General features: G+C 66.6%; 101 protein-coding genes and 2 riboswitches (2 of these 103 only partly in view). Of the genes, 42 read left to right on the top strand and 59 right to left on the bottom strand.

Going from position 1 to position 114,466, the window contains the following annotated elements; genetic code table 11:
- The 3 genes from boxC to ACFFJ6_RS10670 form a co-directional block, all read right to left on the bottom strand.
- Positions 1–347, bottom strand: partial view of a 2,3-epoxybenzoyl-CoA dihydrolase gene (gene boxC, locus ACFFJ6_RS10680; RefSeq protein ID WP_378387367.1) — the start only. 1,342 nt of this gene lie to the left of the window's left edge; 347 of the gene's 1,689 nt are visible here — the first part of the coding sequence; the start codon lies at positions 345–347; its stop codon lies off the left edge, out of view.
- A gap of 94 nt (positions 348–441) precedes the next feature.
- Positions 442–1,260, bottom strand: coding sequence for an alpha/beta fold hydrolase (locus tag ACFFJ6_RS10675; RefSeq protein ID WP_378387364.1), 819 nt, complete (start codon positions 1,258–1,260; stop codon positions 442–444).
- Positions 1,261–1,485: 225 nt separating this feature from the next.
- Positions 1,486–3,039 (bottom strand): benzoate-CoA ligase family protein, encoded by a 1,554-nt coding sequence (locus ACFFJ6_RS10670; RefSeq protein ID WP_378387362.1) that lies wholly within the window; start codon positions 3,037–3,039, stop codon positions 1,486–1,488.
- Positions 3,040–3,164: 125 nt separating this feature from the next.
- Here ACFFJ6_RS10670 and ACFFJ6_RS10665 point away from each other — a divergent pair, with 125 nt between their 5' ends.
- Positions 3,165–4,100 (top strand): helix-turn-helix transcriptional regulator, encoded by a 936-nt coding sequence (locus ACFFJ6_RS10665; RefSeq protein WP_378387359.1) that lies wholly within the window; start codon positions 3,165–3,167, stop codon positions 4,098–4,100.
- Between the two features lie 59 nt (positions 4,101–4,159).
- On the opposite strand, the gene ACFFJ6_RS10660 is transcribed toward ACFFJ6_RS10665, so the two are convergent.
- The 7 genes from ACFFJ6_RS10660 to ugpB form a co-directional block, all read right to left on the bottom strand.
- On the bottom strand, positions 4,160–4,870 hold the full coding sequence (locus ACFFJ6_RS10660) for an ABC transporter ATP-binding protein (protein WP_378387356.1): 711 nt from the start codon (positions 4,868–4,870) through the stop codon (positions 4,160–4,162).
- Positions 4,867–5,625, bottom strand: coding sequence for an ABC transporter ATP-binding protein (locus tag ACFFJ6_RS10655; RefSeq protein ID WP_378387353.1), 759 nt, complete (start codon positions 5,623–5,625; stop codon positions 4,867–4,869). Before ACFFJ6_RS10655 ends, ACFFJ6_RS10660 begins: the two co-directional genes overlap by 4 nt.
- Entirely contained in the window at positions 5,618–6,643 is a 1,026-nt protein-coding gene (locus tag ACFFJ6_RS10650; RefSeq protein ID WP_378387351.1) for a branched-chain amino acid ABC transporter permease, read from the bottom strand. The genes ACFFJ6_RS10655 and ACFFJ6_RS10650 overlap by 8 nt, the downstream gene beginning before the upstream one ends.
- A 126-nt stretch (positions 6,644–6,769) precedes the next feature.
- Positions 6,770–7,642: a branched-chain amino acid ABC transporter permease gene (locus ACFFJ6_RS10645; protein ID WP_378387349.1), complete on the bottom strand. Its 873-nt coding sequence runs from the start codon at positions 7,640–7,642 to the stop codon at positions 6,770–6,772.
- A gap of 370 nt (positions 7,643–8,012) precedes the next feature.
- The gene (locus tag ACFFJ6_RS10640) at positions 8,013–9,221 is read right to left on the bottom strand and encodes an ABC transporter substrate-binding protein (protein ID WP_378387347.1); all 1,209 of its coding nucleotides are present in this window, start codon (positions 9,219–9,221) and stop codon (positions 8,013–8,015) included.
- Between the two features lie 418 nt (positions 9,222–9,639).
- Positions 9,640–9,924 carry a PilZ domain-containing protein gene (locus ACFFJ6_RS10635; protein WP_378387345.1) on the bottom strand — a complete coding sequence of 95 codons (285 nt, stop codon included), beginning with the start codon at positions 9,922–9,924 and terminating at the stop codon, positions 9,640–9,642.
- A gap of 82 nt (positions 9,925–10,006) precedes the next feature.
- The gene (ugpB, locus tag ACFFJ6_RS10630) at positions 10,007–11,347 is read right to left on the bottom strand and encodes a sn-glycerol-3-phosphate ABC transporter substrate-binding protein UgpB (protein WP_378387343.1); all 1,341 of its coding nucleotides are present in this window, start codon (positions 11,345–11,347) and stop codon (positions 10,007–10,009) included.
- A 270-nt stretch (positions 11,348–11,617) separates the two neighbouring features.
- On the opposite strand from ugpB, the gene ACFFJ6_RS10625 reads away from it, so the two are divergent.
- The 9 genes from ACFFJ6_RS10625 to ACFFJ6_RS10585 all read left to right on the top strand — a co-directional run bounded on the left by ACFFJ6_RS10625 (position 11,618) and on the right by ACFFJ6_RS10585 (position 21,831).
- A complete protein-coding gene (locus ACFFJ6_RS10625; protein ID WP_378387722.1) occupies positions 11,618–13,630 on the top strand; it encodes a sensor histidine kinase in 2,013 nt (670 codons plus the stop codon).
- Positions 13,600–15,339 (top strand): ATP-binding response regulator, encoded by a 1,740-nt coding sequence (locus ACFFJ6_RS10620; protein ID WP_378387341.1) that lies wholly within the window; start codon positions 13,600–13,602, stop codon positions 15,337–15,339. Before ACFFJ6_RS10625 ends, ACFFJ6_RS10620 begins: the two co-directional genes overlap by 31 nt.
- A complete protein-coding gene (locus ACFFJ6_RS10615; RefSeq protein WP_378387339.1) occupies positions 15,336–16,076 on the top strand; it encodes a response regulator in 741 nt (246 codons plus the stop codon). Before ACFFJ6_RS10620 ends, ACFFJ6_RS10615 begins: the two co-directional genes overlap by 4 nt.
- Positions 16,077–16,443: 367 nt before the next feature.
- A complete protein-coding gene (locus tag ACFFJ6_RS10610) occupies positions 16,444–17,055 on the top strand; it encodes a sigma-70 family RNA polymerase sigma factor (RefSeq protein WP_378387337.1) in 612 nt (203 codons plus the stop codon).
- Between the two features lie 506 nt (positions 17,056–17,561).
- Entirely contained in the window at positions 17,562–18,968 is a 1,407-nt protein-coding gene (locus ACFFJ6_RS10605) for a cytochrome ubiquinol oxidase subunit I (RefSeq protein ID WP_378387335.1), read from the top strand.
- Positions 18,968–19,978, top strand: a complete 1,011-nt coding sequence (cydB, locus tag ACFFJ6_RS10600) for a cytochrome d ubiquinol oxidase subunit II (protein WP_378387333.1) — start codon at positions 18,968–18,970, stop codon at positions 19,976–19,978. Before ACFFJ6_RS10605 ends, cydB begins: the two co-directional genes overlap by 1 nt.
- Before the next feature lie 16 nt (positions 19,979–19,994).
- Positions 19,995–20,123 (top strand): DUF2474 domain-containing protein, encoded by a 129-nt coding sequence (locus ACFFJ6_RS10595; RefSeq protein WP_378387331.1) that lies wholly within the window; start codon positions 19,995–19,997, stop codon positions 20,121–20,123.
- Between the two features lie 40 nt (positions 20,124–20,163).
- A complete protein-coding gene (locus tag ACFFJ6_RS10590; RefSeq protein ID WP_378387329.1) occupies positions 20,164–20,757 on the top strand; it encodes a L,D-transpeptidase in 594 nt (197 codons plus the stop codon).
- A 39-nt stretch (positions 20,758–20,796) separates the two neighbouring features.
- Positions 20,797–21,831: an amino acid ABC transporter substrate-binding protein gene (locus ACFFJ6_RS10585; protein WP_378387327.1), complete on the top strand. Its 1,035-nt coding sequence runs from the start codon at positions 20,797–20,799 to the stop codon at positions 21,829–21,831.
- 449 nt (positions 21,832–22,280) lie between these two features.
- On the opposite strand, the gene ACFFJ6_RS10580 is transcribed toward ACFFJ6_RS10585, so the two are convergent.
- Both ACFFJ6_RS10580 and ACFFJ6_RS10575 read right to left on the bottom strand, forming a co-directional pair.
- Entirely contained in the window at positions 22,281–23,420 is a 1,140-nt protein-coding gene (locus ACFFJ6_RS10580) for an acyl-CoA dehydrogenase family protein (protein ID WP_378387324.1), read from the bottom strand.
- Between the two features lie 160 nt (positions 23,421–23,580).
- The gene (locus tag ACFFJ6_RS10575; protein ID WP_378387322.1) at positions 23,581–24,774 is read right to left on the bottom strand and encodes an acyl-CoA dehydrogenase family protein; all 1,194 of its coding nucleotides are present in this window, start codon (positions 24,772–24,774) and stop codon (positions 23,581–23,583) included.
- Positions 24,775–24,986: 212 nt separating this feature from the next.
- Here ACFFJ6_RS10575 and ACFFJ6_RS10570 point away from each other — a divergent pair, with 212 nt between their 5' ends.
- Both ACFFJ6_RS10570 and ACFFJ6_RS10565 read left to right on the top strand, forming a co-directional pair.
- Entirely contained in the window at positions 24,987–25,532 is a 546-nt protein-coding gene (locus ACFFJ6_RS10570; protein WP_378387320.1) for a carboxymuconolactone decarboxylase family protein, read from the top strand.
- Between the two features lie 162 nt (positions 25,533–25,694).
- Positions 25,695–26,189, top strand: coding sequence for a VOC family protein (locus tag ACFFJ6_RS10565; RefSeq protein WP_378387318.1), 495 nt, complete (start codon positions 25,695–25,697; stop codon positions 26,187–26,189).
- A gap of 176 nt (positions 26,190–26,365) precedes the next feature.
- Here ACFFJ6_RS10565 and ACFFJ6_RS10560 read toward each other — a convergent pair whose 3' ends face one another.
- The 3 genes from ACFFJ6_RS10560 to ACFFJ6_RS10550 all read right to left on the bottom strand — a co-directional run bounded on the left by ACFFJ6_RS10560 (position 26,366) and on the right by ACFFJ6_RS10550 (position 29,710).
- Positions 26,366–27,577: an MFS transporter gene (locus ACFFJ6_RS10560; protein ID WP_378387316.1), complete on the bottom strand. Its 1,212-nt coding sequence runs from the start codon at positions 27,575–27,577 to the stop codon at positions 26,366–26,368.
- A gap of 84 nt (positions 27,578–27,661) precedes the next feature.
- Positions 27,662–28,909, bottom strand: coding sequence for an MFS transporter (locus ACFFJ6_RS10555; RefSeq protein ID WP_378387314.1), 1,248 nt, complete (start codon positions 28,907–28,909; stop codon positions 27,662–27,664).
- A 99-nt stretch (positions 28,910–29,008) separates the two neighbouring features.
- Positions 29,009–29,710 (bottom strand): DUF938 domain-containing protein, encoded by a 702-nt coding sequence (locus ACFFJ6_RS10550; protein ID WP_378387720.1) that lies wholly within the window; start codon positions 29,708–29,710, stop codon positions 29,009–29,011.
- Between the two features lie 133 nt (positions 29,711–29,843).
- A riboswitch (cobalamin riboswitch) is annotated at positions 29,844–30,043 on the top strand.
- Positions 30,044–30,147: 104 nt separating this feature from the next.
- Here ACFFJ6_RS10550 and ACFFJ6_RS10545 point away from each other — a divergent pair.
- The 4 genes from ACFFJ6_RS10545 (at position 30,148) to ACFFJ6_RS10530 (ending at position 34,577) form a co-directional block, all read left to right on the top strand.
- Positions 30,148–32,244, top strand: coding sequence for a TonB-dependent receptor (locus tag ACFFJ6_RS10545; RefSeq protein ID WP_378387312.1), 2,097 nt, complete (start codon positions 30,148–30,150; stop codon positions 32,242–32,244).
- 128 nt (positions 32,245–32,372) lie between these two features.
- Entirely contained in the window at positions 32,373–32,681 is a 309-nt protein-coding gene (locus ACFFJ6_RS10540) for a hypothetical protein (protein ID WP_378387310.1), read from the top strand.
- A gap of 181 nt (positions 32,682–32,862) precedes the next feature.
- Entirely contained in the window at positions 32,863–33,042 is a 180-nt protein-coding gene (locus ACFFJ6_RS10535) for a hypothetical protein (RefSeq protein WP_378387308.1), read from the top strand.
- A gap of 314 nt (positions 33,043–33,356) precedes the next feature.
- Entirely contained in the window at positions 33,357–34,577 is a 1,221-nt protein-coding gene (locus ACFFJ6_RS10530; protein WP_378387306.1) for an ABC transporter substrate-binding protein, read from the top strand.
- A gap of 151 nt (positions 34,578–34,728) precedes the next feature.
- On the opposite strand, the gene ACFFJ6_RS10525 is transcribed toward ACFFJ6_RS10530, so the two are convergent.
- Positions 34,729–35,955, bottom strand: a complete 1,227-nt coding sequence (locus ACFFJ6_RS10525; RefSeq protein ID WP_378387718.1) for an MFS transporter — start codon at positions 35,953–35,955, stop codon at positions 34,729–34,731.
- A gap of 398 nt (positions 35,956–36,353) precedes the next feature.
- On the opposite strand from ACFFJ6_RS10525, the gene ACFFJ6_RS10520 reads away from it, so the two are divergent.
- From ACFFJ6_RS10520 to ACFFJ6_RS10505, 4 genes are all read left to right on the top strand, one after another.
- On the top strand, positions 36,354–37,007 hold the full coding sequence (locus ACFFJ6_RS10520; RefSeq protein WP_378387304.1) for an ABC transporter ATP-binding protein: 654 nt from the start codon (positions 36,354–36,356) through the stop codon (positions 37,005–37,007).
- On the top strand, positions 37,004–39,469 hold the full coding sequence (locus tag ACFFJ6_RS10515; RefSeq protein WP_378387302.1) for an ABC transporter permease: 2,466 nt from the start codon (positions 37,004–37,006) through the stop codon (positions 39,467–39,469). Before ACFFJ6_RS10520 ends, ACFFJ6_RS10515 begins: the two co-directional genes overlap by 4 nt.
- A complete protein-coding gene (locus tag ACFFJ6_RS10510) occupies positions 39,459–40,541 on the top strand; it encodes a lipocalin-like domain-containing protein (RefSeq protein ID WP_378387300.1) in 1,083 nt (360 codons plus the stop codon). The genes ACFFJ6_RS10515 and ACFFJ6_RS10510 overlap by 11 nt, the downstream gene beginning before the upstream one ends.
- A gap of 67 nt (positions 40,542–40,608) precedes the next feature.
- Positions 40,609–41,001, top strand: a complete 393-nt coding sequence (locus ACFFJ6_RS10505) for an MAPEG family protein (RefSeq protein WP_378387298.1) — start codon at positions 40,609–40,611, stop codon at positions 40,999–41,001.
- A gap of 308 nt (positions 41,002–41,309) precedes the next feature.
- On the opposite strand, the gene ACFFJ6_RS10500 is transcribed toward ACFFJ6_RS10505, so the two are convergent.
- The 10 genes from ACFFJ6_RS10500 to ACFFJ6_RS10455 all read right to left on the bottom strand — a co-directional run bounded on the left by ACFFJ6_RS10500 (position 41,310) and on the right by ACFFJ6_RS10455 (position 52,009).
- Positions 41,310–42,503, bottom strand: a complete 1,194-nt coding sequence (locus ACFFJ6_RS10500) for an ABC transporter substrate-binding protein (RefSeq protein ID WP_378387296.1) — start codon at positions 42,501–42,503, stop codon at positions 41,310–41,312.
- A 101-nt stretch (positions 42,504–42,604) separates the two neighbouring features.
- Entirely contained in the window at positions 42,605–44,293 is a 1,689-nt protein-coding gene (locus ACFFJ6_RS10495) for an outer membrane beta-barrel protein (RefSeq protein ID WP_378387294.1), read from the bottom strand.
- 88 nt (positions 44,294–44,381) lie between these two features.
- Positions 44,382–46,268 carry a molecular chaperone HtpG gene (htpG, locus tag ACFFJ6_RS10490; RefSeq protein ID WP_378387292.1) on the bottom strand — a complete coding sequence of 629 codons (1,887 nt, stop codon included), beginning with the start codon at positions 46,266–46,268 and terminating at the stop codon, positions 44,382–44,384.
- Positions 46,269–46,561: 293 nt separating this feature from the next.
- Positions 46,562–47,923, bottom strand: coding sequence for a sensor histidine kinase (locus ACFFJ6_RS10485; RefSeq protein ID WP_378387290.1), 1,362 nt, complete (start codon positions 47,921–47,923; stop codon positions 46,562–46,564).
- A complete protein-coding gene (locus ACFFJ6_RS10480; protein ID WP_378387288.1) occupies positions 47,920–48,585 on the bottom strand; it encodes a response regulator transcription factor in 666 nt (221 codons plus the stop codon). The genes ACFFJ6_RS10485 and ACFFJ6_RS10480 overlap by 4 nt, the downstream gene beginning before the upstream one ends.
- Positions 48,585–48,911: a PepSY domain-containing protein gene (locus tag ACFFJ6_RS10475; RefSeq protein WP_378387286.1), complete on the bottom strand. Its 327-nt coding sequence runs from the start codon at positions 48,909–48,911 to the stop codon at positions 48,585–48,587. Before ACFFJ6_RS10475 ends, ACFFJ6_RS10480 begins: the two co-directional genes overlap by 1 nt.
- A gap of 124 nt (positions 48,912–49,035) precedes the next feature.
- Positions 49,036–49,341: a hypothetical protein gene (locus tag ACFFJ6_RS10470; protein WP_378387284.1), complete on the bottom strand. Its 306-nt coding sequence runs from the start codon at positions 49,339–49,341 to the stop codon at positions 49,036–49,038.
- A 288-nt stretch (positions 49,342–49,629) separates the two neighbouring features.
- Positions 49,630–50,751 carry an S-methyl-5-thioribose-1-phosphate isomerase gene (gene mtnA, locus ACFFJ6_RS10465; protein WP_378387282.1) on the bottom strand — a complete coding sequence of 374 codons (1,122 nt, stop codon included), beginning with the start codon at positions 50,749–50,751 and terminating at the stop codon, positions 49,630–49,632.
- Positions 50,752–50,882: 131 nt separating this feature from the next.
- Positions 50,883–51,116, bottom strand: a complete 234-nt coding sequence (locus ACFFJ6_RS10460) for a hypothetical protein (RefSeq protein WP_378387280.1) — start codon at positions 51,114–51,116, stop codon at positions 50,883–50,885.
- 17 nt (positions 51,117–51,133) lie between these two features.
- Positions 51,134–52,009: an S-methyl-5'-thioadenosine phosphorylase gene (locus ACFFJ6_RS10455; RefSeq protein WP_378387277.1), complete on the bottom strand. Its 876-nt coding sequence runs from the start codon at positions 52,007–52,009 to the stop codon at positions 51,134–51,136.
- A gap of 214 nt (positions 52,010–52,223) precedes the next feature.
- On the opposite strand from ACFFJ6_RS10455, the gene ACFFJ6_RS10450 reads away from it, so the two are divergent.
- From ACFFJ6_RS10450 to ACFFJ6_RS10435, 4 genes are all read left to right on the top strand, one after another.
- Positions 52,224–53,366: an iron-containing alcohol dehydrogenase gene (locus ACFFJ6_RS10450; RefSeq protein ID WP_378387275.1), complete on the top strand. Its 1,143-nt coding sequence runs from the start codon at positions 52,224–52,226 to the stop codon at positions 53,364–53,366.
- A gap of 167 nt (positions 53,367–53,533) precedes the next feature.
- Positions 53,534–55,084 (top strand): AMP-binding protein, encoded by a 1,551-nt coding sequence (locus ACFFJ6_RS10445; protein WP_378387273.1) that lies wholly within the window; start codon positions 53,534–53,536, stop codon positions 55,082–55,084.
- Positions 55,085–55,228: 144 nt separating this feature from the next.
- Entirely contained in the window at positions 55,229–57,085 is a 1,857-nt protein-coding gene (recQ, locus tag ACFFJ6_RS10440) for a DNA helicase RecQ (protein ID WP_378387271.1), read from the top strand.
- Positions 57,086–57,153: 68 nt separating this feature from the next.
- Complete coding sequence (locus ACFFJ6_RS10435) at positions 57,154–57,381, top strand: FmdB family zinc ribbon protein (RefSeq protein WP_378387269.1); 228 nt, start codon at positions 57,154–57,156, stop codon at positions 57,379–57,381.
- Between the two features lie 22 nt (positions 57,382–57,403).
- On the opposite strand, the gene ACFFJ6_RS10430 is transcribed toward ACFFJ6_RS10435, so the two are convergent.
- Both ACFFJ6_RS10430 and ACFFJ6_RS10425 read right to left on the bottom strand, forming a co-directional pair.
- The gene (locus ACFFJ6_RS10430; RefSeq protein WP_378387267.1) at positions 57,404–57,703 is read right to left on the bottom strand and encodes a DUF3551 domain-containing protein; all 300 of its coding nucleotides are present in this window, start codon (positions 57,701–57,703) and stop codon (positions 57,404–57,406) included.
- A gap of 169 nt (positions 57,704–57,872) precedes the next feature.
- Positions 57,873–58,850: a Bug family tripartite tricarboxylate transporter substrate binding protein gene (locus ACFFJ6_RS10425; protein WP_378387265.1), complete on the bottom strand. Its 978-nt coding sequence runs from the start codon at positions 58,848–58,850 to the stop codon at positions 57,873–57,875.
- 309 nt (positions 58,851–59,159) lie between these two features.
- On the opposite strand from ACFFJ6_RS10425, the gene ACFFJ6_RS10420 reads away from it, so the two are divergent.
- Positions 59,160–60,746: an AMP-binding protein gene (locus ACFFJ6_RS10420; protein WP_378387263.1), complete on the top strand. Its 1,587-nt coding sequence runs from the start codon at positions 59,160–59,162 to the stop codon at positions 60,744–60,746.
- 170 nt (positions 60,747–60,916) lie between these two features.
- Here the strand turns inward: ACFFJ6_RS10420 and ACFFJ6_RS10415 are convergent, their stop codons facing one another.
- Positions 60,917–62,023 carry an HD-GYP domain-containing protein gene (locus tag ACFFJ6_RS10415; RefSeq protein WP_378387261.1) on the bottom strand — a complete coding sequence of 369 codons (1,107 nt, stop codon included), beginning with the start codon at positions 62,021–62,023 and terminating at the stop codon, positions 60,917–60,919.
- Between the two features lie 263 nt (positions 62,024–62,286).
- On the opposite strand from ACFFJ6_RS10415, the gene ACFFJ6_RS10410 reads away from it, so the two are divergent.
- Complete coding sequence (locus ACFFJ6_RS10410; protein WP_378387259.1) at positions 62,287–62,622, top strand: hypothetical protein; 336 nt, start codon at positions 62,287–62,289, stop codon at positions 62,620–62,622.
- A 61-nt stretch (positions 62,623–62,683) separates the two neighbouring features.
- Positions 62,684–63,355: a dienelactone hydrolase family protein gene (locus ACFFJ6_RS10405; protein WP_378387257.1), complete on the top strand. Its 672-nt coding sequence runs from the start codon at positions 62,684–62,686 to the stop codon at positions 63,353–63,355.
- 178 nt (positions 63,356–63,533) lie between these two features.
- On the opposite strand, the gene ACFFJ6_RS10400 is transcribed toward ACFFJ6_RS10405, so the two are convergent.
- The 3 genes from ACFFJ6_RS10400 to ACFFJ6_RS10390 form a co-directional block, all read right to left on the bottom strand.
- Positions 63,534–64,184 (bottom strand): polysaccharide biosynthesis/export family protein, encoded by a 651-nt coding sequence (locus tag ACFFJ6_RS10400; RefSeq protein ID WP_378387255.1) that lies wholly within the window; start codon positions 64,182–64,184, stop codon positions 63,534–63,536.
- A gap of 224 nt (positions 64,185–64,408) precedes the next feature.
- Positions 64,409–65,065 (bottom strand): peptide-methionine (S)-S-oxide reductase MsrA, encoded by a 657-nt coding sequence (gene msrA / locus ACFFJ6_RS10395; RefSeq protein ID WP_378387253.1) that lies wholly within the window; start codon positions 65,063–65,065, stop codon positions 64,409–64,411.
- 146 nt (positions 65,066–65,211) lie between these two features.
- Positions 65,212–65,526 (bottom strand): hypothetical protein, encoded by a 315-nt coding sequence (locus tag ACFFJ6_RS10390; protein WP_378387251.1) that lies wholly within the window; start codon positions 65,524–65,526, stop codon positions 65,212–65,214.
- A gap of 376 nt (positions 65,527–65,902) precedes the next feature.
- Here ACFFJ6_RS10390 and rpsT point away from each other — a divergent pair, with 376 nt between their 5' ends.
- The 5 genes from rpsT (at position 65,903) to gyrB (ending at position 74,380) form a co-directional block, all read left to right on the top strand.
- A complete protein-coding gene (gene rpsT, locus ACFFJ6_RS10385; protein WP_011443577.1) occupies positions 65,903–66,169 on the top strand; it encodes a 30S ribosomal protein S20 in 267 nt (88 codons plus the stop codon).
- 1,420 nt (positions 66,170–67,589) lie between these two features.
- Entirely contained in the window at positions 67,590–69,017 is a 1,428-nt protein-coding gene (dnaA, locus tag ACFFJ6_RS10380; protein ID WP_378387248.1) for a chromosomal replication initiator protein DnaA, read from the top strand.
- Between the two features lie 259 nt (positions 69,018–69,276).
- Entirely contained in the window at positions 69,277–70,395 is a 1,119-nt protein-coding gene (gene dnaN / locus ACFFJ6_RS10375; RefSeq protein WP_378387246.1) for a DNA polymerase III subunit beta, read from the top strand.
- Positions 70,396–70,572: 177 nt separating this feature from the next.
- The gene (gene recF / locus ACFFJ6_RS10370) at positions 70,573–71,712 is read left to right on the top strand and encodes a DNA replication/repair protein RecF (protein ID WP_378387243.1); all 1,140 of its coding nucleotides are present in this window, start codon (positions 70,573–70,575) and stop codon (positions 71,710–71,712) included.
- Between the two features lie 226 nt (positions 71,713–71,938).
- Positions 71,939–74,380, top strand: a complete 2,442-nt coding sequence (gyrB, locus tag ACFFJ6_RS10365) for a DNA topoisomerase (ATP-hydrolyzing) subunit B (RefSeq protein WP_378387241.1) — start codon at positions 71,939–71,941, stop codon at positions 74,378–74,380.
- 222 nt (positions 74,381–74,602) lie between these two features.
- Here gyrB and hppD read toward each other — a convergent pair whose 3' ends face one another.
- Positions 74,603–75,721, bottom strand: a complete 1,119-nt coding sequence (gene hppD / locus ACFFJ6_RS10360; RefSeq protein WP_378387239.1) for a 4-hydroxyphenylpyruvate dioxygenase — start codon at positions 75,719–75,721, stop codon at positions 74,603–74,605.
- A 126-nt stretch (positions 75,722–75,847) separates the two neighbouring features.
- Between hppD and ACFFJ6_RS10355 the strand changes: the two genes are divergently transcribed.
- The 4 genes from ACFFJ6_RS10355 (at position 75,848) to paoC (ending at position 80,336) form a co-directional block, all read left to right on the top strand.
- Complete coding sequence (locus ACFFJ6_RS10355) at positions 75,848–76,327, top strand: Lrp/AsnC family transcriptional regulator (protein WP_378387237.1); 480 nt, start codon at positions 75,848–75,850, stop codon at positions 76,325–76,327.
- A 157-nt stretch (positions 76,328–76,484) separates the two neighbouring features.
- Positions 76,485–77,141: an aldehyde dehydrogenase iron-sulfur subunit PaoA gene (gene paoA / locus ACFFJ6_RS10350; protein ID WP_378387235.1), complete on the top strand. Its 657-nt coding sequence runs from the start codon at positions 76,485–76,487 to the stop codon at positions 77,139–77,141.
- A complete protein-coding gene (locus ACFFJ6_RS10345; RefSeq protein WP_378387233.1) occupies positions 77,138–78,088 on the top strand; it encodes an FAD binding domain-containing protein in 951 nt (316 codons plus the stop codon). Before paoA ends, ACFFJ6_RS10345 begins: the two co-directional genes overlap by 4 nt.
- 4 nt (positions 78,089–78,092) lie before the next feature.
- Positions 78,093–80,336 carry an aldehyde oxidoreductase molybdenum-binding subunit PaoC gene (gene paoC / locus ACFFJ6_RS10340; RefSeq protein ID WP_378387231.1) on the top strand — a complete coding sequence of 748 codons (2,244 nt, stop codon included), beginning with the start codon at positions 78,093–78,095 and terminating at the stop codon, positions 80,334–80,336.
- Position 80,337: 1 nt separating this feature from the next.
- Here the strand turns inward: paoC and ACFFJ6_RS10335 are convergent, their stop codons facing one another.
- The 19 genes from ACFFJ6_RS10335 to ACFFJ6_RS10245 form a co-directional block, all read right to left on the bottom strand.
- Entirely contained in the window at positions 80,338–81,792 is a 1,455-nt protein-coding gene (locus ACFFJ6_RS10335; protein WP_378387229.1) for a sensor histidine kinase, read from the bottom strand.
- 1 nt (position 81,793) lies between these two features.
- Positions 81,794–82,072 (bottom strand): circadian clock KaiB family protein, encoded by a 279-nt coding sequence (locus ACFFJ6_RS10330; protein WP_378387227.1) that lies wholly within the window; start codon positions 82,070–82,072, stop codon positions 81,794–81,796.
- Between the two features lie 9 nt (positions 82,073–82,081).
- The gene (gene kaiC / locus ACFFJ6_RS10325; RefSeq protein WP_378387225.1) at positions 82,082–83,773 is read right to left on the bottom strand and encodes a circadian clock protein KaiC; all 1,692 of its coding nucleotides are present in this window, start codon (positions 83,771–83,773) and stop codon (positions 82,082–82,084) included.
- Positions 83,774–83,950: 177 nt separating this feature from the next.
- Positions 83,951–85,027 (bottom strand): methyl-accepting chemotaxis protein, encoded by a 1,077-nt coding sequence (locus ACFFJ6_RS10320; RefSeq protein ID WP_378387223.1) that lies wholly within the window; start codon positions 85,025–85,027, stop codon positions 83,951–83,953.
- A 244-nt stretch (positions 85,028–85,271) separates the two neighbouring features.
- On the bottom strand, positions 85,272–85,781 hold the full coding sequence (locus ACFFJ6_RS10315; RefSeq protein WP_378387221.1) for an Lrp/AsnC family transcriptional regulator: 510 nt from the start codon (positions 85,779–85,781) through the stop codon (positions 85,272–85,274).
- 216 nt (positions 85,782–85,997) lie between these two features.
- Positions 85,998–86,222, bottom strand: coding sequence for a hypothetical protein (locus tag ACFFJ6_RS10310; RefSeq protein WP_378387219.1), 225 nt, complete (start codon positions 86,220–86,222; stop codon positions 85,998–86,000).
- Between the two features lie 313 nt (positions 86,223–86,535).
- Positions 86,536–86,742, bottom strand: coding sequence for a hypothetical protein (locus ACFFJ6_RS10305; RefSeq protein ID WP_378387217.1), 207 nt, complete (start codon positions 86,740–86,742; stop codon positions 86,536–86,538).
- A gap of 14 nt (positions 86,743–86,756) precedes the next feature.
- Positions 86,757–86,930, bottom strand: a complete 174-nt coding sequence (gene ccoS, locus ACFFJ6_RS10300) for a cbb3-type cytochrome oxidase assembly protein CcoS (RefSeq protein ID WP_378387215.1) — start codon at positions 86,928–86,930, stop codon at positions 86,757–86,759.
- A complete protein-coding gene (locus tag ACFFJ6_RS10295; RefSeq protein ID WP_378387213.1) occupies positions 86,931–89,117 on the bottom strand; it encodes a heavy metal translocating P-type ATPase in 2,187 nt (728 codons plus the stop codon).
- Between the two features lie 38 nt (positions 89,118–89,155).
- Entirely contained in the window at positions 89,156–89,653 is a 498-nt protein-coding gene (locus ACFFJ6_RS10290) for a FixH family protein (protein WP_378387211.1), read from the bottom strand.
- A gap of 21 nt (positions 89,654–89,674) precedes the next feature.
- Positions 89,675–91,135: a cytochrome c oxidase accessory protein CcoG gene (ccoG, locus tag ACFFJ6_RS10285; protein ID WP_378387209.1), complete on the bottom strand. Its 1,461-nt coding sequence runs from the start codon at positions 91,133–91,135 to the stop codon at positions 89,675–89,677.
- Positions 91,136–91,253: 118 nt separating this feature from the next.
- On the bottom strand, positions 91,254–92,135 hold the full coding sequence (gene ccoP, locus ACFFJ6_RS10280; protein WP_378387207.1) for a cytochrome-c oxidase, cbb3-type subunit III: 882 nt from the start codon (positions 92,133–92,135) through the stop codon (positions 91,254–91,256).
- Between the two features lie 7 nt (positions 92,136–92,142).
- Complete coding sequence (locus tag ACFFJ6_RS10275) at positions 92,143–92,307, bottom strand: cbb3-type cytochrome oxidase subunit 3 (protein ID WP_054161737.1); 165 nt, start codon at positions 92,305–92,307, stop codon at positions 92,143–92,145.
- Between the two features lie 9 nt (positions 92,308–92,316).
- The gene (ccoO, locus tag ACFFJ6_RS10270) at positions 92,317–93,051 is read right to left on the bottom strand and encodes a cytochrome-c oxidase, cbb3-type subunit II (protein WP_378387205.1); all 735 of its coding nucleotides are present in this window, start codon (positions 93,049–93,051) and stop codon (positions 92,317–92,319) included.
- 11 nt (positions 93,052–93,062) lie between these two features.
- The gene (ccoN, locus tag ACFFJ6_RS10265) at positions 93,063–94,709 is read right to left on the bottom strand and encodes a cytochrome-c oxidase, cbb3-type subunit I (RefSeq protein WP_378387203.1); all 1,647 of its coding nucleotides are present in this window, start codon (positions 94,707–94,709) and stop codon (positions 93,063–93,065) included.
- 424 nt (positions 94,710–95,133) lie between these two features.
- The gene (panE, locus tag ACFFJ6_RS10260; protein WP_378387201.1) at positions 95,134–96,054 is read right to left on the bottom strand and encodes a 2-dehydropantoate 2-reductase; all 921 of its coding nucleotides are present in this window, start codon (positions 96,052–96,054) and stop codon (positions 95,134–95,136) included.
- A gap of 240 nt (positions 96,055–96,294) precedes the next feature.
- Positions 96,295–97,032, bottom strand: a complete 738-nt coding sequence (locus ACFFJ6_RS10255; RefSeq protein WP_378387199.1) for an SDR family oxidoreductase — start codon at positions 97,030–97,032, stop codon at positions 96,295–96,297.
- A 121-nt stretch (positions 97,033–97,153) separates the two neighbouring features.
- On the bottom strand, positions 97,154–97,756 hold the full coding sequence (locus ACFFJ6_RS10250) for a 2-hydroxychromene-2-carboxylate isomerase (protein ID WP_378387197.1): 603 nt from the start codon (positions 97,754–97,756) through the stop codon (positions 97,154–97,156).
- Positions 97,757–97,838: 82 nt separating this feature from the next.
- Positions 97,839–98,438: a DUF2239 family protein gene (locus ACFFJ6_RS10245; protein ID WP_378387195.1), complete on the bottom strand. Its 600-nt coding sequence runs from the start codon at positions 98,436–98,438 to the stop codon at positions 97,839–97,841.
- Between the two features lie 109 nt (positions 98,439–98,547).
- On the opposite strand from ACFFJ6_RS10245, the gene ACFFJ6_RS10240 reads away from it, so the two are divergent.
- Both ACFFJ6_RS10240 and ACFFJ6_RS10235 read left to right on the top strand, forming a co-directional pair.
- Positions 98,548–98,883, top strand: coding sequence for a GIY-YIG nuclease family protein (locus ACFFJ6_RS10240; protein ID WP_378387193.1), 336 nt, complete (start codon positions 98,548–98,550; stop codon positions 98,881–98,883).
- A gap of 104 nt (positions 98,884–98,987) precedes the next feature.
- Positions 98,988–99,656, top strand: coding sequence for a glutathione S-transferase (locus tag ACFFJ6_RS10235; protein WP_378387716.1), 669 nt, complete (start codon positions 98,988–98,990; stop codon positions 99,654–99,656).
- A gap of 250 nt (positions 99,657–99,906) precedes the next feature.
- Here ACFFJ6_RS10235 and ACFFJ6_RS10230 read toward each other — a convergent pair whose 3' ends face one another.
- On the bottom strand, positions 99,907–100,782 hold the full coding sequence (locus tag ACFFJ6_RS10230) for an SDR family oxidoreductase (RefSeq protein WP_378387191.1): 876 nt from the start codon (positions 100,780–100,782) through the stop codon (positions 99,907–99,909).
- Positions 100,783–101,095: 313 nt separating this feature from the next.
- Positions 101,096–102,838, bottom strand: a complete 1,743-nt coding sequence (gene ggt, locus ACFFJ6_RS10225) for a gamma-glutamyltransferase (RefSeq protein ID WP_378387189.1) — start codon at positions 102,836–102,838, stop codon at positions 101,096–101,098.
- A 100-nt stretch (positions 102,839–102,938) separates the two neighbouring features.
- Here ggt and ACFFJ6_RS10220 point away from each other — a divergent pair, with 100 nt between their 5' ends.
- The gene (locus ACFFJ6_RS10220) at positions 102,939–104,339 is read left to right on the top strand and encodes an MFS transporter (RefSeq protein WP_378387187.1); all 1,401 of its coding nucleotides are present in this window, start codon (positions 102,939–102,941) and stop codon (positions 104,337–104,339) included.
- A gap of 213 nt (positions 104,340–104,552) precedes the next feature.
- Positions 104,553–105,641, top strand: a complete 1,089-nt coding sequence (locus tag ACFFJ6_RS10215) for a 3-deoxy-7-phosphoheptulonate synthase (protein ID WP_378387185.1) — start codon at positions 104,553–104,555, stop codon at positions 105,639–105,641.
- Positions 105,642–105,868: 227 nt separating this feature from the next.
- On the opposite strand, the gene purH is transcribed toward ACFFJ6_RS10215, so the two are convergent.
- The 4 genes from purH to ACFFJ6_RS10195 all read right to left on the bottom strand — a co-directional run bounded on the left by purH (position 105,869) and on the right by ACFFJ6_RS10195 (position 112,342).
- Positions 105,869–107,461: a bifunctional phosphoribosylaminoimidazolecarboxamide formyltransferase/IMP cyclohydrolase gene (purH, locus tag ACFFJ6_RS10210; protein ID WP_378387183.1), complete on the bottom strand. Its 1,593-nt coding sequence runs from the start codon at positions 107,459–107,461 to the stop codon at positions 105,869–105,871.
- 25 nt (positions 107,462–107,486) lie between these two features.
- A riboswitch (ZMP/ZTP riboswitch) is annotated at positions 107,487–107,568 on the bottom strand.
- A gap of 90 nt (positions 107,569–107,658) precedes the next feature.
- Complete coding sequence (locus ACFFJ6_RS10205) at positions 107,659–108,828, bottom strand: GAF domain-containing sensor histidine kinase (RefSeq protein WP_378387181.1); 1,170 nt, start codon at positions 108,826–108,828, stop codon at positions 107,659–107,661.
- 82 nt (positions 108,829–108,910) lie between these two features.
- A complete protein-coding gene (locus tag ACFFJ6_RS10200) occupies positions 108,911–110,665 on the bottom strand; it encodes a heparinase II/III family protein (protein ID WP_378387179.1) in 1,755 nt (584 codons plus the stop codon).
- Positions 110,666–110,989: 324 nt separating this feature from the next.
- Positions 110,990–112,342: an RsmB/NOP family class I SAM-dependent RNA methyltransferase gene (locus tag ACFFJ6_RS10195; RefSeq protein ID WP_378387177.1), complete on the bottom strand. Its 1,353-nt coding sequence runs from the start codon at positions 112,340–112,342 to the stop codon at positions 110,990–110,992.
- 162 nt (positions 112,343–112,504) lie between these two features.
- Between ACFFJ6_RS10195 and ACFFJ6_RS10190 the strand changes: the two genes are divergently transcribed.
- Together ACFFJ6_RS10190 and ACFFJ6_RS10185 are read left to right on the top strand one after the other, a co-directional pair.
- Entirely contained in the window at positions 112,505–112,723 is a 219-nt protein-coding gene (locus ACFFJ6_RS10190; protein WP_378387175.1) for a DUF1674 domain-containing protein, read from the top strand.
- Between the two features lie 117 nt (positions 112,724–112,840).
- Positions 112,841–113,422, top strand: coding sequence for a thermonuclease family protein (locus ACFFJ6_RS10185; protein WP_378387173.1), 582 nt, complete (start codon positions 112,841–112,843; stop codon positions 113,420–113,422).
- A gap of 203 nt (positions 113,423–113,625) precedes the next feature.
- Here the strand turns inward: ACFFJ6_RS10185 and argG are convergent, their stop codons facing one another.
- Positions 113,626–114,466 carry the 3' portion of an argininosuccinate synthase gene (gene argG, locus ACFFJ6_RS10180; protein WP_378387171.1) on the bottom strand. It continues 497 nt past the right edge of the window, so only the last 841 of its 1,338 coding nucleotides appear in the window; the start codon falls outside the window, past its right edge — the gene reads right to left on this strand; the stop codon is at positions 113,626–113,628.

Here is a 114,466-nt window from a genome sequence, read left to right as displayed (position 1 = left end):
TTACAGAAGTTGACTTTGTGGGCATGCGTGGCGCCGGCCAGCATGCGGATATTGGCGCCAGCGCAGAACACGCGGTTCTTGCCCGAGCGCAGCACGATCACCTTCACGGACGGATGCTCGAAGCGCAGCCGCTGCATCGCATCGGCGAGTTCGATATCGACGCCAAGGTCGTAGGAATTCAGCTTGAGCTGGTAGCCCTCGAACAGCCCGCCATTCTCATCGACATCCATGGTGAGGGTCGCGACCTCGCCGTCGACCGCCAGCTTCCAGTGCCGATAGCGCGACGGATCGGTCTGAAAATCGATCCGGCTCGCCCCATTCGCGAGAACGCGATCCTCCGCGGCCATGCGGCTCCTCCCTAGACTTGGTTGATATGAATTATAATGCATAATACTGCAGTCGTCCAGTCACAACCAGCACCAATATGCATTTTCTTGCAGCCTACAAGTCGATGGTCGTGGCCTCGCCGTGCCCTTGCAGCAAGCGATCGGCGAAGTCCGCCACCGCCCGAAGCGTCGCCTCCGCCGCCTCGCGGTGCGGGGCATGTCCGGTGTTCGGGAGGATCACCGTTTCGACCGGGCAGTAGCACTCGGCTTTGGCGATCGCGATCTGCCGCAGCGTGCCGTACTGATCGCCGGTGCCCTGCACGATCTGCACCGGCACGCGGATGTAAGCGAGGTGATCAGCAATATCCCAGGACCGGAATGCCGGATCGAGCCAGACGTCGTTCCAGCCGCGGAAGGCATTGTCGACGTCCTTGTGCCAACGCGCGAGCTTCGCACGTAGTTCGGTGGTCTCGTAGGTGGTCTTGATCTCGGCGATCGATTGGACCGAGACATCCTCGACGACGAAATGCGGCGCCATCAGCGTGACGCCGCGAATCCGATGGTCCGGAACGCCGCCCGCGTAGATCGCCGCGACCGACGCGCCGTCGGAATGGCCGACGAGCAGACCGCGGCAAAACCCGATCGCGTCGAGCACCAGCGGGAGAACATCGAGCGCCTCGCGATGCATGTAATCGGCCGCACGCGGCAGCCTGGCCGGACTCGATTGGCCATAGCCGGCGCGCGAATACACGAACACGCCGGCACCAGTCGCGGCCGCCAGCCTGTCGGGAAAATCGCCCCACAACCCGACGCAGCCGAGGCCCTCGTGCAGCAGCACCAGCGTCGGCGCCTCCGCCGGCGACGGGCCGATCATGCGATATTCGAGCTGGTGATCGCCGATGGCGAGATGGCCGGCGGATGGAAGGGAAGTCATTGGCACTGTCCTGTTTTCCTTCCCGCCGGGAAGGCGATCGCATCTGCCTCAACGTTCAGCCACGACATCCGCAACAAGTCGTCCCCGCGCAGGCGGGGACCCATAACCCCTGGCCCCTCAAGTGAAGGAAGGCCTCTGTCGCCCGGCTTCAATCGAGATGCTGCGGCGTATGGATCCCCGCCTGCGCGGGGACGACTCGCGGATGGGCGACGCTGCCCATCAATCTCACTGCCCGCCCTCGCGCAGCTTGAAGCGCTGGATCTTGCCGGTGGCGGTCTTCGGCAGGCTTTGCACGACCTCGATCCAGCGCGGATATTTCCACGGCCCGACCTTCTGCTTGACGTGGTCCTTGAGCTGCTCGAACAGACCGTCGGCAGCGAAGCCTTCGCGTAGCACCACGTAAGCGCGCGGCTTCAGCAGGCCGTCGAAATCGGCATCCGGCACCACCGCGGCTTCGAGCACCGCGGGATGCGTGATCAGCGCGCTTTCGACCTCGAACGGCGACACCCAGATGCCCGACACCTTGAACATGTCGTCGGCGCGGCCGCAGAAGGTGTAGCGGCCGCTGGCATCGCGGATGTACTTGTCACCGGTACGGGTCCAATTGCCCTCGAAGGTCGCGCGGCTCTTGCTGCGCTGATTCCAGTAGCCCTCGCCGGCGGACGGCGCATCAACCAGCAGCTCGCCGACTTCGCCATCGGCAACGTCGGCGCCGGCTTCATTGACCAGCCGCACCTTGTAGCCGGGGACCGGACGGCCCGACGTGCCGTACTGAATGTCGCCCGGCGCGTTCGACAGGAAGATGTGCAGCAACTCGGTCGAGCCGACGCCGTCCAAAATGTCGGCGCCGAACCGCGCCTTCCAGGCGAGCCCGACGGATTCCGGCAACGCCTCGCCGGCCGACGTACAAACCCGCAGGCGACTGCCCGCGCTCTCGCTCTTCAGCGCCGGGTCGTTCAGCATCGCGGCGAACAGCGTCGGCACGCCGCAGAAGATCGTCGGATTGTAGCGCTGCATCAGCCGGTAGATCACCGCCGGCGTCGGCCGCTCGGCGTTCAGCACCGTGGTGGCGCCGACCGACAGCGGGAAGGTCAGCGAATTGCCGAGCCCATAAGCGAAGAACAATTTAGCCGCTGACAGCACCACGTCGTCCTCGCGGATTCCGAGCACCTGCTTGGCGTAAGTCTCGGCGGTCGCGGCGAGGTTAGCGTGCAGATGGCGGACGCCCTTGGGCATGCCGGTTGAGCCTGATGAGTACAGCCAGAACGCAGGCTCCTCGGCATGGGTGCGCGCCGTCTCGAAGCTGTCGCTCTCACGCGCCAGTTCGTCGGCCAGCTTGAGATGGCCATGCGCATCGTTGCCCGAGACCACGACATGCGCGAGGTCCGGCAGGCCGGCCAGGATGTCCTTCACCACCGGGTAGAGCGCCTCGGAGACAAACAGAACGCGCGCGCGGCAGTCGGCCAGCACATAGGCGTACTGCTCGGACGTCAGCAGCGTGTTGAGCGGCACCGGCACCACGCCGGCGCGGATGGCGCCGAGGAACACGACCGGGAAGTCGATCGTGTCCAGCATGATCATCGCCACGCGCTCTTCGCGGCGGACTCCGAGCCGGCGGAGCAGGTTCGCGGCGCGGCAGGTCTGTGCCTGCAGCGCCCGATAGCTGAGTTCGGACACCGTGTCGGTGTAGGCGAGCTTGTCGCCGCGCCCCTCGGCGACATTGCGGTCGAGCAGCCAGCTCACCGCATTGTACGACCCAGCCCCGGTCATCCCGTGCATCGCCCGGTCCCGCCAAGGTTCATGGCGTTCTCCCATTAGAATTATAGTTCATTAGAATTATAGTGCATAGGAAGCCACCAGACCGGGTTGCTGTCAATCCTGCACGGCACTATGATTCAGCACCCATGAGCGCGCTTCCCGATACCCCCGACTCGCCCGATTCCGACGCCAGCTTCCTTCTGGAGCTCGGCCAGCGCGTCCGCACGCTGCGCGGACTGCGCGGCATGTCGCGCAAGGTGCTGGCGAAAGTGTCCGGGATTTCCGAGCGTTACATCGCCCAGCTGGAAAGCGGCAAAGGCAACGTCTCGATCATGCTGCTGCGCCGCGTGTCGGATGCGCTGGCGACGCCGCTCGAGGACCTGCTGCCGTCAGGTGATCAGGCAATCGACTGGCCGGTGATCCGTGATCTGGTGCGGCGCGCCACGCCGGTGCAGATCGCGCACGCCAAGGACGTGCTGTCCGGCATGGGACGACTCGGCGCCGGCGCGCGGCGGGCCAATGCGTTTCACGGGGTGGCGCTGATCGGGCTACGCGGCGCCGGCAAATCCACACTCGGCCGCATCCTCGCCGACAAGATCGGCTGGGCCTTTGTCGAGCTCAACAAGGAAATCGAACAGCAGAACGGTCTGTCGGTCGCCGAGATCATCGCGCTGTACGGCCAGGAAGGCTTTCGCCGCATGGAGCAGGCGGCGCTGACGCAGCTCCTTGCCCGCAAGGAGCTGATGGTTCTGGCGACCGGCGGCGGCATCGTCTCCGAAGCGATCACCTTCGATCAAATCCTGTCGTCGTTCTACACGATCTGGCTGAAGGCCGAACCGGAAGAGCACATGGCGCGTGTGCGTGGCCAGGGCGATTTGCGGCCGATGGCCGACGACCGCGCCGCGATGCAGGAGCTGCGCACCATCCTGCAGAGCCGCGAACCGCTCTACGCCCGCGCTTCCGGCGTGCTCGACACCGCGCATCTGACGGTCGACGAAGCCGCCGCCAAGCTGATCGCAATGGTGTCGCCGGTGCTGTGTCGCGATGCGTGCGCGTTCGGGTTGAAGGACGAGGCGGTGTAGTGCGCCGTCATTCCGGGGCGCGCGCGAAGCGCGTGAACCCGGAACAACGAACTAATTGCTTACACGCCCAAGTGTCGCTCGAGCAACTCCGGCTGTGCGGCCAGCATCGCCGGCGCGCCATCGAACACGACGACGCCCTTCGCCAACAGCACCATGCGATCAGCTATCGCCGACAGGCTGCGGAAATCCTTGTCGACCACAAGGGTAGCAACGCCTTCGCGGCGGATAACGCCGAGGGTGCGCCAGATCTCCTGCGCCACCAAGGGCGCGAGGCCTTCGGTGGCTTCGTCGATCAGCAGCAGATCAGGGTTGGTCATCAGCGCGCGGCCGATGGTGAGCATCTGCTGCTCGCCGCCGGACAGCTGATGGCCGCCATGGCCGCGGCGCTCGGCGAGTCTTGGAAACAGCTCGAAGATGCGCGGCAACGTCCAGGTGGCGCGGCCGTCGCGGCCGGGGCGCGCGGCCATTATCAGATTCTCGACCACGGTGAGCGCGCCGAACACGCCGCGGCCTTCCGGCACCAACGCGACGCCGCGGCGCGCGATCGCGTCCGGCTGCGCGCCGGCGATATCGTCGCCGTGAAGTAATCGTTGGCCGCGGCACGACGGCACGAGGCCCATCAAGGTGCGTAGCAACGTCGTCTTGCCCATGCCGTTGCGGCCGATCAACGCGATCTGTTCGCCGCGTGCGATGGTCAGATCGATGCCGTGGAGAATCTGGCTTGCGCCGTAGAACGCCTCGAGCCGCTCGGCCTGCAATAGCGCGGTCATGCGGCGTCTCCGTGGGTACCCAGATATGCCGCCCGCACCGCGGGATGCACGCGCACGTCTTGTGGCAAACCTGAGGCAATCACCTGACCGTCCTGCATCACCGTCAGCCGGTCGGCCAGCTCGAATACCGCGTCCATGTCGTGCTCGACAATCAGGACTGCGTGGCGTTCGCGCAGCGAGGCAATCAGCGCGATGATGCCGCGCGCCTCGAGCTGGCCCATGCCGGCGAGCGGCTCGTCGAGCAGCACGATCGCCGGATCGGTTGCGAGGACCATGGCGATCTCGAGCTGGCGCTGCTCGCCATGGCTGAGCACGTTGGCGATGATACTTTCGCGGCCGGCGAGGCCGGCGCGGCTGATCGCATCGGCCGTGCGACGCTGCACGTCGGGATCGGCGAAGGCGCCGCCGAACATCCGCAGCGGCGCGCGCGAGCGCGCCTGCGCGGCGAGGCGGACGTTTTCGTGAACGGTGAAGCGCGGGAAGATTGTGGTCTTCTGGAACGCGCGGCCGATGCCGGCGCGGGCGCGCTTGTCGGGGGCGAGGCTGGTGATATCAGTTTCGCCCAGCTTGATTTCGCCAGAGCTGGCGATCAGTTCGCCCGACAGCAGATTGATCAGCGTCGATTTGCCGGCGCCGTTGGGGCCGATCACCGCGTGGATCTCGCCGCGCCGGATCTCGATCGACACCTCGGCAACGGCGCGCAGGCCGCCGAAGCGTTTGCCCAGTCGCTCGGCGCGTAGCGTGGTCTCAGGCATGGCCGGTCTCCGGCGCCGCGGCGGCGGGTGATGCGGGCTTGTTCGCGCGCATGGGCGCGCGCTCGCCCGCCAGCATCGGCCACAGCTGGCGCACGCCGTTCGGCAGCAGCAGCACGATGGCGATGACGATGACGCCTTCGATCAGCTTCCACTGCTCGAACGTCGCCTTCAGCACCTCTTCGAGCCCGAGCAGCACCAGCGCGCCGATCAGCGGGCCGGAGACGGTGCTGAGCCCGCCGATCAGCACCATCACCAGCGCGACGGCGGACTGGTGCCAGCCGAGCATCTGCGGCGCCACGAAGCCGAACTGGATCGCCGCGAAGTAACCGGCGAGGCCGGCGAGTGCGCCCGACAGCGTGAAGGCGATCAGGCGGATGCGAAAGATCGGAAAGCCGAGCGCGCGGGCGCGGCGTTCGTTATCGCGCGCGGCGGCGAGCGCGTGACCGAATGGCGAGCGCACCAGCATGGTCAGCAGCGCGATCGCGCCGACGGTGACGGCGAGCACCACGAAGTAGAACACCAGCGGCTTGTCGAGATCGAGCAGGCGGACGCCGGCGACAACCAACTCGGGCTTGGCGTTGATGAAGGCGCCGTCGGAGCCGCCGGCGAAATCGGCGTCGTGAAACAGGTAGAACAGCATCTCGCCGAAGGCGAGCGTGACCATGATGAAGTACACGCCGCGGGTACGCAGCGCCAGCGCGCCGATGATCAGCGCCACCACGCCGGCGGCGATCACCGCGGCCGGCAGCGTCAGCAGCAGCGAGGCCGGGTCGTATTTCGGCGACATCAGCGCCAGCACATAGCCGGCGAGGCCGAAGAACGCCGCATGACACAGCGACACCAGCCCGCCCTGCCCGACCACCAGATTGAGGGCCATCGCCAGCACGCCGAGGATCAGCACCTTGCTGGCGAACTGCACGTAGTATTGCGGCACGACGAACGGCAGCGCGATCGCGGCCGCAAGGCAGAGCGCCGGTACAGCACTCGATCGAATTAGGCTCGCCCTCTTCTCCGTCATGGCCGGGCTCGTCCCGGCCATCCACGTCCTTGCTTCGACGCGGGCGCCGATTCGTGGATGCCCGGGACGAGCCCGGGCATGACGGCGGGGCTGGTGTGAGGCCGTGGATTTATCTCGAAGTTCATCTCACATTTCCCGCCGGCCGAGGATGCCGTTGGGGCGCCACAGCAGCACCAGCGCCATCAGCAGATAGATCAGCATGCCGGACACGCTGGGGAAGAACACCTTGCCGAAGGTGTCGGTGAAGCCGATCAGCAGCGCGCCGATGGCGGCGCCGGCGACCGAGCCGATGCCGCCGAGCACGACGACCACGAAAGACAGAATGAGCATGCCGTCTCCCATGCCGGGATAGACGGTGGACATCGGCGCGGTGACGATGCCGCCCAATGCTGCGAGCGCGATGCCGACGGCGAACACCAGCCGGTTGACCTTGTCGTAGTCGATGCCGAGCACGCGGGTCATCTCGCGGTTCTCGGCGCCGGCGCGCACGATCATGCCGATCTTGGTGCGGGTGATGACCAGGAAGATCAGCGCCGCCACCGCGAGACAGAACACGCAGATCGCCAGCCGATAGACCGGATAGGACAGATTGTCGGTGAGTTGCAGCGAGCCGGACAGCCAGTCGGGCGGCGCGACCGAGTGCACGTCCTTGCCGAACAGGATCTGGCGGACTTCGTCGATCACCAGGATCAGCCCGAACGACAGCAGCACCTGCGCCAGATGATCGCGGCCGTACAGCCAGCGGATGAATACGCTCTCCAGCGCGAGGCCGAGCACGAAGGCGATCGCGACGCCGCCGACCAGCGCGGCGAGATAGTTGCCGGTGATCAGCGCGATCCAATAAGCGAGGTACGCGCCCAGCATGTAGAACGCGCCGTGCGCCAGGTTGATCACGCCGAGAATCCCGAACACCAGCGTCAGCCCGCTGGCGACCAGGAACAGCACCATGCCGTATTGCACGGCATTGAGCAGCTGCACGCCGAAGGTGATCAGGTCCATGGCTTACGGCCTAATTGCACGAGTACTCACCTCTGCGTTCGTCATTCCGGGGCGCGAGCGCAGCTCGCGAGCCCGGAATCCATAACCACCGCCAGGGGATATGGATTCCGGGCCCGCGCCAAGAGGCGCGTCCCGGAATGACGAGGCTTACTTTGTGTCTGCTGAATCACCACACCGCTCCTTCCGTACCAGCCCTTTCCGCTCCGCCGTCATTGCCGGGCTTGACCCGGAAATCCACGTTTGAAGGACGTCATCTTTTGATGGATGGCCGGGCCTTCGCCGCGCCGTAGGGGCTTCGGCCCCGCAGGCGGGTCGAGCCCGGCCATGACGACCTGTATGTCGGTCGCTGCGCCCCTCACACGCCGAGTACTTACGTCATCCGGCAGCCGCGCGCGGGATCATCGACGGCGCTTTGCGCGATCGAGACCAGTTCGTTGCGGCCGTTGCGGACTTCGCGGAGGTAGATGTTCTGGATCGGGTTGTGGGCCTTGTTGAACGACAAAGGGCCGCGCGGGCTGTCGATCTTCGCCGCCGCCATCGCCTTGATCATCGCGTCGCGCGCGGCCGCGTCGCCCTTGACGGCGCCGAGGCCGATCTCGAGCAGCGAGGCGGCGTCGAAGCCCTGCACCGCGTAGATGTCGCCGTCCTTCTGGGTCTTGGCCTTGAAGGCCTTGAGGAACGCGACGTTGGCAGGGTTATCGAGATTGTCGGCGTAGTGCAGCGTGGTCTTGATTCCAATGGCGGCCTCGCCCTGCGCCTCGATGGTGCCGTCGGTCAGGAAGCCGGCGCCGTACAGCGGAATCGACTTGTTGAGGCCCGCGGCCGCGTAGTCCTTGACGAACTTCACCGCGCCGCCGCCGGCGAAGAAGCTGAACACCGCGTCCGGCTTGAGCTGGGCGATGCGGGTGATCAGCGCCTGGAATTCGACCTGCGGGAAAGGCAGCGTCAGATCCTCGACGATCTTGCCGCCGTTCTTGGTGAAGTTTTCCGCGAAGGCGCCGACCATCTCGGCGCCGGCGGTGTACTTCCAGGTGATGGTGGCGACGTTCTTGATGCCGGCGTCGGCCATCACCTTGCCCATCGGGAAGGTGGTCTGCCAGTTCGAGAACGAGGTGCGGAAGATGTTGGGCGCACACGCCGGTCCGGTCGCGTCGTTGGCGCCAGCGTTCGGAATGATCAGCATCGTGCCCGAGTCGCGCGCGACCTTGACCATCGCCATCGCGACGCCGGAATGCACCGTGCCGATCACCACATCGACCTTGTCGCGGCCGACCAGCCTGTTCATGTTGTCGGTCGCGGTCTCGGGCTTGGACTCGTCGTCGACCTGCACGTAGGTGACCTCGCGGCCACCGAGCTTGCCGCCGAGCTGCTCGACGCGCAGCCGGAAGCCGTCGTCGATGAACTGGCCGAGCTTCGCATACGTGCCGGTGTAGGGCAGCATCAGCCCGACCTTGAGCGGCGCGGCCTGCGCCAGCGCGGGCGTCGCGAAGCGCGGCAGGCTGGCGAGCGTGGCGGCCCCGGCCGCGCCGGTGAGCAGAGCGCGGCGTGATAAAGACGGCAGACGTCGACTGTCGGACATGGCGTTCCTACCCCTTGGTGTTTGTTTGTTCGGTGTTTTTTATGCTGTGAGTCCATCCCGGCGTCGCCGCCGGCCGGGCCTTGGTGCCGAACCTTGAGCGGCAGCATAATTCAGGACACAACGAAGGCAAGAATTATAGTGCAGATTTGGTGCAGCCGGCTCTGAGCGCTGGGGCAGGATGCGGAGCCCGCGGTTCGGGATGGCTTAACCTCTCCTGCCGGCGAGGGAGGTCGGATCGCGCAGCGATCCGGGTGAGGGCACTGATCTCCGCGGATCTCAGCTCAGACTCACTGCTCGGGGCGCCCTCACCCCAGCCCTCTCCCGCAAGCGGGAGAGGGGGCGCGCTGGGCGCGGGGCGCCTCCCAACCCTCTCCGGCGCGTGGGAGACGGAGCGCGCTGGGCGCGGGGCCGTTTCGCGCTAATCGCCGAAGGCGACGCCGATGCGGTTCTGTTTGATCCAGACGAGGCGGCAGGAGCGAACGCCACCGGACGTCACCAGGCGGAACCGCTCCGGGACGTAAGCGGTGTTCTCGACTTCGATGGCGGCTCCCTCCTCCGAGATGTTGAGCAGGACGCAGCCGAGGCTGACGCCGTTGAAAGAAACATGAGCTGGTTCCCCGACGTCGCGTCGAGGAAATCTGCGATTGTCATCCACCCTGAGGTCCGTTTTTTTCCAGTCCTTGCCGGCGACGGCGGACGCCATCGCAGTCCGGCAGGTGACAAACACCACACATCAGGAAAAATGCCGCCGCTACCCGATCTGCGCAATCACTGCCCGGCAGATATCAGGGCTGAGTGCGCTCGAACTGCCGCAGCAGCTTGTTGCCGCGCTCGACGGCCGAATCCATCGCGTCTCCGGCGGGCTTCCGGCCGCTGAAAGCCTGTTCGAGTTCATCGTCGATGACATCGCGGATCAGCACGAAGGACCCGAGCCGCAGGCCGCGCGAATTATCGGTCGGCGGTTTCAGCGTCATCTGCTCGATCGAGATCGCGGTTCCGGGGTTGCGGTCGTAGAAGCCCTGCGCCCGGCTCAGCTCGTAGGCGGCGCGCGTCACCGGCAGATAGCCGGTGGCCTGATGCCAGGCTGCCTGCACCTCCGGCCGTGACAGATAGGCGAAGAATTTCGCCACGCCTTTATATTCAGCTGCCGGGCGGCCGCGCAGCACCCACAGGGTGGCGCCGCCGATGATGGTGTTTTGCGGCGCAGCGGCCACGTCCGGCCAATATGGCAGCCGGCCATAGCCGACCTCGAATTTGGAGTTGGCGATGATGTCGGCGCGGGTCGCCGAGGAGCCGATGAAGATGCCGCAGTCGCCGCGCTGGAACCGCGGCTCGGCCGTCGTGGCGCGGCCGCCATAGTCGAACGCCTTGGTCTTCTGCCATTCGGCCAGCCGGGCGACGTGGCGGATCAGCAGCGGATTGTTGAACACCAGCACGGCGTCGAGCCCGCCGAGGCCGTTGGCGCGGGTCGCCAGCGGCAGGTCGTGATAGGCGGAGAAATTCTCGACATTGATCCAGGACGGCCACGACGTGGTGAAGCCGCAGGCCGCGCCGCTCTCGACCAGCTTCTGCGCCGCGGCGCCGAGCTCCGGCCAGGTGCCGGGCGGCTTGTCGGGATCGAGCCCGGCTTTCCGGAACAGCGTCTTGTTGTAGTACAGGATCGGCGTCGAGGCGTTGAACGGAAACGACAGCATGTTGCCGGCGAGATCGACGTAATAGCCGGCCACCGCCGGCAGATAGTCGGCCGGCGAGAACGCCTCGTTCTCGTCGCGCATGAGTTCATAGACCGGATAGACCGCGCCCTTGGCCGCCATCATGGTGGCGGTGGCGATCTCGTTGACCTGCACGATCGCCGGCTGGCTCGAGGAACGGAATGCGAAGATCGAGGCCGTCACCGTCTCGGTGTAGTTGCCCTTGTAGCTGGGCACCACGCGGTAATCCGACTGTGAGGCGTTGAAATCCGCCGCCAGCTTTTCCAGCTGCCGGCCGAGCTGACCCGACATCGCGTGCCACCAGGCAATATCGGTGGCCGCTCGCGCAGGCCCCGCCCCCGCGAACGCCAGCAGCGTGGCGAATGTCAGCAGGATACTGGCTCGCCCCCGCCGCCGTTTACTCCCGATAGCCATGTCCTGCGCCGGTCTGCTACATTGGCGGGACTTCTCCGGCCCCGGTCTCGGGATGCAACTCTATGGGATCGATCTTGCTGCTGTCCAGTCGAGCCGCGACGCCAGATGCGGCCGCAGCTTCGGTCGACGTCCGGTTCGTCATATCGGCATCATGCGCGGCCGGCCCGTGCGCAGCGATCGCCATCCGCAAGGCCGACTGATTTGGACCCGGTAGCAGCGCGCCAGGACGGCAGCAGCGACGCGCGGGCGAGCTTCGCCAGCCGCTCCGGACTGGTGCGGCTGGTGCGCGCCGTGCCGATCCGCTGGCGCATCCTGTCGATCGCGGCGCTGAACTCGCTGGTGGTGTTGATCCTCGCCAGCATGATCTGGAGCGGCGCCCGGGTGCTGAGCACGGCATGGGACGACGTCCGCCAGGTGCGCGCGTCGGACCAGATCCTCGCCCTGCTGGAAAGCGAGACCGGGCGGCTGCAGAACCTCATCCACCGCTACATCAACCAGCCGAGCCCGGACCTGTTCGCCGAGATCCTGCTGCTGCGCGAGGCCGTGCTGGGCACGCTCAGCAACCGCGCCTCGACCGACCCGATGCTGTCGGGCTCGGTGGACGAGCTGGAGCGCGTGACCGAGCGCTTTCTCAACGGCTTCGGCGATCTGCGCGCGCTGCAGACCAAGATCAAGGATACCTACGAGAACCGGGTCCAGGGACCGGCGCGCGACATCGCCGCGCTGTATTCGGTGATCGAGGGCGCCACCGGCCGGCGCGACGCGCCGATCTGGCCGGCGCTCGGCCGCTCGCGCGAGGCCTTCACGGCGATGCTGGTGGCGGCCAATTCGTATTATCTGTCGCTCTCCAAGGAGGCGGCCGAGGACGCGCGGCGCAACACCGAGACGATCGAGCGCACCGTGCCGGTGATGATCGGGCTGTCCGACAACGACCTGCAGCGCATGGCGCTGGAGAAGCTGAAGCAACGCGCGGCGGCGCTCAGCGACGGGCTGCAGGACCTCTCGCAGCAGCTCGCCAGCCGCAGCGACCTGCTGCGGCATTCGATCGACGCCAGCCAGGCGGCGACGATCGCGGCGATCGACGCGCTGTCGGTGAAGATGCGCCAGCGCGAGCAGAAGGCGCAGCAGACCTTCGACCGCACCCTGACCAACATCTCGCGCAAGGTGCTGTGGATCGCGGTGATCTTCATCGCGGTGATCCTGGTGGCCAGTACGATCATCGCGCTCAGCATCCGCAAGCCGCTGCACCAGATCCTGTCGGCGATGCACGCCATCACCTCGGGCGATTACGGCCGGCGGGTCGCCGGCACCGACGCCCGCGACGAGGTCGGCGCGATGGCGCGCGCCGTCGAGGTGTTTCGCGAGAACGCGATCGACAAGCGCCGCGCCGAGGACGACCTGCGCGCCTCCAAGGAGAAGGCCGAGAGCGCGCTGCTCGAACTCAATACCGCGCAGCAGAATTTGATCGATGCCGAGCGGTTGGCCGCGCTCGGCGGGCTGGTGGCGGGAATCGCCCATGAGGTCAACAATCCGATCGGCATCAGCCTGACGGTGGCGTCGAGCTTCGCCCGCAAGGCGACGCTGTTCGAAGCCGACTTGAAAGGCGATACGCCGCTGCGGCGTTCACAACTCGAGGAATTCGTTCGCTCGTCGCACGATGCGGCTCATCAGCTCGTCGCAAATCTGCAGCGCGCCGCCGAACTGATCCAGTCGTTCAAGCAGGTCGCGGTCGACCGCTCCCACGCCGAGCGCCGCGCGTTCGATCTGCACGAGGCCACCGACCAGATCATCACCAGCCTCAAGCCGGTGCTGAAGCGGGCGCCGATCGAGCTGTCGATCGACATGCCCGACGGGCTGCTGATCGACGGCTATCCGGGCTCCTACGGCCAGATCCTGACCAATCTGTTCCTCAACGCCGTCAACCACGCCTTCGCGGACGGCCGCGCCGGGACCATCAGCATCTCGGCCCGGCCGCGCGGCGACGACGTCGAGATCGTGTTCGCCGACAACGGCGCCGGCATGACGCCGGACGTGCAGCGCCAGGCCTTCGACCCGTTCTTCACCACCCGGCGCAACGACGGCGGCACCGGCCTCGGCCTCCACATCGTTTACAATCTGGTCACCCAGCAGCTGGGCGGCCGCATGATGCTGGAATCAAGACTAGGACAAGGCACGACTTTTCGCATTATCATGCCGCGCACCGCCACCGGCGCGCCGATCGACGCCGACACGCCCAACGACGGAAATCCGCAATGGCCGACCAGGACGATATCCTCCAGCTGATCGAAGATACCGATCCGGTCGCCGATCCGTCGAATGCCAAGCGGTGGAAAATCGCGGTGATCGACGACGACGCCGCGGTGCACGAGGGCACGCGGTTCGCGCTGAGCGACTACAGCCTCAACGGCCAGGGGCTCGAAATCCTGTCGGCCTATTCGGGCGCCGAGGGCCGCGAGCTGATGCGGGCCAACCCCGACATCGCCGCGGTGCTGCTCGACGTCATCATGGAGTCGGACGCCGCCGGTCTCGAACTGGTTGAGTACATCCGCAACGAGATCCGCAACGAGACGGTCCGCATCATCCTGCGCACCGGCCAGCCCGGCCAGGCGCCGGAGCGGCGGGTGATCGTCGACTACGACATCAACGACTACAAAGCGAAGACCGAGCTCACCGCCGACAAGCTGTTCACCTCGCTGACCGCGGCGCTGCGCAGCTATCAGCAGCTCGAGCGGATGGTGCAAACCCGGCGCGGCCTCGAGATCATCATCGACGCCGCCTCGACGCTGTACGACTTCAAGTCGATGCAACGGCTCGCCGAGGGCGTGCTGACCCAGATCGCCTCGCTGCTCAACGTCGATTGCGCCGGAATCCTGGTGCTACGCGATGCCGGCGACGACTTCTCGGTGCTGGCCGGCTCCGGCTGCTACAGCCGCTTCATCGGCTGCACCGGCATCAAGCCGCTCGATCAGGATCTGCGGCTGATGGTCGAGGAGGCGTTCCGCCGCCGCAAGCACGAATTCGCCGACCAGCGCACCGTGCTCTATGTCCGCACCGGCAGCGGCCGCGAGGTCGTGGTGCTGCTGCAGGCCGAGCGTGAACTGTCCGAGACCGACCGCTCGCTGGTCGAGATCTTCGGCTCCCGGCTGTCGATCGCATTCGACAACGTGATCCTGTACCGGCAGCTCCACGAGGCCAATACCCAGCTCGAGGAGCGCGTCGCGCAGCGCACCCGCGCGCTGACGCAGGCCAACCGACGGCTGTCGACGCAATGGATGCGGCTGCAGCGCGCCAACGCGTTCAAGAACGAGATCCTCGGCACCGTCGCGCACGATCTCAAGAACCCGCTCGGCGTCATCCTCGGCCGCACCGAGATGCTGACGGAGCTGATCGGCGCGGACTCCTCGAAGGACAGCGTGCTCGCCCAGGTCGACCACATCCGCGAGGCGACGCGGCGGCTGACCTCGATGGTGGATCACCTGATCTCCGACGCGATGGCGGATGCGTTCGACATCTCGATCCGCCGCGAGCCGGTCGATCTCGCCGCGCTGGTGGCCGAGGTCGCGGAGGCCAACCGGCCGATGGCGCAGAACAAGCAGCAGGCGATCGCGGTGTCGATTCCGGCCGCGCGGGTAACGATGTGCGACTCCGACCGGGTCCGCGAGGCGATCGACAATCTGGTCAGCAACGCCATCAAATACAGCCCGATCGGCGGCAAGATCTCGCTGCAGGTCGACGGCGACGCCGACACCACGGTGATCCGCGTGACCGACGAAGGCGCCGGGCTGTCGCCGGAAGATCTCAGCCGGCTGTTCGGGCGCTTCCAGCGGCTGTCGGCAAAGCCCACCGCGGGCGAAAGTTCGACCGGGCTCGGCCTGTCGATCGTCAAGAAGATCATCGACATGCACGGCGGCAACGTCGGCGCCCAGAGCCAGGGGCCGGGCCAGGGCTCGACCTTCACCATCACGCTGCCCGCATCGTCTCCCGCATCATGAGCCAGAACCCGCACATCATCGTCGTCGACGACGAAGCCCCGGCCCGCGAAATGGTCGGCGACTATCTGAAGATGCACGGCTTCGCCGTGACGCTGTGCGACGGCGGCAAGAGCCTGCGGGCCGAGATCGCCGTCAAGGTGCCGGACCTGGTGGTGCTCGATCTCAACATGCCGGAGGAAGACGGCCTCTCGATCATCCGCGACCTCAAGGCCAAGACCAACGTGCCGGTGATCATGCTGACCGCCACCGCCAGCCCGATCGACCGGGTGGTCGGTCTCGAGCTCGGGGCCGACGACTACGTCGCCAAACCCTGCGAGCTGCGCGAGCTGATGGCCCGCATCCGCTCGGTGCTGCGCCGCGCGGCGCCAAAACCCGCCGAGGCGCCGACAGCTGCCGCTCCGGCCAAGCCGGCCAACGAGCAGCTGGTGCGGTTCGGCACCAAATGGCTCGATCTCGAAGCCCAGGCGCTCCGCGACGACGACGGCAACGAGCATCCGCTGACCGCGTCCGAATTCGGGCTGCTGAAAGTGTTCGCCGCCAATCCCAAGCGGGTGCTGTCGCGCGAGCGCCTGCTGGAACTCGCCAACGCCCGCGACGCCGAGGCGTTCGACCGCGCCGTCGACCTGCGCATCATGCGGATCCGCCGCAAGATCGAACCCGACCCGACCAAGCCGGCCGTGATCCGCACCATCCGCGGCGGCGGCTATCTGTTCTCTCCGGCGTCCGAGCGGCCCTGACCGGCGGCGCGATACGCCGCTAACCGTCGTGCCGACATCTCACGTCATGCCGGGGCTCGTCCCGGCCATCCGCGTCGTCCCAGCCTCGAGGCAGCAACGTGGATCGCCGACAGAAGCCACCAATGACGTGAGGAGAGGTTTGTTCCCGAGATCCGGGGCGCGCACCACAACCCCCGACGCTTGAGCCGGTCCTTTGAAAGTATTGCGGTTTTTGTCCATTTGTTTCATGGGGGCGGAGCCCGTGAAACATTCGCCCGAGTCACGAAACCATTTTCGACCTTTGGCGCAGACGTCTTGAAATGGTGCCTGACTAGTAAAGCTCCCAACGAACGCCGCGGGGGAGTGCGGCGGTATACGGGAGCCGTTCATGCAAAATGTGATTGCGATCAATGAAGCGGGCCGCCAGGGCATTATCGCCGCGCGCGCCACCACAGACGACATGTTGCTGGCCAGCATTGCGGCCGGGGACCGGACCGCGATGCATACGCTGTATGCCCGGCACAACGTGCGGGTCTATCGCTTCATCCTGCGCATGCTGCGCGACCCCGCCACCGCCGAGGACCTCGTCAGCCAGGTGTTTCTCGATGTCTGGCGCACCGCGCGGCAGTTCGAGGGCCGCGCCCAGGTGTCGACCTGGCTGCTGTCGATCGCACGCTTCAAGGCGCTGACGGCCCTGCGCCAGCGCCAGTACGAGGACATCGACCAGGACGACGTGCTCGAGATCGCCGACGGCGCCGACACCCCCGAGGCCGCGCTCGACCGCAGCCGCACCAGCGACATCCTGCGCGCCTGCATCGCCAAACTGTCGCCGGCGCATCGCGAGATCATCAATCTCGTTTACTATCATGAGAAGTCGGTCGAGGAAGTCGGCCGCATCGTCGGCATCCCGCAGAGCACCGTGAAGACCCGGATGTTCTACGCCCGCAAGCAGCTGGCCGAGCTGCTCAAGGGCCACGGCGTCGAAACCATGGCGGCGTGAACGACCGCCATGACGCACGACGACGTGATCGGCGCGACGTTCCGCCGCTGCTGGTTCCGTCGTTCGATTTAGAAAGGATCTTTGGTCGCCCGAATTCACAGCTGCGCGGCACGATGATATCTCCCGATCATCGCCGGTTGGAACACGCAGGTGTCGGATGACGACACAATTGAAACGATCGACGACATCTGCCGGAAAGAATTCGGTGCGATGATGATGCTGTCGAGACCGGGCGCGACCGGCACGGCAGGCTCATTCAAGGCTTGATAACCATCGCGACCTCCAAGTGACCCGGACGGGATGCCCACCGTCCGGGTTTTGCTTTTTCGGTCGGCTTTTTTCGGCCCCGCTTTTTCCGCCCCCTACCAAAGACGACTTGCATGGACAAAATGGCCAAGCGCATCGCGGCCATCTGATCGCTAATTGCTAGGCACCCCCTGTCGTCAACGATAGGATCATGATGCGCGGTCCCGCGTGACTGCGCTGTGTTCGTGCGGATGTGTCGAATGATCGAAGCCCTGGACCCCGTCGTACTGGCGCGCGCGCAGTTCGCCTTCACGATGTCGTTTCACATCATCTTTCCGGCGTTCTCGATCGGACTGGCGAGTTACCTCGCGGTGCTCGAAGCGCTGTGGCTGTGGACCGGCCGCGAGGTCTTCATCAACCTGTTCAATTACTGGCTGAAGATCTTCGCCATCGCGTTCGGCATGGGCGTCGTCTCCGGTATCGTGATGTCGTATCAGTTCGGTACCAACTGGGCGGTGTTCTCCGACAAGACCGGCCCGGTGATCGGCCCGTTGATGGCCTACGAGGTGCTCACCGCGTTCTTCCTCGAGGCTGGCTTCCTCGGCGTGATGCTGTTCGGGCTCAAGCTGGTCGGACCGCGGCTGCACTTTCTCGCGACCCTGATGGTGGCGGTCGGCACGCTGATTTCGGCGTTCTGGATCCTGTCGGCGAATTCCTGGATGCAGACGCCCGACGGCTATGCGGTCAACGACGCCGGGCAATTCATCGCGGTCGATTGGTTCAAGCTGATCTTCAATCCGTCGTTCCCGTATCGCCTCGTGCACATGGTGCTGGCCGCTTACCTCACCACCTCGCTGGTGGTCGGTGCGGTCGGCGCCTATCACCTGCTGCGCAATACGCGGCAGCCGGGCGCGCGGATGATGTTTTCGATGGCGATGTGGATGCTGACGATCGTCGCGCCGATCCAGATCTTCGCCGGCGACGCCCACGGTCTCAACACGCTGGAGCATCAGCCGGCGAAAGTGATGGCGATGGAAGGCCACTATCAGAGCCATCCCGACGGCGCGCCCTTCATCGTGTTCGGCCTGCCCGACCAGGATGCCGCGGTGGTGCGCTATGCGCTGGAAATTCCCAAGCTGTCGTCGCTGATCCTGAAGCATTCGCTCGACGCGCCGCTGGCCGGGCTCGACACCGTACCGCGGCAGGACTGGCCGCCGGTGCCGATCACCTTCTGGTCGTTCCGCATCATGGTCGGGCTCGGCGTGCTGATGGCGGCGCTCGGGGCCATCAGCCTGTGGCTGCGCTGGCGTGGCCGGCTGCACGACTCCCGTCCGCTGCACTGGTTCGCGCTGGCGATGGGCCCGGCTGGCTTCATCGCGGTGCTGGCCGGCTGGGTGACGACCGAGACCGGGCGGCAGCCGTTCACGGTGTTCGGCCTGCTGCGCACCACCGACTCGGTGTCGCCGCTCGCCTCGCCGGCGGTGGCCTCATCGCTGATCGCCTTCGTGATCGTGTACTTCGCCGTGTTCTTCGCAGGCGTCGTGTACATCCTGCGGCTGATGTCGGAGCCGCCGCATCACGGCGAGGAAGGGCCGCCCGGCGCCACGCCGGCGCGCGCCGCCGGCATCACGCCCGCCCCCGCGATCGCCACACGGAGGCTCGGCTGATGAGCTTCGCATATGATCTCGCGACGATCTGGGCCTTCGTCATCGCGTTCGCGGTGTTCGTCTATGTGGTGATGGACGGCTTCGACCTCGGCCTCGGCATCCTGTTTCCGCTGTTTCGCAGCAAGCGCGACCGCGACGTGATGATGAACAGCGTCGCCCCGGTGTGGGACGGCAACGAGACCTGGCTGGTGCTCGGCGGCGGCGGCCTGTTCGCGGCGTTTCCGCTGGCCTATGCGGTTCTGATGCCGGCGCTGTACACGCCGATCATCGCGATGCTGCTCGGGTTGGTGTTTCGCGGCGTGGCGTTCGAATTCCGCTGGCGTACGCTGCGCGAGCGCAATCGCTGGGACATCGCGTTCTTCCTCGGCTCGCTGATCGCCACGCTGGCGCAGGGCGTCGCGCTCGGCGCGCTGCTGCAGGGCATCCATGTCGAAGGCCGCGGCTATGCGGGCGGCTGGTGGGACTGGCTGACGCCGTTCAGCCTGCTCACCGGCGTCGCGCTGGTGGTCGGCTACGCGCTGCTCGGCGCCACCTGGCTGGTGATGAAGACCACCGGCGAATTGCGCGCGCAGGCCTACACGCTGAGCCGCTGGCTGCTGCTCGGGCTGCTGATCGCGATCGTCGCCGTCAGCGCCGCGACGCCGTTCCTGTCCTATGACTATTCGGAGCGCTGGTTCGCCTGGCCGAACGTGCTCGCGACCGCGCAGGTGCCGCTCGCCGTCGCGATCGTCACCGCACTGCTGCTGCGGGCGCTGGCGCAGCAGCGCGACTATCAGCCGTTCCTGCTGACGCTGTGCCTGTTCCTGCTGTCCTATGCGGGGCTCGGCATCAGCATCTGGCCCTACGTCGTGCCGCGCAGCATCACCATCTGGCAGGCGGCGGCGCCGGAGAACAGCCAGCTGTTCATGCTGGTCGGCGTCGCCATCCTGGTGCCGATCATCCTGATCTACACCGCGTGGGCCTATTGGGTGTTTCGCGGCAAGGTCGATCCGGAGAGCGGCTACCACTGAGCGCGGGCCGACAACAATGTCCAATCCTGAACCATCCGGATCATTGTCCCGACGCCTGCTGTGGTTCGTGGCGCTATGGCTGGGCGGCGTCGCGGCCGTCACGCTGGTGTCGCTGATCCTGCGGATGTGGATCGGAACCCACTGACATGGTACATTCCCGATGCAATTGCTTCGGGAGGATATCGATGCTCGGATTGTCGGGTTGGGTTGGGCGGCTGGCCGTTGCGGCGGCGTTGGTGATCGGCATCACACCCAGCCACGCGCAGCAAAACGACCCTGGCGACGAGCCCGGCCTGATCGCCAACGACGATTACGAGCTGCCGCCCGAGCTGCGCAAGCAGATGGTGTATTACCGGACCAGCGAGCCGCCGGGCACCATCGTGGTGCAGACCTCCGAGCGCTATCTCTATCTCGTCCAGGGCAACAACCGCGCGCTGCGCTACGGCATCGGCGTCGGCCGCGAGGGCTTCACCTGGCAGGGCCTGTTGAAGATCTCGCGCAAGGCGGAATGGCCCGACTGGGTGCCGCCGCCGGAGATGATCGCCCGCCAGCCCTATCTGCCGCGCTTCATGGCCGGCGGCCCCGGCAATCCGCTCGGCGCGCGGGCCATGTATCTCGGCTCGACGGTGTATCGTATCCACGGCACCAATCGGCCGGACACGATCGGCACCGCGATCTCGTCCGGCTGCTTCCGCCTGGTCAACGCCGACGTCGCCGACCTGTACGACCGCGTCCCGGTCGGCACCAAGGTCGTGGTGCGGCAGAAGCCCGAACTGTAACCGAGCGCGTCTCTTCCCCGCCCTTGTGAAAGACCCCTTATGTTCAAACGGACGTTCCAGACCGGGCTCGCGATCGGGCTCGTGGTCGCGGCGGCGATCGCTGCGGCCGCCATCACCTACGAGCGCTACGACACCAAGACGCTGAAGCGCACCATCCGGCGCGACGCCGTGCTGTGCGGCGTCAACAAGGGCCTGCCGGGCTTCGCGACGCCGGACGACAAGGGCAACTGGACCGGCTTCGACGTCGATTTCTGCCGCGCGGTGGCGGCGGCGATCTTCAACGATCCGAGCAAGGTGAAGTTCGTGGCGCTCGACGCCAGCGAGCGCTTCAAGGAGCTGCAGAGCCGCAAGGTCGACATCCTGTCGCGCAACTCGACCTGGAGCATGTCGCGCGAGACCGGCTACGACCTGTATTTCCCGGCGGTCGCCTACTACGACGGCCAGGGCTTCATGGTGCCGGCATCGCGCAAGGTCGATACCGCGGTCGAACTCGACGGCAGCAAGGTCTGCGTGCAGGACGGCACCACCACGTTGCTCAACCTCGCCGACTACTTCCGCGCCAACAACATGAGGTACACGGAAGTGAAGTTCGGCAAGCTCGACGAGGTCGTCGCCGCCTACAAGGACGGCCGCTGCGACACCTTCACGGCCGACGCCTCGCAGCTCTACGCACTGCGCCAGACGATGCCGAAACCGGGCGACCACACCATCCTGCCCGATCTGATCTCCAAGGAGCCGCTCGCTCCCGTCGTCCGCCAGCGCGACGACGACTGGATGATGATCGTGAAGTGGACGCTGTACGCGATGATCAACGCCGAGGAACTCGGCATTACCTCGCAGAACATCGACGAGGCGCTGAAGTCGAAGAAGCCCGACGTGATGCGGCTGGTCGGCACCGAGGGCGCCTATGGCGAAGAGCTCGGCCTGTCCAAGGACTGGGCCGCCCGCATCATCCGCCACGTCGGCAATTACGGCGAAGTCTACGACCGCAACGTCGGCAAACTCGGCATCCCGCGAGGATTGAACCAACTCTGGAGCAACGGCGGCATCCAGTACGCACCGCCGATCAGGTAGGGGGGCGGGCGTTCGTCCGTCTCGTCCGCGCTTCCGCACACGCCCACGTCATCGCCCGCGAAAGCGGGCGACCCAGTATTCCAGAGCGCTTGCGATCAGCAACGAACACTCTGGGATGCTGGATCCCCGCTTTCGCGGGGATGACGGTTTGTAGGGGTGATACGCCTCCGCTCTAAAATACCCTCTCGTTTGTCATTCCGGGGCGCGCGGAGCGCGAACCCGGAATCCATAACCCCTGTACCAGCGATCGGACGCGGCATCGCCGGTGCTGAACCGAGACCTCAGGGGTTATGGATTCCGGGCCTGCACCGCTGCGCAGCGCATCCCGGAATGACGGAGAGTGATGGTCTTCCGTAGCCCGGATGGAGCGAAGCGTAATCCGGGGAAGCGCTGCCCCGCATTCCGCTGCGCTGCATGCGGGCTACAGAGGTTTCAAGACGACAGAGCGCTCAATACTTCTTCCACTCCGCCAGCGCTTCGGCGTGGTAGTTGGCGTCGCCGAGTAGTTCCTGCAGCACGCGGGCGCGCTTCATGAACAGGCCGATGTCGAACTGATCGGTCATGCCCATGCCGCCGTGCATCTGCACGCCTTCCTGCACCGCGAGCGTAGTGACCGTACCGGCCTTCGCCTTGGCCACCGCCACCGCGACGCGGGCCTGCGCCGGGTCAGCGTCGACGGCCTGCAGCGCCTTGAGCACGGCGGCGCGCAGGATCTCGATCTCGGTGTAGAGATGCGCGGCGCGGTGCTGCAGCGCCTGGAATTCGCCGATCAGCTTGCCGAATTGCTTGCGCTCCTTGAGATAGCTCACCGTGCGGCCGAACGCCTCGTCGGCGACGCCGAGCATCTCGGCCGCTGCCGCGGCACGGCCGACATTCAGCACCGTCTCGAGCAGCGCACCGCCGCGATCGACCTCACCGAGCACGCTGTCGGCATTCACCTCGACATTGTCGAAGCTGATCCGCGCCGCGTTGTGCGCATCGACCATCACGGTGCGCTCAACCGCCACGCCCTTGGCCTTGGGATCGACCAGGAACAGCGTCAGGCCGTCGGCATCACCGGGCTGGCCGCTGCTGCGCGCCGCGACGATCAGCAAATCGGCGACATGGCCGTCGACCACCAGCGCCTTGTCGCCCTTCAGCTTGAAACCGTTGCCGGCGCGCGTCGCCGTCATCGCGATGCGCGACGGCCGGTGCTTGGCGCCTTCATCGACCGCCAGCGCGGCGATCAGCGAGCCGTCGGCGATCTTCGGCAGATAGGTCTTCTTCTGCGCATCCGAGCCGCCACGCGCCAGCGCCGAGGCCGCCAGCACGGCGGTTGACAGGAACGGCGACGGCGTCAGATTGCGGCCGATCTCCTCCATCACCACGCCGGCCTCGACGCAGCCGAGGCCCGAGCCGCCGAACTGTTCCGGCACCAGCAGGCCGGCGAGGCCCATTTCGGCAAAGCTCTTCCACAGATCGCGGGAGAAGCCGGTGGCGTCGCGCTCGTCGCGCAGCTTGCGGAAGTGCGCGACCGGCGCCTTGTCGCCGATCAGCCCGCGCGCCGAGTCGCGCAGCATGGTTTGTTCTTCGGTGAGGACGAGAGCCATGGGATGAAATCCAAATTGAATTCGGTTGCGACGGGAATTTGAGTTCGTCATTCCGGGATGCGCCCCTTGGGGCGCAGGCCCGGAATCCATATCCCCTGGCGGTGGTTATGGATTCCGGGTTCGCGCTGCGCGCGCCCCGGAATGACGTGGAGGGGCGGTGCTACGCCCCCGGCAGATCCAGGATGCGCTTGGCGACGATGCCGAGCATGACTTCGCTGGTGCCGCCTTCGATCGAGTTGGCCTTGGTGCGCAGCCAGGCGCGGGCGCGGGCGCCGTCGTGCGAGCGCTCGCTCTCCCATTCCAGCGCGTCGATGCCGCCGGCCGACATCAGGATCTCGTGGCGGCGCTTGTTCAGCTCGGTGCCGTAGTACTTCATGGCCGAGGAGAACGCCGGATGCAGTTGCCCAGCTTTCGCCAGATCGACCGCACGCTCAGCCGCGCAGGCCAGCGCCGCCTCATCGACGTCGAACGTCGCGATCTGGCCGCGCAGCACCGGATCGTCGAGCTTGCCCTGGTCATCGATGCCGAGCGAGGACGCCGCGACCTGGCCGAGCGGCCGGCCGCCGTCGCGGCCACCCATCCCGGAGATCATCGCGCGCTCGTGCTGCAGCAGATACTTCGCGACGTCCCAGCCGCGGTTGATGGTGCCGACGACATGCGACTGCGGCACCCGGACGTTGTCGAAGAAGGTCTCGCAGAACGGCGACTTGCCGGAGATCAGCAGGATCGGCTTGGTGGTCACGCCCTTCGACGTCATGTCGAACAGGATGAAGCTGATGCCGTCGTGCTTCTTGGCCGACGCGTCGGTGCGCACCAGGCAGAAGATCCAGTCCGCGTAGTTGGCGTAGGAGGTCCAGATCTTCGAGCCGTTGATGATGAAGTCGTCGCCGTCCGGCACCGCGCGGGTCTGCAGCGAGGCGAGGTCCGAGCCGGCGTTCGGCTCGGAATAGCCCTGGCACCAGCGGATTTCGCCGCGCGCAATCTTGGGCAGATGCTCGGCCTTCTGCGCCTCGTTGCCGTACTTCAACAGCGCCGGCCCGAGCATCCAGATGCCGAAGCTCGAGAGCGGCGGCCGCGCGCCGATCGCAGCCATTTCCTCGCGCAGGATCTTGTGGCGCGCGCCGTCAAGCCCGCCGCCACCGTACTGGGTCGGCCAGTCCGGCACGGTCCAGCCCTTGTCGCGCATCCGCTCGAACCAGACCTTCTGCGCGTCCGAAGCGAATTTGGCGTTGCGGCCGCCCCAGAAATTGTCCTCGTCGCCCTGCATCGGCTTGCGCATTTCCGGCGGGCAATTGGCCTCGAGCCAGGCGCGGGTTTCGCTGCGGAATTGTTCGAGATCGGAGGTGTCGGTCATCGGGGCTCCCATCCACCGGGGCGGACTTGACGCCCGCGTTGCATTTGATTGGGCCGGACCTTAGCGGTCGCCGGGCGAAATTCAATATCCGTGTTGCGCAGCGCCATGCGCCGCGCGCTCTGGCGTTTCGCCCGCAAACCCGTCACGTTTCGCATCCCGAAATTCAACGCGGCGCGCTGGGCTATGCGTCGCCTCACCACGAAGGAAACGCCATGCGCCTGAAGCTGCCCACGCCGGCCGAGATGAGCGACGATCAGCGCGCCATCTATAAAGAGTCGATCGCCAGCAAGCGCGGCACCCCGCCGCCGCCGATGATGGCGTGGCTGGCGAGTCCGGAGATGGCGCGGCACGCGACACGGCTCGGCGCCTTCCTGCGCTACGACACCTCGCTCACCGCGGCGGAGTCCGAACTCGCCATCCTGGTGACGGCGCGGCACTGGACCGCGCAGTTCGAATGGTACGCGCACAAGAAGATGGCGCTCGACGGCGGACTCGATCCGGCCATCATCGAGGCGATCCGCGATCGCCGGACCCCGGCCATCAGCGAGCCGAAGCAGCAGGTGATCTACGACGTCGCCCGCGCGCTGCACGAGGCCAAGGGCCTGCCGAAGCCGCTCTACGACGAGGCGATGCGAGTGCTCGGCGAGCGCGGCCTGGTCGAAGTGATCGGCCTGTGCGGCTACTACACGATGGTATCGATGACACTGAACACCTACGAGTTTCCGCTGCCGGATGGCGAGGTGCCGGAGCTGACCTAATCCGTGTCCCGGACGCGATGCGGCACGCAGTGCCGCTTCGCAGATCCGGGACCCCGGTTTACTGAGTTGCATAGCACCGGGGCCCCGGATCTGCAGCGCACCACGCCGCTGAAGCGGCGGCTGCGCAGCGTCCGGGGCACGCAGACTTGATGGAGGACCAACATGACGGAAGCCTCTCCCATTCCGACCGGCACACGAATCGGCCACGTCCATCTCAAGGTCGCCGATCTCGAGCGTGCGCTCGGGTTCTATTGCGGCGTGCTCGGCTTTCAGCTGATGCAGCGGATGGGCGATCAGGCGGCGTTCATCTCGGCCGGCGGCTATCACCATCACATCGGCCTCAACACCTGGGAGAGCAAAGGCGGCAGCCCGCCGCCGCCCGGCACGACCGGGCTGTTTCACACCGCGATCCTGTATCCGACCCGCGCGGCGCTGGCCGATGCGCTGCACCGCGTGCTGACCGCCGGCATCGCGCTCGACGGCGCCAGCGACCACGGCGTCAGCGAGGCGCTGTATCTGCGCGACCCCGACCAGAACGGCGTCGAACTGTATCGCGACCGGCCAGAGGCGGAGTGGCCGAAGACGGCCGACGGCAAACTGGCGATGTTCACGCGGCGGCTGGACATCGAGGACTTACTTCGCTCACGCGAAGCCTAGCACCACCCCTCCCCAAGTCATTCCGGGGCGCGCGCAGCGCGAACCCGGAATCCATAACCCCTGCGGCACGTGGTGAAACATGCGGCGTCTCCCCGGCGTGCTTAACCGCGAGTCCAGGGGGTATGGATTCCGGGCTCGCTCACTGCGTGAGCGCCCGGAATGACGGGGAGAAGTCGTTACTTCCGTTCTCGCACCAAAATCAGCGCCGCGGCGATCAGCTCCAGCAGGATGCAGACGGCGAATGGCAGCGTGTAGCTGCCAGACAGATCGCGGAGCAGGCCGACCACGCCCGGGCCGAACGCGTAGGTGACCTGGTTGATGGCGGTGTTGAGGCTGACCAGGACGCCGAACGAGCCGGGCGTGAATTCGCGCTGCACGATCAGCGCCGGCAGCGTGATCAGATTGCCGACCGAGAAGCCGAACAGCGCGCAGGCAGCCAGCATCAAGGCGGGCTCGCGTATCAGCAACAGGATCGTCAGCGCCACAGCCTGGCTGGCGAAGGACAGCGCGGAGGCGAGCCGCTGGTCGATGCGGTCGATCACCGCCGACATCAGGACGCGGCCGACCACCGCCATTATGGTCAGCAGCGACACCGCGGCGGCGGCGCGCTCGCGGCCGATCAGCGGATCCAGATACGCGATGACGTGAACGATGAAGCCCACCTGCGCGAACAGCACCAGCGCGAACGCGATGGTGACGATCAGGAAGTTGGTGTCACGCAGCGCGTGGCGCCGGATCGCACCCGACGACAGCGCCTGCACGGCGCCCGCTCCTGCGTGGCTCGCATGATGCAATGGCGGACGTCCGACGAACACCATCACCAGCGGTGCGATCAGCAGCAGCGACGCCAGCGCCGCCGCCAGCGTCGCGCCGGCGAAACCGAGATGGCCGATCGCCAGCACCAGCAATGGCACGCCGGCGATGCCGCCGAAGCTGGCGCCGTTCAGCGCCAGGCTGATCGCCATGCCGCGGCGCTTGTCGAACCACAGCCCGAGCGTGCTGGTGATCGCGCCGAGGCTGGTGCCGGCCCAGCCGATCGCCAGCAGCACGTAGATGCCGTAGAGCTGCCAGGGCGCATCGATACGACCGAGCAGCGCGGTGCCGAGCGCGGTCGCCGCGAGACCGCCGAGCAGGCAGGTCTTCGGTCCGACGCGGCGGATCGCGTCGCCCACGAAGGCGACCAGCAGCGCACCGCCGAGATAGAAGAACGTCGTCGCGGTCGAGATCAGCGACGCCGGCCAGCCGTGCAGGCGCTGCAGCTCGGCGAGATACACCGACTGGCCGTAGAAGCCGAGGGCCCAGCTGAAGGTCGCGACCGCGAAACACACCGCGACGATGCGCCAGCCCTCATAGCGGATCGAGGTCTCGTCGGGGATCGATCCGGTCATCGCGGGCGATCAGCCAACATCGCGCAGCGCGCCATCGTTTCCCCCTCGCCGGCGCTTTGCGGCCGGGTCGTTTAGTTGTCGCAGTCAGACGCCCCGGTCGGCGAGTTCGACGGCTTGCGCGGCGATTGGCTTGCGCGATTTCGCCCAGCCGCTGATTGCCAGCACGATGAGGCCGAGCAGCACCGGCGGGAACACCGTGAGATTGACGGTGGTCCAGCCATAGTTCGCCAGCAGTTGCCCCGACGAGAACGAGCCCAGCGCCATCATGCCGAACACCAGGAAATCGTTGAACGCCTGCACCTTGTTCTTCTCGCTCGGCTGATGCGTCTCCAGCACCAGCGCGGAGGCGCCGACGAAGGCGAAGTTCCAGCCGACGCCGATGACGAACAGGGTCGCCCAGAAATGCGGGGCGGAGATGCCCATGATGCCGATCGAGGCGCCCGCCGCTTCCAGCACCAGCCCCAGCGCGACCACGCGCGGCGCGCCGAACCTGGCGATCAGCGAGCCGGTGACGAAACTCGGCGCGTACATCGCCACGATGTGCCATTGCAGGCCGAAGTTCGAATCGCTGACCGGCAAGCCGCACATCTGCATTGCCAGCGGCGCCGAGGTCATCACCAGATTCATCATCGGATAGGCGATGACGCCGCACAGCGCCGCGGCGATGAAGCGCGGCTGCCGCACGATCTGTAGCAGCGGCCGGCCGCCGGCGAGATCGGCCGGCTGCGGCTTCGGCGCATCGACGCTCCACAGCACCGCCATGGCGATCAGCGCCACCGCGGCCTGCACCACGTAGCTGAAGGCGAACAGATAAGGCTGCCAGATCTCCATGGTCCACTGCACCAGCTGCGGACCGAGTACGCCGGCGAACACGCCGCCGGCCATCACCCACGACACCGCCTTCGGGCGATAGTCGGCGCTGGCGCCATCGGCGGCGGCGAACCGATAGGATTGCGCCACCGCGCCATACAGCCCGCCGAGGAAGGTCGCGACGCAGAACAGCGCGAACGAGCCGTACAGAATGGCCAGCGCACCGAGCGCACCGGCAGCCGCGCCGCAGCCGGCGCCGATCATGAACGAGGCGCGGCGGCCATAGCGGCGCGCGATCGCGCCGGTCGGCAGCGTGCCGGCCGCGAGGCCGACCACGTACATCGAGATCGGCACGGTGGCGAGCGCGACGCTCGGCGCCAGCTGCGCGCCGATGATCGCACCGGTGGCGAAGATCACCGCCGCATTGGCGCCGGTCAGCGCCTGCGCGGCGGCGAGCCGCCAGACGTTGGAGCGCGCCCGCGCGTCGTCGGAAATCTCGCAGGTCGCGGTCGCGTCAACCATCGGGTGTTTCGCCCTTCATCCGGCCGGTGCATCGCCGGGCCGTGGAATCGGCCGGCATCATAGGCGGCGACGGTCTGCGATCAACTGCCGCAGGCGCGGCTAACCTATGCGCGGCCTTCCGCTTTCGCCGCTGCGGGCGAAGCCCAGGATGAGATTGTTGGCCGGCATCGCGATGATCTCGGTCAGGCGCAGGCCGTGCTCCGCGCCGAGCTGCTCCAGCTCGCCGACATCGCGCACGCCCCAATCGGGATTGGCGGCGCGCAGGCTGGCGTCGAACGCCGCATTGCTCGGCGCGGTGTGCTGGCCGTCCTGCTTGAACGGGCCGTAGAGGATGAGTTGGCCGTCCGGCCGCAACAGCCGGGCCGCGCCGGCGAACAGCCCCTGCGCCACCGGCCACGGTGCGATGTGCACCACATTGGCGCTGAACGTCGCGGCGAGCGAGGCGGGATCGCCGTCGCTCACCATCCCGGCGGGCCATGCCGGATCGGACAGATCGATCCGCCGCGGCTCCCGGATATTGGCGAGCCCGGAGTGCGCGCGCCATGCGGCGATGCTGCTCAGATGCTGCGGATGGATGTCGCTCGGCCACCAGACGATCTCGGGATGTTGACGCGCGAAGGCGACCACATGCTGGCCGGTGCCGCTGCCGGCCTCCAACACGTCGCCCGCGACGCCGTGCAGCAGGCGCGCGAGCACATCGCGGATCGCCTGCTGATTGCGATGAAACGCGGCGGCATCGAGCCGCCCATCGGATTCGACAGGCCGACCGTCCTTGCCGAATTCGACCACATAGTCCGCCATCGTCACCGCGCCTTGTTGAGCTGGATCAAGCCGCATTGTTACTCGCAAGCAACAGCCGCGGACAATCCCACCGGCGAGCGCAGCAACCGGGCCGGCCACCGCCAACGGCGAATTGACTCCACGCCGTCCGATACTTCTAGTTGAATGTGACGGTTCCTCTCACGAGGATGAAAAGGGAATGCGGTGCGGAGCTTCACGCTCTCAGGCCGCAGCTGTTCCCGCAACTGTAAGCGGTTCGACTTCTGTCGGAATGCCACTGGGACCTCGGCCCTGGGAAGGCGACGGAAGATATCACCCGCGAGCCAGGAGACCTGCCGTCATTCGTGGTCACACGCGAGAGTGCCGGTCGGGAATTGCAGGCATTGGTTTCACCCGCGCAAGCATGGTGATCCCTCGTTCGCTGTGACGTGCCACTGAACGTCCGGCCGAGGTTATCCATGCCGTCTTCTCACTCCGCTGCACCGCGCACGCGCGCGCTGCTGTGCTCCACCATCCTGGCTTCCAGCCTGTTCGCCACGCTCGCGCCTGCGGCCGCGCAGGACATGCTGCCCGCCATCAACGTCACCGCGACGCGCACCTCCGACGCGATCGTCGGCACCTCGAGCACAGTGATCACCGCCGACGACATCGCGCATTCGCCGGCGCAGACCGTGCAGGACATCATCGCGCAGACGCCCGGCGTGCAGACCACGTCGCTGTATGGCGGCGTCAACGGCACCGGCTCGTCGGTCGATTTGCGCGGCTTCGGCGCCACCGCGACCTCGAACACGCTGTTCCTGATCAACGGCCGCCGCCTCAACGACCTCGACCTGCAGGGCGTCGACCTGTCGAGCATCCCGCTGCAGTCGATCGAGCGCATCGAGATCACCCGCGGCGGCAGCGGCGCCGTGCTGTACGGCGACAACGCGGTCGGCGGCGTCATCAACATCGTCACCAAGAGCGGCACCGGCGGCCCGCCCGCGACGTTCCGCGCCGAAGGCGGCGTCGGCTCATTCAACCAGCGACTCGCCGCGGTGTCGGCGGCGTTCAATTCCGGGCCGTGGTCGACCTCTGCGTTCGCCAACGGCGTCCGCTCCGACGGCTACCGCTCCAACAACGCGCTGGAACAGAACAACGCGATCGGCGAACTGCGCTACACCACCGGCGATCTCAGCGCGTTCCTCAACATCTCCGGCGACAACCAGCGTCTCGGTCTGCCCGGCTCGCGGATCGTCGATCCCTCGATCGGCGTCAACCAGCTGCAGACCGACCGCAGCGGCACCAGCACGCCGTTCAACTTCGCCGACAAGCAGGGCGCCAACCTCACCGCCGGCTTCACCAAATCGCTGTGGGACGGCGCCGAGCTGATCGTCGATGGCGGCGTCCGCGACAAGCGGCAACAGGCCGGCTATTTCGGCGACGTGCCGCTGCAGAGCTTCAACGCGAGCTGGTTCGACGCGCATCTCCAGACCTGGTCGATCACGCCGCGGCTTAGCATCAAGAACGCGTTCTTCGGCCTGCCGTCGAAGATCCTCACGGGCCTCGACTATTACGACGCGACCTATGATTCCGACCGCGGCCAGTATCGCGGCACGCCGCCGGTGCACGTCTACAATCTGTCGCAGAAGACGCTGGCCGGTTATTGGCAGCAGACCATCGCCGTGCTGCCGAGCACCGACTTCTCGTATGGCGGCCGGGTGCAGAGCGTGAAGGTCGACGCCGCCGACCGGCTCAATCCGCTGGCGCCGGGCTATTTCGGCGAAGCGCAGGCGCAGCCGCTGAACAGCACCGAGACCCAGCATGCGCTGCATGTCGGCCTCGAGCATCGCTTCAACGACGTGTTCAGCGTGTTCGCCCGCGGAGCGCGCGCGTTCCGCACGCCGAATGTCGACGAGCGCGTCGCCTCGGGTCCGTCTTATGATGCGTTCTTCAATCCGATTCCGGGCACCTTCGCGCTGAAGACCCAGACCTCGGTCGACGTCGAAGGCGGCTTCCGGATCAAGTCCGGCCCGTTCGAGATGCAGACCAGCGTCTACAACATGGATCTGACCAACGAGATCCGCTACGACCCGGTGAACTTCTACAACACCAACCTCGATCCGACGCGTCGCACCGGGGCCGAGACCAGCTCGTCGGTGCGGATCAGCGACAATTTGCTGCTGCGCAGCGGCGCAGCCTATACGCGGGCGACGTTCCGCGAGGGCCCGCTCTCCGGCAACGACGTGCCGCTGGTGTCGCGCTATACGGCGAATGCCGGCGTGACCTGGAACGTCTGGCAGAAATACGTCGTGTTCGATGCCACCGCGCGGGTTTGGAGCAGCCGCTTCATGGACAACGACAATGCCAACGGCCAGGTCAAGATCCCGGCCAACGGCACCGTCGATGTCAAGCTGAGCGGCGAAGTCGACCACTTCTTCTGGTCGCTGAGCGTGATCAATCTGTTCAACGCGCAATATTACGATTACGCGGTGGCCAGCACTTTCACGCCCGGCCGTTACGGCGCGTATCCGCTGCCGGGCCGAACCTATCTGGCCAAGGCTGGCGTGACCTTCTGACCGGACATCACGTCGCGCCACACCGACTATCGTGCATGACAGGCCCCGGCAGCAAAAGCTGTCCCGGGGCCTTTTTTCTTGCTACACCCCGCGCTTCCCAATTCCCCGAAGACAATCGACGTGGACGAATGACGAACGACGAAAATTCCCGCCCCGCTGCACGCTCTGGCGCAGCCGCACAGGAGACCGACAGCGGCCGCGCTGAACGCGAGGCCGCTGCGAAGGCGACTCTCGACAACATGGCCCGGCTGAGGGCGTTGCGTCTGGCGCGCGAGGCCGCCGAACCGCAGCGCGCTCCGACCAAGACCAAGCGCGCCAAGGCCGGCACCGGCAAGACCGCCGGCACGCGCACGGCTGCCGGCAAGTCGGCAGAACCGACGCCGCGCGCGCTGTCGGACTGGCTGGCCGAACAGCAGAAGGGCGGCCACCGCACCTGAAATGCCCGCGCCCTCCGCCCCGCGGGCGGCGCGATGCTGCCTTGTGCAAAATGCGGCCGGTAGCCGCTGATCATGGGCTAGATTGCAACTGTTTCGGTGGCCAAATGGCCGCGACAGGACGACAACGGACCCGAACCGCGCCACGGCGCGTTTCGGCCCCGTGCTGACGGGATCCAAGACGATGATCGGGTGGCAGAAGATCAAGCCCAAAAAGGTCCGCAAGGACAAGGTCGCCGCGACGACGAAAGAAGTCGCGGCCGCCAAGCCGGTGTCCGCGCGGCTGCCGGACGACGATCTCTACGACAGCGGCGACATCTGCGCGCCGGAGCGTGACCGCGACGACGAGCAGCGCGATCTCTAAGCGCGTCTGCGATCCGCCCTGACGGATCGCCGGGTGCGACGTTGTGCGGCAGGCACCCGATGCCTGCCGGCAAAGTAGCCGAAATATCCGCAGATCAGCTGGTTCGGCTCACGCTTATTCCGCCGCGATGAATTCTCCGACGCGTCGTCGACCTTCGCGCCGCGCTGCGGCGTGCAATTTGGATTCAAATGATTTGAACTCATGGCGGCCGCGTGAGAGCGTCGGCCGATCGCCGCGTGCGCCTAATCGGACGCGCGGACGATCACGACAGCCCGCACCGCAGAGTGCGGCTTCAACCAAAGAGAGGAAGTGCCATGACCACCCGCCTCAGCCTGCTCGCGGCCGGCTTGTTCGCCGTCGCAGCGGCTCAGCCCGCCTTCGCCCAGAAGCAATACGGCCCCGGCGTCACCGACAGCGAAATCAAGATCGGCCAGACCATGCCGTATAGCGGCCCGGCCTCGGCCTATGGCGTACAGGGCCACGTCGAAGACGCGTACTACGCCATGATCAACGCAAAAGGCGGCGTCAATGGCCGCAAGATCAAGATGATCAGCCTCGACGACGCCTACTCGCCGCCCAAGACGGTGGAGCAGACGCGGCGGCTGGTCGAGCAGGACGAGGTGCTGGCGATCATCGGCACCATCGGTACGCCGACCAACACGGCGATCCAGAAATATCTCAACGGCAAGAAGGTGCCGCAGCTGTTCATCTCGACCGGCGCGGCGAAGTGGGACGATCCGAAGAACTTCCCGTGGACCACGCAGCTCTACCCGCCTTACCAGATGGAGGGCATGATCTTCGCGAAGTACCTGCTCAAGAACAAGCCCGATGCCAAGCTCGGCGTGTTCTCGCAGAACGACGACGCCGGCAAGGATTACGTCAAGGGCCTCAAGGACGGTCTCGGCGACAAGGCCAAGACGATGATCGTCAAGGAGGTCACCTACGAAGTCAGCGATCCGACCGTCGACTCGCAGATCGTCGCCCTGAAGGCCTCGGGCGCCGACACGCTGTTCACCATGGCGACGCCGAAGTTCGGCGCGCAGGCGATCCGCAAGGTCCACGAGCTGAACTGGAAGCCGCTGAACTTCGTGGTCAGCGTTTCGAGCTCGATCAAGGGCGTACTCGAACCCGCCGGCAAGGAAGCCTCGACCGGCCTGCTCACCGCGCTGGCGGCCAAGACGCCGACCGATCCGCGGTTCGAGAATGACGCCGACGTCAAGGAGTTCAAGGAATTCCTCACCAAGTGGTACCCGAAAGGCGACATCGCCGACGGTTCCACCGTCACCGGCTACATCTCGGCCTATATGACCGTGAAGGTGCTCGAAGCCTGCGGCGACAATCTCACGCGCGACAACCTGCTGAAGCAGGCCACCAACATCAAGCCGACCGAAGCGCCGCTGCTGCTGCCGGGCATCAAGATCTCCACCCGCCCCGACCGCTACGCCCCCTACACCCAGATGCAGATCGCCAAATTCGACGGCAAGAGCTGGGTGCCGGAAGGCGAAGTGTACAACACCGACGGGCCGAGCCAGTAAGCTTAGCCACGAAGTCTCGGTGACTAAGTAGTTCAACGACGACCCCACCACGTCATGGCCGGGCTCGTCCCGGCCATCCACGCCTTTCTTGCCACTGAACTGTAAGACGTGGATGCCCGGGACAAGCCCGGGCAAGACGGAGGCTTGCGAACTACGCCGGCTTGCGCAGCCCGAGCGCCGTCGGCTCCGCAGCGTTCAGCAGCCGCGCACGCTCCGTGTTCGGCCACAGCAGCAGCAGGCCGAGCAGGCCGGAGGCGATCAGCACCGCGCCGTTGATCATGTAGCCGGTCAGATAGCCGTCGTTCACGTTGGCGGCGGTCTGCACCACGCTGCCCATCACCAGCGGCGCGACGACGCCGGCCAGCGTGTACAGCGCGCCGTAGATCGCGATCGCGGCGCCGCGCTGCGCCACCGGGGTGAACTCGGCGATCATCGGCGGACACACCACGTAGATCGACCCGCATAGCCCGGCACCGACCACCAGCGCGGCGATCAGCGCCGCCGGGCTGTGCAGCAGCGGCATCGACAGCAGGATCACGCCGCCGACCACCAGCGGCGCCGCGCCGAGCACGCCGCGCGCCCGACGTGTCGAGACGCCGCGCGCCATCAGCGTCTGCGACAGCCAGCCGGTGAACAGCACCATCGCGGCGCCGAACACCCAGGGCGTGACCGAGATCAGGCCGGCGTCGTGCTGGCTGAAGCCGAGGCCGGTGACGATGTAGGTGGTGAACCAGGTCAGCCCGAGCGACAGCGCCCAATAGGCCCCGAAGGTCGCGGCGACGCAGCCGACGAAGGTCCGCGACGTCAGCAGCCGCGCATAGGGAATCCGCGTCTCGGCCGCGGCCATCGCGGCGGTCGGCACCAGCGGGCCTTCCTTGCCGAGCGCCAGCCACGCCGCCGCCCACATCAGCCCGACGAGGCCGAGCGCACCGAATGCGTAGTGCCAGGAGTGATCGACGATGATCCAGTTCAGCGCCGGCACCGCGAGGATCACGCCGAACGCCGAACCCTGTGACAGGATCGCGGTCGGCAGCGTGCGCTTGTGATCGGGAAACCACTTGTAGATCGCATGCGCCGCGACCGAGAACGCCGGCCCCTCGCCGGCGCCGAGAATGATGCGGCAAATCAGCAGCGTGGCGAAACTCACTTCGCCGACCATCGGGAATTGCGCCACCGCCCAGATCAGCGCCAGCACCAGCACCACCCAGCGCGTGTCGATGCGATTGACCACGAAGCCGACCACGATGGCGGAGATCGAGAACAGAAAGAAGAACGACGACCCGAGCAGACCGAACTGCTCCGGCGTCAGCCGCATGTCGCGTGTGATCGGCACGCCGGCGAGGCCGACCACGATCTTGTCGGCGAAGTTGACGATCATGAACAGGAACAGCAGGAAGGTGATCTTCCAGGCGCCTTTCGGCGTCGAACGTTCATGCACGTGCGGCCTCCCAGTCCTGCGTTCTGACGCGCTGTTATTGTCCGCATCTCTTGCGAGACTGTTTCAATGCTGCCGCCGATTGCGTGCGATTGCAATCAAACTGAGGCCATTTGGTCGCAGCCGCGGCCGACGAACCGCGTTGCGCTGCAAACAAACCATCCGGCGGAGCGTTGAGCCGGCGCCGCCGCGTCCCCATATCGGGCTGGATAGTTCTGCAGGATGTTCAGCATGATCGGTTCGACGATGCGTGGCCTGCGCCGCGGTGTTGCGGCGCCCCCGGGCCACGTTGCGGCGCGGCGCGGGGTCCGTTCGATGCAAGCCGGTGGGCGTGCCGGCACATGCTGACAGTCTCCGGCCTGACCAAATCCTATCGCTCCGGGCAGGACAGCGTCGCGGTGCTGCGCGGCGTCGACTTCGCGCTCGCGGCCGGCGAGAGCGTGGCGCTGACCGGCGAATCCGGCAGCGGCAAGAGCACGCTGCTGCATCTGATCGCCGGCCTCGACCAGCCCGACGGCGGCACCATCCGGTTCGGCGAGTCGGACATCGCGCGACTCTCCGATGCCGAACGCGCCGCGTTTCGCCGCGACCGGCTCGGCCTGGTGTTTCAGCAGTTCAACCTGATCCCCAGCCTCACCGTCACCGACAATCTCGCCTTCCAGTCCCGGCTCGCCGGCCGCCATGACGCGGCGTGGCAGGCCGAACTGATCGAACGGCTCGGCCTCGGCGCATTGTTGAAGCGCTATCCCGAACAACTCTCGGGCGGCCAGCAGCAGCGCGTCGCGATCGGCCGGGCGCTGGCGGTGAAGCCGGTGCTGCTGCTCGCCGACGAGCCGACCGGCAATCTCGACGAGGACACCGCCGACGGCGTGCTTGCGCTGGCGACCGACCTCGTTCGCCGCACCGGCTGCGGCTTCCTGATGGTGACGCACAGCGAACGGCTCGCCGGCATGCTGGACCGCCGCGTCCATCTGCATGCGGGGCTGATCCGGTGAGACGCGCGCTGTGGATTCTCGCGGTGCTGCTCAGCCACTGGCGGCGGCACAAGCTGCAATTCGCCACGCTGCTGATCGGCCTGATCTCGGCGACCGCGCTGTGGAGCGGCGTGCAGGCGCTGAACGCGCAGGCCCGCACCAGCTACGACCGCGCCGCGGCGACGCTCGGCGGCGCCCGCACCGCGACTCTCGTCGCACCGAACGCTGATCACTTCCCACAAAAGCTATTCGTCGATCTGCGCCGCGCCGGCTGGGCGGTGTCGCCCGTGGTCGAAGGCCAGGTCCGGCTCGGCGGCCGCACGCTGCGGCTCACCGGCATCGAGCCGCTGTCGCTGCCAGTCGAAGCCAGCACCGCACCGGCGATCGGCACCGCCAATCTGCAGGGCTTCATCCTGCCGCCGGGCCAGACGTTGATCTCGCCGGACACGATGCGCGAACTGCAACTCAGCGAAGGCGCAACGCCGACGCTCAGCAATGGCGGCAAGCTGCCGCCGCTCAAGCCGCAGCCGGAGATCGCGCCGGGCGTGCTGGTGACCGACATCGGCTTCGCGCAGCCGCTGCTCGGCCTGCAGGATAAAGTGTCGCGGCTGCTGATCGGTACCAAGGCTGGCGGCGCGCGCACGCCGCTGCACGATGTGGTCGGCGATCAGCTCAAGCGGGTCGAGCCCAACACCGAAACCGATCTCGAGCGGCTGACCGACAGCTTTCATCTCAACCTCACCGCGTTCGGCCTGCTGTCGTTTCTGGTCGGGCTGTTCATCGTCAATTCGGCGATCGGGCTCGCCTTCGAGCAGCGCCGGCCGACGCTGCGGACGCTGCGCGCCTGCGGCGCCTCGGCGCGGTTGCTCAACAGCGTGATGGTGATCGAACTGACGCTGATCGCACTTGTCGCCGGGCTGATCGGTTTGGTCTGCGGTTACTTCATCGCCGCGACGCTGCTGCCGGATGTCGCCGCCAGCCTGCGCGGCCTGTACGGCGCGCAGATTCCCGGCGAATTGTCACTGAAGCCACAATGGTGGCTGGCCGGCATCGCCATCAGCATTCTCGGCGCGCTCGCGGCGGCAGCGGCCAGCCTGATCAAGGCGGCGCGCATGCCGGTGCTGGCCGCCGCACAAGCCTTCGCCTGGCAGCAGGCGCAGCAGCGCTGGCTGCTGATCCAGGGCAGCGTCGCCGTGCTGGTGTTCGTCGCGGCGGCGGGCTTCCTGATCTTCGGCGACTCGCTGGTGTCGGGCTTCGCGGTGCTGGCCGCGATCCTGCTCGGCGCAGCGCTTGGACTGCCGGCGGTGCTCGGGCTGGTGCTGGCGCTCGGTGAGCGCGCCTCATACCGGCCGCTGGCAAAGTGGTTCTGGGCCGATAACCGGCTGCAGCTCTCCGGACTGTCGCTCGCCCTGATGGCGCTGCTGCTGGCGCTCGGCGTCAATGTCGGCGTCGGCACCATGGTGGAGAGCTTCAGCCGCACATTCGTGCGCTGGCTCGACGGACGGCTCGCCGCCGAAGTCTATCTCAACGCCGCGAACGACCAACAGGCTGGCGAGATCAAGGCCTGGCTGAAGCAACGTCCCGAAGTCACCGCGCTGCTGCCCGGCGCACGCGCCGAGGTGAAGCTCGGCGGCTGGCCGGCCGAGATCATCGGCTTCGCCGACGATCCGACCTATCGGGACAACTGGCCGCTGCTCGAACGGAGCCCCGATGTCTGGGACGCGGTCGCGCGCGGCGATGGCGCGATGATCAGCGAGCAATTGTCGCGGCGGATGAAGCTGTCGCTCGGCGACCGCATCGACGTTCCGACCGGCAGGGGCGCCTGGCCGCTGCGCGTCGCCGCGATCTACGCGGACTATGGCAATCCGCGCGGCCAGATCGGCGTCGATTATCAGGCGCTGATCGCGCACTTTCCCGACGTGGCGCAGACACGGTTCGGCCTGCGGGTCGATCCCGCCCGGGTGCCGGCGCTGGTGGACGATCTGCGCGCCACCTTCCGGCTCGACAATCGCAGCCTCGCCGATCAGGCGACGCTCAAGACCGAGTCCAAGCGGATCTTCAACCGCACCTTCGCGGTGACCACGGCGCTGAACGCCTTCACGCTCGGCATCGCCGGCGTTGCGCTGCTCACCAGCCTGCTGACGCTCGGCAATTCGCGGCTGCCGCAGGTCGCGCCGCTGTGGGCGATCGGCATCAGCCGGCGCAAGCTCGCGGTCGTCGAGCTGATGAAGACGCTGTCGATGGCGGCGCTGACCGCCGCGCTGGCGCTGCCGCTCGGCCTGCTGGTGGCGTGGTGTCTGATCGCGGTCGTCAACGTCAAGGCGTTCGGCTGGCGGCTGCCGTTCGAAGTGTTTCCGTGGGAGCTGCTGAAGCTGCTCGGCGTCGCGCTGCTGGCGTCACTGATCGCCGCGGCGCTGCCGATCCTGAAGCTGCTGCGGATGCAGCCGGCGCGGCTGGTGAAGGTGTTCGCCGATGAGCGCTAACATCTCACGACGCGCCTTCGCAGGCGGCCTGCTGGCCGTCGGACTCGCCGGCTCGCGCGCATGGGCGCAAGGCTTTGCCGGCCTCGGCAGCGAGGCCGGCGGCTTCGCGCCGGTGGTGCCGGCGCGTACGCTGACGTTTCCGCTGGATCACGGCGCGCATCCGGACTTCCGCATCGAGTGGTGGTACCTGACTGCGAACCTCAAGGATGCGGGCGGCAAGGCTTACGGCGTGCAGTCGACGCTGTTTCGCCAGGCGATGACGCCCGGGCCGCAGCGCGACGGCTGGGCCAATCAGCAGGTGTGGATGGCGCACGCCGCGCTGACGAGCGCGCAGACGCATCGCTTCGCCGAGAAGTTTTCCCGCGGCGGAATCGGCCAGGCGGGCGTCACCGCATCGCCGTTCAACGCCGGCATCGACGATTGGGCGCTGCGCGGCGGCGACGCCATGGACGCCGCGACCTTGTCGCCGCTCGACGTCACCGCGGCGGGCTCCGATTTCGCCTACCGGCTGCGGCTGACGGCCGACCGCCCGCTGGTGCTGCAGGGCGACGCCGGCTACTCGCGCAAATCCGAGCGCGGCCAGGCGTCGTATTACTACAGCCAGCCTTACTTCACAGCGCGCGGCACGCTGACGCTGGACGGCAAGCCGGTCGAGGTCAGCGGCATCGCCTGGATGGACCGCGAATTCTCCAGCCAGCCGCTCGCCTCCGACCAGACCGGCTGGGACTGGTTCTCGCTGCATCTGACGTCCGGCGAGAAGGTGATGCTGTTCCGGCTGCGGCAGAGCGATGGCGGGCATTACTTCGCCGGCAACTGGATCGGCGTCGATGGCCGCTCCGAACAACTCGCGCCCGACGCGATCGCGCTGGAGCCGCTCGGCACCACGGAGACCGCCGGCCGCAAGCTGCCGACGCGCTGGCGGGTCAGCGTGCCGGGCCACGGCCTTGCGATCGAGACCACGCCGCTCAATCCGACCAGTTGGATGGGCACCAGCTTCCCGTATTGGGAAGGGCCGATCAGCTTCAGCGGCAGCCAGAGCGGCATCGGCTATCTTGAGATGACCGGCTATTGAGTTCAAGCTGTGCAAATAACCGGCGGATCAGCCGGAGCGAAGAACGCAGAGACCTGGGAGGTCCGGGATGTTTTACTACACCACGATCGCGACCCTGCTGGCGGTGATGTTCTATTTCTACACGACCCTGCAGGTCGCCCGCGCCCGCGGGGTCTATGGCGTCAAGGCGCCCGCCACGACCGGCAATCCGGACTTCGAGCGCGTCTTCCGCGTGCAGGCCAATACGCTGGAGTGGATGCCGATCTTCCTGCCGTCGCTGTGGCTGTTCGCCTATTATCTCAGCGACCTGTTCGCGGCCCTGCTGGGCGGCGTGTGGATCATCGGCCGGATCATGTACCTGATCGGCTATTCGGAAGCGGCGCCGAAGCGCGGCGCCGGCTTCGCCGTCCAGATGGTCGCCGCCGCAGGCCTCTGGGGCGGCGCAGTCTACGGCGTCGTGCATCGGATGCTGGGCGCGTGACCCGAGCACATCGCGCCCCCTCTCCCGCTTGCGGGAGAGGGCTGGGGTGAGGGCGCCCCAGGCAGTGAGTCAGCGATGCGCGGAGAGGAGTACCCTCACCCGAATCGCTGCGCTCAGATCTTTGGATCACGGCGTAGGAATTGTCTGATCTGAAGGCTCTCCGTCATTGCGAGGAGCGAAGCGACGAAGCAATCCAGCTCCACATGCGGCGCGCTGGATTGCTTCGCTTCGCTCGCAATGACGAAAGGCAAAGGCCGGCACCCTTGTGGAGCGCCGGCCTCGATTGGATCTGAACTAAGCGAAAGCGCTTACTTCGTCAGCGGGCAGCCGCTGTCCTTGGCGGCGGGGAAGGCCTGGTTGCCGGGGACGACGGCGAGTTGCTTGTAGTAGTCCCAGGGCTTCTTGGACTCGTCCGGCTTCTTGACCTCGAACAGATACATGTCGTGGACGAAGCGGCCGTTGGCCTGGACGTTGCCCTTGGCGAAGGCGTCGTCGACTGGCAGTTCCTTCAGCTTATTGGCCACCGCCTCGGTGTCCTTGCTGCCGGCGGCCTTCACGGCCTTGAGGTAGGACAGCGTCGCCGAATAGGTGCCGGCCTGGATCATGCTCGGCATCCGCTGGGTGCGCTTGAAGTAACGCTCGGCGAATTCGCGGGACTTGTCGTCGCGATCCCAATAATACGCCTCGGTCAGCACCAGTCCTTGCGCGGCCTTGAGTCCGAGGCCGTGCACTTCGGCCAGCGTCATCAGCAGGCCGGCCATCTTCTGGCCGCCGGCGACGATGCCGAATTCCGCCGCCTGCTTGATGGCGTTGGCGGTGTCGAGGCCGGCATTGGCGAGGCCGACGACCTTGGCCTTGGAGGCCTGCGCCTGCAGCAGGAAGGACGAGAAGTCCGACGAGTTCAGCGGGTGACGCACCGAGCCGAGCACCTTGCCGCCATTGGCCTGCACGATCTCGCTGGTGTCCTTCTCCAGCGAATAGCCGAACGCGTAGTCGGCGGTGAGGAAGAACCATGTGTCGCCGCCGGCCTTCACCAGCGCGCCGCCGGTGCCGACCGCGAGCGCGCGGGTGTCGAATGCCCAGTGGAAGCCGTAGGGCTGGCAGGCGTCGCCGGTGATGCGCGACGTCGCGGCGCCGACCACGATGTCGATCTTCTTCTTTTCCTTGGCGAGGTCCTGCACCGCCAGCGCCACCGACGAGGTGGTGAGCTCGGTGATCATGTCGACGCCGTCGACGTCGAACCATTTGCGCGCGATCGTCACCGCGGTGTCGGGCTTGTTCTGGTGATCCGCCGAAACGATCTCGATCTTCTGGCCGAGCACCTCGCCGCCGAAGTCCTCGACTGCCATCTTGGCGGCCTCGACCGAGCCCTTGCCGCCGTAATCGGCATAGACGCCGGACTGATCGTTGAGGATGCCGATCTTGACGCCTTCCGCCGCGGCCGGAGCGACGGCGATCAGGGCGGTGGTGGCGAGCGCGACGGAGAACAGTTTGAAGTTCATACGAGAGTGCCTCCCAGCTTTTTGGTTGGGCGCACCCTATTCAAGAAGCCGGCAGCCGACCAGCGGATTTTTTGCCGTGCGGAACTGGTCCGCCGCGCCGACTACTTCAAACTGTCAAACTTGTAGGCCGCCTGCAGAAAGGTTCCATACCGCTCCGTGCGGACCGGCAGGGTCTGACACGGACAGGCCGTGCCGAAGATGTTGGTATAGGCGTCCGTCGTCGCCCACATCGCCCAATACCGCGCACCTGCGCCGAGGCTGAAGGCGTTGCTGAACTGGTAGGACAGGATCGCTTCGAGCTGCACACCCTGCCCGGTCGCGCGCTCCGGCGACAGCGTATTGCTCACATCCCGGCGTAGCACGTGATTGTCTTCGCCGAAGAACTTCACATACGGCAGATAGGCAGCATCCGCCGACAGCTTGACGCCGCGACCGAGCGCCACCTCGCCGTTGAGACCGACGCGCAGCGAATGCCAGGTATCGTTCTCGGTGATCGCCAGCACGCTGTTCGGGATCGGCGAGCCGCAGGCCGCCGACGCCAAGGGACCCGCATTCTGCACGCAGCCATAGGCCGCCTTCGCCTCGCGATAATAGTTGTAGCCGACGAAGCCGCCGAACTTGTAGCCGGGACCGCGGAGCAGATCGTACCCGGCGTCGAGTGTGGCGTAGGCGATGCTGCCCTTGACCGGATCGGACAGCGTGTTCGAGTAAGGGATGCCGTCATTGGCGATCCAGTCCTCGTCGTTCATCCGTCCACTGACCAGCTTGCCGCCGCCGGCGAAGCCTTTCAGGAACAGATCGTGCGGCCCGTCGATCCGGCCAAACAACTCGCCGGACGCAGCATCGGACTGGTAGGTCAGCCGCGAGATCAGCACATTCTGATGGCCCGGATCGGAGCTGTTCCCGAGGTCCTTCTGAAACCGGCCGGCGCTGTACCAGACCCGCCCGCCAATCTCGACCTCGCCGATCGGCGCACGATCGTCGGACTGCGATCCGCGCAGGTGATAATCCTCGAACCGGGCTTCGGTGTCGCCACCGAGCTTGAGGTTGAGGCCGAGCTTCACCGCGTGCAGGTCCTGGCTCACCCGGCTGCTGCCCTGTGGGGTCGGGACCCAACCGCCAACCGCATCCCAGCGGTAGCTGTCAGGCGTCGCCATGTCGCGGCTGCCGAAATTGGCGTAGTTGTATTCGAGCTTCACCGACCACGCCGGAGCCAGCGCAGTCTCGATCCCGGCGCCGGCCGTCCAGCCAAACCGGCCTGCCGTCGCATCGGTCGCGGACTCCAGCGGACTGTTGGCGGCGATGTCGATCCGTTCGGCGAGGAATGCCGCGCCGCCCTTGGCGTAGAGCAGCGTCCGGCCGCCCGGACCGGCCGCAAAACCGGCGCGACCGGTCAGCGTTGCCAGCGCATCCTGCCGCACACGGCAATTCGCCGAGATGAACGCGCCCGATGACGCCAGGCAGGTGTTGGTGCCGTTGGCATTGACGGCGCTGATATCGGCCTCGACGCCGAACACCCAATGCGCACGCTGCAAATTGTAGCCGAGCTGGATGCCGGCGAGCGCCGCCGGACTCCTCACGCTGCCGCCATAGATGCCGGGCCCGGCGCTATCGTCGAAATTCGACGATCCGAAGCTGCCGCCGACATGCACACCCCAATACGGGCCGGTCCAGTTCCAGATGACCGGCGCGGCCGGCGGCAACCGGGAAAGCCGCGGCATGTCCGCCGCCGCAGCGGCTCCGGCCGTGACGACGAAGACGGCGGTCGAAGTAACTACAAGGCGACGCATGAGAGACCACCACTGACCAGCACCAAGATGCCGGTCAGTGTGAGGTCAATCGCTTAAAATTTCGGTAACCCTGTTTGTTAGCTAGTTGCTAACCATGTGCAGAGAGCCCGCGCAGCACCAGCCGGTTGAGCCGGCCGGCGAAGGCGGCCGGATCCTCGGGCAGTTCGCCGTCGAGGATCTGCGCCTGCTCCAGCAGCAGGAACGACAGATCGGTCACCTCGGCCTTGTCGGCCTTGGCGTCCGCCAGCGCCGTGACGAGCGGATGGCCGAGATTGACCTCGAGGATCGGCTTGGCGGCCGCGCCCTTGTTGGCGCGGGCCAGCATCTTCTCGAGTTCGCGATCCGGCCCGAAGCCGCCGGCTACGAGGCACGACGCGCTCGATGTCAGCCGCTGCGACGCCTTGACGTCGGACACGCGCTCGCCGAGCGCATCCTTGATCACCGCGATCACGGTCGCCTCGTCAGCTTTCGCCTCTTCCGGCTTGTCCTCGGCCTTGTCGGCGTCGAGCTTCGGGATCAGGTCGAAATTGATGTCGCCCTGGCTCAGCGACTTCAGCGGCTTGCCGCCGAAATCGAGATGGGCCGAGGTCCAGAACGCATCGACCGGATCGGTCAGCAGCAGCACCTCGATGCCGCGTGCGGTCGCCGATTCCAGCTTCGGGTTCGACTTCAGGCGCTCGATGGAGTCGCCGACCAGATAGTAGATCTCGGTCTGGTTCTCCTTCATCGCCTCGACATATTGCGACAGCGTACGGTTCTCGCCCGCCGTGGTGGTGAAGCGCGCCAGCGACAGCAGCTTCTCGCGGCGTTCGAAATCCTCGTAGATGCCTTCCTTCAGCACCGGGCCGAACGCGTCCCAGATCTTGGCGAACTGTTCGGGCTGTTTTTCGGCGAGGGTTTCGAACTCGCTGATGACCTTGCCGGTGACTGCCTTGCGGATCTGGGCGAGCTGCGGATTGTTCTGCAGCATCTCGCGCGACAGGTTGAGCGGCAGGTCTTCGCTGTCGATCACGCCGCGCAGGAAACGCAGATAGGGCGGCAAGAGATCGGCGTCGGCGGTGATGAAGACGCGGCGCACGTAAAGCTTGACCCGGCCCTTGCGGTCCGGCTCGAACAGGTCGAAAGGCTTGGTGGAGGGCGCAAACAGCATCACCACGTAGGACTGCCGGCCCTCGGCGCGGTAGTGCAGCGTCATCGCCGGATCGTCGAAGGCGTTCGCGACCTGCTGATAGGCCTTCTTGTAGTCCTCCTCGGTCAATTCGGACTTGGAGCGCTGCCACAGCGCGCTGGCCGAGTTGATCTGGCGCGGCTCGCCTTCCTCCGGCACCAGCTCGATCGGAAACTGGATGTTGTCGGAGTACTCGCCGACGATCCGCTCGATCTGATAGGCCTCGAGATATTTCGACGCGTCGGGCTTCAGATGCAGCACGATCTCGGTGCCGCGCTGGACCCGCGCTGCGTCCTCCTCGGAGCCCGGCGCGATCTCGAAGCCGGCGCCGCCCGACGACGTCCAGATCCAGACTTCACCCGAGCCGGCGCGGCGGCTGGTGACGGTGATCTTATCGGCCACCATGAAGGCGGCGTAGAAGCCGACGCCGAACTGGCCGATCAGCCCGGCGCCGTCCTTGGCTTCGGTCAGCTTCGACAGGAAGGACTTGGTGCCGGATTTGGCGATGGTGCCCAGATTGTCGATCAGCTCCTGGCGGTCCATGCCGATGCCGTTGTCGCGCACCGTCAGGGTGTCGGGAGCCTTCTTCGGAATGATCCGGATCTTCGGCTCGCCGCCCTCGGCCATCAGCTCGGGCTTGGAGATCGACTCGTAGCGCAGCTTGTCGAGCGCGTCGGAGGCGTTGGAAATCAGCTCGCGCAGGAAAATATCGGTCTCGGAATAGACCGAATGCACCATGAGATTCAAAAGCTCGGCCACTTCGGCCTGGAACGGCTTCGTCTCGGCGGCGGTATCGATCGTGGTCATGCGGGAAAGCTCGATCCTGAACAAGGGTGACGGGAAAACCCGGATATAGCGCGCGCCGCGATGATGACAAGGCGGGGGATGGCTCGGGCCAACGCTTCGGCAGCGGTGCGAATGTTGCCCCGGACGCCGCCCCACACCACGGCCATCATCACCCGCGAAAGCGGGTGACCCCGTGTCCCAGAGCGACCACGGCGAGCGCACGGCCGACGAGACAGGGCTCTGGGATACTGGGTCGCCCGGTCAAGCCGGGCGATGACCCTGGGGCGGGAGGCGAGCCCCGCGCACCAAAGCAACTACGCCGCGGTCACCGTGCTGCAGCTCGCCTTGAGGCCGCCGAGCTCGGAGCGGGACAGATGGAGCGTCCAGCCATAGGCGTCGAGGACATCCTGGACGATGGCGAGGCCCAGGCCGGCGCCTTCGCCGCGCTGGTCGAGGCGGATGCCGCGGCCGAGCACGGCCGCCGAGGCGTCGGTGTCGAGGCCCTCGCCATCGTCCTCGATGGCGATGCAGAACCCGTCGGCGTCGCAGCTGGTCGCGATCCGGACCCGGCTGCGGGCATGACGGGTGGCATTGTCCAGCAGATTGCCGAGCACTTCGGCGAGATCGGTGCGATCGAGCCGGACCGCCGTGTAGTCGGGAATCTGCATCTGGTAATCGATCCGCGCGCCGGCCGGGGTGCGCGACTGGATCGTCACCAGCGACCGGACCAGCGGCGCCAGATCGACCGGCGCGACCGCACCGCGCCGGACATCGCCGCGCAGCCGGGCGCGCGCCAGTTCGCGGTCGACATGGCGACTCATCGCGGTGCCGACCGCCTCGATGTCGCGGGCCAGCTTGTCCTCACCGCGCCCGCGCAGCCGCGCCGCATCGGCGGCAAGCGCGGCGAGCGGCGTCTTCAGGCCATGGGCGAGATCGGCTGCGCGGTCGCGTGACCGGGCGATCTCGCGCGCCTGCGCCTCCAGCAGCGCGTTGACCTCCTCGACCAGCGGCCGCACTTCGTCCGGCACGGCCTGCGGAAGACGATCGCTGCGGCCGGCGCGGATATCGGCGACGCCCTGGCGCAGCGCCCGCAGCGGTCGCAGGCCAAGCATCACCTGGACCGAGGTGGCGATCGCCAGCACGACGCCGAGAATGCCGAGCGCGACGACGAGGTCGCGCGCGAACGCCTTCCCGGCGGCATCGACGCGCGCCAGGTCGAGCGCGACGGCAGCACGAACCGGCACCGGCTTGCCCCCGATGGTGAGGGTCACCCGGCGCTCGACGATCGACAGCCGGGCGCCGGCCGGCCCCGCGATATCGTGATGGTGCACCTCGCCGGGGCCGGGCTGATCGATCGGCACCGTCAGCCTGTCGTCCCACAGCGAGCGCGAACGCAACAGCTGATCGTGATCGTCGCTGACTTGCCAGTACAGCCCGGACAGCGGCTCGGAGAACCGCGGATCGGTCGGCGGCCGTGCCAACACGAGGTGGCCGTCGGCCTCGACTTCCAGCCCGGCGAGCAGTTGCTTGAGCGAGACTTCGAGATCATCCGCGATGGTGCGGGTGACGTGGCGCTCGAACAGCACCGTCAGGGCGATGCCGGCGACGCTGAGCGCGATCAGGATCGCCGCGGCGCCGCCGGCGATCAGCCGCAGCCGCAGCGAATGCCGCGTCACGTGCCGTCTCCCGGCACGATGTAGCCGAAACCGCGACGCGTCTCGATCAGCTCGGCGCCGAGCTTCTTGCGGACCCGGCCGACCAGCACCTCGATGGCATTGGAATCGTGCGCATCGTCCTGGCCGTAGATGTTCTCATTGAGCTCGAACTGCGACACCACCCGGCCACGATGCAGCATCAGATAGGAGGCGAGCCGATATTCCAGCGGCGACAGCGCCACCGGCACGCCGCGCACCGACACCTGCATCTGCCGCTCGTCGAGCATGACCTCGCCCACCATGATGACCGACGAGGCGTGGCCGACCGAGCGGCGCACAACCGAGCGCAGCCGCGCCAGCAGTTCCTCCATCTGGAAAGGCTTGGGCAAGTAATCGTCGGCGCCGGCGTCGATGCCGTCGACGCGCTCGGCCCAGCTGCCGCGGGCGGTGAGGATCAGCACCGGCGTACGCCGTCCGTTGTCGCGCCAGCGCTTCAGGATGGTGAGACCGTCCAGCCGCGGCAGGCCGAGGTCGAGAATGATCGCCGCGTAGTCCTCGGTGTCGCCGCGAAACCAGGCGTCCTCGCCGTCGGCAACGCATTCGACCACATAGCCCGCGGCGCCGAGCCCGCGCGCGAGATCGGCGGCGATCCGGCGATCGTCCTCGGCGACCAGCACGCGCATCACTTTTCCTTGGTCTTGCGGATCTCGCCGCTCTGCGGATCGACATAGACCTCGAACAGCCGACCCGCCTTGTCGACGACGATGAACTCGTACAGCCACTGGCCGTGATGGCGTTCGATTTCGACGCCGGTAATCTCGCCGGGGAGCTTGTCGCGGACGATGGTCAGCAGTTCGGCGAGCGGGCGGATTTCACCGCGCTGGACGGCAAGCCGCGCCTCGTCATGATCGTGGCGGCCGCCGTGATCGTGCGCCGAAGCAGGCGCGATCACGGCGATCGCCGCCACAACCAACCCGGTCAGCAGCTGGCGGAACCGTGCGTTCGCCAAACCCGTCTCCCCTTGCGTGTCAGGCCTTACCATCGGCGCGCAGGCCTGACGGCTCGCTGACATGGCTCAAACGGCGACCCGAATCAAACTGGGAAAATCAAAGACGGTGGTGGGCGCCGCCCGGCTAGCCGCGGCGGGACAGCAACGGGCGCAGCAGTCCGGCAACCAGGCCGGCGGCGATCAACAGGCCGACGATCGGGATCCACAGCAAGAAGGCGCCGACCAGCAGCACCAGCACCACGGCGATCACGGCGCCGATACCCACCGCCAGCATGAACATCTGCAGCGGGCTGATCCGGCCGACGAAGATCTGCTCGGTGGTGGTCTGGTCGATGAACACCCGCGTGCCGCGCGGGTCGTGGGACTCGCCGGGCGGAATGATCTCCGGTTCGAAACGCGGCCGCTCGGGCTGCCGGGGCTGGTCGGTCATCGTGCACATCCTTCGCCGGAAACGGGCCGGCGCATCGGGCCAAGCATAACCACAACGACGCCGCACGCGAGCGGTTTCCCGCGTGACCTTCAGCCGCGCGGGGCGGCCGGTGCAAATGTTAGGCGTGAGATCCGCCCCAGCCGTCATGCCCGGGCTGATCCCGGGCATCCACGTAACGCATCACCGCGCGGCAAGACGTGGATGGCCGGGCCTTCGCCGCGCCGAAGGGGCTCCGGCCCCGCAGGCGGGACGAGCCCGGCCATGACGGGTTAGGACGGTTAAAAGTGGTCAGGAGGCGGCGAGCTGCCGCTCGCGCACCACCCGCTCCGGGAACGCCGCGGCCAGCGACGCGCGGTCCGGCTTCAGCACGCCGCGCTCGGTGATCAGGCCGGTGACGAGGCGGGACGGGGTGACGTCGAAGCCGTAATTGGCGACATTGGAGCCTTGCGGGACGATCCGCACGGTCTCGATCCGGCCATCGGCGGTGCGCCCGGTCATGTCGGTGACCTCGGCGGCCTCGCGCTGCTCGATCGGGATTTCCTTGACGCCGTCATGGATGGTGAAGTCGATGGTCGGCGACGGCAGCGCGACGTAAAACGGCACCTTGTTGTCGGCCGCCGCCAGCGCTTTCAGATAGGTGCCGATCTTGTTGCAGACGTCGCCGTCCGCGGTGACGCGGTCGGTGCCGACGATGCACAGATCGACCATGCCGTGCTGCATCAGATGGCCGCCGGTGTTGTCCGGGATCACCGTGTGGTCGACGCCGTGATGGCCGAGCTCCCAGGCGGTGAGCGAGGCGCCCTGATTGCGAGGCCGGGTCTCGTCCGCATAGACGTGGATCGGAATGCCTTTGTCGAACGCCTGATAGATCGGCGCGGTCGCGGTGCCCCAGTCGACGGTGGCGAGCCAGCCGGCATTGCAATGGGTCAGCACATTGACGCGCTCGCCCGGCTTCTTGGTGGCGGCAATCGCCTCGATGAGCTTCAACCCGTTGGCGCCGATCGCCTGATTAATGGCGACGTCCTCTTCGGCGATCTCGGCGGCGCGCCGATACGCGGCGACGACGCGGTCGGCCGGCTTCACCGGCACCAGCGCGCGGCGCATCTCGTCGAGCGCCCATTTCAGATTGATCGCGGTCGGGCGAGTCGCAATGAGTTTGGCGTAGGCCTGATCGAGCGCCGCATCGGAAGCGTCTTCGCGCATCGCCAGCGCGATGCCATAGGCCGCCGTCGCCCCGATCAGCGGCGCGCCGCGCACCAGCATCGAGCGGATCGCATCCGCCGCGCGGTCGCAATTGGTGAGCGTGGCGATCACATACTCATGCGGCAACCGCCGCTGATCGATCGCCGCCACGGTCCAGCCATCCGGCTGGAGCCAGATGGAGCGGGTGTGAATGCCGTCAACTTTCATGCTGGTCCTATATCCCGGTTACGGCTTCGGCCGCGATGGCTTCGCGCCATCGACACGCCTGACGTGCCAAGCCAGAAGCAGCGCCGCAACCAGGACCATCGAAGGGACCGCGAGAAGATAGAGCACGTCGCTCATTGGATCTGCCTCAGAAAGCCTCTTCCGATCAAATGTAGAAGGAAGGCGACGCAGATACAACCGAACCCGACGATCAGGAACTCGGTCTTGGATAGCACCGGGTTGGTCGATAAAAGCGAAAGACCTGGCGCGAAAACCCCGGCGGCGATCAGGCCGATCCCGAGATTACTAATGAAGCCCGCGGAGAGCTTCAGCAGTTCGTTCTTCGCAGACTGGCTCAGCTCGGTCATGGAGTACCGGCTCCCGCCTAACCCTTCAAAATCCGTCCCGCCACCGCATCCAGCTTCTTCAACAGTTCCGGATCGCGCGCGTCGGGCTGGGTGATCAGCGCGGTGTCCAGAGCGCGGTCGGAGCCGATCGGGCAGGGTTCGTGCTCGCGCGGGAAGTCCTGGGCGAGGCGCGCCACGAGGCTCTTGGCCTTCTCGGCATTGGTGGTCAGCACCCGGATGATGTCTTGCACCGTGACCGCGTCGTGGTCCGGATGCCAGCAGTCGAAATCCGTCACCATCGCGACGGTCGCGTAGCAGATCTCCGCCTCGCGGGCCAGCTTGGCCTCGGGCATGTTGGTCATGCCGATCACCGAATAGCCGAGCTGCTTGTAGGTGACGCTCTCGGCGTAGCTGGAGAATTGTGGGCCTTCCATGCACAGATACGTGCCGCCGCGCGCGAACGCGATGCCTTCGGCTTCCGCGGCGGCGGCCAGATGCAGGCGCAGCCGCGGTGAGACCGGATGCGCCATCGAGACGTGGGCGACGCAGCCCTTGCCGAAGAACGAGCTCTCGCGCTTGTAGGTGCGGTCGACGAACTGATCGACCAGCACGAAGGTGCCGGGCGGCAGCTCTTCCTTGAACGAGCCGCAGGCCGACAGCGAGATCAGGTCGGTGACCCCGGCGCGCTTCAGCACGTCGATATTGGCGCGGTAATTGATGTCGGAGGGCGACAGCCGGTGGCCCTTGTCGTGGCGCGGCATGAACACGATCGGCAGGCCGGCGATGTTGCCGCGCCGCACCGCGGAGGACGGCTCGCCCCAGGGGCTTGCGATCTGCTCCTCGCGGACGTCTTCGAGCCCCGGCAAATCATAGATGCCGGATCCGCCGATGATGCCGAGTACCGCCGTGGTCATGCCCTGTCTCCTGCTGCGCTGCACGCATTTCCCATGCGGCCCCGGCCCCACACAACCCCCTTGGCGGTGATCTTCGCCGAACGTCGCATCTTACCGGCTCCGCGTGTCAGGCGCTGCCGGACGCGCGACGATTTTTCTTGTTCCCGATCGCCGCGCGGCTGCTAGGATCGCCGCCAAGGCCTCGCAAAAGCGGCCACCGCGGGAGTGAAGAAACGTGCAAAAGGGACGCGTCGTTTTCGGCGCCATGGAGGAAGTCGTCTACGGAGATCCGGCGGCGCAGGCTGTCGCCGCGCAGATGGACCGCATCGGCGCGCAGCGCGCGCTGCTGATGGTTTCCGGCACCCTCAACCGGACCACCGATGAAATCGCCAAGGTGCAGGGCGCGCTGGGCGGGCGCTGCGCCTCGGTGTTCGACGCGATGCCGGCGCACTCGCCGCGCAGCGCCATCATCGCCGCGACCGAGATGGCGCGGGCGGCGAACGCCGATCTGATCGTCACCATCGGCGGCGGCTCGATCACCGACGGCGCCAAGGCGGTGCAGATCTGCCTCGCCAACGACATTCGCAGTGTCGACGACATGGACCGCGTCGCCAACCGACCATCGCCGGTGGCGCCGACGGTGCGGCAGATCAGCGTGCCGACCACCATCTCCGGCGGCGAGTTCAGCGCCATGGCGGGCGTCACCAACGAGGCGACGCGGGTGAAGGAAAAGTTCGCGCATCCGCTGGTCATGCCGCGCGCCGCCATCCTCGATCCGGCCATCACCGTGCACACGCCCGAATGGCTGTTCCTGTCGACCGGCATCCGCGCGGTGGATCACTGCGTCGAGGCGATCTGCTCGGGCGAGGCGCATCCTTATGGCGACGCCCAGGCGCTGCGCGGGCTGGCGATGCTGGCGACGGGCCTGCCGCGAGTGAAGGCCGACCCGGCCGATCTCGACGCGCGGCTTGATTGCCAGATCGGCACCTGGCTGTCGATGGGCGCGCTGTCGTCGGGCGTGCCGATGGGCGCCAGCCACGGCATCGGCTACGTGCTCGGCGCCGCCTTCGATGTGCCGCACGGCCACACCTCCTGCGTGATGCTGCCGGCGGTGATGCGCTGGAACAAGACCGTCAACCGCGAGCGCCAGGCGCTGGTCGCCGCCGCGATGGGCCACCCGAACAAGGACGCCGGCGACGTGCTCGACGCGCTGATCCGCGTGCTCGGCATGCCGCGCTCGCTGCGCGAGGTCGGTGTCTGCCCCGAGCATTTCGACAATATCGCCGCGCAGGCGATGGGCACCCCCTGGGTGCCGCGCAACCCGCGCAAGATCGAGGGGCCGGCGCAGGTCCGCGAGATTTTGGAACTGGCGGCTTAGGCAGCCGCGCCAACAAGGGCTCCGTCATTGCGAGCAGCGAAGCGGGGAAGCAATCCGGCCCGGTGCACGACGCCCCCGGATTGCCTCGCCTTCGGCTCACAATGACGGCGGAGGACTAGACGCGTTCAAAAACCAGAAGTCAGGCACGCATCAGCACGAGGACCACGATGTACACCGGCCAATTCGCGACGACCCATCCCGATCATCCCGCCTTCATCATGGCCTCCACCGGCGAGACCGTGACCTATGCGGAGCTCGACGCCCGCACCAATCGCCTGGCGCACCTGTTGTACAATCACGGCCTGCGGCGGCTCGATCACTATTCGATCTTCATGGAGAACAATAACCGCTACCTCGAGGCGTGCGGCGCCGGCGAGCGCAGCGGCCACTACTACACCTGCGTCAATTCCTATCTGACGCCGGCCGAGCTTGCCTACATCCTGACCAACAGCGAATCCCGGGCGCTGATCACCTCGAAGGCCAAGCTCGACGTCGCCCGTGAGGCGCTGAAGGAATGCCCGAAGGTGACGCTGTGCATCGTGGTCGACGGCGACACCGAAAGCGACCGCATTGTCGGGCTCTCAGATGCGACGCGCGGCCTGCCGGACACGCCGATCGCCGAAGAACATCTCGGCACCGCCATGCTGTATTCGTCGGGCACCACCGGCCGGCCGAAGGGCATCGTCCGTCCGCTGCCCGAGCAGCCGCCGTCACAGCCGCTGCCGCTGTTCCACTTCCTCAACGCGCTGTGGAAGTATCGCAACGGCATGATCTATCTGTCGCCGGCGCCGCTGTATCACTCGGCGCCGCAGGCCGCGGTCGGCCTCACCATCCGCGACGGCGGCACCGTGGTCATCATGGAGCATTTCGATCCGGAGCAGTATCTGGCGCTGATCGAGAAGTACAAGGTCACGCACAGCCAGCTGGTGCCGACGATGTTCTCGCGGATGCTGAAGCTGCCGGAGGACGTGCGGAAGAAGTACGACCTGTCGTCGCTCGAAGTCGCGATCCACGCTGCGGCGCCGTGTCCGCCGCAGGTCAAGGAGCAGATGATCGCCTGGTGGGGACCGATCATCCACGAGTATTACGGCGCCACCGAAGGCCTCGGCTTCACCGCCTGCAACAGCGAGGAATGGCTGGCGCATCGCGGCACGGTCGGCAAGGTGATGTTCGGCGACCTGCACATTCTCGACGACCGGATGCAGCCTTGTCCCAAGGGCACGCCGGGCCAGATCTGGTTCAAGACCGCGACGCAGTTCGAATATTTCAACGATCCGGCCAAGACGGCGGAGACCCGCTCGGAGGACGGCACCATGAGCACGGTCGGCGACGTCGGCTATGTCGACGACGACGGCTATCTGCACCTCACCGACCGCGCCACCTTCATGATCATCTCGGGCGGCGTCAACATCTACCCGCAGGAATGCGAGAACCTGCTGATCACGCATCCGAAGGTCGCCGACGCCGCGGTGTTCGGCGTACCCAACGAGGATCTCGGCGAAGAGGTCAAGGCGGTGATCCAGCCGATGCCGGGCGTCGACCCCGGCGCCGATCTGGCGCAGGAACTGATCGCGTTCTGCAATCAGTCGCTGTCGCGCCAGAAGGTGCCGCGTTCGATCGACTTCCTGGAGGAACTCCCGCGCCTTCCCACCGGCAAACTCTACAAGCGGCTGCTGCGGGACAAATATTGGGGCAACAGCAACTCGCGGATTGTGTAAGGCCGCGTCGCAGCACGGCCTGCTCCCTCTCCCGCGAGCGGGAGAGGGGGCTCGCTGCGGCGTGGGGAAGCGCGCCGCCTCATGGGCAGAATCGGTGGGAATGGGCTATAGGGGCCCTATGGCTCCTCTCTCTCGCCCGCTCCGATGACCCGCTCCGCGCCCCTGGAAACCGACGACGACCTCGACGCCCGAATGCTGTCGACGCTGAACCATGTGTTCGGCCTGCCGGGGTTCCGCGGCCAGCAGGAGGCGATCGTGCGGCATGTCGCCGATGGCGGCGACGCGCTGGTGCTGATGCCGACCGGCGGCGGCAAGTCGCTGTGCTATCAGCTGCCGGCGCTGCTGCGCGACGGCTGCGGCGTTGTGGTGTCGCCGCTGATCGCGCTGATGCGCGACCAGGTCGCCGGGCTGCTGGAAGCCGGCGTGCGCGCCGCGGCGCTGAATTCGACGCTGTCCTATGACGAGGCCAACGCGCTCGAGCAGCAATTGCTGAGGGGCGAACTCGATCTGCTGTACGTCGCGCCCGAGCGGCTGCTGACGCCGCGCTGCCTGGCGCTGCTGGCGCGCGCCAAGATCTCGCTGTTCGCGATCGACGAGGCGCATTGCGTGTCGCAATGGGGCCACGACTTCCGGCCCGAATATGTCGGGCTGTCGGCGATCGCCGAGAAATTCCCCGATGTGCCGCGGATCGCGCTGACCGCCACCGCCGACGCGCTGACCCGCCGCGAGATCGCCGAGCGGCTGTCGCTGACCGATGCGCCGTGCTTCGTGTCGAGCTTCGACCGGCCGAACATCCGCTACAGCATCGTCGACAAGCAGAACGCCCCGGCGCAGCTCAAGGCGTTCATCGACGAGCGCCACCGCGGCCATTCCGGCGTGGTGTATTGCCTGTCGCGCGCCAAGGTCGAAGACGTCGCGCAGACGCTGAGCAAGTCCGGGCTCACCGCGCTGCCCTACCACGCCGGCCTGCCGGCCGAGATCCGCGCCCGCAATCAGGACCGCTTCCTCAACGAGGACGGTGTTGTGATCGTCGCCACCATCGCGTTCGGCATGGGCATCGACAAGCCGGACGTCCGCTTCGTCGCGCATCTCGATCTGCCGAAGAGCATCGAGGCCTATTATCAGGAGACCGGGCGCGCCGGCCGCGACGGCAAGCCGTCCGAGGCGTGGATGGCGTATGGGCTCAGCGACATCGTCCAGCAGCGGCGAATGATCGACGAGAGCTCTGGCTCCGACGCGTTCAAGCGCGTCTCGATGGGCAAGCTGGATGCGCTGGTCGGGCTCTGCGAATCCACCGGCTGCCGCCGCACGAGGCTGCTCGGCTATTTCGGCGAAGCCTCGCCGCACGAGAACTGCGGCAATTGCGACAACTGCCTCACGCCGCCGAAAGTCATCGACGGCACCGTGGCGGCGCAGAAGCTGCTGTCCTGCGCCTATCGCACCGGGCAGCGGTTCGGCGCGCAGCATCTGATCGACGTGCTGCTCGGCCGACTGACCGAGCGCGTCTCTCAGTTCGGCCACGACAAACTCTCGGTGTTCGGCATCGGCAGCGAATTCAACGAAAAGCAATGGCGCGCGGTAATCCGGCAGCTGGTGTCGCTCGGGCATCTCGCGCCGGACAGCGAGGCCTTCGGCGCGCTGAAGTTCACCGAGAGTTCGCGCGCTGTGCTGAAGGGCGACGTTCAGGTGATGCTGCGCGAGCAGACCGGCGGGCGTCCGCCGCGCGCCAAGTCGCGCCGTGGCGACCTGGTGGGCGGCACGCCGCGCGAGACCAGCGGCGATCCGGAGCTGTTCGCGGCGCTGAAGGCGTGGCGGTCGGACGTGGCGAAGAGCCGCGGCGTGCCGGCCTATGTGGTGCTGCACGATGCAACGATGGACGGCATCGCCGCCGCCAGGCCGCGCTCGCTCGACGAGCTGCGCGGCATTCCGGGCATCGGCGACAAGAAGCTGGAGATTTACGGCGCGGCGTTGCTGGCCGTGATCGGCGGCGCTGGTCGGTAATAATTTACGCCTGAACTTGGTCCGGATTCTGCACCGGCAGCCGATGAATGGCTGCGGGAGGTGCGGCGATGCCGCTTTATGGGTTTCATTGTGGGAGTTGCGACAAGGACAGCGAGCTTTTGATCGGGTTCTCCGACAAGCCGCGCTGTCCGCACTGTGGCGGCCGCAAGATGGAGCGCATGGTGTCGCGCCCGGCGCCGCCCGGCAAAAGCAAGGGCGTCATTCGGGCCGCCCGCGCCAACGCGGCGCGCGAGGGGCACTTTTCGAACTACAGCCGCAAGGAGCGCGGCGGCTGAGCCGCCCGCGCTCCCGCTTCGATTAGTAGTCGCCGCCGTCGTAAGCCGGCGCGTAGCCGTAGGCCCCGTAGGCGCCGCCGTACGCGCCGTGACCGCCGGCCCAGGCGCCGTAGCGCGGGTTGGCGACGCAATTGCCGCCGGTGCCCTGCGACGAGAAGCGGCACGCCTCGAAGCTGACGAAATTACAGTTACCCGGATAGCCCTGCAGCGCGCCTTGCTTGCAGTACGGGTATTCGATCTGCGCGGCGGCCGGCTTCGCCGTGATCAGTTGCGTCGCGCCGAGCGCGCCGATTGCCATTGCGGTCAAGGCCAAAGCTCTCATCGTGAAATCTCCTGTGTTGCGAGCACGTCACCGTGCCGTCATGCGCAGCCAACGATGCGCTGCAGCGAACGTTCCGGGTTTGCTATCACGATGGATTGTCGCAGGGGCGCACCGGATCGCAGCCCTGCGCGATCCGATTCGCCTCGCGGGTCAGTGATGCGACCAGCTGCTACTCGACCTTGAGCCCGGCGAACTTCACCACCTTGCTCCATTTGGCGGTTTCGTCCGCAATCATCGTGTCGAACGCCGCCGGCGGGCCGATGAGCGGCGCGCCGCCGAGTTCGATCAGCCGCGCCTTGACGGCCGGATCGGCCAGCACCGCATTGACCTCGCTATTCAGCTTGGCAACGATTTCGGGCGGCGTCGCTTTCGGCGCGCCCATGCCGAACAGCGCGCTGGCCTCGTAGCCCGGCACGGTCTCGGCCAGCGTCGGGACGTCCGGCAGCAGATCCGAGCGCTGTGCCGTGGTCACCGCCAGCGCGCGCAGCGTGCCGCCGCGGATGTGCTGGATGATCGACGGCATGTTGTCGAAGATCAGCTGCACCTGGCCGCCGAGCATATCGGTGATCGCAGGCGCGGCGCCGCGATACGGCACGTGCTGCATCTTCACCCCGGTCATCGCCATGAACATCTCGCCCGACAGATGCACCGAGGTGCCGTTGCCGGACGAAGCGAGATTGACCTTGCCGGGATTGTTTTTCACGAAATCGATGAATTCGGCGACGGTCTTCGACGGCACCTGGCTGTTGACCGTCATCACGTTGGCGGTGCGATTGAACGCGGCGACGCCGGCGACGTCGCGGACGAAGTCGAAATTGAGCTTCGCGTAAAGCGAGGTGTTGATGTAGTTGGCCGGATTGACCAGCAGGATCGTGTAGCCGTCCGCCGGCGCGTTCACCACCGCTTCGGTGCCGATATTGTTGCCGGCGCCCGGCTTGTTCTCGATGACGAACTGCTGGCCGAGCCGCTCCGACAGCTTGGCGCCGATCAGCCGCGCCAGGATGTCGGTGGCGCCGCCGGCCGGATAGCCGACGACGAAACGGACCGGACGGGTCGGATAGTCGAGCGCGAGACTGCGGCGGGGTAGCAGCGTGCTCGCCGTGGCAGCCATCGCGATCGCCTGGATCGCGCTGCGGCGTGTGATCATCGTTCGCTCCCTGTGCGGCCGCGTCGTGGCGCGCGGTCCGAATGCCGTGAGGCGGAACGAGTGTAGCCGAGCGATCGGCGCGCTCAAGCTGCAGTGCGGCAGAAGCACAAGCCTGCATTGCGGAAACTAACCGCCCCGTTCGAGACACAGCGTTGCGGCGCGTGCATTGCCCGTTGAGTCCGTCCGAATTGCACCTGCGTTCGCGCGGTGGCACAAGGTGGCCGCAACCAACGAGATGCGCGCGCCGCGGACGATGCCGCCGGCGGAAAGCGCGCCAACGCGCCGAGCGCGCAGCAAGGGAGAACAGCAATGCCGCATCCGATCGAAGCGCCTGGCGTGGTGAGTCCGTTCGCCGGCATGGATGTGCCGTGGCTGCTGCGGCTGCACGCCGAGACGCGGCGCGATCATCCCTTCATCGTCTGGGCGCCGTTCGAGGCTCCTGCGCGGATCTGGAGCTATGGCGAATTCCACGACCGCGTCGGTGCGCTGGCCGCCGGCCTCGCGGCGCGCGGCATCAAGCCGGGCGACGCAGTGCTGATCCATCTCGACAATTGCGCGGAGTTTCTGCTGAGCTGGTTCGCCTGTGTCGAACTCGGCGCGCTGGCGGTGACCACCAATACCCGCTCGGCCGCCGCCGAGATCGAATACTTTGCGGGTCACTGCGGCGCCGTCGCGGCCATCACCCAGCCGGCCTATGCGGACCTCGTCGCCACCAACTGCAAGAACCTGCGCTGGATCGCGGTGATCTCGCACGACCCGGGCTCGCCGCTGCCGGCCCAGAAGGCCGCCAAGACGGACTCGTTCGAGAGCCTGTTTGGCCACAGCGCCGACCGGCCACGCCGTCCCACCGATCCGTTCGCGCCGTGCAGCGTGCAGTACACCTCGGGCACCACGTCGCGGCCGAAGGCGGTGCTGTGGACTCACGCCAATGCGCTGTGGGGCGCCAAGATCAACGCCGCGCACCAGACGCTGCGCGCCGACGACGTGCACCTCGCTTATCTGCCGCTGTTCCACACCAACGCGCTGGCCTATTCGATGCTGGCGAGCCTGTGGGTCGGGGGGACCTGCGTGGTGCAGCCGCGGTTCTCGGCGAGCCGGTTCTGGAAGGTCGCGACCGAACAGCGCTGCACCTGGAATTCGACCATCGCGTTCTGCCTGAAGGCCCTGCTCGAGCAGGAGCGGCCAGCGTCGCATCAGTTCAGGATGTGGGGCACAGCGGTCTCCGAACCGCCGCCGTTCGCCTCGTTCGGCGTCAAGACGATCGGCTGGTGGGGCATGACCGAAACCATCACCCACGGCATCATCGCCGAAGCCGATCAACCCAACACGCCGATGACGATCGGCCGCGCCGCGCCGGAATATTCGCTGCGGGTGATCGGCGACGATGGCGCGCCGACGCAGGTTGGCGACACCGGCAACCTGTTGATCAAGGGCGTGCCCGGCCTGTCGCTGTTCAAGGAGTATCTCCACAACGAGCAGGCGACGCGCGACAGCTTCGACGAGGACGGTTACTTCATCACCGGCGACCGCGTCACGCTGCTGCAGCACGGCGCGATCAAGTTCGGCGACCGCGCCAAGGACATGCTGAAGGTCGGCGGCGAGAACGTCGCGGCGTCGGAAATCGAGCAGGTGGTGATCACCGTGCCGGGCGTCCGCGAGGCCGCCGTAGTAGCCAAGAAGCACCCGATGCTCGACGAAGTGCCGGTGGTGTTCGTGATCCCGCAGGGCGGCGTCGCCGCCGCGCCGCCGGACTTCGCCGACCGCATCAGCGCCGCCTGCGCCTCGGCCCTCGCCGATTTCAAGCGCCCGCGCGAAGTCCGTCTCGTCGACGACATGCCGCGCTCGACGCTGGAAAAAGTGGCGAAGGCTGAACTGAGGAAGATGCTGGCGGATTAGTTCGGGTGCGCCGATCGCGGAGCGAGGGCGGAAACCCGTGGGGTGGGCCAGGCGAAGCGTGCCCACCCGCTGCGGCAAAGCTCAGGGCCTGCACGGCCGCGCGTGGGCACGGCGCTGGCGCGCCTTTGCCCTCGACGGCATGTCGGTGAACTAACCCGCCGGCTCCCGACCTAGCCGCCCAGCGCCACCGGGCGGAACGCCTGAAGCAAGCGCTGGTCGATCTTGTCGCCGATCGCTTCCATCGCCGAGAAGGCGTGCAGCGGCATCAGCGGCGTGTGGTTCTTGCGCTGCGCCACCAGCGACGTGAACATATCGACGATCGTGGTGATCCGGACGATATCGCTGATCTGGTCGCCGTGCAGCCCATCTGGATAGCCGGAGCCGTCAAGCAGTTCGTGGTGATGCAACACCACGTCGAGCGTCTCGCGCGGGAAGCTGCCTTCGGAGGCCAGCGCATCGTAGCCGCGGCGCGGATGCTCGCGAAACTTCTGCAATCGCTCACCCTGCAGGCCGTCGAGATTGTCGAGCAGCGCGACGTCGACGAACGCCTTGCCGACGTCGAACAACAGCGCCGCGCGGGTGAGACGCCGCTGGTCTTCCTCACGCATGCCGAGATGCTGCGCGAAGGCGACCGCATAGCCGGTCGCGAACAGCGCCAGCCGATAGCTCTCGTTGTGATGCCGGCCCACCGTGGCGAGCCATTCCCGCAGCGAGGTGCGCTTGATCGCCTTGAGGATCGGCGCCTCGGCCTGCAGCACGTCCTGATAGCTGAGCGGCTTGCCGGCCGGCAGCCGCTCGAAGATCTTGACCAGCACGCCGTGCGCGGCGGCAACGCCCTTGCTCATCGCCTCGGCGCGAGCGGTCTCGGTGGTCTCGGACGCATCCGGAAACGCGGCGCGGATCCGGGACAGCAAGTCGCGCGGATCGAACGGACGCGCGATCGTGTCGGTGGCGCCGAGCGCCCAGGCCTGCATCGATCCGTGGTGCAGTTCGTCGGCGAGCACGAACAGCCGCGGGATCGGCTGATAGCCGCCGCCGAGCAACTTGCGCCGCACCGCCTGAACGCTTTCCGCCGAGCGCAGATTGATATCGACCACGATGCCGGACAATTCCTGCGCCGGCGTGTCGGGAAGCTGGTTGGTGGCAATGGTCTGTACGTCGGCAACGCCTGCCAGGATCCGGGCGAGGTCCGCACTCTGATCACGACGGTCGGATGCCAGAAGCAACCGCCGGCGCGGCTCGGACCGGGGCGCGGGTTGTCGGGCTACAGCATTCATGAATCACCAGCCTGGATAGTACGCACGTCTTGGACATCCCTAACGGGAAATCGGTTCCCGGTGCTTAACGGGCATTCTTAATGTTGGATGTTTTTTCCGTACGAATTTGATCGAGTTTTGTCCGGAATTGCCCCAGACCGCTCTCGGCATTGCGGTGCAAAACATCTATGATCCCGCACAGCACGGGGATGGCGATGACAGACAGCGTACCTACCGGGACCGACGAACATCCCTCGCCGGCACGCGCGGCGGGATGGTTCGCCGTGGCTGTGGTATTCGCGTCGCTCGCCGCGCCGCCGGCTTTGGCGCAGCAGATCGCACCTGTCCTCGTGGCGCCGGAGATCGCGCCGCCCTTCACCGCGACGCTGTCGAATGCCACACCGCTCGCGTTCGGCATGGACGCCGCGTCCGCGTCGCGCGCACTCGGTACGCCGCTCAACTATATCGGCGGCCGTCCTGGCGACGAGATCTTCCTGGCGATCCGCACAGCCGGTGGCAGCGGTTTCTTCGATCGTCGCGACCGGCTGTATCTGCAATTCCGCAAAGGTCGGCTGACCGGCTGGAAGGGCGACTGGGGACGCAACTGGATGTGGCAATAGCCGTAACCGCGTCGCCACCATCACACATCTGAACTTATCACCACCAACACAGGGGTTGCTCGTGGGACACGACATCACGCTGACGGCTGACGACGGATTTCAACTCGGCGGCTATCGCGCCGATCCGGCCGGGGCTGCTGCCGCTTCGGTGGTGGTGATCCAGGAGATCTTTGGCGTCAATCACCACATCCGCGCGGTCTGCGACCGCTTCGCCGCGCAGGGCTACCGGGCGATCGCGCCGGCGATTTTCGACCGGATCGAGCGAAATTTCCAAAGCGGCTATTCACCGGAGGAAGTCGCGGTGGCGCGCAAATTCGTCGCCGCGCCGGATTGGGACGCGATGCTGCGCGACACCCAGGCGGCGATCGATGCGGTCAAGGCCGAAGGTCCGGTCGGCGTGATCGGGTTCTGCCTGGGCGGCACCGTCGCCTATCTGGCGGCGACGCGGCTCAGCGGACTGAGTGCCGCGGTCGGTTACTACGGCGGCGCCATCGTAAAGTTCGCCGACGAGGCCCCCAAGGTGCCGACGCAACTGCATTTCGGCGAAAAGGACTCCGGCATTCCGCTCACCGATGTCGAGACCATCAAGGCGAAGCGTCCGGAAGTCGACGTCCACGTCTATCTCGAGGCTCAGCACGGCTTCGGCTGCGACGAGCGAGCCAGCTTCGACAAGCAAAGCTCCGACCGCGCCTGGCAGCGCAGCCTGGATTTCTTCGGGACGTATTTGAAGTAAGCGGCCGAGCGGCGGTTGACGCCACTCAGGGCGCGTTATCACAAACAATCGTCATGCGCGGGCTCGACCCGCGCATCCATCGCCGCGCAGCGGCTTCTTTTGTGAGATGGATCGCCGGATCAAGCCCGGCGAAGACGGCGGGGGTGGTGAGCCGATGTTACTCGACTCATCCGCCACCCTAAAACCAGCGCTCGCCGACCATGACGGTGTCGCCGGGGCTGAGCGGCGTGGCGAGCGGCACCTGGGCGCGGACCAGGGCGCCGTTTTCCGGATGGGTCAGGATCGCGCCGTCGCGCTTGGCGCGGGGCGTGAAGCCGCCGGCGATCGCGATCGCGCTCTCGACCGTCATGTTCGGGACGTAGGGATATTGGCCGGGCGCCAGCACTTCGCCGAGGATGAAGAACGGCCGGTAGGACTCGATCTCGACCGCCACCGACGGCTCGCGGATGTAACCATTGCGCAGCCGCGCCGTGATGGCGGCGGCAAGACCTGCAGGCGTGCGTCCGCGCGCGGGAACGCTGCCGATCAGCGGCATGGTGATCGCGCCGGAGGCATCGATCGCATAGGTGTTGGTGAGGCCTTCCTGCCCGTAGACCACGATGCGCAGTCGATCGCCGGCGTCGAGGCGATATTCCGGCTGCGGACCGGCAACCGGCGCGTACGCCACCGGACCGGGACCGGCCGGGCCACCATAAGCTAGGCTGTCGAGGGTGTTGGAGGGCTGTACGGCGACCGGGCCGGACCGCCGCATGCAGCCGCCCAGCGCAATCGCGCCCATCACGGCGATCATCGACAATCGAAACGCAGGTACGAACCGCACTGGAGCCATTCCCTCTCCACGACACGGCTCCGTTTATGCCCCGTTAGGGTTAACAAACTCTTGGCGACTGCGTAGTTCGGCGGGAAACCGTGAGCAGGGACGTCGTGACGCGCGACAGAGCGCCTGCCGTCGGATCGTTCAGTGATGGCGGGCTCACGAGAGACGGTCGTGGTGGGAATGCGCTAGCGCAGCCCGTCCCCTCCGGCGTGAGGGGACGGGCCGCAGCGTCTTCGCTATGCGTTTACGCCGACGCCAACCGGGCACGACACGCCGGTGCCGCCCAGACCGCAATAACCGCCGGGATTCTTGGCGAGATATTGCTGATGATAGTCCTCGGCGAAGTAGAATTCGCCGGCCGGCGCGATCTCGGTGGTGATCGGGCCGAACCGCTTGGCGCCGAGCGCCTGCTGATAGGCTTCGCGCGACGCCTTCGCGGCCCGCGCCTGATCGTCACCGAAGGTGTAAATCGCCGAGCGATATTGCGATCCGACGTCGTTGCCCTGGCGCATACCCTGGGTCGGGTCGTGGCTCTCCCAGAACGTCTTCAGCAGCGCCTCGTAGGAGATCTTCTTCGGATCGAACACCACCAACACCACTTCGGTGTGGCCGGTGCGGCCGGAGCAGGTTTCCTCATAGGTCGGGTTCGGCGTGAAGCCGCCGGCATAGCCGACTGCGGTGGTGTAGACGCCGTCACCGAGTTCCCAGAACTTGCGTTCCGCGCCCCAGAAGCAGCCGAGCCCAAACACCGCCTGCTCCAGCCCGTCCGGATAAGGCGGCTGGATCGGATGGCCGTTGACGAAATGGCTGCGTGCGGTGGGGATCGGCGTGGCGCGGCCCGGCAGCGCTTCGCTGGCGCTCGGCATCGTGGTCGACTTGCGCATGAAGAACATGGACACCTCCCGGCGCCGCGACGCTCACACGCGCCCGGCGGCCTGTTGCTCGAACGAGAGCCGGTGCACGACGTTCGCTGTCGCGCCCGGCTCCCGACTGACTTGCAATATAGGTATCGAGGCGCCGATCGACAGGTTTCGAAACGTCAGTCGCGGGCGTAGCCGATCAACGGCTTGCGCGGCCGGAACAGCAACATCAGCAGCAGGCCGAGAATGCCCAGCACCGCGAAGGTCGGTTGCGCCAGCAGCAGCCGGACGCCGTCCCACGCCCAGGGCGCGGACTGCTCGACCCACAGGCGGAACGCATGCTGGCTCGACTGATGGACGTCGTTCCAGAATTCGCCGAGGCGGGTCAGCTGCAGCGAGCTGTCGGCCACCGAGCGCGCGCCGTCATAGACCAGGAAGATGAACCCCCCGGTCAGCAGCAACAGGCCGATCAGTCGAAAGAACCCGCGGATCATCGTCCACCCCGATGAAATTGACCGTGCGTGGCCGCATCTACCGGGCGGACGCACAAAAGACAACCTCGCCAGCGACTTATCCCGGACTGCCGGGCCGGTTTGGCCGCCCCGGCGGCGAACGGTGGCCCGCCGGGCGCCCGCAAATGCGGCCACCGCGACCGTTGACGCTGGAAAGCGGTGGCTTTATAAGGCCGGCAATGGCGGTGGGGGCGTCCCTGCCGCCGATCGTCTTTGAAGCGATGCGGCATTTTCGGCCCGCCGGCTCCAGGGACAATCTTCAGGACATCCGGAACACACGGCGAGGCTCCGATCAACGGCGGCTCCGCCAATCAGCCCGGCCCTCCGCAGCGGAGGCCGCTGCAGGATTTGAGAGAACATGGCCAATACGTCTTCCGCGAAGAAAGCGACTCGCAAGATTGCCCGGCGCACCGCGGTCAACAAGTCGCGCCGTACCCAGATGCGCGGTTCGGTCCGGACCGTCGAAGAGGCGATCGCCAGCGGCGACCGCGAGGCCGCGCTGAAGGCGATGGCCAATGCCGAGCCGGCGCTGATGCGCGCTGCTCAGCGCAACATCGTTCACAAGAACGCCGCGAGCCGGAAGGTGTCGCGCCTCGCGCACCGGATCGCGCAGCTCGGGAAGTAAGTCCCGCGTCAAGATCGAGATCAGCAATGCCCGGCTCGGCCGGGCATTTTTGTCTGTGCTCGTTGTCTGAGCCTGTTTGTCTGTACCCGTTTGTCCGTGCCCGGCTGAGCCGGGCTTTTTTTTGTGCCGGCCCTGCCGGATTTTTGGCGTCCGCTTGGCGACCAGATGTGCATGCTGGCGTCATCTGTGGTCTCGCGCGGCGTTCGCCGCACTAAGCGCTGCTCGTTGTCTCCGCACGACGCGTGTCACATTTCATCGGCGAAGAGATCTCTTCTACGCACCGTATCGACGGCGTGATGAAACGACTTCGCATCCATGACGTCGCTGAGCTTTGCGATCGTCTTCGGTGAAGTCGAGCCCGCACGAAGCACTCGCGTCACGCAACCTACGCAAGCGGCGCCGACGTCAGAAACGCCTGCGGCACAGCGGCGAAACGTCACGAAGAAAATTTTGCAGAGTTGCTCTCGCCATCCGCCTCGGAACTTTACGCAGTGCAACATCGGAGTCGGCTACCCTGCTTCAGCGCTCACAAAAACGTCCGACTCGCGAGAGACTTAAAGGCAAAGCGAAGACGAGCACTTGGAAAATGCCGTCGTGCTACCGTCAAAGGTAAAGGATTCATGAAATACTTTTTGGCGTGCGATGGAATTGTCACGGTCCCGCACGGCGTCGAATCTCCGCACAGATTCAAAATCTTGCCGCAACGGTTGTTAGTCGCCTTGTGCGGCCGCGCGCGGCGCATCGCCGTCAAGCCCCCCTCCGACGAATCATATCCGTTGCGGCCATCGGGAGGTCGTGTATTTCTTAGATCGCCCGCGACGCCCACGGCTCTTCAGATCAGCGCGATTTGAGAACCAAGGGCGGGCATGCAGATCGGCGGCGGTATGCGTGTTAGCGGCGTTTTTCAAATGACAGCCGGGTTGTCACTCATAGCAATATGAGACCGGCGAAGCTGTGTCTGAAGCGTACGGCGCGTTCACTTGCGAACGTTTCCAGCGAACGATGCAGCGACACCGGCAACCGGACGGACCGACGGGTCGTTCTGAAAAAACGCGCAGCGGCTTGGATGCAGATTTGACTCGACGACATCTTGCCGCGCGCAAGCGCGTCAGGAGGGGGAGGTTTCATGAGCTACCAATTCAGCACTTCATTTCTGTACGCCGAGGGTTCGGGGCACCATTGTTTGACCACGACGACCACTACCACCATCACCAGTCGCTGTTGCGCCAGCACTCCGGGATCTCCGTCGAGTCCGCGCTGACCTGAAGCAATCCATCTAAAATCGGATCTGTCCTGACGTCGGCACGTTGCCGAACGGCAGAGCTGTGTCCGGAGTTTGCTTCGCGACGCCGCGGCGTGGCGTGAGCCGTCATGGTTTCGCCCGCGCGTTGAACATCACTCCATCTGAAAAGCTGCTGAAATGTCGAATATGGAACATGATCGCTGGTCTCGCGTCAAAGGCCGCCTGCGCACGAGCGTCGGCGAGGACGTGTATTCGAGCTGGTTCGCCCGCATGGACCTGGAAGCCATTCAGCAAGAGAGCGTGCATCTGTCGGTGCCGACGCGTTTCCTGAAGAGCTGGATTCAGACGCACTACTCCGACAAGGTGCTGACCTGCTGGCAGGCCGAGATTCCCGAAGTGAACCGCATCGAAGTGACGGTGCGGACGCCGATGCGCGCCGCCACTCCGGCCGTCAAGGATGCCGCCGCACCGGCCGAGCATCGCCGCGAAGAGCAGCGCTCGGCGCCCGAGCTGCGCAGCACCAATGCGACCACTCCGGCCGCCTCCAATCACGACGCGCTCGGCGGTTCGCCGCTCGATCCGCGCCTGACCTTCGCGAGCTTCGTGGTCGGCCGCTCCAACACGCTGGCGCATGCCGCCGCCAAGCAGGTGGCCGAAGGCCGCCGCGGCGATCCGGTGATGTTCAATCCGCTGTACATCCATTCCGGCGTCGGCCTCGGCAAGACGCATCTGCTGCAGGCCGTGACCTGGGCCGGCAATTCCGGCACCGAGCGCAAGGTGCTGTATCTCACTGCCGAGAAATTCATGTACGGCTTCGTCGCCGCGCTGAAGACGCAGACGTCGCTCGCCTTCAAGGAAGCGCTGCGCGGCATCGACGTGCTGGTGATCGACGATCTGCAGTTCCTGCAGGGCAAGACCACGCAGGCCGAGTTCTGCCACACGCTGAACGCGCTGATCGACGCCGGCCGCCAGGTCGTGGTCGCGGCCGATCGTCCGCCGTCGGATCTGGAAAGCCTCGACGAACGCGTGCGCTCGCGGCTCGCCGGTGGTCTCGTGGTCGAGATGGCGTCGCTCGGCGAGGATCTGCGTCTCGGCATTCTGAAATCGCGCGTCGTGGCGGCGCGCGCGCATCATGCGAGCTTCGATGTGCCGCAGCCGGTGCTGGAATATCTGGCGCGCGCCATCACCCATAACGGCCGCGACCTCGAAGGCGCGATCAACCGTCTGCTCGCCCACTCCAAGCTGAACAATCAGCCGGTGACGCTGGAAATGGCCGAGCACGAGGTGCGCGACCTGATCCGCCCGCAGGAGCCGAAGCGGATCAAGATCGAGGACATCCAGCGCGTCGTCGCGCGGCAGTACAATGTCAGCCGCTCCGACCTGTTGTCGTCGCGCCGCACCGCCAATGTGGTGCGCCCGCGCCAGGTGGCGATGTATCTGGCCAAGACACTGACGCTGCGCTCGCTGCCGGAAATCGGCCGCCGCTTCGGTGGCCGCGACCACACCACCGTGCTGCACGCCGTGCGCAAGATCGAAGGGCTCGTCTCCAAGGACACCACGCTGTCCGATGAGGTCGAGTCGCTGAAGCGCCAGCTTCAGGAATAGACGGGGCTCGGGCCCGGCGGCATCCGCCGCCACGCCGCGAACCGATCGCTCCAGACGGAAAAATCGGGGAAATTCCGACGCCTAAGGCCGGCACGCTCTTGCGTCCGCCGGCCTAACACGCCACCTTGCGGTCCCCCCGCGGGGTCGGGCGACATCCCGCAGGGTTCTCGTGCCGCGGCGCCGTTTCAGGCCGCCCGGCTCCTCCATACCTCCGGGGACTCCATCTCACGATGCGGGTACGGATCAGGCGGGTCTTGTCATGAAGGTCACGGTCGAACGCGCGCAATTGTTGAAGTCGCTGGGCCACGTCCACCGCGTGGTCGAGCGCCGCAACACCATTCCGATTCTCGGCAACGTGCTGGTGCGCGCCGAAAGCAACCAGCTCGCCCTCAAGGCGACCGACCTCGACCTGGAAGTCACCGAGACGCTGCCGGCCGAGACCGCGACGGCGGGCTCCACCACCGTGCCGGCCCACATGTTCTACGACATCGTCCGCAAGCTGCCGGACGGTTCGCAGATCGTGCTGGAGACGGACGGCGACCGCTCGGTGCTGGCGATCCGCGCAGGCCGCTCGCGCTTCACGCTGCAGACGCTGCCGGAAAGCGATTTCCCCGATCTCGCCGCCGGCGAGATGAGCCATTCGTTCGCGGTGCCCGCCGCCGACGTGAAGCGGCTGATCGATCGCACGCAGTTCGCGATCTCGACCGAAGAGACCCGCTACTACCTGAACGGCATCTATCTGCACACCGCCGGCTCGGCCAAGGACGCCAAGCTGCGCGCGGTCGCCACCGACGGCCATCGCCTCGCGCAGGTCGATCTGGCGCAGCCTGCCGGCGCCGCCGGGATGCCGGGCGTGATCGTGCCGCGCAAGACGGTCGGCGAAGTCCAGCGGCTGATCGAGGACACCGAAGCCGAGATCGGCCTCGAACTCTCAGCCGGCAAGATCCGCTTCACCATTGGCAATGTGGTACTGACCTCGAAGCTGATCGACGGCACCTTCCCGGACTACGGCCGCGTCATTCCGCAGAACAACGACAAGGAGCTGGTGGTCGACAAGAAGGACTTCGAGGCCGCGGTCGACCGCGTCTCGACGATCTCGAGCGAACGCGGCCGCGCCGTGAAGCTGGCGCTGTCGGCGGGCAAGCTGGTGCTGTCGGTGACCAATCCGGATTCCGGCAGCGCGACCGAAGAACTCGAAGTCGAATACGCCTCCGACCCGCTCGATATCGGCTTCAACTCGCGCTATTTGCTCGACATCGCCGCCCAGATCGAAGGCGAAGTCGCCGTACTGCGCCTCGCCGACCCCGGCTCGCCCACGCTGATCCAGGACCGCGACGCCAAGACCGCGCTATACGTGCTGATGCCGATGCGGGTGTAGCGGGGCGGCGCTGCAGCAACCCCACACGTCATCGCCCGGCTCGACCGGGCGACCCAGTATTCCAGAGCGCTTCGGCCGCACGCGAACGCTCTGGAATACTGGACCCTCCGCTTTCGCGGAGGGTGACGACAGAGCAAGCTGCAGTCCCGTGCAACGCCCGAGCCCCCGACTGACTGCATGACCGCCTCCCGCATCACCCGCTTGTCGCTGACGCATTTTCGCAGTTATCGGGCCGCTTCGTTGACGACGGCGGCGGAGCGCGTCGTGCTGGTCGGGGCGAACGGCGCAGGCAAGACCAATTGTCTCGAGGCGATCTCGTTTCTGTCGCCGGGGCGTGGGCTGCGGCGGGCGACGCTGGACGATGTCGCCGAGAACGAGGGCGACGGCTCCTGGGCAGTGTCGGCCGAGGTCGAAGGCGCGTTCGGGCTTGCGACGCTCGGCACCGGCATCGATCCGCCGCGCGCCGACGCGCCGACCACGCGGCGCTGCCGGATTGATCGCGAGCCGGTCGGTTCCGCCACCGCGTTCGGCGATCATCTGCGCATGGTGTGGCTGACGCCGGCGATGGACGGACTGTTCATGGGCGCGGCCTCCGAACGGCGGCGGTTCTTCGACCGCCTGGTGCTGGCGATCGACAGCCAGCATTCCGGCCGCGTTTCCGCGCTCGACCGCAGTCTCAGGTCACGCAATCGCCTGCTCGAGGACTATCGCAACGCCGACTCGCATTGGCTCGATGCGATCGAGCGCGAGACCGCCGAGCTTGCGGTCGCGGTCGCGGCAATGCGCGGGCAGACCGCGATGCGGCTCGCCGCGATGCTCGACGCCCGCGGCGCGGCATCCGCCTTCCCGTCGGCCAAGATCATGCTCGACGGCTGGATGGAAACCGCGTTGCTCGCCGAGCCCGCCACCGCGGTCGAGGACCGCTATCGCGGCGTGCTGCGCGACAGCCGGCCGCGCGACGCCGCCGCCGGCCGCACGCTGGACGGCCCGCACCTCACCGATCTCGAAGTCGTCTATGCGCCGAAGGCGATGCCGGCGCGCGACGCCTCGACCGGCGAGCAGAAGGCGCTGCTGATCGGCCTGGTGCTGGCGCATGCGCAGCTCGTCTCGGAGATGACCGGCATCACGCCGCTGCTGCTGCTCGACGAAGTCGTGGCGCATCTCGACCCCGGCCGACGGGCCGCGCTGTTCGACGAACTCGCCCGGCTCGGCGCGCAGGTGTGGATGACCGGCGCCGACCCCGCCGCGTTCGCCGAGATCGGCGCTGGCGCCGAGATTTTCACCGTCGAATCCGGCCGCATCTCGCCCCGAAAATGAGCCCGGGCGGCGCTGTTCCGCGGGCCGAAACCCAAGGTTCCGCGGCGACTGTCGGCGGCCTTCGAAACGGCCGTTTCGTGCCTTGCGAATCGCAGAAAAAATCCTACATCTTCAATCACTTGTCACACACGACTTAGGGCTAGGCGCGCCCCGTCTTTCGTGGCACAAAGAACATCTCATCGCGCCGTCGCACGCCGATTCGATTTCACCCTTCAAAGGTTGTTGCATGACTGAACCCGCCCGGCAGCCGATCGCCGAAACCCCGTCGCCCGTCCCCGCCGAATACGGCGCGGAATCGATCCGGGTGCTGAAGGGGCTCGACGCCGTGCGCAAGCGGCCCGGCATGTATATCGGCGACACCGACGACGGCTCCGGCCTGCACCACATGGTGTACGAAGTCGTCGACAACGCCATCGACGAAGCGCTCGCCGGCCACGCCAGCGCGGTCGAAGTGATCCTCAACGCCGACGGCTCGGTGACGGTGCGCGACGACGGGCGCGGCATTCCGGTCGACATCCACAAGGGCGAAGGCATCTCGGCAGCCGAGGTCATCATGACCCAGCTGCACGCCGGCGGAAAATTCGACCAGAACTCCTACAAGGTGTCGGGCGGTCTGCACGGCGTCGGCGTCTCGGTGGTCAACGCGCTGTCGAGCAAGCTGATCCTGCGGGTGTGGCGTAACGGCAAGGAACATCTTATCGAGTTCGCCCATGGCGATGCGGTGGCGCCGCTCAGCGTCGTCGGCGACGCCAATGGCCGCCGCGGCACCGAAGTGACGTTCTTCGCGTCTCCGGAAACCTTCACCCACATCGAGTACGACTTCGCCACGCTGGAGCACCGGCTGCGCGAACTCGCCTTCCTCAACTCCGGCGTCAACATCCTCTTGTCCGACCTGCGCCACGCGGTCGAGAAGCGCGAGGAGATGCGCTACGAGGGCGGCGTCACCGAATTCGTCAAGTATCTCGATCGCAACAAGAAGCCGATCGTGCCGGCGCCGATCGTGGTCGCGGCCGATCTCAACGGCATCGCGGTCGAAGCCGCGCTGTGGTGGAACGACACGTACCACGAGAACGTGCTGTGCTTCACCAACAACATCCCGCAGCGCGACGGCGGCACGCATCTGGCCGGCTTCCGCGCCGCGCTGACGCGCCAGCTCACCGGCTACGCCGACAACAACGCCAAAAAGGAAAAGGTCGCGCTGACCGGCGACGACTGCCGCGAAGGTCTCACCGCGGTGCTGTCGGTGAAGGTGCCGGACCCGAAGTTTTCGTCGCAGACCAAGGACAAGCTGGTGTCCTCGGAAGTGCGCCCGGTGGTCGAGAACGTGCTCAACGAGGCGCTCGCCGCATGGTTCGAGGAGCACCCGAGCGAAGCCAAGACCATCGTCGGCAAGGTGATCGAAGCCGCCGCCGCCCGCGAGGCCGCGCGCAAGGCCCGCGAGCTGACGCGGCGCAAGGGTGCGCTCGACATCGCCTCGCTGCCCGGCAAGCTGGCCGACTGTCAGGAGCGCGATCCGTCGAAATCCGAACTGTTCATCGTCGAGGGTGACTCGGCCGGCGGCTCCGCCAAGCAGGGCCGCAACCGCGAATTCCAGGCCGTGCTGCCGCTGCGCGGCAAGATCCTCAATGTCGAGCGCGCGCGCTTCGACAAGATGCTGTCGTCCGAGCAGATCGGCACGCTGATCACCGCGCTCGGCACCGGCATCGGCCGCGACGACTTCGACCTGTCGAAGCTGCGCTATCACAAGATCATCCTGATGACCGACGCCGACGTCGACGGCGCGCACATCCGGACCCTGCTGTTGACGTTCTTCTTCCGGCAGATGCCGTCGCTGATCGAGGGCGGCTATCTCTACATCGCGCAGCCGCCGCTCTACAAAGTGACGCGCGGCAAGTCCGAGCAGTATCTCAAGGATGAGCGCGCGCTCGAAGACTATCTGATCTCGACCGGGCTCGACGACTGCGCCTTCAAGCTCGCCAACGGCGAGGTGCGCGGCGGCCGCGACCTGCTGGCGCTGGTCGAGGACGCGCGCGCGATCCGCGGCACGCTGCATAATCTGCACAGTCGCTACAATCGCAGCGTGGTCGAGCAGGCGGCGATCGCCGGCGTGCTCAACACCGAAATCAGCAAGGACGTCGAGAAGGCCAATGGCGCCGCGGACTACATCGCGCGGCGGCTGGATGCGCTCGCCGACGAAGTCGAGCGCGGCTGGGTCGGCCGCTTCGTCGAAGGCGAGGGCTTCCACTTCGAGCGCACCGTGCGCGGCGTGAAAGACGTCGCGATGATCGACGACGCGCTGCTCGGTTCGGCGGACGCGCGCAAGCTCGACGAATATGCGGCCGTGCTGCAAGAGGTCTATCCGCGCCCCGGCGTGCTACGCCGCAAGGATGCCGAGACCGCGATCCACGGTCCCGTCAGCCTGTTCGAGGCGGTGACCGACGCCGGCCGCAAGGGCATCGCCCTGCAGCGCTACAAAGGCCTCGGCGAGATGAACCCCAACCAGCTCTGGGAAACCACGCTCGACACCAACGCCCGCTCGCTGCTGCAGGTGAAGGTGCGCGAAGTGGACGAGGCCGACGACATCTTCACCAAGCTGATGGGCGACGTCGTCGAACCCCGCCGCGAGTTCATCCAGGAGAACTCGCTGAGCGCGACGGTGGACGTGTAGGCTCATCGATCGAAGCAATCACACCGGCACTGCCTCCTCATCCTGAGGAGCCCGGCATAGCCGGGCGTCTCGAAGGATGAGCCCACATGTGCCTGCGGCGCATGGTTCGAGACGGCGCTTCGCGCCTCCTCACCATGAGGTCGTGCTAGTTGTGAGCGTTTGACGAAGGGTGTCCTGATATCGTGAGAGATTGGACCGCCCCACGTTGCCACGCTGAGCGCGCTACGCCGCCACATCTGCCTTCAGTACACCGCGGCGGATCTGGTCTTCTTCGATCGATTCGAACAGCGCTTTGAAGTTGCCTTCGCCGAAGCCGTCGTCGCCCTTGCGCTGGATGAACTCGAAGAAGATCGGGCCGATCGCGTTGGCGGAGAAGATCTGCAGCAGCACCTTGGTCTGGCCGCCCTCTACCACGCCTTCGCCGTCGATCAGGATGCCGTTCTGCTGCAGCCGGGCGATGTCCTCGCCGTGCTTGGGCAGCCGCGCGTCGATCTTTTCGAAATACGTCTCCGGCGGCGACGGCATGAACGGCAGGCCGCTCGCACGCAGTCCCTCGACGGTGCGATAGATGTCGCGGCAGCCGCAGGCGATGTGCTGAATGCCTTCGCCGCGATACAGCGTCAGATATTCTTCGATCTGCCCGGAATCGCCGGCGTCCTCGTTGATCGGGATCCGGATCTTGCCGTCCGGGCTGGTCAGCGCGCGCGAGAACAGGCCGGAGGCGCGACCCTCGATGTCGAAGAACCGGATCTGCCGGAAGTTGAACAGCTTGGCGTAGAAGCCGGTCCACACATCCATGCGGCCGCGGTGGACGTTGTGGGTCAGGTGATCGATGTAATAGAGCCCGGCGCCAGCCGGGCGGGCGTCGCGCGCACCGGTCCACTCGAACTCGGCCTCGTAAGCCGAGCCCTTGGCGCCGTAGCGATCGACGAAATACAGCAGGCTGCCGCCGATGCCCTTGATGGCCGGCACGTCGAGCGTCGCCTGTGCGGACGAGACATCAGCCGGCTCCGCGCCGAGCGCGATCGCGCGCTCATAAGCCTTCTGCGCATCGACGACGCGGAACGCCATCGACGGCGCGCACGGTCCATGCGCGGCGACAAAGTCGGTGCCGTGGGTGCCGGGCTGCTCGTTGACCAGATAGTTGACGTCGCCCTGACGATAGACCGAGATCGCCTTGCTGCGATGCTTCGCGACCAGGCTGAAGCCCATCAGCCGGAACAGGGCATGAAGCTGCGCCGGATCGGGATGGGCGAATTCGACGAACTCGAAGCCGTCGGTGCCCATCGGATTGTCGGCACTGATCGTGGCCGGCTGCGCATCGTGCGGAAAGGGTCCCATCGGGCGGCTCCTCTGGATTGTTTCTTGAGTCTGCATCCTCTGCCATCCGGGGCGCAAGAAGCGTGCAAATGCGAGCCACTTGCGCTAACTCATGCACGATCCGTGCATGAATGATGGCTGTTGCGCATGCTTTCTGTCGATGCCTTCGATCTCAAGATCCTGAGCGCGCTGCAGGACGACGGCCGCCTCACCAATCAGGAACTGGCCGACCGGGTGCAGCTGTCGCCATCGCAGTGCTCGCGGCGGCGGATGCGGCTGGAGCAGGACAACATCATCACCGGCTATCGCGCCGAGCTCGCAGGCGACGCGCTCGGCTTCGGCGTCGTCGCCTTCATCCAGATCACGCTGGCGACGCATTCGCCCGACAACGCCAAGAAGTTCCGATCGCTGATCGGCAGGATCGACGAAGTGCAGGAAGCCTATTCGCTGACCGGCGACGCGGACTACGTGCTCAAGGCCGTGCTGCGCGATCTGAAAGGCCTGTCCGACCTCGTCAACAACGTGCTGATGCCGCACCAGAGCGTCGCGCATGTGCGCTCCTCGATCGTGCTCGATCGCCTGAAGGAAAGCGCCCGGCTGCCGCTGAGGCAGCTCGCGGGAGGCTGACGCATCTTCCCCACCAAGAGCTTAAGTATCGCCCAAGTGACTCGCCCGACCGCGGCGACCGCGCGGCTGCCCAGCGATTGACCTGCCGCGATCGGAAACATACGCGCTCCGCGGCGTTCTGCACCGGCACGTTGTCTCCGACGAAACGGACCGGCCTATGGTGGAACTCAGCGACTTCGAACTTTCCCGGCGGAACCTGCTGCTGGGTTCGGCGGCGACGATTGCGCTCGGCGCGAAGCCGGGCGCCGCCGGCGCACAGATGCCGCCGAGCATGACGCCCGCCGCAGCGGAAGGAGCACCGACAACCGCCAAGGTGTCATTCACGGTCAACGGCGCGACGCGTGACCTGGAACTCGACACGCGGACCACGCTACTCGACGCACTGCGCGAGCATCTGCATCTCACCGGCTCGAAGAAGGGTTGCGACCAGGGCCAGTGCGGCGCCTGCACGGTGATCGTGGACGGCCGCCGCATCGCCTCCTGCCTGTCGCTGGCCGTGATGCACGAAGGCGACGAGATCACCACCATCGAAGGGCTCGGCACGCCGGACAAGCTGCACCCGATGCAGGCCGCGTTCGTCAAACACGACGGCTATCAGTGCGGGTATTGCACGCCGGGCCAGATCTGCTCGGCGGTGGCCGTGCTCGATGAAATCAAGGCGGGCATTCCGAGCCACGTCACCGCCGACCTGATGGCCAAACCCGAACTGACCAACGCCGAACTGCGCGAACGGATGAGCGGCAACATCTGCCGCTGCGGCGCTTACTCCAACATCGCCGAAGCGATCACCGAAGTCGCAGGGAGGCCGGCATGAAGCCGTTTACTTACGAGCGCGCCAAGTCTCCGGCCGAAGCCGCCGCAGCGGCGGCGCGGACACCCAACGCTAAATTCGTGGCCGGCGGCACCAATCTGCTGGATCTGATGAAGCTGCAGATCGAGGCACCGCAACATCTGATCGACGTCAACGCCATCGGTCTCGACAAGATCGAAGACACGCCGGACGGCGGCTTGCGGATCGGCGCGCTGGTGCGCAACACCGATCTCGCGGCCGACACGCGCGTTCGCCGCGACTATGCGGTGTTATCGCGCGCGCTGGTCTCAGGCGCCAACGGCCAACTGCGCAATCAGGCGACCACGGCCGGCAATCTGCTGCAGCGAACGCGCTGTCCTTATTTTTACGACACCAACCAGCCGTGCAACAAACGCAGTCCCGGCAGCGGCTGCGGCGCGCTGCAGGGGTACAGCCGGCAACTCGCAGTGGTCGGCGTCAGCGATGCCTGCATCGCGACGCATCCGAGCGACATGGCGGTGGCGATGCGCGTCCTCGACGCGACGGTCGAGACCGTCAGCGGCGACGGCGCGAAACGCAGCATTCCGATCGCAGAGTTTCATCGCCTGCCCGGCGACCGTCCGCAGGACGACACCACGCTGCGTCCCGGCGAACTGATCACCGCGGTGACGTTGCCGAAGCCGCTCGGCGGCACGCACATCTATCGCAAAGTGCGCGACCGCGCGTCCTTCGCCTTTGCGCTGATTTCGGTCGCCGCGATCGTGCAGCGCGACGGCAGCGGTCGCGTCGCACTCGGCGGCGTCGCTCACAAGCCGTGGCGCATCGAAGAGGCCGAGTCCGAGATGCCGCGCGGCGCCCAAGCGGTGACGCAGCGGCTCCTCGCCGGCGCCCGCACCACCGAGCAGAACGCATTCAAGGTCCCGCTCGTCGAGCGAACGCTGGGCGCCGTCCTCGCCGAAGCGAAAGGCTGATCCGATGAAATTCGACGCTCCCGCCACGACCAATCCGATCGACCGCCTCACCATCGTCGGCCAGCCGGTCGATCGCATCGACGGCCCACTGAAGACCACCGGCACCGCGCGCTACGCGTATGAACGCCACGACATCGCGCCCAATGCCGCCTATGGCTACATCGTCGGCGCCGCCATCGCCAAAGGACGGATAACCAGCATCGATCTGGCCGCCGCGAAAGCGGCCCCGGGCGTGCTCGCGATCGTCACCGCCGATAGTGCCGGCAAGCTCGACAAGGGCAGCAAGAACACCGCGAAGCTGCTCGCCGGCCCGGAGGTGCAGCATTATCACCAGGCCGTCGCGGTGGTCGTCGCCGAGACGTTCGAACAGGCCCGCGCGGCTGCGCAGCTCGTCCACGTCAGCTATCAGAGCGAGCGCGGCACGTTCGATCTGGCGGCAGAGCGTGATACGGCCAAGCCTGCCAAGGTGATGTCGGATCCCGGCGACTCATCGGTCGGCGATTTCGCCGCTGCTTTTGCGGCCGCACCCGTGAAGATCGACGAGACCTACAGCACGCCCGACGAATCCCACGCCATGATGGAGCCGCACGCCTCGACGGCGATGTGGGAGGGCGACAAACTCACAGTGTGGACGTCCAATCAGATGATCGCGTGGGGCGTTCAGGATCTCGCCAAGACGCTCGGCATTCCGAAGGAGAATGTGAGGCTGGTGTCGCCGTATATCGGCGGCGGCTTCGGCGGCAAACTGTTCCTGCGCGCCGACGCCGTGCTTGCGGCGCTGGGCGCTCGTGCCGCGGGCCGGCCCGTCAAGCTCACGCTGCAGCGTGCACTGGTGTTCAACAACACCACGCATCGGCCCGCTACCATCCAGCGCCTGCGCATCGGGGCGGATCGCGACGGCAAGATCACCGCGATCGGCCATGAAAGCTGGTCGGGCGACCTGCCAGACGGCAAGCCAGAAGGCGCGATCAGCCAGACCCGCCTGCTGTATGCCGGCCCAAACCGCATGACGGCGACCCGGCTCGCCGTTCTCGACCTTCCAGAAGGCAATTCGATGCGCGCGCCCGGCGAAGCTCCGGGCATGATGGCGCTGGAGATCGCTATCGACGAGATCGCCGAGAAGCTCAAACTCGATCCCGTCGAATTCCGCATCCGCAACGACACCCAGGTCGTGCCGGACGTCGGGGAAGCGTCCAGCAAGCCTGGCAACAGCACGGCGACGAAGCAGCTTCCGTTCTCGCAGCGGCAGCTCATCGAATGCATGCGGATCGGCGCCGACAAGTTCGGTTGGGACAAGCGCAATCCGCAGCCCGCGTCGGTCCGCGACGGCCGGTGGCTGGTGGGCATGGGCGTCGCCGCGGCGTTCCGCAACAATATGCTGACCAAATCCGCGGCCCGCGTCCGGCTCGAACAGGACGGCACGCTGGTGGTCGAAACCGACATGACCGACATCGGCACCGGCAGCTACACCATCATCGGCCAGACCGCGGCCGAGATGATGGGCCTGCCGCTGCAGAAGATATCTGTGCGCCTTGGTGACTCGCGCTTTCCGGTCTCGGCAGGCTCCGGCGGCCAGTGGGGTGGTAACAACTCCACGGCCGGCGTTTACGCCGCCTGCGTCAAGCTGCGCGAAGCGGTGGCGCGGAAGCTCGGCTTCAATTCGGCAGAGGCCGAGTTCGAAGGCGGCGAAGTTCGCGCCGGCAACCGCCGGGTGCCGCTTGCCGACGCCGTGCGCGACGGTCAGATCGAAGCCGAGGACGGCATCGAATACGGCGACCTGCAGAAGAAGGCGCAGCAATCGACCTTCGGGGCGCATTTCGTCGAAGTCGGCGTCGATGCCGCAACGGCTGAAATTCGCGTGCGACGCATGCTGGCGGTTTGCGCCGCGGGCCGCATCCTCAACCCGAAAACGGCACGCAGCCAAGTGATCGGCGCGATGACGATGGGCGTCGGAGCCGCGCTGATGGAGGAGCTGGTGGTCGACAAGAAGGTCGGCTTTTTCGTCAATCACGATCTCGCCGGCTACGAAGTGCCGGTGCATGCCGACATCCCGCATCAGGACATGATATTCCTCGACGAGACCGATCCGATGTCGTCGCCGATGAAGGCCAAGGGCGTCGCCGAGCTCGGCATCTGCGGCGTCGCTGCCGCGATCGCCAACGCCGTGTACAACGCGACCGGCGTCCGCGTGCGCGACTATCCCGTCACGCTGGACAAGCTGATCGACAAGATGCCGCCGATCGGCTGAGCTAACCGCGCGGGATCGAGATCCGGCAGACGACGCCGGCGGGACGAAATTCGAGCGTGGCGCCGCCGTTGCCCAGGCTGCGCGAGATCAACGTCTGGCCGAAGCCGGAGGAGGTCGGCGGCGTCACCAGCGGGCCGTCCTGTTCCTGCCATTCGATCGTCAGCGCCTCGACGTCACTCGCTTCGAGGCGCCGCACCGAAATCTTGCCGCCGGGCACCGACAGCGCGCCGTATTTCACCGCATTGGTGACGAGCTCGTGGAACACCAGCCCGAGCGATACCGCGATCCGGGCATCGACCGCGATATCGAGCCCCTCCGTCACGATGCGGCCGCTCGACAGCGATGCGAACGGCTCCAGCTCGGCGCCGAGCACGTCCTTGATCTGCAGGTTCTCCCACGAGGAATTCGACAGCAGCGTATGGGTCGCCGCCAGCGCCTGCAGCCGGCCGGAAAACGACTTCTGAAAATCCTCGATGGTGCGCTCGTGCGCGGCGGTGCGGGCGCAGATCGCCATCACCATGGCCAGCGTGTTCTTCACGCGATGATCGAGCTCGCCCATCAGCAACGCCTGCCGCCGCTCGGCGGCCTTGCGGTGTGACAGGTCCACCAGCGTGACCACGCAGCCCTGCATCCGCTCGCCGGACACCACCAGCGGCGCGGCGCTGATCATCACGTCGGTGATCGCAGCGGATGGCGCGCGCACGGCGGCTTCGAGGCCCTGCACCGGCATGCCACTGATCGCCATGGTGACGATGTCGGCGCCGCTCATGAGGTCGGTTGCGTCCGCAAAGGTCAGGTCGATCGCTTCGCCGAAGATCTTGCCGATCGGCGATGCGGCGCAGATCCGTATCGCGGCGCCGTTCAGATGGGTAACGCGGCCGGCGCGGTCGCACACGATCACCGCTTCATTGGCGGAGGCGAGGATCGCGCGGGCCAGCCGCTCGGATTCGCGCGCCGCCGCGGCCTCCTCGCGCTCGCTGATGTCGGTGAAGGTGATGGCAGTGCCGCGCACGACGCCGAAATCCAGCGGCGCGCCCGTGAGCAGCAGGCTGCGGGCGCCGGCTTCGGCGCGAAGATGAATCTCCGCGGTCTCGCGCCGCTGAACCGCCTGCGCCAGCAGGCGCCGAAACTTCGCCTGGTTAACCGAGTCGAGCAGCTCGATCAGCATCGCGCCGGTGAGCGAGCCGGCAGGCCGGCCGAGCAGCATGCACAGCGCGGCGTTGGCGTAGAGCAGCTGTCCTTCAGCATCGAACGCAGCGGCGCCGACGTCCATCGTCTCCATGAAGGTCCGGTACGACTGGCTGCTGCCTTCGAGCGTGAAGACCTGTTCGCTGTCGCCGCCCGAGACCACGACGGCGTCGATCTCGCCGTCGCGGATCGCCCGCAGGGTCGCTTCGGCCTCTTCGAGCCTTGCTTCAAGTTCGGCCCGGCTGAGCTCCGCGACCGCCGACGTCACGTCAGGATCCTTCGACCGACAGATGCACCAGCACCTTCGGCGTATCGGAGAGATCGCCAATGATCTTGCGGATCGGCACCGGCAGTTCTTTGACCAGCGTGGGGATCGCCACGATGCCGTGCTCGCGGGCGAGCTGCGGATGCTTCTTCAGGTCGATCACCTCGACCTTGTACTTGCCGGCCAGATGCTCGGCGCAGATCCTCTCGAGGTTGCGGATCGCGGCCAGCGATTTCGGCGTTTCGCCGGCGACGTAGAGAACGAGCTTGATCGGGTCGGCCATTCCACTTTCCTATTTCGTGTCCGGGCCGGCGCGACGCAGCCGTCGGGCCAATGCCATCGCTTCGGCGTCCATCTGGCTCTGCTTCAGATAGGCATCCTCCGCGTCCGTCATACGCTTCAGTTCGGATTCGTCCGCTGCCAATTCCGCCTGCAACGCTTCGATCTGCGCCTGCGCGCGGCGACGGCGGTGCACGATCTGATCCTGCATCCGCGCGGTCTCGCTGCGGCGATTGGCCTCGGCCAGCCGCACCCTCGCCTCCTCGGCCCGGCGGGCCGAGCCGGTCAGCGCGCCGCCGACTCCCAGATAGGGCTCGAGCAGATGGATGCCATCATTCGACATCACGAATTCGCGCACCTGGTTGGAGTGCGCGATGCCGCGCGCCTTCAGCAGGTAGAGCTCCCGGTTGAACTCGCCGTTCGATTCGCGATTGAGCAGCAGGATCCACGCGTCCATCAGCGACGACAGTCCGGCGTCGGTTTCGGCGTCCTTCGCGTGGGCGATGTGACTGAAAACCCCGGTGATGCCGTTGGATTTCAGATAGTCGACGATGCGCAGCAGCATCGACTGAACCTCGCCGAGTTCGCCGGAGCCGACGAACGCCGAGATCGGATCCAGCACCACCAGGCTCGGCTTGAAGCGCGCGATCTCGCGGAGCATCACCGCGAGGTGCATTTCGAGACTGTAGAAGGTCGGACGCGCGGCGATATAGCGCAGCTGGCCCGCCTCGATCCATCGGCCGAGATCGGTGCCGATCGACTTCATGTTGCGCACGGTCTGCGCTTCGGATTCCTCGAACGACAGATACAACGCGCGTTCGCCGCGGCGGCAGGCGGCGTCCGCCATCCTGCCGGACAGCGAGCTCTTGCCCGAACCGGCCACGCCGGTGATCAGCACGCTGCTGCCGCGGTAGAAGCCACCGCCGGACATCATGTCGTCGAGGTCGGCGACGCCGGTCGAGATCCGGTCGTCATAGACCTTGTGGTTCAGCCCGAGCGACGACACCGGCAGCACGCTGAAGCCGTCTTCGTCGATCAGGAACGGATATTCATTGGTGCCGTGCGCGGTGCCGCGATATTTGACGATGCGCAGCCGGCGCGTGGAGATCTGGTTGTCGATGCGGTGGTCGAGCAGGATCACGCAATCGGAGACGTATTCCTCCAGCCCCTGCCGGGTCAGGCTGCCGTCTCCGCGCTCGCCGGTGATGACCGCGGTCAGCCCCTTCTGCTTCAGCCAGTCGAACAGCCGGCGGATTTCGGCGCGCAGGACGGCCGGATTCTGAAACGCCGAGAACAGGCTCTCGATGGTGTCGAGCACGATGCGCTTGGCGCCGATTTGATCGACCGCGAATTCGAGCCGAAGAAACAGCGCTTCGAGGTCGTAGTCGCCGACCTCGGCCACCTCGGTCGGGTCGATCGCGATGTGCTCGATCAGGATGCGCTCCTGATCGATCAGCCCCTGCAGATCGAAGCCGAGCGACTGGACGTTGTCGACGATATCGACCGGCCGCTCCTCGAACGTGACGAACACCCCGGTCTCGCCGTAGTGCCGCGCCCCGTTGATCAGAAACGTGGATGCGAACAGTGTCTTGCCGCAGCCGGCTGAACCACACACCAGACTCGGCCGCCCCGACGGCAATCCGCCCAGCGTGAGATCGTCAAAACCTTCGATGCCGGTGCGGGACTTGGCGATGCCTTCGGTCATTTGAACTCGGATGCCCTAATCCCCGAGTTTGTATTTGAACCGGAACCGCCTGCCTAGAGGGCCGCCATGAAAATGAAATCCAGCCACTTAGGAACTTTTTGACGTGATCGCTTTTTACCGCTCACGCCGATGACCCGCCCGCGGATCAAATGATACAATTTGATGCTTCGCTCACATCTATTGGCCGCGGCTGATGATAGCGCCGTACCAGCCGAGCCCTCGATACGTCTCGTAGCCGGGCGTCAGATGGAAGCCGACCAGCGCTCCGGAGCTGTCCCGATACGTGCCACGCCGCTGACCGGAGATGCGTAGCGCCAGCCGCTCCTCGAGCAGGCCCTGCCCGTCCGACGCGGCGATCACCCGGTAATTCGAATCCAGCAACAGCACCCGGGCCTTGTCGTGCGGGTCGAGCCGGACGCCCTCGACGATCGCTCTGGCCTGCGGCTCCCAGTCGAAATGGATGGCGAGGATGCCGATCGGGGCGCCGTCGCGTCTGCCCTGGCTCCGCACGCTGGCGCAGTAGGTCGCCACGGTGGCGTTGCCGAGCTGGGGCATCCGCTCGATATCGCCGGCGACGTAGTCGTCGCCCGAGTGCAGCCGCCGTGCCTGCTCGAACCAGGCGCAGCCGGCGACGCTGCTGCCCACCACGTCGAACCGCTCCGGGCGGCCGTTGGCAATCACCTTGCCGTCCAGGCTGCACAGCCACAGGTCGAGATACACCGTGTAGGCCCCCAGGATCACGGCCAGCCGCTCGCTGACATGAGCGACGGCCTGCGGCGACGGAGCAGCGGCGCAATCGACCACCGCGGAGTCGGTGGCCCACCAGCGCACATCGCAGGTGCGTTCGTAGAGATTGCGGTCGATCAGCTCGACGGCATTGAGCGACAGATCGACCAGCCGGTCGCCGCGCGACCGCTCGCTCATCGTATCGATCGTATGGATCAGCTCGCCGGTCCGCCGCGTGAGCTGGCTTTCCAGGTCGCGCGCGATCTCCTCGATCTGCGCGCCGACATTGCGCACCTCCTGGGCGACGATGGCGAAGCCGGCCCCCTGCTTGCCGGCGCGGGCGCTTTCGATCAACGCGTTGAGCGCCAGGATCTTCATCTGGCTGGTGATCTTCTGGATCGACTTGGTCTTGCCGCAGGCGATCTCGTTGACCTCGGAGGTCAGCCGCGCGACCAGCGTCGATACGTCGGACTCATCCGAACCGGACTCCGGACCGAGCTTGGCCGCCCGCGTTGTCGCACCGATCATTCGTTTCCCGCCCCCGGCGTCACCGCACCGGAGGAAAAGATGACGAACTATTCCTAATATCGACTAAACCCAAAATCGGGAACTGATCACTCGATTGCCGCCGCACCGCGAACTAATCAATGCCGCACCTGCTCACAAGTGATCACTTCCGGACAATATGCTAACCAGTTCATCACGGCCGGACATCGGCCATGCTCAACTTGGCGGCAAACCGACGCGGAGATCCCACGTCAGGCCGCCGGTCTCAGGCGGCAGTCAGTGGCGGCACCGGAAGCGCCGTGACGGATTTGATCTTCTCCATCGCGAACCGCGACGTGACATTTTTCAGCGCCACCGTACTGATCAGCCGCTTGTAGAACACATCGTAGGCGCGCATGTCGGCGACCACGACGCGCAGCATGTAGTCGACGTCGCCGGCCATCCGATAGAACTCGATCACTTCGGGCATCGCCGCCACGGCGTCCGCAAAGGTCTTGAGCCAGGCCTCGGAATGGTCGCCACTCTCGATCGAGACGAACACCGACAGGCCGAGCCCGATCTTGTCCTGATCGACCAGCGCAACCCGGCGGGTAATCACGCCATCGGCCTCCAGCCGCTGGATCCGCTTCCAGCACGGCGTCGACGACAGCCCGACCCGGTCGCCGATCTCGGCGACCGACAGCGACGCATCCTGCTGCAGGACGGTGAGGATTTTCCGGTCGATCGCATCGAGGCGACGGCTGGTTTCGGCGACGGGGGTCTCGACGTCAGACATGAGAGAACATTCTTCCAAATCAAATGATGCGCAGCATCATACGTGGAAGATTTTTTCACGCAAGCCGCCTTTTTGGGCGGCACATCGAGCTGCGGGTCCTCCAGGAGACGGCTTGGCGCGCCTGATCTCCCATCGGCCGGGCTCGGGCCGGGCAAGGACGAAAGGGGCGTGATTTGAAAAGGTTAGGGTCAGATTCCAGCCATTGTTCGGGCTGGCTCAAGCGAGGCCAAGCTTGAGGCCACGGCTGGGGCGGAGACTTTCGACCAGGCGCAGGGCGGCCTTGTGGGCGTCGCCGGCGGAGCGGAAATCCTGGCCGTCGAGCGCGGTGAAATCGTCGGTGGCGGCGTGGAAGCGGAAGCCGCGGCCGTCGCGGACGACGATGCCCGCGGCGCGCGAATGGACTTCGATGATGTAGGCGGTGGATGCGACGGCTTGGGACATGGCGGCTGCTGACTCGAAGCTGACGATTCGCGGTGTGCGAATGCCGGCCTGATAGCCGCGCTCTGCGTCAGGCCGATGAAACGGGCTTAACGCTTTGGTGCTGCGACGGTTTGCCCAACCTCGCGCCGCGGACAGCGCAACCTCTCCCGCTTGCGGGAGAGGTCGGATCGCGCAGCGATCCGGGTGAGGGCCGCGGCCTCTCCGCGAGTCGCCGGCTCACTGCCTGGGGCGCCCTCACCCCAGCCCTCTCCCGCGGGCGGGAGAGGGGGCGCGCTGCGACGCCGGGAGAGGGGGCTCGACGAACGCGTGCTGCTCAGCAGCAGGACATCGGCGGGAACATCGGCTGCAGCTTGCGCAGCGCCCGGTAGAACCGCGCGAACATGCGGTAGGGCCAGGGCTGCGCCTGCAGCCAGCGTTCCTTGACGTCGTCGTCGCTGCCGGGCGGGACCTCGATGCGCGGCTCGGCCGCAGCAGGTCGCGGGATCAGGGCGTCCGGATCGACATAAGTGAGCAGTGCCATGGCAGCCTCGCTCTTTATCCTCGTTTCGGGGCCGGCGGCGGCATCGGCTGGTCGTCGTCGGAAATGGCGCGCCACGCTGCGCCGTCGAGATCTTCATACTGGCCGCTCTTCAGCGACCACAGGAAAGCCGCGAGTCCGAGCAGGCCGAGCACCAGGGCCAACGGCACCAGGATCACCATGACTTCCATCTACCTGCCTCCACGGCGGACGCGGCGGGCGCGCATCGCATTCAGCATCACCAGCACCGACGAGCCGGACATCGCCAGCGCGGCGATCAGCGGCGTGGCGAAGCCGGCGATCGCGATCGGCACGGCCAGCACATTATAGCCGATCGCCAGTGTCAGGTTCTCGCGCATCACACTCATCGCCTTGCGCGAATAGTCCACCGCGGCCAGCACCGGCGCAAGCTCCTTGCCGAGGAACACCAGATCGGCGGTGGCCTGGCTGAGATGCGTGGCGCTGATCGGCGACATCGAGACATGCGCGGCGGCGAGCGACGGCGCGTCGTTCATGCCGTCGCCGACCATCATGACGTTGCGGCCCTGCGCCTTCAGCGACTCGATATGGGCGATCTTCTCGGCCGGCGTCACCCCGGCCCGCCACGCGCTCACGCCGAGCGCATCGGCGGCGTGTCGCACCGCCGGCTCGCGATCGCCGGACAACAGCTCGACCGCGATGCCGCGATTGATCAGCGCATCGATGGTCTTGGCGGCGTCCGGCCGCAGCAATTGCCGGACCGCGAACACCGTGCGCTGCGCGCCGCGGCTGAAGGCGACGACCGAGACTTCCGGGTCTTCGCTGAGGATCGCATTGGCCTCGACGTCGGCGCCGCAGAACGACGGGCTGCCGAGCCGCAGCTCCTCGCCGTCAATCGTCGCGCGGACGCCGCGGCCGGGCTCCTCGGTGACGCCGGGCAGCGGCGCCTTGGCGCCCGAGGCACGCGCCACCGCTGCGGCGACCGGATGATGGCTGGCGAGCGCGAGCCGTCCGGCGAGCTGAAACACATCGGCCGGCACGGCGGCGGCGTTGACGACGTCGAGCTCAGGCAGCGTCAGCGTGCCGGTCTTGTCGAACACGACCGTATCGACCGCCGAGGCGCGCTCGACCGCGTCGCCGGCATTGAGCAGCACGCCGGCGCGGAACATCGCGCCCGACGCCACGGTCTGCACCGCCGGAATGGCGAGGCCGAGCGCACAGGGGCAGGTGATGATCAGCACCGCGATGCCGGTGACGACGGCGTCGTGCCAGCTCGCGCCGGCCAGCACCCAGCCGATCACGGTGAGCAACGCGGTCGCGTGCACCACCGGGGCATAGAACTGCGACGCGCGGTCGGCGAGCCGGACATAGCGCGAGCGCGCCTGCAGCGCGTGGTCGAGCAGCCGCGTGATCTCCGACAGCAGCGTACCTTCGGCCGCCGCGGCGACGCGGACGCGCAGCGTGCCGGTGATGTTCAGCGTGCCGGCATAGACCTGCGTGCCGCGCTCGGCTTTTGCGTAAAGCGTTTCGCCGGTGATCAGACTCTGGTCGATCTCGGAGCGGCCTTCGACGACGTGGCCGTCGACCGCGCAGCGCTCGCCGGGGCGCAGCAGCACGATGTCGCCGGCGCGCACCGCGGCGATCGGCACTTCCGCGATCTCGTCGGTGCCGACGAATTTGGTCGCGGTCTCGGCCTTCAGCGCCGCCAGATTGCCGGCGACCGCGCGGGTCTTCTGCCGCATCTTCTGATCGAGGAAGCGGCCGGCGAGCAGGAAGGCGATCAGCATGATCGCCGCGTCGAAATAGGTGTGCTCGGCGTGGTTGATGGTTTCGACCAGCGACATGCCCAACGCCAGCGTGACGCCGATCGAAATCGGCACGTCCATGTTGACGCTCTTGGCGCTGAGCGCCCGCCAGGCCGACTGGAAGAACGGCTGGCCCGCATAGGCGGCGCAGGGCAGCACAACGAGTGCCGACAGCCAGTGGAAGAAGTCGCGTGCTTCCGGGCTGAGATCGCCGCCGAACCACACCGGCACCGACAGCATCATCACGTTCATGGTGGCGAAGGCGGCGACGCCGAGGCAGCGCAGCAGAAACTTCGACCGCTCGGCTTCTTCGACTTCGGCGCGGACCGGCTCGTACGGATAGGCCTTGTAGCCGAGTTCGGCGAGCCGATCGATGAACAGCGCCGGCTCCAGTTCGCCCTTCTTCCACTCCACGGCGAGGCGGCGGTCGGTCAGGTTGACGCGCGCCAGCGTGACGTCAGGTATAGCCGCGAGGCCGCGCTCGATCTTGGCCATGCAGGCGGCGCAGGTGACGCCTTCGACCGCGAGGTCGAGATGCGCGACATCTTGATCGACATCCTTGACGTAGTGAGAGAAGTCCCGCGTCATCAACATGCAGCGACCCTTTGATCCCGCGCCCCCAAGCGTCCCGATCAATCCAGCTTCAGACGATTCTTCGACAGGAACATGCGCAGGCCGTTCTGATCGCCTTCCAGCACCAGATCCCAGCGTCCCGGCAGAACCTCCACCAAATCGCCCTGGTAGACGCCGCTGCCGACCTCGGCGAGTGTGATTTCGCGATCCCATTTCTTGTCGGCCGGACGTTCGAGCCGGCCCACGAAGGACAGGCCCGCGAGCGGCAGCCCGGCCCGGTCGCGCGCTTCGACCCGCAGCGTCGCCTTGCCGTCCGGGCGGCGCTCGAGATTGGCGTTGACCTTCCAGCCTCGCTTCTCCTGATCACGGGCAGCCGCGATCTCGTTTTCATAGCCGAGGCTCGCCGCATAGGCGCTGTCGACCTCGGTGCCGGGCAGCGTCTTGATCGCCAGCGTCATCATCAGGCCGTTGACGCCGAACACGACGCCGAAGAACGCGACGAGCGAGGCGAGCACGACCTTGCCGGTGAGCTGGCGGGGCTTGGACGAACGGGACATGGCGGCAACTCCAGTGACGGCTCAGGGCGTGACGAACACGTCCTTGGCGGACGCGACTTCGCCGAGACCGATATCGGTGACATGGAACGTCACCGGAACCGATTTGGCGATCTCTTCGTTCGAGTTCGAATCCACCAGCACACGCAGCTCGGTGGTGGTGTCGCGGGCGAGAATGATCATCGGCCGGTCGGGCGTGATCGAATCGGCGCCGACGACGTGGATGCGGGCGTTCGGCGGGCCATCGACGTCGACCGCGACGACCCGGTCGAAGCCGCGCTTGTTGAGGAACCGGATGGTGTAGCCGTTGCGCACGGAGCCGTCGCTGAGCCGCACCGCGACCGGGTTGCGGTCGTGCAGCACGTTGAGGTCGAGCAGGCTGCGGTTCATCAGCGCGTACAGCATGACCGCGCCGATGCTGACGATGATCGCCGAATACACCACGGTGCGGGCGCGCAGCGGCTTGAAGACCTCCGGCTTGCCCTCCATCCGGCGATGGATGTTGATGTCGTTGTCGTAGCCGATCAGCCGCGTCGGGCGGCCGATCTTGGTCATCACGTTGTCGCAGGCATCGATGCACAGGCCGCACTGGATGCAGTCGAGCTGCGGTCCGTTGCGGATGTCGATGCCGGTCGGGCACACCGCGACGCATTGGTTGCAGTCGACGCAGTCGCCGACGTGCTCACCGGCGGCGCGCAGCGCTGCGGCTTTCTTGAACGAGGTGCGCTTCTCGCCGCGGTCGTACTTATAAGTGACGTTGAGCGCCCATTCGTCGGTCAGCGCCGCCTGGATGCGCGGCCAGGGGCACATATAGACGCAGACCTGCTCGCGCATGAAGCCGGCCAGCGTGTAGGTCGTGAAGGTGAGGATACCGATCCAGATATAGGCGACCATCGGCGCCTGGAAGGTGACCAGTTCCTTGATCAGCGTCGGCGCGTCGGCGAAGTACAGCACCCAGGCGCCGCCGGTCCACCAGGCGATCATCAGCCAGATCGAGTGCTTCAGCACCAGCTCGGCGCCGCGCTGCAGGTTCCACGGCTCGGTCGCCTTGCGCATCCGCTCGCGGCGATCGCCTTCGATCAGGCGCTCGACCGCGTAGAACAGGTCGGTCCACACCGTCTGCGGGCAGAGATAGCCGCACCAGACACGGCCGCCCAGCGCGTTCATCAGGAACAGCGCCACCGCCGCGATGATCAAAAGGCCGGTGAAGTAATAGATCTCCTGCGGCCACAGCTCGATGAAGAAGAAATAGAACCGGTTGTTGGCGAGATCGATCAGCACCGCCTGGTCGGGGGCACCGAGACCGCGATTCCAGCGAACGAAGGGCAGGAAGTAATAGATCCCGAGGCAGACCGCCATCAGGATCCATTTGGTCCGTCGGAACGGCCCCGTGACGCTCTGCTGATAGATCTTCTTGCCCGCCGCATACAGAGGGCCGTCGTCCTCGTCGGGGGTGAAATCGACCGGGCGCAGCGGCTTGTTCATATCGGGGCTCGTTTTTGTTGTTGTGTCGTCGAGCATCGGCTCGTTCCGTAGCGTCATATCCGGGTCCGGACCCTCGGGCGCCCCCGCCACCCGAGGTGTCCGTCCGGAAGGGCAGCGGCTACTTGCCGCCGCCCAGCGAGTGGACGTAGACCGCCATCGCCTTGATGGTGGCGGGGTCGAGGCGTCCGATCCACGCCGGCATCACACCGCCGCGGCCGTTGGTCAACGTCTCGATCATGGTCGCTTCATCCGAACCGTACAGCCAGATCTTGTCGGTCAGATTGGGCGCACCGAGCTCCGGATTGCCCTTGGCTTCGTCGCCGTGGCAGGACGAGCAGGTCTCCGCGAAGATCTGCTTGCCGGCCGCGAGATCGGCGCCCGGCTTGGTCGACAGGCCCGACAGCGACCGCACGTAGTTCACTACGTTGACGATCTGGTCCTTGGTCAACAGGCCGTCCTTGCCGAACGCCGGCATGTTGCCCTGGTGACCTTCGTCGTTGCCGGAGCGGGCGCCGTACTTGATGGTCTGCTCGATCTGCTCGAGCGAACCGCCCCACAGCCAGTCGTCGTCGTTGAGGTTCGGGAAGCCCTTGCCGCCGGCGGCGCCGGAGCCGTGGCAGGCGGCGCAGTTGTCGCCGAACACCACCTTGCCCTTGGCGCGGGCCAGCGCCAGCAGCGCCGGATCCTTCTCGATGTCGGCGAGCGGCGCCGCGGCGAGCACCGCCATCTTGTCGCCGCGCACCGCATCGAGCTTGGCGAGGTCGACGGCGAGTTCGGCGCGGGACGAGTAGCCGAACAAGCCCTTGGTGTAGCCGTCCATCAGCGGCCAGGCCGGATAGACGATGAAGTAGCCGATCGCCCAGACGATGGTGGCGTAGAAGGTCCAGATCCACCACCGCGGCAGCGGCGTGTTCAGTTCCTTGATCCCGTCCCACTCATGGCCGGTCGTGCTGGTGCCGGTGACCTTGTCGATCTCGGCGTGATGTGCGTGGTCAGCCATGGTCCTATCAATCCTCTCGCAGCGGCATGCGCGCAGCGTCGTCGAAAGCCGTCTTATTCTTCGGCCACAGCGCGTAGGCGACGATGGCGAAGAAGATCACCATGAACAGCGGCGTCCACCAGACGGTGACGAAGCTGGATACGAAGTTCTCGACCGAGATGATCGCTTTCATGTCTCCACCTCAGCGCAAATTGGCTTTTTCGTTGTAGAGTTTGAAGTCGACCAGCGTGCCGAGCATCTGCAGATAGGCGACCAGCGCGTCGAGTTCGGTCGGATCGCCGCCCTGGCCGTCGAAATTGCGGACGACCGCCTTCGGGTAGCGCTTCAAGAGATCGGCGGCGCCGGCGCTGTCCGGATCGATCTGGGTCTTCAGATCTTCCGCAGCCTTGGCGACGTCTTCGTCGGTGTAGGGCACACCGAGTGCGCGGTTGGTGCGCAGGTGGTCGGCGATGCTCGAGGGATCGACCTTGTTGCTGGCCAGGAAGGCGTAGCTCGGCATCACCGACTGCGGCACGATCGACCGCGGGTTCTTCAGATGCGAGACGTGCCAGTCGTCGGAGTACTTGCCGCCGACCCGCGCGAGGTCCGGACCGGTGCGCTTGGAGCCCCACTGGAACGGATGGTCGTACATCGACTCCGCCGCCAGCGAGTAGTGGCCGTAGCGTTCGATCTCGTCGCGCAGCGGACGGATCATCTGCGAGTGGCAAAGGTAGCAGCCTTCGCGGATGTAGACGTTGCGGCCGGCGAGTTCGAGCGGGGTGTAGGGGCGAACCCCGTCCACCTTCTCGATCGTGCTCTTGAGGTAGAACAGCGGCGTGATCTCGACCAGGCCGCCGACCGCGATGACGAGGAGAATACCCACGATCAGGACGATCGAGTTCGTCTCGAAGATCTTGTGACGATTCCAGAAAGACATCGACCTATTCCTTACTCGGCGGCCTGCAGGGCGACGCGCGGCTGGGCCTCTGACGATTCACCGACGCGAACCGTCATCCAGAGATTGTAGGCCATGATCAGCGCGCCGATCAGGAACAGCCCGCCACCCGCAGCGCGGATCGCATAGAAGGGGTGCATCGCCTCGACGGTTTCGATGAACGAGTATTCCAGGAAGCCGAGCGAGGTGTAGGCGCGCCACATCAGACCCTGCAGGATGCCCGACACCCACATCGCCGAGATGTAGAGGACGATGCCGAGGGTCGCGATCCAGAAGTGCCAGTTGACCAGACGCAGGCTGTAGAGCTGCTTGCGGCCCCAGACCCACGGCACCAGGCAGTACAGCGCGCCGAAGGAGACGAAGCCGACCCAGCCGAGCGCACCGGAATGCACGTGGCCGACGGTCCAGTCGGTGTAGTGACTGAGCGAGTTCACCGCCTTGATGGCCATCATCGGACCTTCGAAGGTCGACATGCCGTAGAAGGCGACCGACACCACCATCATGCGGAGCACCGGGTCGGTGCGCAGCTTGTCCCAGGCGCCCGACAGCGTCATCAGGCCGTTGATCATGCCGCCCCAGGAGGGCATCCACAGCATGATCGAGAACGTCATGCCGAGGGTCTGCGTCCAGTCCGGCAGCGCGGTGTAGTGCAGGTGGTGCGGACCGGCCCAGATGTACAGGAAGATCAGCGCCCAGAAGTGGATGATCGACAGCCGATAGGAATAGACCGGCCGCTCAGCCCGCTTCGGGATGAAGTAGTACATGATGGCCAGGAAGCCGGCGGTGAGGAAGAAGCCGACCGCGTTATGGCCGTACCACCACTGGAACATCGCGTCCTGCACACCGGCCCAGGCGATGTACGACTTGGAGCCGAGCAGCGAGACCGGCAGCGTCGGGTTGTTGCCGAGATGCAGCACCGCGATGGTCAGGATGAAGGCGAGATAGAACCAGTTCGCAACGTAGATGTGCGGCTCTTTGCGCTTCATCAACGTCGCGACGAAGATCAGAAGATACACAACCCAGACGATCGTGAGCCAGAGGTCGGCGTACCATTCGGGTTCGGCGTACTCCTTCGACTGCGTGACGCCGAGCAGATAGCCGGTGCCCGCGATCACGATGAAGAAGTTGTAGCCGATCGCGACGAACCAGGGCGCGAGGTCGCCGGCGAGGCGTGCCCGCGTGGTTCGTTGCACGACGTAGAAGGAGGTCGCGAGCAACACGTTGCCGCCGAAGGCGAACACCACCGCGGAGGTGTGCAGCGGCCGCAGCCGGCCGAAGTTCACCCACTGCGCGACGTTGAGCCCCGGATAGGCCAGCTCGAGCGCGATGTAGAGGCCCGCCGTGAAGCCGGCGATGCCCCAGAACATCGCCATGAAGGACAGAAACTTGATCGGACCGAGATTGTAATTCGGGACGCCGTTGATTTCCTGCGGCGGCAGGCCGGTGCGGCGGCTGTAGCGCGTAATGATCGCGAAGACGGCCCAGGCGCTGAAGGCAGCGCCGAGAGCAGCGTGGAAGGCAAAGGGCGCATCCTTGGCGAAGATCGTCGCGTAGATGCATAGCACCGTGGTCAGGGTGAACACGAGCGTCAGACCACCCTCGCCAAGGGTGATCCGTTTGGTTGTGAGAGCTTGATTCATCTGATCAATCTTTTCTCGGCGGGGCAGTTGGTCGCACCAAACCCGGAATCCCAAAAGGCCGTTTGATCGAAATCAAATTGCATAATTTTGCGCCATGTCGGCGGGGCCGGGGGCGAACGGCTGTCGGATTCGGCAGGAAGTGCAGCAAAGCAAGCGCGTAGCGTGGCGTCGCCTCGGACCAGTACGAGGCGTTTTCAACTGCACTTAACAGCCGCTTTAGACCAAGGGATGAGTTGCGCCGAACGCAACTGATAACCAGTTGCCCATCGTTGCGCGCGGGCAGCGGGCGGGCGCATCGAAGGTGCGCGCCTCGCTGTCGGCAAAGCCACTCGCACCCACCCCGTCAGGGCCGGGCTTGTCCCGGCCATGACGGAGGAAATTCAGGGATGGATCGTCGGAGGGCGTATCAGCTGAGAGGCACCTCTCACCCGCGTTGGCTCTCGTAAGCCTTGAGATGGGTGTAGATCACCCGCAGCCGCTCCACCGGCAGGCCGGCGGCCTCGCCGCGCGCGATCAGGTCGCCGATGACGTGATCGGCCTCGACCTTCGCGCCGGCCTGGATGTCGCGGAACATCGACGCGGTTAGCTTGGAGCCGGCGGCGAGCAGCATGCCGCGGGTGCGCTCCATGAACGGCGCGCGCGGCGGATGGCCGGCGGCTTTGGCGATCGCGCCGATCTCCTCCACCACGCCGAGCATGAACTCGGCGCCGCCCGGTGCCGCGAGGATATCGCCGACCGGCGCCCGCATCAGGCTGGTGGAGCCGGCGAGCGACGCCAGGAACACCCACTTCTCCCACATCTCCTGCATCACGTCGGGCGACGCATGGACGTCGAAGCCGGCGGCGCCGAGCGCCGCCGCGATGGCGGTCACGCGCGGGCTGGTGCCGCCGTCGCGTTCGCCGAACGTGATGGCGTTCATCGGCGCGAGCTGCACGACGTGGCGCTGCGCATCCAGCATCGCGGCGATCACGCATTGGCCGCCGAGCACGCGGTCACGGCCGAACCTGGCGTCGAGCACGTCGAGATGCCGCAGGCCGTTGAGCAGCGGCAGCACCGCGGTCTGCGGCCCGACGCCGCCGGCGAACGAGGCGATCGCGTCGTCGAGATCGAACGCCTTGCAGCTCAGCAGCACCAGATCGTAATCGGGCTTCAGCGCGGCGGATTGCAGCGCCGGTGGATTCGCGATCGTCGCGTCGCCGTTCGGGCTCTTGATGACGAGACCGTCGCGCGCCAGCTCCGCGGCCCGCCCCGGCCGCACCAGAAACGTGACGTCCCGCCCCGCCTGCAACAGCCGCCCGCCAAAGTATCCGCCGATGGCGCCCGCGCCGACGATCAGAATCCGCATATCCCCGCTCCTCCCCGTTTGGATCTCGGCTTAGCATCACGTCGGCCGGCCGCCCAGCACAGCGGCTTCATAGCTGCCCTTCACCTCGTCATTGCGAGCGACGCGAAGCAATCCAGCGGAGTAGACGGAGCTGGATTGCTTCGTCGGCTACGCCTCCTCGCGATGACGGAGACGCCGAGTGCGTGGCCTGGGGTTGCCTCGATGCGCCGCGACGAATGCGCGCGTGCCGAAGGAAGAAGCTCACCATTTCTCGCCAAACGGCCTGATTTCCATCTCGAACGTCCAGGCGCTCTTCGGCTGCTGATAGAGCTGCCAATAGGCGCCCGCGACGGAGGCCGGTGGCATCAGCAGGTCGGGATTGTCGAGCGCTTCCTTGCCCCACAGCTGCTCGCGGCGCTCGCGGACCCAGGCGGTGTCGACGCCCGAATCGATGATCAGATGCGCAACGTGGATGTTCTTCGGCATCAATTCGCGCGCCATCGCCTGCGCCACCGCGCGCAGGCCGAACTTGGCGCTGGCGAAGGCGGCGTAGCCGGAGCCGCCGCGCAGCGACGCGGTCGCGCCGGTGAAGAAGATCTTGCCCTGCCCGCGCGGCAGCATCAGCCGCGCCGACTCGCGCCCCGACACGAAGCCGGCCCAGCATGCCATCTCCCAGACCTTGCGAAACACGCGGTCGGTCGTTTCCAGAATCGGGAAATTGACGTTGGCGCCGACGTTGAAGATCGTCACTTCGAGCGGCGCATGCGCGTCGGCATCGTTGAGGAACGCCGTCACTTCGTCTTCCTTGCGGGCATCGAGCGAGCGCGCGACGATCCTGCCGCCGGCGGCTTCGATCTCCGCCACCAGCGGCGCCAGCTTGTCGCCGTTGCGCCGGCCGGCGAACACCGTGAAGCCTTCTGACGCGAATTTCTTGGCGATCTCCGCGCCGATGTAATCCCCGGCCCCGATCACCGCGACGGTTGCGTTGCGTGGCGTCATGTTGGCGTCTCCCACTGGCTCCGTCATTGCGAGCGAAGCGAAGCAATCCATGCCCGTTCCACGAGCGACTGGATTGCTTCGTCGCTTCGCTCTTCGCAATGAGTGGAGAGGTCGATTGAGGCTAGCCGTAAATGTCCTCGACGTCGCGCAGCTGTTCTTTGCCGAAGAACATCTCCTTGCCGACGAAGAAGGTCGGCGAGCCGAACGCGCCGCGCTGCACCGCGTCTTCGGTGTTGGCGATCAGCTTGGCTTTCACCTCCGGCTCCTGCGCGCGGGTCAGCAGCGCCTTGCCGTCGAGGCCCGACGCATTCAGCGACGCCACCGCCGTCTCCAGATCGTCCATCTTCTTCGGCTCCACCCACATGTGGTGGAATGCGGCTTCCACATACTTCTCGAACACGCCGTCGAGCTGCGCCGCGACGGCGGCGCGCATCAGGTTCAGCGTGTTGACCGGGAAGTGCGGATTCCAGACATAGGGCTTGACCGCGTAGCGCCTGACGAAACGCTCGGTCTCGAGCGCGTGGAATTCGCGCTTGTTCTTGATGCCGGCGAGCGTCTCGGCCGGCGACTTGTTGTTGGTGGCCTTGAAGATGCCGCCGAGCAGCACCGGCACGTAGTCGAACCTGGCGCCGATGCGCTGCTCGATCGCCGGGATCGCCTCATGCGCCAGAAACGCGTTGGGGCTGCCGAAATCGAACAGGAATTGCGGGGCGGGTGTGGGCATGGTCTCCTCCGGCGGCGCGCTGCGAGGCGCCTTATATGATTTCCATCATGCCATCGCAGCCTAGCGGGTCGGTGCGGCGCAATCAACCCGGCGTCGGCCACGCCGGCTGCGCCAGCCGGCGCGCATGATCGCGAATGTCGACCGGCCACGTCGCCGTGCAGCGCGCGAACTTTGCGCTGTCGCCGGCGAACAGCGCGCGCGCCGCCTCCTCGTAGTCGGGCCGATCGCCGGCCATCACCGTCATGAAGCGATGCGCGGCTTCTTGCGCGGCGCGGATCCGATCGGCGTCGGCCGACGCACGGCGCGCATCGTCGACCAGCCGGCGCAGCGCCACCGAGGCGCCACCGCGCTGCTGGCCGAGCCATTCCCAGTGCCGCGGCAGCAGCGTTACCTCGCGCGCCACCACGCCGAGCTTCGGCCGCCCCCGCCCCCGCGGCGCGTCGCCATCGCGCACAGGCTCATCGGCCGGCGGCGGATCGACCGGCAACCGCGCCAGCACCTCGGCCAGCGTGCCGCGCAGATCGAAGTCGATCTGCTGCGAGCGGGCGTCGAACACCAGCACGCCCGGTTCGCCGCGATCGACCAGCGGCTTGATCGCCGACACCACGCCGTGGAGGTCGCCCTCGGCGAGCAGGCGGTCGCCGTGAAAGGCGACGTAGGGGCCTATGGCGTGGCTGGTCATGCGCATCGTCTCCCTGCGAATGACCCCCAATATTTTATCCGGGTAAAATTGACAAGCCCCGTCTTTGCCTGCTACGGACGGCGGCGCACAGAGACGCAGAAGGACCACCATGACCAAGCTCGACCGCAAGGCGGCGATCAACGCCTACAAGGAGCGCAAGCCGAAAGCCGCGATCTTCGCGCTGCGCTGCGCGGCGGCCGACGCGGTATGGATCGGGCCGACGCTCAATCCCGACACGGTGCACAACAAGATCTGGTTCACGCTGCGGCAAGGCAGCCATCCCAACCGCGAGTTGCAGCAGGCCTGGGCCGCGCACGGCGCCGACGCCTTCGCGCTGGAAACGCTGGAAGTGTTCGAGCCGGACGAGGATCGCTATCTGCGCGACAACCAGCTCAAGGACCGCGCGGCGCATTGGCGCGAGCAGCTCGGCGCCCGTCCGCTCTGACGCGCGGCGCGCCGGGGCAGCGCCTGCCGCCGAAATCGTCATCCGCGGCGCGCGGTTTCGCGCTATGAACGCGGACCAAGATGCCGCGCGAGGTCCGCACCAATATGCTCACCGTCCACCATCTCAACAATTCACGTTCGCAACGCGTGCTCTGGCTGCTGGAAGAGCTGGGCGTGCCCTACGAGATCAAGCGCTATCAGCGCCAGCCCGACATGATGGCGCCGAAGGAATTGCGCGCGGTGCATCCGCTCGGCAAATCCCCGGTGATCACCGACAACGGCGCCACCATCGCCGAATCCGGCGCGATCATCGAGTACATCATCGACACCTACGGCGACGGCCGGCTGATCCCGCCGCCGAAGACGCCGGAGCGGCTGCGCTACACCTATTGGCTGCACTACGCCGAAGGCTCGGCGATGCCGCCGCTGCTGCTCAAGCTGCTGTTCACGATGATGCCGCAGCGCGCGCCGTTCCTGCTGCGTCCTTTGGTGAAGGCGGTCGCGACCGGCGCGCTGACCGGGTTCGTCGATCCGCAGCTCAAGCAGCACATGGCGTTCTGGGAAAGCGAACTGTCGAAGAGCGATTACTTCGCCGGCGCCGATTTCACCGCCGCCGACATCCAGATGAGCTTCCCGCTCGAAGCCGCCGCCTCGCGCGGCGGATTGGACGCGCGCTATCCCAAGGCGACCGCCTGGCTCGCCACCATCCACGCCCGCCCCGCGTATCAACGCGCGCTGGACAAGGGCGGGCCGTATGAGATCGGCAAGGCGTAAGGAACAGATTCTATAGAGGCGGACAGTCTCGCTTCAAGCAATAATCGCGTACGCCGAGCACAGCCTGCTCCCTCTCCCGCTTGCGGGAGAGGGCGGGGTGAGGGCGCCCCAGGCACAGCACTTGCCGCCACTTCCCTTCATCGACATCGAGAGGTGGTTGCTTGCGTCGCCCTCACCCCAACCCTCTCCCGCAAGCGGGAGAGGGGGCGCGCTGTGCTTGGGGAGAGAGAGCTAACTACACCAGGTCGCCCTACCCCATCGGCAGCGGCGTCACCTTGACGCCGGGCGGGGGGACGTCGTCGTCGGGGACGAAGAAGTCGGACATCAGTTGTGTGGTCGGATCGACGCGGTAGCGTTCGAAGTCGGTGACGCCGGCCTCGAACAGCACCTTGTCGTCGATGCAGAACTGGCCGGTGAAGTCGCGCGACGGCTTGGTGAGAATCGCGTAGGCCGCGTCGCCCATGATCTCCGGCGTGCGGCTGGCGCGCATCATCGCGTCGCCGCCGAGCAGATTGCCGACCGCCGCGGTGGCGATGGTGGTGCGCGGCCACAGCGCGTTGACGGCGACGCCCGCGCTCTTCAGCTCGGCCGACAAGCCGAGCACCACCATGCTCATGCCGAACTTTGCGAGCGTATAGGCGGTCGAGGCAGCGAACCATTTCGGCTTCATGTCGAGCGGCGGCGACAGCATCAGGATGTGCGGATTGTCGGCCTTCTTCAGATGCGGAATGCAATATTTCGACACCATGAAGGTGCCGCGGGTGTTGATGCCGGTCATCAGGTCGTAGCGCTTCATGTCGGTCGCCTGGGAATTGGTCAGGCTGATCGCGCTGGCATTGTTGACGCAAACGTCGAGCCCACCGAACTCCGCGACCGTCTGGTTGATCGCGTCGATCACCTGCGTCTCGTCGCGGATATCGCAGACCAGCGGCAGCGCCTTGCCGCCGGCGGCGCGGATCTCGTCGGCCGCCGTGTAGATCGTGCCTTGCAGCTTCGGATGCGGCTCGGCCGTCTTGGCCGCGATGGCGATATTGGCCCCGTCCCGCGCCGCCCGCAGCGCGATCGCGAGCCCAATGCCCCGGCTCGCGCCGGTGATGAACAGCGTCTTGCCTTTTAGTGAAGCCATGGTCGTCTCCTCGTCGCCCAGTCGAAATCACCGGACAGATTAGCAGAGCGCCGCTGCATCCGCTTGCGGGCAGGCGTTGGCGACTCCTGTAAGCCGAAGCCCTCGCCGCACACCCGACGAGCTCCCTCCCCCGCTTGCGGGGGAGGGTTGGGGTGAGGGACAGCCGCGAGCCGCAGCTCGTGCTTCGAGCCTTCTTGAGCAAGTCGTCAGCTCTCTGCCTGGGGCGCCCTCACCCCAGCCCTCTCCCGCAGGCAGGAGAGGGAGCGCGCCTCGCGCGGGGAGAGGCTTTCTTCCAATGTCTCACTGAGACCAACTAATTCCCCGCCGCCGTTGCGCCACGCGTCCTCGGATCCGGGGCGCCGTGGAAGCCTGCGGCGTCGATGAAGATCGTATTGGTCGAGGTCTGGCCGAGCGGGACGGCGATGCGGTGGCCCATCGCGCGGAGCGCGTCGAGGGTCGCGTCCGGGAAGCCGGTTTCGACGCGGACTTCGTCCGGCATCCATTGATGATGCAGCCGGGGCGCGGCGACCGCGGCGGCGACGTTCATGCGATAATCGAGCACATCGACGATCACCTGCAGGGTCGCCGAGATGATGCGGCTGCCGCCCGGCGAACCGGTGACCAGCACCGGCTTGCCGTCCTGCAGCACGATGGTCGGCGACATCGACGACAGCGGCCGCTTGCCCGGCGCCGGCAGATTGGCGGCGAAGCCGACGAGGCCGTAGGCATTCGACGCGCCCGGCGCCGCGGTGAAATCGTCGAGTTCGTTGTTGAGCAGCACGCCGGTGCCGTCGGCAATCAGCCCGACGCCGTAGCTGAAGTTCAGCGTGTAGGTGTTGCTGACCGCATTGCCCTGATCGTCCGCGACCGAATAATGCGTGGTGTTCTCGCCCTCCCTGGGCTGCGACACCGCGTCGGCCGCCGGCGTCGCGCGCGTGAGGTCGATGCCCTTGCGCAGCGTCGCCGCGTAGTCCTTCGACAGCAGCTTCGCGGTCGGCGCATCGCTGAACGCCGGATCGCCGAGATAGCGGGCGCGGTCGGCGTAAGCGCGTTTCATCGCTTCGATCAGCAGATGCAGCGACGGGGCGCTGCCCTGCGCGTAGTCCTGCATCGCGAAGCCTTCGAGGATGTTCAGCGTCTCGATCAGCACCACGCCGCCGGACGACGGCAGCGGCATCGCCACGATGTCGTAGCCGCGATAGCTGCCGCGCACCGGCTTGCGCAGCACCGCCTGATAGTTGGCGAGATCGTCGGTGGTGATCAACCCGCCGGCCTCGCGGATGCTGCGCGCGAGTTTATCCGCGACTTCGCCGCGATAGAAGCCGTCTGTCCCCTTGTCGGCGATCGCCTGCAGCGTCATCGCGAGATCGGGCTGCCTCAGCCGGTCGCCGTCCTGCAGCGCCGAACCGTCCGGGCGCGCCAGCACCTTCTGCGTCGACGGCCAGCGCGACAGCCAGGCGTGCCATTGCGGAAACGTATCGGCATTGTCATCGGCGATGATGAAGCCATCACGCGCGAGTTCGATCGCCGGCTGCAGCACGTCGCGCAGCGTGAACTTGCCCGAGCCGTATTTGTCGAGCGCCAGCGCCAGGCCCGCCACTGTGCCGGGCACGCCGATGCCGAGCGCGGATTTGCGCGACTTGTCGGCGTCGGGCTTGCCGTCCGTCAGGAACATGTCCTGCGTCGCCGCCTGCGGGGCGGTCTCGCGATAGTCGATCGCGACGTCCTCATTCTTCGCCGTTGAGTGGATCACCATGAAGCCGCCGCCGCCGAGATTGCCGGCGCGCGGATAGGTCACCGCCATCGCGAAGCCGGTCGCCACCGCGGCATCGACCGCATTGCCGCCGCGCGCGAGAAACTTCGCGCCGACTTCGGCCGCGAGCTTCTCCTGCGCCACCACCATGCCGTGCCGGGCGACCACCGCCTTAGCGGAGGCGGGATCGCGCAGCGCGCCGCCGCGCATGTCCTGCGCGGACGCGGCGATGGGCGCGAAGCTCAGCGCGGCGATGGTCCACGCCGTCACGATTGTGCGATGAAGAAACGTCATGCTGCTCATTTCGGGTTCCGGGGACGCGGGTGCAGGCTGCTCCGCGCCGGCGAATCCTATAGGGATTGGCCGGGCCGGCCAAATCCCGGCGCAGCAGGAACGGAACAAGATGGCGTCATCGATCGTCGCGGAGAGTGCACCGGACACTGCGCCGCGAACCTATCCGTCGCGCCCCGCCGTGCTCGGCTGGATCTTGTTCGACTGGGCGGCGCAGCCTTACTTCACGCTGATCACCACCTTCATCTTCGCGCCCTATTTCGTCACTTACGTCGCGCCCGATCCGGCCACCGGACAATCCTGGTGGGGCTTCGCCACCGCGGCGAGCGGCTTGCTGATCGCACTGGCCTCGCCGGTGCTCGGCGCGGTCGCCGATGCCAGCGGCCGGCGCAAGCCGTGGATCGCGCTGTTCGGCGCGCTGCTGGTGATCGGCTCGTGCCTGATGTGGTTCGGCAAGCCGGGCGATTCGCATCTGATCCTGCCGCTGCTGATCGCCTATGCGCTCGCCACCGTCGGGGTCGAATTCGCCACCGTGTTCAACAACGCGATGATGCCGAATCTCGTCCCGCCCGAAAAGATCGGCCGCTTATCAGGCACCGGCTGGGCGACCGGTTATGTCGGCGGCATCCTGTCGCTGATCCTGGTACTCGGCTTCCTGGCGGCGAGCCCGGACAGCGGCAAAACATTGCTCGGCTTCACACCGCTGTTCGGCCTCGATCCGGCGACGCACGAAGGCGACCGCATCAGCGGACCGCTCACCGGCATCTGGTTCGTGGTGTTCGTGCTGCCGATGTTTCTGCTGACGCCGGATTTTCCCGCGAAGCTGAAAGCGCGAGCCGCGGTGCGCGAGGGCCTGCGCGAACTCCGCGAGACGCTGCGCGATCTGCCGCGCCGGCGCTCGCTCGCCACCTTCCTGCTCGCCAACATGATCTACACCGACGGGCTCGTCTCGCTGTTCGCGTTCGGTGGCATCTACGCCACCGGCACCTTCGGCTGGAACACCATCCAGATCGGCAGCTTCGGCGTGATCCTGGCGATCGCCGCGACCTTCGGCGCCTTCATCGGCGGCCGGCTCGACGATGCGCTCGGCTCCAAGCGAGTGATCGCCGGCTCGATGGTGCTGCTGCTGATCGCGATCGCCGGCATCCTGCTGATCGATCCGTCGCATATCGTGTTTGTCGAAGTGACACCGCCGCAGCCTGGCGGCGCGCTGTTCGCCGCGCCGGCCGAGCGCGCTTATTTGCTGCTCGGCTGCCTGATCGGCATCGCCGGCGGTCCGTTGCAGGCGGCGTCGCGCACGCTGTTGATCCGGATCGCGCCGCGCGACCGCATCGCGCAGTATTTCGGCCTGTTCGCCCTCACCGGCAAGGTGACGTCCTTTATCGGCCCGCTGCTGATCGCCAGCGTCACGGCGATCACCGCGAGCCAGAAGGCCGGCATGGCGGTGCTGGTTATATTCTTCGTCGCCGGACTGGCGCTGCTGACCCGGGTCCGGCCCTCGGCGGACGTCTGAAACCCCGTCCGTGGACAAACGCGCCGGCTTGGTCTATATGAGCCGCATGATCCACTCGGCCGCCTCGTCCTGGTACTTCTATTTTAGCAGCTCGCTGGCGGCGGGAGGATTTCGCTCGATCTGAAGATTGAAGCATCGAAGTCCGAAAAGCCGCCAGACCTGGCGGCTTTTTCGTTTGAGCCGGCAGGTCTCCCTCACAAGGAGCAGACTGCCGTGTTGACCACCACCGACGACCTTCGCCTGCAGAAGATCACCGAACTGAGTACGCCCGACGAAGTCATGGGCGAGATTCCGCGTACGCTGACCGCGACGCGCACCGTTGCGGCGAGCCGCAGCGCGATTCACGCCATCCTGACCGGTGCCGACGACCGGCTGCTCGTCGTGGTCGGCCCCTGTTCGATTCACGATCCGGCCGCGGCCTTGGACTATGCCAGCCGTCTGGCGGCGCTGCGCGAGACCTTGGCCGACCGGCTCGAGATCGTGATGCGGGTGTATTTCGAAAAGCCACGCACCACGGTGGGCTGGAAAGGGTTGATCAACGACCCCGACCTCGACGGCAGCTTCCGGATCGACAAGGGGCTGCGGCTCGCGCGCCATGTGCTGGCGGCCGTGAACAATCTCGGCCTGCCCGCAGCCACCGAATTCCTCGACCTGATCACGCCGCAATACATCGCCGATCTGGTCGCCTGGGGGGCGATCGGCGCCCGCACCACCGAGAGCCAGATCCACCGCGAACTGGCGTCCGGTCTGTCGTGCCCGATCGGCTTCAAGAACGGCACCGACGGCAATGTCCGGATCGCCGCAGAGGCGGTGAGGTCCGCCGCGCAGCCGCATCATTTCATGGCGGTGACCAAGCGCGGCCGCAACGCCATCGCGGCCACCACCGGCAACAGCGACTGCCACGTCATCCTGCGCGGCGGCGTGACGCCGAACTACGATGCCGCGAGCGTGGACGCCGCTGCGGCGGTGCTCGGCAAGAACGGTCTGGCGCCGCGCCTGATGATCGACGCCAGCCACGCCAACAGCAGCAAGCAGCCGGACAATCAGCCGAAGGTGACGGCCGACATCGGGCGGCAGCTCGCGGCGGGCGATGACCGCATCATCGGCGTGATGATCGAAAGCAACCTGGTCGCCGGGCGGCAGGACGTCGTGCCGGGCCGGCCACTGCAATACGGCCAGAGCATCACCGACGGCTGCATCGACTGGGCGACCACCGAGACGGTGCTGCACGAGCTGGCCGACGCAGTGGCGAGTCGACTAACGACACGTCGCGACGCTCAGCAGGAAGGTGCGGCGGCTTGATCAGCTAGCGGGATGGCGATCGTTGGGCTGCTGCTACGCACTCTGCGTCATCCTGAGGTGCCCACCGGGCCGCGCTATGCGCGGGCTGGTGGGCCTCGAAGGATGGGCCACAAATACCGTGGCCGCATCCTTCGAGGCGCGCTACGCGCGCACCTCAGGATGACGACTCTGAGCTTGCGACAGCTGCTTCAGACGACTGTGGAACTTCGCTCAGTCGCCTGAACGCGTCAGTGCCGGAAGTGCCGGGTGCCGGTGAACACCATGGCGATGCCGGCGTCGTCGGCGGCCTTGATCACTTCGTCGTCGCGCACCGAGCCGCCGGGCTGGATCACCGCGGTGGCGCCGGCTTCGATGCAGGCCAGCATGCCGTCGGCGAACGGGAAGAACGCGTCGGAGGCGACCACCGAGCCCTTGGTCATCGGCGCGGCGAGCTTCATCGCCTCGGCCGCATCCTGCGCCTTGCGGGCGGCGATGCGGGCGGAGTCGACACGGCTCATCTGCCCGGCGCCGATGCCGACGGTGGCGAGATCCTTGGCGTAGATGATCGTGTTCGACTTGACGTGCTTGCCGACGCGGAACGCGAATTTCAGATCGCGCAGTTCGGCTTCGGTCGGCTGCCGCTTGGTCACGACCTTCAGCGCCATGTCGTCCACCACCGCATTGTCACGCGACTGCACCAGCAGGCCGCCGGCGACGGTCTTGTAAGTGAGGCCGTTGGCGCGCGGATCGGGCAGGCTGCCTGCCAGCAGCAGACGCAGGTTCTTCTTCGCCGCGACGATCGCGATCGCCTCGTCGGTGGCGTCCGGCGCGATGATCACTTCGGTGAAGATCTCGGTGATGGCGCGCGCCGCTTCGGCGTCGAGCGTACGGTTGAGCGCGACGATGCCGCCGAACGCGGACACGGAATCGCAGGCCAGCGCCTTGTGATACGCGTCGAGCAGGCTCGATCCCTCGGCGACGCCGCAGGGATTGGCGTGCTTGACGATGACGCAGGCCGCTGTGCGCTTGGCGTCGAACTCGCCGACGGCCTCATAGGCGGCGTCGGTGTCGTTGATGTTGTTGTAGGACAGCTCCTTGCCCTGCACCTGGCGCGCGGTGGCGACGCCGGGGCGCTTCTCCGGCGTGGCGTAGAACGCCGCGGTCTGGTGGGGGTTTTCGCCGTAGCGCAGCGACTGGATCAGCCGGCCGCCGATGGCGCGGAAATCCGGGGCCTCAAGCTCGAGCTGCAGCGCGAACCAGTTGGAGATCGCCGCATCATAAGCGGCCGTGCGCGCATAGGCCTTGGCGGCGAGGCGCTTGCGCAGGGTCAGCGTCGTCGCGCCCTTGTTCGCAGTCAGTTCGTCGAGCACCGCCTGGTAATCATTGGCCTCGACCACCACCGCGACGTCGTCGTGGTTCTTGGCGGCGGCGCGGATCATCGCCGGGCCGCCGATGTCGATGTTCTCGATGCAGTCTTCGTAGCCGGCGCCTTTGTCGACGGTGGCCTCGAACGGATACAGATTCACCACCAGCAGATCGATCTGCGGGATGCCGTGCGCGGCCATCGCCTGCTTGTGCTCGTCGTTGTCGCGGATCGCCAGCAGGCCGCCATGCACCTTCGGATGCAGCGTCTTGACCCGGCCGTCCATCATCTCGGGGAAGCCGGTCAGCTCGGAGACGTCCTTCACCGGCAGGCCGGCGGCGGCGATCGCCTTGGCGGTGCCGCCGGTCGAGACCAGTTCGACGCCGTGGCCCGCGAGCGCGCGGGCGAAATCGATCAGACCGGTCTTGTCGGAAACGGACAGCAATGCGCGGGTGACGCGGCGGGGAGTCTGGGTCATGGGGCAAGATCCTGTGTCGTTAGGAAAGCTGTGCCCAGGCGCGCGGCAGATCCATTCCGCGCTCCCCGATGGTGCTCCATCCTTGGTCGCCAGTCGCGCGAAACGCCGTCTGGTTAGCAGTTTTCGCCGGTGGCGACAACGGCGACCAAGGTCGCTGACGGCGCAGGTCGGGCCTGCGTCGCACGCGGATGCCCGCGTCAGCGCACCGGCATGCTGAAGACGAAGCGGGTTTCCTGAGGGGTCGAGGTCGCCGACAGCGTGCCGCCATGGGCGCGGGCGATCTCCGAGGCGATGTACAGGCCGAGGCCGAGCCCCTGCTTCGCCGGCTCGACCTCGCCGCGATAGAACGGCTGAAACAGCCGCTTCAATGCCGGAGCCGGGATCGGCTCGCCGGCATTGCTGACCGACAGTTCGAACAGCTCGGCGTCGGAGCGGGCCACGACGCGGACCGGCTGATCCGGCGCCCCATAGGTCACCGCATTGGCGAGCAGGTTGGACAACAGCTGCGCGATCCGGCCGGCGTCGCAGCTCACCGGGACGGCGAGATCGGCATGCAGCTCGATGTCGCGATCGGGCGCGGTCGCGCGCAGTTCGGAAACGACCTGTTCGACGAGCGGCAGCAGCGGCTGCAACGACTGGTTGCGCAGCGACAGCCCGTCGCCGAGCCGACCGCGCGCGAAATCCATCACGTCGTCGATGAGCCCCGACATCCGCGCCACCGCGTTGCGCATCAGACCGAGGACTTCCGGGGCGCGCGCCGGCGCTTTCTCCAGCACGCGCGTGCCGGCGTCGATCGCCGCCAACGGGTTGCGCAGATCGTGGCCGAGCACCGCAATGAACTGCTCGCGCAGTTCGGCGGTCTGGCGTTCATCGAGCAGGTGCGCTTCCGAGGTCTGCAGGCGATCGAGCGCGTCGAGATGCGTGCCGATCAGTTCGGCGAACAGCTTGAAGGTGGCGATGGTGTGCGGCGTGTTCAGCCGCGCCGGCCGCGGGTCGATCGCGCACAGCGTGCCGAACATCTCGCCGTTCGCCCGCATGATCGGCATCGAGATGTAGCTCTGGAAACCGTATTGGGCCGGCGTGTGATGACTCTGAAACACCGCATCCTCGGCCACATGGTCGATCACCACCGCCTGATGGCTCTGGCGGATTTCGTGGCAGATCGTGGTCTCGACCTGAAGTTCACCGCCCGGGACCAGGCCGAACTCGATCTCGTCGCGCACCGCGCAGCACACCCACCGGCTATCGGTGACGCGCGCGACGGCGGCGAACCCCATCCCGGTGGTGCGGCAGACGACTTCCAGAATCAGCGGGACGGCGTCGATCCGCTGCACCGCATCGATGTCGGCCTGAATGCCGTCTGCCATGCTCACTCGCTTGCCCGACCGGTGCCCGGCCCTCAAAGAGGCAACGGCTACCCCGGACAGTGAGGAAATACCATCGGGAAATCTAGAGCGGCAGCTCCGGCTCGCGGCGCGCGGCGCGGCGGGCGCTGGTGGCCTGCGGCGAGGAATTGGAGCGGACGAAGCTCCAGCGCACGTTGGGGGCCTCGATCGAATTCTGCCGGACCACGATCTGGGCCGAGCGCCGCGGCCCGTCATTGCCGGCCAGGAAAACGCTCTCCTCGAGATCGACCTTGTCGTCGGCCGCCTCGAAGGTCCAGACCTCGCGATTGGGCAGCACCAGCATCACGCCCTTGGCGTCGCTGAGCCGGCTCGCCTTGACCTGCGGATGCAGATGGAAGCGCAGCGCGTAGTCGGCCTGCGCGGCGCGGTGGCGGCCGCCCTGCGCCGGCTCCAGCGTGTCCTCGCCGTCGACCCGGCTGCCGTCGTGCTTCACCATGATGACGCGCTGATGCAGCACGCCGAACCGGTCGCGATAACCGTCGTGCGAGGTGGTCAGCAGCACACCGTTCGCCACCGCCTCGCGGCGGTTCTCGACCTGGCTCGGGCCGCTGACGATCGGCGCGCCCTGCAACAGCTTCTTCATCGCCGTGCGCTCGACGAAGCTGCAGGACGAGGTGTCGTGGCAGGTGACGGTGGAATGCGCGGCGGTCGAGCGCGCGAAGCCGCGCCAGCTCTCGCGATTGGTCCCCGGCATGCCGCAATTGGTGACGATCCGGCACGCGCCCGACGACAGTTCGAACGACAGGCAGCCGGCATGCGCGTCCTGGCTGACATTCGCCGGCGGCGGCGGGCCGACATCCACGATCACCAGCGTGGTGCCGGCGTCGATCCGCTGATAGCCCGAATGCGGCATACTCGGCATCGGCGTGCCGTGACTGTCGTCATAGGCCAGCAGCGTCGCCAGCAGATCCGACGGCGTGGCGCTCATGCCGTTGAACAGCGCGATGGCGCCGTCGCCGTGGCGGAAGAACCGCAGCATCGGCATCATCCGGTCGATCGCATTCAGCAGCGCCGGCGGCGGCGCGATATTGCGCGCCGCAAATGTCTGGCGCAGCGGCAAAAGGTCGATCAGCAGCTCGATCAGCGCGCCGGGGTTGCGCGAGACGTGGCCGCCATCCGGCAGGATCTGGCGCTGCAGCTCTTCCGACAGCCGCTTGGTGGCGGCGCGGATATTGCGCGCCTGATTGGCGAGGCACAACGCCGCGTAGCACAGCGCGATCGTCACCTGCAGCCGCGGCACGCCGTCCGAAACGTCGAGCAGCGCGTGGCGCAGCGCGCGGATCTCACGGGTCAGGCCGCGCAGATAGCGGCGATAGAATTTGCCGTCGGTGTCGGACAGCACCAGCGGCGCCTGCGACAGCAACGAGATCACCCGCCGCGCCGTGACTTCCGGACGCCGGCCGACCGGGCGATGCCGCGCCATGTTGCCGAGCCAGTCGTCGACCAGCGAGCGGGCGTTGGCGCGGGTGATCGCGGTGTCGGCGGCGCGCAGATGGCGCAGCCAGCCGAAGCCGAACAGGGCCGCTTCCCAGTCATCCGAGGGCGGCTCGATCTCGAAGATCGAGCGGCCGTGCGAGGTGACGATCTTGCCGGCGAACACGAAGCGGCCCGCATAGATCTCGGCCGCGCGAGTGGCGTCGGCGGTGCGCAGATCGTGCGGCGCGATGATCAGCCGGTCGGTCCGGCCGGGCCACAGCCGCGTCAGCGCCGCCGAGCCGCCGGACGCACGCGCCACCATGGTCCGCGCGAAGCGGCCCACGACCAGGCTCGAGATCCCTCGGCGGTGAACGGATGACACGCGTGCTAGGGCTCCCGGTTCATGGCCCGCATCGACTTTGTGCGATCGTCGACCAGCGGCGTTCAGATTCAGCAAGATGTCGACGACCTTCGCGCGCCAGGACGCAGTCGATGAAGCCAGCTCTGATGGAAACAGCTCTGAGGACATCTGCGCAGCGGACACGAAAGGATGTTGTGAACCAAAGCAACCTCGGATTAACGAAAATTCGTTTCGAATCCTTTTAGTCCGGAATCGGCCACCGCACACCCTGCCGATGGGCGGAGTGTGGACGGACGACTTCCGGAGCTGTGTGGCGGCCTGCGGACGGCCGGCTTTTCGGAGAGATTACAGAGACTTCGTCAGCCGCGCCGCGTAAAAGCCGTCGACTCCGGCGAGCCGCGGATCGGCATGAGGCAGGTGCGACGGCAGCGTCCGCACATCGCCCTCCGGCGTGATGAATTCGGCGAGGCCGGCGACCTCGTCGGGCGCCACCGGGACGCGGCGCATGCCCGGCTCCTCGGCGAGCAGCTTGGCGATCGCCTGCTCGCCCTCTTCGGGCTCCAGCGAACAGGTGCAGTACACCAGCGTGCCGCCGGGCCGCAGCAGCGCCGCCGCCTTGTGCAGCAACCGGTTCTGCACCGCCGCCAGCGCGCCGATATCGGCCTCCTGCTTCAGCCAGGCGACATCGGGATGGCGGCGAATCGTACCGGTCGAGGCGCAGGGCGCGTCGACCAGCACGCCATCGAAACTGCCGGGCGCATCGGCCCGCCATTCGGTGGCGTCGGCGACGCTGGTCTCGGCCTCGAGCGACAGCCGCGCCAGATTTTCGCGCAGCCGCGCGACGCGGGCGGGCGAGCGGTCGATTGCGCTGACGCGGGCACCGGCCTGCGCCAGTTGGGCGGTCTTGCCGCCCGGCGCGGCGCACAGATCGGCCACCGCCTTGCCGGCGAGATCGCCGAACAGCCGTGCCGGCAGTGCCGCCGCGGCGTCCTGCACCCACCATTGGCCATCGTCGAAGCCCGGCAGCATCTTCACCGAGCCCTGCAACAGCGTCCGCACCGTGCCGGTCGGCAGCATCTCGCCGTACAGCCGGCCGGCCCAATGCGCCGGATCGGATTTGACCGTGATGTCGAGCGACGGCTCATGGCTGATCGCCACCGCAATGGCGCGCGCGGCGTCTTCACCGTAATGCGCGCTCCAGCGCGCCATGAGCCATTGCGGCACATCCAGCGCCTGGCCGGCGACCTCGTCCACCAGCGGCTGGCCCTCGCGGGCGCAGCGCCGCAGCACGGCGTTGACGAGGCCGGTATATTTTGCGCCACGGCGGTCGGACTGCACCAGCCGCACCGACAGATCGACGGCGGCGTGATCCGGCACGTCCATCCAGAGAATCTGCGCGGCGCCGATCAGCAGCGCGCTGCGCGCCCGCGGCGCATCGGTCGGCACACCGCGATCCAGCATCCGGGCCAGTACATGATCGAGCGTGCCGAGCCGGCGCAGAATCGTCGCGACCAGCCGCCGCATCAGCGCGCGGTCGCGGTCCGCCAGGGTCTTCAGTCCCGGATGCGCAGCCGGCCCCTCCAGCTGTTCGTCGAGCGTGCGGCGCTTGCCGAGAACGCCATCCAGAATATCGGCGGCGACCCGGCGTGCGGCGAGCCCCGGCACTTCGGACGGCTGGGCGAATCTTGGAGCAGGCATGAGGGAAAGGTATCACACTGGAGGGACGATGCCGCGCGCTCTGAGATGCGGCGCCGGCAAGGGATGGCAGGCGAATATGCCGATTCTAAGAATCGCCACAGCCCGGATGTTGCGTCTGAGGATAACGGGACTTAGATCGCGGGAACGACGAAAGGCCGAGCCATGACCGACGCAGACCCGAAAACCCCGCCCGCCGCTGCCGAAGCTCCGCGCAAGGAATTGCCGGAGGCGGCCAAGCGCGCGCTGGCGGAAGCCGAAGCCCGTCGCGTCGAAGCCGCCCGCCACGCCGAAGCCCGCGCCAAGGAGTTCCAGGGTCCGAAAGGCCCCGAGCCGACCCGCTTTGGCGACTGGGAAGTGAAGGGCATCGCGTCGGATTTCTGAACGGCCGAGTGGCGCGGCCGTCGCAACACCTCCCAACGAATTTGCCGGCACGCAATTTCTGCAATCGATGATTGCGGTTCGCTGCTTGCGCGGCCCGACTCGCGCTAACGTCGAACCATGTCCTTCCGTCCCCGCCCGAATCGCGTCCCGATCGCGCGCCTGCCATGGCGCGGACGGATGTCGTCGATCCTGCCCTGGGTTTTCGTGCTCGGCATCGCGGCCGGGACGATGCTGCCGGCGCGGCACTGGATCCATTGGCCGTGGACCAGGCCGCCGATCTCTCAGGCCAATCCGCAAGACGCCGAAGCAGTGTGGCGGCGGGCGGGCAATCCGACCATCCGGCATCCGGTCGACGTGCTTTACACGATCGACGGCGACACCTTCGAGGCGCGCGTCCATATGCTGCCCGGGCACGACCTCGTCACCCGCGTGCGGCTGCGCGGCATCGACGCGCCGGAGCTGAAGGCGCAATGCGCCAAGGAACTGCAACTCGCCGAAGCCGCCAAGGACGCGTTGCGCAATCTGCTGCGCCAGGGTGAAGTCGCGATCTACAACATCGGCCCCGACAAATACGAAGGCCGCGTCGTCGCAGACGTCGCCACGAAGCGCTCGCCGAACGTCTCGGCGGCGTTACTCGAGGGCGGCTACGCGCGGGCTTACGGCGGCGGGCATCGCGAAGGCTGGTGCGGAACGCGATAGGCAGTTTTTAGTACGCGGCGTCTGCGCCGCGGGGCCGAGCCGCTCGACCGCGTGCTTCTCCGACAACCGTCGTTCCGGGGCGCGCGAGCGTCAGCTCGTACGAACCCGGGATCCCGATGGTCGGGGCACTGTCTGTCGTTCAACAATTGCGAGATTCCGGGTTCGCTCGCTGCGCGAACGCCCCGGAATGACGTCGTGGGGCGTCAGCCCTTATCGCTTTCCAGCTTCGGAATGTGCGTGCCTTCGCCGGCCAACAGCAGACCGCTCTTGGCGTAGAGGCCGAGCTTGGTGCGGGTGTCGGCGATGTCGAGGTTGCGCATGGTGAGTTGGCCGATGCGATCGGCCGGCGTGAACGGCGCGTCCTCGACCTTCTCCATGCTGAGCCGCTCCGGCGCGTAGGTCAGGTTCGGGCTCTGCGTGTTGACCAGCGAGTAGTCGTTGCCGCGGCGCAGCTCCAGCGTGACCTCGCCGGTGATGGCGCGCGCGACCCAGCGCTGCGCGGTCTCGCGCAGCATCAGCGCCTGCGAGTCGAACCAGCGGCCCTGATACAACAAGCGGCCGAGCTTCATGCCGTTGATGCGATACTGCTCGATGGTGTCTTCGTTGTGGATGCCGGTGACCAGCCGCTCATAGGCGATGTGCAGCAGCGCCATGCCGGGCGCCTCGTAGATGCCGCGGCTCTTGGCCTCGATGATGCGGTTCTCGATCTGATCGCTCATGCCGAGGCCGTGGCGGCCGCCGATCGCATTCGCTTCGTAGAACAGCGCTACCGCGTCGCTGAAGGTCTTGCCGTTGAGCGCGACCGGCTGGCCTTCCTCGAATCGCACCGTGACCGCTTCCGCCTTCACGGCGCAATCCTCGCGCCAGAACGGCACGCCCATGATCGGGTTGACGATCTTGATGCCGGAATCGAGTTGCTCGAGATCCTTGGCCTCGTGCGTCGCGCCGAGCAGATTGCTGTCGGTCGAGTACGCCTTCTCGGCGCTCATCTTGTAGGCGAAGCCGTTGGCGGTCATGAACGCCGACATCTCGGCGCGGCCGCCG

The sequence above is a fragment of the Rhodopseudomonas telluris genome (assembly GCF_042432815.1).
Taxonomy (GTDB): domain Bacteria; phylum Pseudomonadota; class Alphaproteobacteria; order Rhizobiales; family Xanthobacteraceae; genus Rhodopseudomonas; species Rhodopseudomonas telluris.
The sequence above is the reverse complement of the archived record's forward strand: the minus strand, read 5'-3'. Positions and strand labels throughout refer to the sequence as shown.

Excerpts from the sequence above, each read along its gene's own strand:
- ACFFJ6_RS10675 (WP_378387364.1), bottom strand. The coding sequence starts at position 1,260 with ATGACTTCCCTTCCATCCGCCGGCCATCTCGCCATCGGCGATCACCAG.
- ACFFJ6_RS10670 (WP_378387362.1), bottom strand. The coding sequence starts at position 3,039 with ATGCACGGGATGACCGGGGCTGGGTCGTACAATGCGGTGAGCTGGCTG.
- ACFFJ6_RS10665 (WP_378387359.1), top strand. The coding sequence starts at position 3,165 with ATGAGCGCGCTTCCCGATACCCCCGACTCGCCCGATTCCGACGCCAGC.
- ACFFJ6_RS10660 (WP_378387356.1), bottom strand. The coding sequence starts at position 4,870 with ATGACCGCGCTATTGCAGGCCGAGCGGCTCGAGGCGTTCTACGGCGCA.
- ACFFJ6_RS10655 (WP_378387353.1), bottom strand. The coding sequence starts at position 5,625 with ATGCCTGAGACCACGCTACGCGCCGAGCGACTGGGCAAACGCTTCGGC.
- ACFFJ6_RS10650 (WP_378387351.1), bottom strand. The coding sequence starts at position 6,643 with ATGACGGAGAAGAGGGCGAGCCTAATTCGATCGAGTGCTGTACCGGCG.
- ACFFJ6_RS10645 (WP_378387349.1), bottom strand. The coding sequence starts at position 7,642 with ATGGACCTGATCACCTTCGGCGTGCAGCTGCTCAATGCCGTGCAATAC.
- ACFFJ6_RS10640 (WP_378387347.1), bottom strand. The coding sequence starts at position 9,221 with ATGTCCGACAGTCGACGTCTGCCGTCTTTATCACGCCGCGCTCTGCTC.
- ACFFJ6_RS10635 (WP_378387345.1), bottom strand. The coding sequence starts at position 9,924 with ATGGCGTCCGCCGTCGCCGGCAAGGACTGGAAAAAAACGGACCTCAGG.
- ugpB (WP_378387343.1), bottom strand. The coding sequence starts at position 11,347 with ATGGCTATCGGGAGTAAACGGCGGCGGGGGCGAGCCAGTATCCTGCTG.
- ACFFJ6_RS10620 (WP_378387341.1), top strand. The coding sequence starts at position 13,600 with ATGGCCGACCAGGACGATATCCTCCAGCTGATCGAAGATACCGATCCG.
- ACFFJ6_RS10615 (WP_378387339.1), top strand. The coding sequence starts at position 15,336 with ATGAGCCAGAACCCGCACATCATCGTCGTCGACGACGAAGCCCCGGCC.
- ACFFJ6_RS10610 (WP_378387337.1), top strand. The coding sequence starts at position 16,444 with ATGCAAAATGTGATTGCGATCAATGAAGCGGGCCGCCAGGGCATTATC.
- ACFFJ6_RS10605 (WP_378387335.1), top strand. The coding sequence starts at position 17,562 with ATGATCGAAGCCCTGGACCCCGTCGTACTGGCGCGCGCGCAGTTCGCC.
- cydB (WP_378387333.1), top strand. The coding sequence starts at position 18,968 with ATGAGCTTCGCATATGATCTCGCGACGATCTGGGCCTTCGTCATCGCG.
- ACFFJ6_RS10595 (WP_378387331.1), top strand. The coding sequence starts at position 19,995 with ATGTCCAATCCTGAACCATCCGGATCATTGTCCCGACGCCTGCTGTGG.
- ACFFJ6_RS10590 (WP_378387329.1), top strand. The coding sequence starts at position 20,164 with ATGCTCGGATTGTCGGGTTGGGTTGGGCGGCTGGCCGTTGCGGCGGCG.
- ACFFJ6_RS10585 (WP_378387327.1), top strand. The coding sequence starts at position 20,797 with ATGTTCAAACGGACGTTCCAGACCGGGCTCGCGATCGGGCTCGTGGTC.
- ACFFJ6_RS10580 (WP_378387324.1), bottom strand. The coding sequence starts at position 23,420 with ATGGCTCTCGTCCTCACCGAAGAACAAACCATGCTGCGCGACTCGGCG.
- ACFFJ6_RS10575 (WP_378387322.1), bottom strand. The coding sequence starts at position 24,774 with ATGACCGACACCTCCGATCTCGAACAATTCCGCAGCGAAACCCGCGCC.
- ACFFJ6_RS10570 (WP_378387320.1), top strand. The coding sequence starts at position 24,987 with ATGCGCCTGAAGCTGCCCACGCCGGCCGAGATGAGCGACGATCAGCGC.
- ACFFJ6_RS10565 (WP_378387318.1), top strand. The coding sequence starts at position 25,695 with ATGACGGAAGCCTCTCCCATTCCGACCGGCACACGAATCGGCCACGTC.
- ACFFJ6_RS10560 (WP_378387316.1), bottom strand. The coding sequence starts at position 27,577 with ATGACCGGATCGATCCCCGACGAGACCTCGATCCGCTATGAGGGCTGG.
- ACFFJ6_RS10555 (WP_378387314.1), bottom strand. The coding sequence starts at position 28,909 with ATGGTTGACGCGACCGCGACCTGCGAGATTTCCGACGACGCGCGGGCG.
- ACFFJ6_RS10550 (WP_378387720.1), bottom strand. The coding sequence starts at position 29,710 with ATGGCGGACTATGTGGTCGAATTCGGCAAGGACGGTCGGCCTGTCGAA.
- ACFFJ6_RS10545 (WP_378387312.1), top strand. The coding sequence starts at position 30,148 with ATGCCGTCTTCTCACTCCGCTGCACCGCGCACGCGCGCGCTGCTGTGC.
- ACFFJ6_RS10540 (WP_378387310.1), top strand. The coding sequence starts at position 32,373 with ATGACGAACGACGAAAATTCCCGCCCCGCTGCACGCTCTGGCGCAGCC.
- ACFFJ6_RS10535 (WP_378387308.1), top strand. The coding sequence starts at position 32,863 with ATGATCGGGTGGCAGAAGATCAAGCCCAAAAAGGTCCGCAAGGACAAG.
- ACFFJ6_RS10530 (WP_378387306.1), top strand. The coding sequence starts at position 33,357 with ATGACCACCCGCCTCAGCCTGCTCGCGGCCGGCTTGTTCGCCGTCGCA.
- ACFFJ6_RS10525 (WP_378387718.1), bottom strand. The coding sequence starts at position 35,955 with ATGATCGTCAACTTCGCCGACAAGATCGTGGTCGGCCTCGCCGGCGTG.
- ACFFJ6_RS10520 (WP_378387304.1), top strand. The coding sequence starts at position 36,354 with ATGCTGACAGTCTCCGGCCTGACCAAATCCTATCGCTCCGGGCAGGAC.
- ACFFJ6_RS10510 (WP_378387300.1), top strand. The coding sequence starts at position 39,459 with ATGAGCGCTAACATCTCACGACGCGCCTTCGCAGGCGGCCTGCTGGCC.
- ACFFJ6_RS10505 (WP_378387298.1), top strand. The coding sequence starts at position 40,609 with ATGTTTTACTACACCACGATCGCGACCCTGCTGGCGGTGATGTTCTAT.
- ACFFJ6_RS10500 (WP_378387296.1), bottom strand. The coding sequence starts at position 42,503 with ATGAACTTCAAACTGTTCTCCGTCGCGCTCGCCACCACCGCCCTGATC.
- ACFFJ6_RS10495 (WP_378387294.1), bottom strand. The coding sequence starts at position 44,293 with ATGCGTCGCCTTGTAGTTACTTCGACCGCCGTCTTCGTCGTCACGGCC.
- htpG (WP_378387292.1), bottom strand. The coding sequence starts at position 46,268 with ATGACCACGATCGATACCGCCGCCGAGACGAAGCCGTTCCAGGCCGAA.
- ACFFJ6_RS10480 (WP_378387288.1), bottom strand. The coding sequence starts at position 48,585 with ATGCGCGTGCTGGTCGCCGAGGACGATCGCCGGATCGCCGCCGATCTC.
- ACFFJ6_RS10470 (WP_378387284.1), bottom strand. The coding sequence starts at position 49,341 with ATGACCGACCAGCCCCGGCAGCCCGAGCGGCCGCGTTTCGAACCGGAG.
- mtnA (WP_378387282.1), bottom strand. The coding sequence starts at position 50,751 with ATGAAAGTTGACGGCATTCACACCCGCTCCATCTGGCTCCAGCCGGAT.
- ACFFJ6_RS10460 (WP_378387280.1), bottom strand. The coding sequence starts at position 51,116 with ATGACCGAGCTGAGCCAGTCTGCGAAGAACGAACTGCTGAAGCTCTCC.
- ACFFJ6_RS10455 (WP_378387277.1), bottom strand. The coding sequence starts at position 52,009 with ATGACCACGGCGGTACTCGGCATCATCGGCGGATCCGGCATCTATGAT.
- ACFFJ6_RS10445 (WP_378387273.1), top strand. The coding sequence starts at position 53,534 with ATGTACACCGGCCAATTCGCGACGACCCATCCCGATCATCCCGCCTTC.
- recQ (WP_378387271.1), top strand. The coding sequence starts at position 55,229 with ATGACCCGCTCCGCGCCCCTGGAAACCGACGACGACCTCGACGCCCGA.
- ACFFJ6_RS10435 (WP_378387269.1), top strand. The coding sequence starts at position 57,154 with ATGCCGCTTTATGGGTTTCATTGTGGGAGTTGCGACAAGGACAGCGAG.
- ACFFJ6_RS10430 (WP_378387267.1), bottom strand. The coding sequence starts at position 57,703 with ATGAGAGCTTTGGCCTTGACCGCAATGGCAATCGGCGCGCTCGGCGCG.
- ACFFJ6_RS10425 (WP_378387265.1), bottom strand. The coding sequence starts at position 58,850 with ATGATCACACGCCGCAGCGCGATCCAGGCGATCGCGATGGCTGCCACG.
- ACFFJ6_RS10420 (WP_378387263.1), top strand. The coding sequence starts at position 59,160 with ATGCCGCATCCGATCGAAGCGCCTGGCGTGGTGAGTCCGTTCGCCGGC.
- ACFFJ6_RS10415 (WP_378387261.1), bottom strand. The coding sequence starts at position 62,023 with ATGAATGCTGTAGCCCGACAACCCGCGCCCCGGTCCGAGCCGCGCCGG.
- ACFFJ6_RS10400 (WP_378387255.1), bottom strand. The coding sequence starts at position 64,184 with ATGGCTCCAGTGCGGTTCGTACCTGCGTTTCGATTGTCGATGATCGCC.
- msrA (WP_378387253.1), bottom strand. The coding sequence starts at position 65,065 with ATGTTCTTCATGCGCAAGTCGACCACGATGCCGAGCGCCAGCGAAGCG.
- ACFFJ6_RS10390 (WP_378387251.1), bottom strand. The coding sequence starts at position 65,526 with ATGATCCGCGGGTTCTTTCGACTGATCGGCCTGTTGCTGCTGACCGGG.
- rpsT (WP_011443577.1), top strand. The coding sequence starts at position 65,903 with ATGGCCAATACGTCTTCCGCGAAGAAAGCGACTCGCAAGATTGCCCGG.
- dnaA (WP_378387248.1), top strand. The coding sequence starts at position 67,590 with ATGTCGAATATGGAACATGATCGCTGGTCTCGCGTCAAAGGCCGCCTG.
- dnaN (WP_378387246.1), top strand. The coding sequence starts at position 69,277 with ATGAAGGTCACGGTCGAACGCGCGCAATTGTTGAAGTCGCTGGGCCAC.
- recF (WP_378387243.1), top strand. The coding sequence starts at position 70,573 with ATGACCGCCTCCCGCATCACCCGCTTGTCGCTGACGCATTTTCGCAGT.
- gyrB (WP_378387241.1), top strand. The coding sequence starts at position 71,939 with ATGACTGAACCCGCCCGGCAGCCGATCGCCGAAACCCCGTCGCCCGTC.
- hppD (WP_378387239.1), bottom strand. The coding sequence starts at position 75,721 with ATGGGACCCTTTCCGCACGATGCGCAGCCGGCCACGATCAGTGCCGAC.
- ACFFJ6_RS10355 (WP_378387237.1), top strand. The coding sequence starts at position 75,848 with ATGCTTTCTGTCGATGCCTTCGATCTCAAGATCCTGAGCGCGCTGCAG.
- paoA (WP_378387235.1), top strand. The coding sequence starts at position 76,485 with ATGGTGGAACTCAGCGACTTCGAACTTTCCCGGCGGAACCTGCTGCTG.
- ACFFJ6_RS10345 (WP_378387233.1), top strand. The coding sequence starts at position 77,138 with ATGAAGCCGTTTACTTACGAGCGCGCCAAGTCTCCGGCCGAAGCCGCC.
- paoC (WP_378387231.1), top strand. The coding sequence starts at position 78,093 with ATGAAATTCGACGCTCCCGCCACGACCAATCCGATCGACCGCCTCACC.
- ACFFJ6_RS10330 (WP_378387227.1), bottom strand. The coding sequence starts at position 82,072 with ATGGCCGACCCGATCAAGCTCGTTCTCTACGTCGCCGGCGAAACGCCG.
- kaiC (WP_378387225.1), bottom strand. The coding sequence starts at position 83,773 with ATGACCGAAGGCATCGCCAAGTCCCGCACCGGCATCGAAGGTTTTGAC.
- ACFFJ6_RS10320 (WP_378387223.1), bottom strand. The coding sequence starts at position 85,027 with ATGATCGGTGCGACAACGCGGGCGGCCAAGCTCGGTCCGGAGTCCGGT.
- ACFFJ6_RS10315 (WP_378387221.1), bottom strand. The coding sequence starts at position 85,781 with ATGTCTGACGTCGAGACCCCCGTCGCCGAAACCAGCCGTCGCCTCGAT.
- ACFFJ6_RS10310 (WP_378387219.1), bottom strand. The coding sequence starts at position 86,222 with ATGTCCCAAGCCGTCGCATCCACCGCCTACATCATCGAAGTCCATTCG.
- ACFFJ6_RS10305 (WP_378387217.1), bottom strand. The coding sequence starts at position 86,742 with ATGGCACTGCTCACTTATGTCGATCCGGACGCCCTGATCCCGCGACCT.
- ccoS (WP_378387215.1), bottom strand. The coding sequence starts at position 86,930 with ATGGAAGTCATGGTGATCCTGGTGCCGTTGGCCCTGGTGCTCGGCCTG.
- ACFFJ6_RS10295 (WP_378387213.1), bottom strand. The coding sequence starts at position 89,117 with ATGTTGATGACGCGGGACTTCTCTCACTACGTCAAGGATGTCGATCAA.
- ACFFJ6_RS10290 (WP_378387211.1), bottom strand. The coding sequence starts at position 89,653 with ATGTCCCGTTCGTCCAAGCCCCGCCAGCTCACCGGCAAGGTCGTGCTC.
- ccoG (WP_378387209.1), bottom strand. The coding sequence starts at position 91,135 with ATGAACAAGCCGCTGCGCCCGGTCGATTTCACCCCCGACGAGGACGAC.
- ccoP (WP_378387207.1), bottom strand. The coding sequence starts at position 92,135 with ATGGCTGACCACGCACATCACGCCGAGATCGACAAGGTCACCGGCACC.
- ACFFJ6_RS10275 (WP_054161737.1), bottom strand. The coding sequence starts at position 92,307 with ATGAAAGCGATCATCTCGGTCGAGAACTTCGTATCCAGCTTCGTCACC.
- ccoO (WP_378387205.1), bottom strand. The coding sequence starts at position 93,051 with ATGTCTTTCTGGAATCGTCACAAGATCTTCGAGACGAACTCGATCGTC.
- ccoN (WP_378387203.1), bottom strand. The coding sequence starts at position 94,709 with ATGAATCAAGCTCTCACAACCAAACGGATCACCCTTGGCGAGGGTGGT.
- panE (WP_378387201.1), bottom strand. The coding sequence starts at position 96,054 with ATGCGGATTCTGATCGTCGGCGCGGGCGCCATCGGCGGATACTTTGGC.
- ACFFJ6_RS10255 (WP_378387199.1), bottom strand. The coding sequence starts at position 97,032 with ATGACGCCACGCAACGCAACCGTCGCGGTGATCGGGGCCGGGGATTAC.
- ACFFJ6_RS10250 (WP_378387197.1), bottom strand. The coding sequence starts at position 97,756 with ATGCCCACACCCGCCCCGCAATTCCTGTTCGATTTCGGCAGCCCCAAC.
- ACFFJ6_RS10245 (WP_378387195.1), bottom strand. The coding sequence starts at position 98,438 with ATGACCAGCCACGCCATAGGCCCCTACGTCGCCTTTCACGGCGACCGC.
- ACFFJ6_RS10240 (WP_378387193.1), top strand. The coding sequence starts at position 98,548 with ATGACCAAGCTCGACCGCAAGGCGGCGATCAACGCCTACAAGGAGCGC.
- ACFFJ6_RS10235 (WP_378387716.1), top strand. The coding sequence starts at position 98,988 with ATGCTCACCGTCCACCATCTCAACAATTCACGTTCGCAACGCGTGCTC.
- ACFFJ6_RS10230 (WP_378387191.1), bottom strand. The coding sequence starts at position 100,782 with ATGGCTTCACTAAAAGGCAAGACGCTGTTCATCACCGGCGCGAGCCGG.
- ggt (WP_378387189.1), bottom strand. The coding sequence starts at position 102,838 with ATGAGCAGCATGACGTTTCTTCATCGCACAATCGTGACGGCGTGGACC.
- ACFFJ6_RS10220 (WP_378387187.1), top strand. The coding sequence starts at position 102,939 with ATGGCGTCATCGATCGTCGCGGAGAGTGCACCGGACACTGCGCCGCGA.
- purH (WP_378387183.1), bottom strand. The coding sequence starts at position 107,461 with ATGACCCAGACTCCCCGCCGCGTCACCCGCGCATTGCTGTCCGTTTCC.
- ACFFJ6_RS10205 (WP_378387181.1), bottom strand. The coding sequence starts at position 108,828 with ATGGCAGACGGCATTCAGGCCGACATCGATGCGGTGCAGCGGATCGAC.
- ACFFJ6_RS10195 (WP_378387177.1), bottom strand. The coding sequence starts at position 112,342 with ATGCCTGCTCCAAGATTCGCCCAGCCGTCCGAAGTGCCGGGGCTCGCC.
- ACFFJ6_RS10190 (WP_378387175.1), top strand. The coding sequence starts at position 112,505 with ATGACCGACGCAGACCCGAAAACCCCGCCCGCCGCTGCCGAAGCTCCG.
- ACFFJ6_RS10185 (WP_378387173.1), top strand. The coding sequence starts at position 112,841 with ATGTCCTTCCGTCCCCGCCCGAATCGCGTCCCGATCGCGCGCCTGCCA.